Source organism: Patulibacter minatonensis DSM 18081 (assembly GCF_000519325.1).
Lineage (GTDB): Bacteria > Actinomycetota > Thermoleophilia > Solirubrobacterales > Solirubrobacteraceae > Patulibacter > Patulibacter minatonensis.
The window spans coordinates 783,364-897,390 of the sequence record NZ_KI912613.1; the positions used below are offsets into that span (position 1 = coordinate 783,364).

General features: G+C 73.9%; 94 protein-coding genes (1 of these 94 only partly in view). 30 read left to right on the plus strand and 64 right to left on the minus strand.

Annotation, left to right across the window (positions count from 1 at the left end):
- The first annotated feature begins 428 nt into the window (after window positions 1-428).
- Together PATMI_RS33825 and PATMI_RS0103680 are read left to right on the plus strand one after the other, a co-directional pair.
- Window positions 429-1,472 (plus strand): L,D-transpeptidase family protein, encoded by a 1,044-nt coding sequence (locus PATMI_RS33825; RefSeq protein ID WP_051471014.1) that lies wholly within the window; start codon window positions 429-431, stop codon window positions 1,470-1,472.
- Between the two features lie 232 nt (window positions 1,473-1,704).
- Window positions 1,705-1,962, plus strand: coding sequence for a hypothetical protein (locus PATMI_RS0103680; protein ID WP_026909889.1), 258 nt, complete (start codon window positions 1,705-1,707; stop codon window positions 1,960-1,962).
- Here the strand turns inward: PATMI_RS0103680 and PATMI_RS36425 are convergent.
- On the minus strand, window positions 1,932-2,852 hold the full coding sequence (locus tag PATMI_RS36425) for a helix-turn-helix transcriptional regulator (RefSeq protein WP_026909890.1): 921 nt from the start codon (window positions 2,850-2,852) through the stop codon (window positions 1,932-1,934). The genes PATMI_RS0103680 and PATMI_RS36425 overlap by 31 nt on opposite strands.
- 34 nt (window positions 2,853-2,886) lie before the next feature.
- Here PATMI_RS36425 and PATMI_RS0103690 point away from each other — a divergent pair, with 34 nt between their 5' ends.
- Window positions 2,887-3,783 carry a VOC family protein gene (locus tag PATMI_RS0103690; protein WP_051471015.1) on the plus strand — a complete coding sequence of 299 codons (897 nt, stop codon included), beginning with the start codon at window positions 2,887-2,889 and terminating at the stop codon, window positions 3,781-3,783.
- A 10-nt stretch (window positions 3,784-3,793) separates the two neighbouring features.
- Here PATMI_RS0103690 and PATMI_RS0103695 read toward each other — a convergent pair whose 3' ends face one another.
- Window positions 3,794-4,693, minus strand: coding sequence for a LysR family transcriptional regulator (locus tag PATMI_RS0103695; RefSeq protein WP_026909892.1), 900 nt, complete (start codon window positions 4,691-4,693; stop codon window positions 3,794-3,796).
- A gap of 84 nt (window positions 4,694-4,777) precedes the next feature.
- Between PATMI_RS0103695 and PATMI_RS27175 the strand changes: the two genes are divergently transcribed.
- Window positions 4,778-6,082: an MFS transporter gene (locus tag PATMI_RS27175; RefSeq protein ID WP_084269625.1), complete on the plus strand. Its 1,305-nt coding sequence runs from the start codon at window positions 4,778-4,780 to the stop codon at window positions 6,080-6,082.
- A 616-nt stretch (window positions 6,083-6,698) separates the two neighbouring features.
- Here PATMI_RS27175 and PATMI_RS0103705 read toward each other — a convergent pair.
- Together PATMI_RS0103705 and PATMI_RS0103710 are read right to left on the minus strand one after the other, a co-directional pair.
- Complete coding sequence (locus tag PATMI_RS0103705) at window positions 6,699-7,586, minus strand: diacylglycerol kinase catalytic domain-containing protein (RefSeq protein ID WP_026909893.1); 888 nt, start codon at window positions 7,584-7,586, stop codon at window positions 6,699-6,701.
- Between the two features lie 3 nt (window positions 7,587-7,589).
- Entirely contained in the window at window positions 7,590-8,612 is a 1,023-nt protein-coding gene (locus tag PATMI_RS0103710) for an SPFH domain-containing protein (RefSeq protein WP_026909894.1), read from the minus strand.
- Window positions 8,613-8,755: 143 nt separating this feature from the next.
- Between PATMI_RS0103710 and PATMI_RS27180 the strand changes: the two genes are divergently transcribed.
- Together PATMI_RS27180 and PATMI_RS27185 are read left to right on the plus strand one after the other, a co-directional pair.
- Window positions 8,756-9,526 (plus strand): NUDIX hydrolase, encoded by a 771-nt coding sequence (locus tag PATMI_RS27180; RefSeq protein WP_051471016.1) that lies wholly within the window; start codon window positions 8,756-8,758, stop codon window positions 9,524-9,526.
- A 35-nt stretch (window positions 9,527-9,561) separates the two neighbouring features.
- Complete coding sequence (locus PATMI_RS27185) at window positions 9,562-10,236, plus strand: hypothetical protein (protein WP_051471017.1); 675 nt, start codon at window positions 9,562-9,564, stop codon at window positions 10,234-10,236.
- Window positions 10,237-10,342: 106 nt separating this feature from the next.
- On the opposite strand, the gene ileS is transcribed toward PATMI_RS27185, so the two are convergent.
- From ileS to nudC, 3 genes are all read right to left on the minus strand, one after another.
- On the minus strand, window positions 10,343-13,612 hold the full coding sequence (gene ileS, locus PATMI_RS0103725; protein ID WP_026909895.1) for an isoleucine--tRNA ligase: 3,270 nt from the start codon (window positions 13,610-13,612) through the stop codon (window positions 10,343-10,345).
- A gap of 55 nt (window positions 13,613-13,667) precedes the next feature.
- A complete protein-coding gene (locus PATMI_RS0103730) occupies window positions 13,668-15,488 on the minus strand; it encodes an AMP-dependent synthetase/ligase (protein ID WP_026909896.1) in 1,821 nt (606 codons plus the stop codon).
- A 140-nt stretch (window positions 15,489-15,628) separates the two neighbouring features.
- A complete protein-coding gene (gene nudC / locus PATMI_RS0103735; protein ID WP_026909897.1) occupies window positions 15,629-16,588 on the minus strand; it encodes an NAD(+) diphosphatase in 960 nt (319 codons plus the stop codon).
- A 315-nt stretch (window positions 16,589-16,903) separates the two neighbouring features.
- Here nudC and PATMI_RS0103740 point away from each other — a divergent pair, with 315 nt between their 5' ends.
- Entirely contained in the window at window positions 16,904-17,242 is a 339-nt protein-coding gene (locus PATMI_RS0103740) for a hypothetical protein (protein WP_026909898.1), read from the plus strand.
- A 75-nt stretch (window positions 17,243-17,317) separates the two neighbouring features.
- On the opposite strand, the gene PATMI_RS0103745 is transcribed toward PATMI_RS0103740, so the two are convergent.
- Window positions 17,318-17,974, minus strand: coding sequence for a peroxiredoxin (locus tag PATMI_RS0103745; RefSeq protein ID WP_026909899.1), 657 nt, complete (start codon window positions 17,972-17,974; stop codon window positions 17,318-17,320).
- 166 nt (window positions 17,975-18,140) lie between these two features.
- Between PATMI_RS0103745 and PATMI_RS0103750 the strand changes: the two genes are divergently transcribed.
- Window positions 18,141-20,165 (plus strand): NADPH-dependent 2,4-dienoyl-CoA reductase, encoded by a 2,025-nt coding sequence (locus tag PATMI_RS0103750; RefSeq protein WP_026909900.1) that lies wholly within the window; start codon window positions 18,141-18,143, stop codon window positions 20,163-20,165.
- A 65-nt stretch (window positions 20,166-20,230) separates the two neighbouring features.
- On the plus strand, window positions 20,231-21,154 hold the full coding sequence (locus PATMI_RS0103755; RefSeq protein WP_026909901.1) for a glycosyltransferase: 924 nt from the start codon (window positions 20,231-20,233) through the stop codon (window positions 21,152-21,154).
- A gap of 24 nt (window positions 21,155-21,178) precedes the next feature.
- Here PATMI_RS0103755 and PATMI_RS0103760 read toward each other — a convergent pair whose 3' ends face one another.
- From PATMI_RS0103760 to PATMI_RS27200, 6 genes are all read right to left on the minus strand, one after another.
- Entirely contained in the window at window positions 21,179-21,523 is a 345-nt protein-coding gene (locus PATMI_RS0103760) for a hypothetical protein (RefSeq protein ID WP_026909902.1), read from the minus strand.
- Between the two features lie 9 nt (window positions 21,524-21,532).
- Window positions 21,533-21,928 (minus strand): hypothetical protein, encoded by a 396-nt coding sequence (locus tag PATMI_RS0103765; RefSeq protein ID WP_026909903.1) that lies wholly within the window; start codon window positions 21,926-21,928, stop codon window positions 21,533-21,535.
- A gap of 152 nt (window positions 21,929-22,080) precedes the next feature.
- Window positions 22,081-23,259, minus strand: coding sequence for a helix-turn-helix transcriptional regulator (locus PATMI_RS27190; RefSeq protein WP_051471018.1), 1,179 nt, complete (start codon window positions 23,257-23,259; stop codon window positions 22,081-22,083).
- Complete coding sequence (locus PATMI_RS27195; RefSeq protein ID WP_051471019.1) at window positions 23,256-24,386, minus strand: LuxR C-terminal-related transcriptional regulator; 1,131 nt, start codon at window positions 24,384-24,386, stop codon at window positions 23,256-23,258. Before PATMI_RS27195 ends, PATMI_RS27190 begins: the two co-directional genes overlap by 4 nt.
- A gap of 110 nt (window positions 24,387-24,496) precedes the next feature.
- The gene (locus PATMI_RS0103780; protein WP_051471020.1) at window positions 24,497-24,988 is read right to left on the minus strand and encodes a universal stress protein; all 492 of its coding nucleotides are present in this window, start codon (window positions 24,986-24,988) and stop codon (window positions 24,497-24,499) included.
- A gap of 1 nt (window position 24,989) precedes the next feature.
- Entirely contained in the window at window positions 24,990-26,414 is a 1,425-nt protein-coding gene (locus PATMI_RS27200) for an MFS transporter (RefSeq protein WP_051471021.1), read from the minus strand.
- Between the two features lie 75 nt (window positions 26,415-26,489).
- Between PATMI_RS27200 and PATMI_RS0103790 the strand changes: the two genes are divergently transcribed.
- Window positions 26,490-27,068 carry a TetR/AcrR family transcriptional regulator gene (locus tag PATMI_RS0103790; RefSeq protein WP_026909905.1) on the plus strand — a complete coding sequence of 193 codons (579 nt, stop codon included), beginning with the start codon at window positions 26,490-26,492 and terminating at the stop codon, window positions 27,066-27,068.
- Between the two features lie 15 nt (window positions 27,069-27,083).
- Here the strand turns inward: PATMI_RS0103790 and PATMI_RS0103795 are convergent, their stop codons facing one another.
- The 4 genes from PATMI_RS0103795 to PATMI_RS0103810 form a co-directional block, all read right to left on the minus strand.
- Complete coding sequence (locus PATMI_RS0103795) at window positions 27,084-28,850, minus strand: ABC transporter ATP-binding protein/permease (RefSeq protein WP_026909906.1); 1,767 nt, start codon at window positions 28,848-28,850, stop codon at window positions 27,084-27,086.
- Between the two features lie 101 nt (window positions 28,851-28,951).
- Window positions 28,952-31,459, minus strand: coding sequence for a lytic murein transglycosylase (locus tag PATMI_RS33830; RefSeq protein ID WP_211241692.1), 2,508 nt, complete (start codon window positions 31,457-31,459; stop codon window positions 28,952-28,954).
- A gap of 291 nt (window positions 31,460-31,750) precedes the next feature.
- Entirely contained in the window at window positions 31,751-32,455 is a 705-nt protein-coding gene (locus tag PATMI_RS0103805; RefSeq protein WP_026909907.1) for a hypothetical protein, read from the minus strand.
- Window positions 32,456-32,573: 118 nt separating this feature from the next.
- A complete protein-coding gene (locus PATMI_RS0103810) occupies window positions 32,574-33,479 on the minus strand; it encodes an ABC transporter ATP-binding protein (protein WP_157260604.1) in 906 nt (301 codons plus the stop codon).
- A 198-nt stretch (window positions 33,480-33,677) separates the two neighbouring features.
- Here PATMI_RS0103810 and PATMI_RS0103815 point away from each other — a divergent pair, with 198 nt between their 5' ends.
- The gene (locus PATMI_RS0103815) at window positions 33,678-34,613 is read left to right on the plus strand and encodes a hypothetical protein (protein ID WP_026909909.1); all 936 of its coding nucleotides are present in this window, start codon (window positions 33,678-33,680) and stop codon (window positions 34,611-34,613) included.
- Window positions 34,614-34,719: 106 nt separating this feature from the next.
- Here PATMI_RS0103815 and PATMI_RS0103820 read toward each other — a convergent pair whose 3' ends face one another.
- Complete coding sequence (locus PATMI_RS0103820; RefSeq protein ID WP_026909910.1) at window positions 34,720-36,249, minus strand: aldehyde dehydrogenase family protein; 1,530 nt, start codon at window positions 36,247-36,249, stop codon at window positions 34,720-34,722.
- Between the two features lie 293 nt (window positions 36,250-36,542).
- Here PATMI_RS0103820 and PATMI_RS0103825 point away from each other — a divergent pair, with 293 nt between their 5' ends.
- Together PATMI_RS0103825 and PATMI_RS38120 are read left to right on the plus strand one after the other, a co-directional pair.
- Window positions 36,543-37,712, plus strand: coding sequence for a LuxR C-terminal-related transcriptional regulator (locus tag PATMI_RS0103825; protein WP_026909911.1), 1,170 nt, complete (start codon window positions 36,543-36,545; stop codon window positions 37,710-37,712).
- Window positions 37,709-38,932, plus strand: coding sequence for a response regulator transcription factor (locus PATMI_RS38120; RefSeq protein ID WP_026909912.1), 1,224 nt, complete (start codon window positions 37,709-37,711; stop codon window positions 38,930-38,932). The genes PATMI_RS0103825 and PATMI_RS38120 overlap by 4 nt, the downstream gene beginning before the upstream one ends.
- Before the next feature lie 73 nt (window positions 38,933-39,005).
- Here the strand turns inward: PATMI_RS38120 and PATMI_RS0103835 are convergent, their stop codons facing one another.
- The 5 genes from PATMI_RS0103835 to PATMI_RS0103855 all read right to left on the minus strand — a co-directional run bounded on the left by PATMI_RS0103835 (window position 39,006) and on the right by PATMI_RS0103855 (window position 45,134).
- Entirely contained in the window at window positions 39,006-39,446 is a 441-nt protein-coding gene (locus PATMI_RS0103835; RefSeq protein ID WP_026909913.1) for an SCP2 sterol-binding domain-containing protein, read from the minus strand.
- Window positions 39,447-39,527: 81 nt separating this feature from the next.
- The gene (locus PATMI_RS27210; protein ID WP_051471023.1) at window positions 39,528-39,959 is read right to left on the minus strand and encodes a GFA family protein; all 432 of its coding nucleotides are present in this window, start codon (window positions 39,957-39,959) and stop codon (window positions 39,528-39,530) included.
- A gap of 279 nt (window positions 39,960-40,238) precedes the next feature.
- Window positions 40,239-41,825: a carboxyl transferase domain-containing protein gene (locus PATMI_RS0103845; protein ID WP_026909914.1), complete on the minus strand. Its 1,587-nt coding sequence runs from the start codon at window positions 41,823-41,825 to the stop codon at window positions 40,239-40,241.
- A complete protein-coding gene (locus PATMI_RS0103850) occupies window positions 41,822-43,843 on the minus strand; it encodes an acetyl/propionyl/methylcrotonyl-CoA carboxylase subunit alpha (protein WP_245604074.1) in 2,022 nt (673 codons plus the stop codon). The genes PATMI_RS0103845 and PATMI_RS0103850 overlap by 4 nt, the downstream gene beginning before the upstream one ends.
- A gap of 100 nt (window positions 43,844-43,943) precedes the next feature.
- Window positions 43,944-45,134 carry an acyl-CoA dehydrogenase family protein gene (locus PATMI_RS0103855; RefSeq protein ID WP_026909916.1) on the minus strand — a complete coding sequence of 397 codons (1,191 nt, stop codon included), beginning with the start codon at window positions 45,132-45,134 and terminating at the stop codon, window positions 43,944-43,946.
- 422 nt (window positions 45,135-45,556) lie between these two features.
- Here PATMI_RS0103855 and PATMI_RS0103860 point away from each other — a divergent pair, with 422 nt between their 5' ends.
- Window positions 45,557-47,338: an AMP-dependent synthetase/ligase gene (locus tag PATMI_RS0103860; RefSeq protein WP_026909917.1), complete on the plus strand. Its 1,782-nt coding sequence runs from the start codon at window positions 45,557-45,559 to the stop codon at window positions 47,336-47,338.
- Window positions 47,339-47,545: 207 nt separating this feature from the next.
- Here the strand turns inward: PATMI_RS0103860 and PATMI_RS0103865 are convergent, their stop codons facing one another.
- Entirely contained in the window at window positions 47,546-47,950 is a 405-nt protein-coding gene (locus PATMI_RS0103865; RefSeq protein ID WP_026909918.1) for an SCP2 sterol-binding domain-containing protein, read from the minus strand.
- Window positions 47,951-48,357: 407 nt separating this feature from the next.
- Here PATMI_RS0103865 and PATMI_RS0103870 point away from each other — a divergent pair, with 407 nt between their 5' ends.
- Window positions 48,358-48,771, plus strand: coding sequence for an SCP2 sterol-binding domain-containing protein (locus PATMI_RS0103870; RefSeq protein ID WP_157260605.1), 414 nt, complete (start codon window positions 48,358-48,360; stop codon window positions 48,769-48,771).
- Between the two features lie 263 nt (window positions 48,772-49,034).
- Here the strand turns inward: PATMI_RS0103870 and PATMI_RS0103875 are convergent, their stop codons facing one another.
- The 5 genes from PATMI_RS0103875 to PATMI_RS0103895 all read right to left on the minus strand — a co-directional run bounded on the left by PATMI_RS0103875 (window position 49,035) and on the right by PATMI_RS0103895 (window position 54,375).
- The gene (locus tag PATMI_RS0103875; RefSeq protein WP_026909920.1) at window positions 49,035-49,838 is read right to left on the minus strand and encodes a DUF4386 family protein; all 804 of its coding nucleotides are present in this window, start codon (window positions 49,836-49,838) and stop codon (window positions 49,035-49,037) included.
- Window positions 49,839-50,075: 237 nt separating this feature from the next.
- Window positions 50,076-50,573 (minus strand): nuclear transport factor 2 family protein, encoded by a 498-nt coding sequence (locus tag PATMI_RS0103880; protein WP_036725191.1) that lies wholly within the window; start codon window positions 50,571-50,573, stop codon window positions 50,076-50,078.
- Between the two features lie 11 nt (window positions 50,574-50,584).
- Complete coding sequence (locus tag PATMI_RS0103885) at window positions 50,585-51,046, minus strand: nuclear transport factor 2 family protein (protein ID WP_026909922.1); 462 nt, start codon at window positions 51,044-51,046, stop codon at window positions 50,585-50,587.
- 204 nt (window positions 51,047-51,250) lie between these two features.
- Window positions 51,251-53,212, minus strand: coding sequence for an AMP-binding protein (locus tag PATMI_RS0103890; RefSeq protein WP_026909923.1), 1,962 nt, complete (start codon window positions 53,210-53,212; stop codon window positions 51,251-51,253).
- Between the two features lie 116 nt (window positions 53,213-53,328).
- Window positions 53,329-54,375 (minus strand): LLM class F420-dependent oxidoreductase, encoded by a 1,047-nt coding sequence (locus PATMI_RS0103895; RefSeq protein WP_026909924.1) that lies wholly within the window; start codon window positions 54,373-54,375, stop codon window positions 53,329-53,331.
- Window positions 54,376-54,548: 173 nt separating this feature from the next.
- Between PATMI_RS0103895 and PATMI_RS0103900 the strand changes: the two genes are divergently transcribed.
- Both PATMI_RS0103900 and PATMI_RS0103905 read left to right on the plus strand, forming a co-directional pair.
- Window positions 54,549-55,124, plus strand: coding sequence for a hypothetical protein (locus PATMI_RS0103900; protein ID WP_026909925.1), 576 nt, complete (start codon window positions 54,549-54,551; stop codon window positions 55,122-55,124).
- Between the two features lie 84 nt (window positions 55,125-55,208).
- Entirely contained in the window at window positions 55,209-56,387 is a 1,179-nt protein-coding gene (locus PATMI_RS0103905) for an acyl-CoA dehydrogenase family protein (RefSeq protein WP_026909926.1), read from the plus strand.
- A gap of 389 nt (window positions 56,388-56,776) precedes the next feature.
- Here the strand turns inward: PATMI_RS0103905 and PATMI_RS0103910 are convergent, their stop codons facing one another.
- Window positions 56,777-57,571 carry an enoyl-CoA hydratase-related protein gene (locus tag PATMI_RS0103910; protein WP_026909927.1) on the minus strand — a complete coding sequence of 265 codons (795 nt, stop codon included), beginning with the start codon at window positions 57,569-57,571 and terminating at the stop codon, window positions 56,777-56,779.
- Window positions 57,572-57,763: 192 nt separating this feature from the next.
- Between PATMI_RS0103910 and PATMI_RS0103915 the strand changes: the two genes are divergently transcribed.
- The 3 genes from PATMI_RS0103915 to npdG all read left to right on the plus strand — a co-directional run bounded on the left by PATMI_RS0103915 (window position 57,764) and on the right by npdG (window position 60,357).
- Window positions 57,764-58,855, plus strand: coding sequence for an acyl-CoA dehydrogenase family protein (locus PATMI_RS0103915; RefSeq protein WP_026909928.1), 1,092 nt, complete (start codon window positions 57,764-57,766; stop codon window positions 58,853-58,855).
- A gap of 20 nt (window positions 58,856-58,875) precedes the next feature.
- Window positions 58,876-59,469: a TetR/AcrR family transcriptional regulator gene (locus PATMI_RS27215; RefSeq protein WP_051471024.1), complete on the plus strand. Its 594-nt coding sequence runs from the start codon at window positions 58,876-58,878 to the stop codon at window positions 59,467-59,469.
- A gap of 213 nt (window positions 59,470-59,682) precedes the next feature.
- Window positions 59,683-60,357: an NADPH-dependent F420 reductase gene (gene npdG / locus PATMI_RS0103925; protein WP_036726860.1), complete on the plus strand. Its 675-nt coding sequence runs from the start codon at window positions 59,683-59,685 to the stop codon at window positions 60,355-60,357.
- Between the two features lie 69 nt (window positions 60,358-60,426).
- On the opposite strand, the gene PATMI_RS27220 is transcribed toward npdG, so the two are convergent.
- Window positions 60,427-61,869 (minus strand): MFS transporter, encoded by a 1,443-nt coding sequence (locus PATMI_RS27220; protein WP_051471025.1) that lies wholly within the window; start codon window positions 61,867-61,869, stop codon window positions 60,427-60,429.
- 307 nt (window positions 61,870-62,176) lie between these two features.
- Here PATMI_RS27220 and PATMI_RS0103935 point away from each other — a divergent pair, with 307 nt between their 5' ends.
- The gene (locus PATMI_RS0103935; RefSeq protein WP_026909930.1) at window positions 62,177-62,656 is read left to right on the plus strand and encodes a MaoC family dehydratase; all 480 of its coding nucleotides are present in this window, start codon (window positions 62,177-62,179) and stop codon (window positions 62,654-62,656) included.
- A 16-nt stretch (window positions 62,657-62,672) separates the two neighbouring features.
- Complete coding sequence (locus PATMI_RS0103940; RefSeq protein WP_026909931.1) at window positions 62,673-63,815, plus strand: acyl-CoA dehydrogenase family protein; 1,143 nt, start codon at window positions 62,673-62,675, stop codon at window positions 63,813-63,815.
- Window positions 63,816-63,890: 75 nt separating this feature from the next.
- Here the strand turns inward: PATMI_RS0103940 and pdxR are convergent, their stop codons facing one another.
- Window positions 63,891-65,294 carry a MocR-like pyridoxine biosynthesis transcription factor PdxR gene (gene pdxR, locus PATMI_RS0103945; RefSeq protein WP_026909932.1) on the minus strand — a complete coding sequence of 468 codons (1,404 nt, stop codon included), beginning with the start codon at window positions 65,292-65,294 and terminating at the stop codon, window positions 63,891-63,893.
- Window positions 65,295-65,302: 8 nt separating this feature from the next.
- Here pdxR and PATMI_RS0103950 point away from each other — a divergent pair, with 8 nt between their 5' ends.
- On the plus strand, window positions 65,303-66,511 hold the full coding sequence (locus PATMI_RS0103950; RefSeq protein WP_281171341.1) for a phytoene desaturase family protein: 1,209 nt from the start codon (window positions 65,303-65,305) through the stop codon (window positions 66,509-66,511).
- Between the two features lie 109 nt (window positions 66,512-66,620).
- On the opposite strand, the gene PATMI_RS0103955 is transcribed toward PATMI_RS0103950, so the two are convergent.
- The 4 genes from PATMI_RS0103955 to PATMI_RS27225 are packed head-to-tail and all read right to left on the minus strand — an operon-like array spanning window position 66,621 to window position 72,990.
- Entirely contained in the window at window positions 66,621-68,168 is a 1,548-nt protein-coding gene (locus tag PATMI_RS0103955; protein WP_026909934.1) for an AMP-binding protein, read from the minus strand.
- Between the two features lie 27 nt (window positions 68,169-68,195).
- Complete coding sequence (locus tag PATMI_RS0103960) at window positions 68,196-70,115, minus strand: helix-turn-helix domain-containing protein (protein WP_026909935.1); 1,920 nt, start codon at window positions 70,113-70,115, stop codon at window positions 68,196-68,198.
- Window positions 70,115-71,146, minus strand: coding sequence for a phosphotransferase family protein (locus PATMI_RS0103965; RefSeq protein WP_026909936.1), 1,032 nt, complete (start codon window positions 71,144-71,146; stop codon window positions 70,115-70,117). Before PATMI_RS0103965 ends, PATMI_RS0103960 begins: the two co-directional genes overlap by 1 nt.
- Window positions 71,143-72,990, minus strand: a complete 1,848-nt coding sequence (locus tag PATMI_RS27225) for an AMP-dependent synthetase/ligase (RefSeq protein WP_036725195.1) — start codon at window positions 72,988-72,990, stop codon at window positions 71,143-71,145. The genes PATMI_RS0103965 and PATMI_RS27225 overlap by 4 nt, the downstream gene beginning before the upstream one ends.
- 243 nt (window positions 72,991-73,233) lie before the next feature.
- Here PATMI_RS27225 and PATMI_RS27230 point away from each other — a divergent pair, with 243 nt between their 5' ends.
- A complete protein-coding gene (locus tag PATMI_RS27230) occupies window positions 73,234-74,430 on the plus strand; it encodes a LuxR C-terminal-related transcriptional regulator (RefSeq protein WP_051471026.1) in 1,197 nt (398 codons plus the stop codon).
- A 26-nt stretch (window positions 74,431-74,456) separates the two neighbouring features.
- On the opposite strand, the gene PATMI_RS0103980 is transcribed toward PATMI_RS27230, so the two are convergent.
- From PATMI_RS0103980 to PATMI_RS36430, 7 genes are all read right to left on the minus strand, one after another.
- Entirely contained in the window at window positions 74,457-75,368 is a 912-nt protein-coding gene (locus PATMI_RS0103980; RefSeq protein ID WP_026909937.1) for a DUF7064 domain-containing protein, read from the minus strand.
- A 42-nt stretch (window positions 75,369-75,410) separates the two neighbouring features.
- Window positions 75,411-76,208, minus strand: a complete 798-nt coding sequence (locus tag PATMI_RS0103985) for an enoyl-CoA hydratase/isomerase family protein (protein WP_036725198.1) — start codon at window positions 76,206-76,208, stop codon at window positions 75,411-75,413.
- Between the two features lie 183 nt (window positions 76,209-76,391).
- Complete coding sequence (locus tag PATMI_RS0103990) at window positions 76,392-77,459, minus strand: LLM class flavin-dependent oxidoreductase (RefSeq protein ID WP_026909939.1); 1,068 nt, start codon at window positions 77,457-77,459, stop codon at window positions 76,392-76,394.
- Window positions 77,456-78,685, minus strand: coding sequence for a CaiB/BaiF CoA transferase family protein (locus tag PATMI_RS27235; RefSeq protein WP_157260607.1), 1,230 nt, complete (start codon window positions 78,683-78,685; stop codon window positions 77,456-77,458). Before PATMI_RS27235 ends, PATMI_RS0103990 begins: the two co-directional genes overlap by 4 nt.
- Before the next feature lie 79 nt (window positions 78,686-78,764).
- A complete protein-coding gene (locus PATMI_RS0104000) occupies window positions 78,765-79,721 on the minus strand; it encodes a DUF7064 domain-containing protein (RefSeq protein WP_026909940.1) in 957 nt (318 codons plus the stop codon).
- 47 nt (window positions 79,722-79,768) lie between these two features.
- Window positions 79,769-80,857: a phosphotransferase gene (locus tag PATMI_RS27240; RefSeq protein WP_051471027.1), complete on the minus strand. Its 1,089-nt coding sequence runs from the start codon at window positions 80,855-80,857 to the stop codon at window positions 79,769-79,771.
- A 103-nt stretch (window positions 80,858-80,960) separates the two neighbouring features.
- Window positions 80,961-82,760 carry a helix-turn-helix domain-containing protein gene (locus PATMI_RS36430; RefSeq protein WP_026909941.1) on the minus strand — a complete coding sequence of 600 codons (1,800 nt, stop codon included), beginning with the start codon at window positions 82,758-82,760 and terminating at the stop codon, window positions 80,961-80,963.
- Between the two features lie 370 nt (window positions 82,761-83,130).
- Between PATMI_RS36430 and PATMI_RS0104015 the strand changes: the two genes are divergently transcribed.
- Window positions 83,131-84,897, plus strand: a complete 1,767-nt coding sequence (locus tag PATMI_RS0104015) for an AMP-dependent synthetase/ligase (protein WP_084269637.1) — start codon at window positions 83,131-83,133, stop codon at window positions 84,895-84,897.
- A 47-nt stretch (window positions 84,898-84,944) separates the two neighbouring features.
- Here PATMI_RS0104015 and PATMI_RS0104020 read toward each other — a convergent pair whose 3' ends face one another.
- A complete protein-coding gene (locus tag PATMI_RS0104020; RefSeq protein ID WP_026909943.1) occupies window positions 84,945-86,504 on the minus strand; it encodes a GMC family oxidoreductase in 1,560 nt (519 codons plus the stop codon).
- A 122-nt stretch (window positions 86,505-86,626) separates the two neighbouring features.
- A complete protein-coding gene (locus PATMI_RS33835) occupies window positions 86,627-88,486 on the minus strand; it encodes a GAF domain-containing protein (RefSeq protein ID WP_051471028.1) in 1,860 nt (619 codons plus the stop codon).
- Window positions 88,487-88,681: 195 nt separating this feature from the next.
- Here PATMI_RS33835 and PATMI_RS0104030 point away from each other — a divergent pair, with 195 nt between their 5' ends.
- On the plus strand, window positions 88,682-89,953 hold the full coding sequence (locus tag PATMI_RS0104030; RefSeq protein ID WP_026909944.1) for an acyl-CoA dehydrogenase family protein: 1,272 nt from the start codon (window positions 88,682-88,684) through the stop codon (window positions 89,951-89,953).
- 60 nt (window positions 89,954-90,013) lie between these two features.
- Here PATMI_RS0104030 and PATMI_RS0104035 read toward each other — a convergent pair whose 3' ends face one another.
- The 4 genes from PATMI_RS0104035 to PATMI_RS27250 form a co-directional block, all read right to left on the minus strand.
- Window positions 90,014-91,342 (minus strand): cytochrome P450, encoded by a 1,329-nt coding sequence (locus tag PATMI_RS0104035; protein WP_026909945.1) that lies wholly within the window; start codon window positions 91,340-91,342, stop codon window positions 90,014-90,016.
- Between the two features lie 140 nt (window positions 91,343-91,482).
- Window positions 91,483-92,280, minus strand: a complete 798-nt coding sequence (locus PATMI_RS0104040) for an enoyl-CoA hydratase/isomerase family protein (protein WP_026909946.1) — start codon at window positions 92,278-92,280, stop codon at window positions 91,483-91,485.
- A 193-nt stretch (window positions 92,281-92,473) separates the two neighbouring features.
- Window positions 92,474-94,375 (minus strand): AMP-dependent synthetase/ligase, encoded by a 1,902-nt coding sequence (locus tag PATMI_RS0104045; protein WP_051471029.1) that lies wholly within the window; start codon window positions 94,373-94,375, stop codon window positions 92,474-92,476.
- A gap of 27 nt (window positions 94,376-94,402) precedes the next feature.
- On the minus strand, window positions 94,403-95,437 hold the full coding sequence (locus PATMI_RS27250) for a phosphotransferase family protein (protein ID WP_036725201.1): 1,035 nt from the start codon (window positions 95,435-95,437) through the stop codon (window positions 94,403-94,405).
- A 180-nt stretch (window positions 95,438-95,617) separates the two neighbouring features.
- Here PATMI_RS27250 and PATMI_RS0104055 point away from each other — a divergent pair, with 180 nt between their 5' ends.
- Complete coding sequence (locus PATMI_RS0104055; RefSeq protein ID WP_026909948.1) at window positions 95,618-96,382, plus strand: SDR family NAD(P)-dependent oxidoreductase; 765 nt, start codon at window positions 95,618-95,620, stop codon at window positions 96,380-96,382.
- A gap of 160 nt (window positions 96,383-96,542) precedes the next feature.
- On the plus strand, window positions 96,543-97,799 hold the full coding sequence (locus PATMI_RS37200) for a hypothetical protein (protein ID WP_051471030.1): 1,257 nt from the start codon (window positions 96,543-96,545) through the stop codon (window positions 97,797-97,799).
- A 254-nt stretch (window positions 97,800-98,053) separates the two neighbouring features.
- On the opposite strand, the gene PATMI_RS33845 is transcribed toward PATMI_RS37200, so the two are convergent.
- Genes PATMI_RS33845 through PATMI_RS0104075 form a run of 3 tightly spaced genes read right to left on the minus strand, consistent with a single transcriptional unit; the run spans window position 98,054 to window position 100,974 of the window.
- Window positions 98,054-99,169: a helix-turn-helix transcriptional regulator gene (locus tag PATMI_RS33845; protein ID WP_051471031.1), complete on the minus strand. Its 1,116-nt coding sequence runs from the start codon at window positions 99,167-99,169 to the stop codon at window positions 98,054-98,056.
- Window positions 99,170-99,221: 52 nt separating this feature from the next.
- Complete coding sequence (locus tag PATMI_RS0104070; RefSeq protein WP_026909949.1) at window positions 99,222-100,214, minus strand: NADPH:quinone oxidoreductase family protein; 993 nt, start codon at window positions 100,212-100,214, stop codon at window positions 99,222-99,224.
- A 16-nt stretch (window positions 100,215-100,230) separates the two neighbouring features.
- Window positions 100,231-100,974, minus strand: coding sequence for an SDR family oxidoreductase (locus tag PATMI_RS0104075; RefSeq protein WP_026909950.1), 744 nt, complete (start codon window positions 100,972-100,974; stop codon window positions 100,231-100,233).
- Between the two features lie 148 nt (window positions 100,975-101,122).
- Between PATMI_RS0104075 and PATMI_RS0104080 the strand changes: the two genes are divergently transcribed.
- A complete protein-coding gene (locus PATMI_RS0104080; protein ID WP_026909951.1) occupies window positions 101,123-101,689 on the plus strand; it encodes a DUF4333 domain-containing protein in 567 nt (188 codons plus the stop codon).
- A 119-nt stretch (window positions 101,690-101,808) separates the two neighbouring features.
- Here the strand turns inward: PATMI_RS0104080 and PATMI_RS27265 are convergent, their stop codons facing one another.
- From PATMI_RS27265 to PATMI_RS0104110, 6 genes are all read right to left on the minus strand, one after another.
- A complete protein-coding gene (locus PATMI_RS27265) occupies window positions 101,809-102,591 on the minus strand; it encodes an enoyl-CoA hydratase/isomerase family protein (RefSeq protein WP_051471032.1) in 783 nt (260 codons plus the stop codon).
- Window positions 102,588-103,280 carry an ABC transporter ATP-binding protein gene (locus tag PATMI_RS0104090; RefSeq protein WP_036725205.1) on the minus strand — a complete coding sequence of 231 codons (693 nt, stop codon included), beginning with the start codon at window positions 103,278-103,280 and terminating at the stop codon, window positions 102,588-102,590. Before PATMI_RS0104090 ends, PATMI_RS27265 begins: the two co-directional genes overlap by 4 nt.
- A complete protein-coding gene (locus PATMI_RS0104095; RefSeq protein WP_026909953.1) occupies window positions 103,277-103,981 on the minus strand; it encodes an ABC transporter ATP-binding protein in 705 nt (234 codons plus the stop codon). Before PATMI_RS0104095 ends, PATMI_RS0104090 begins: the two co-directional genes overlap by 4 nt.
- Window positions 103,978-105,063, minus strand: coding sequence for a branched-chain amino acid ABC transporter permease (locus PATMI_RS0104100; RefSeq protein WP_026909954.1), 1,086 nt, complete (start codon window positions 105,061-105,063; stop codon window positions 103,978-103,980). The genes PATMI_RS0104095 and PATMI_RS0104100 overlap by 4 nt, the downstream gene beginning before the upstream one ends.
- The gene (locus PATMI_RS0104105; protein WP_026909955.1) at window positions 105,060-105,914 is read right to left on the minus strand and encodes a branched-chain amino acid ABC transporter permease; all 855 of its coding nucleotides are present in this window, start codon (window positions 105,912-105,914) and stop codon (window positions 105,060-105,062) included. Before PATMI_RS0104105 ends, PATMI_RS0104100 begins: the two co-directional genes overlap by 4 nt.
- Window positions 105,915-105,985: 71 nt before the next feature.
- The gene (locus tag PATMI_RS0104110) at window positions 105,986-107,206 is read right to left on the minus strand and encodes an ABC transporter substrate-binding protein (protein WP_026909956.1); all 1,221 of its coding nucleotides are present in this window, start codon (window positions 107,204-107,206) and stop codon (window positions 105,986-105,988) included.
- A gap of 331 nt (window positions 107,207-107,537) precedes the next feature.
- On the opposite strand from PATMI_RS0104110, the gene PATMI_RS0104115 reads away from it, so the two are divergent.
- Window positions 107,538-108,557 (plus strand): MBL fold metallo-hydrolase, encoded by a 1,020-nt coding sequence (locus tag PATMI_RS0104115; RefSeq protein WP_026909957.1) that lies wholly within the window; start codon window positions 107,538-107,540, stop codon window positions 108,555-108,557.
- A 42-nt stretch (window positions 108,558-108,599) separates the two neighbouring features.
- Here the strand turns inward: PATMI_RS0104115 and PATMI_RS0104120 are convergent, their stop codons facing one another.
- From PATMI_RS0104120 to PATMI_RS0104140, 5 genes are all read right to left on the minus strand, one after another.
- Entirely contained in the window at window positions 108,600-109,394 is a 795-nt protein-coding gene (locus tag PATMI_RS0104120; RefSeq protein ID WP_026909958.1) for an enoyl-CoA hydratase/isomerase family protein, read from the minus strand.
- Window positions 109,395-109,446: 52 nt separating this feature from the next.
- A complete protein-coding gene (locus PATMI_RS0104125; RefSeq protein WP_051471033.1) occupies window positions 109,447-111,033 on the minus strand; it encodes an AMP-binding protein in 1,587 nt (528 codons plus the stop codon).
- Window positions 111,034-111,271: 238 nt separating this feature from the next.
- Window positions 111,272-112,495: an acetyl-CoA hydrolase/transferase family protein gene (locus PATMI_RS0104130; protein WP_051471034.1), complete on the minus strand. Its 1,224-nt coding sequence runs from the start codon at window positions 112,493-112,495 to the stop codon at window positions 111,272-111,274.
- Window positions 112,496-113,689: a thiolase family protein gene (locus PATMI_RS0104135; protein ID WP_026909961.1), complete on the minus strand. Its 1,194-nt coding sequence runs from the start codon at window positions 113,687-113,689 to the stop codon at window positions 112,496-112,498.
- Window positions 113,689-114,027 carry the 3' portion of an SDR family NAD(P)-dependent oxidoreductase gene (locus PATMI_RS0104140; RefSeq protein ID WP_026909962.1) on the minus strand. It continues 396 nt past the right edge of the window, so the window shows 339 of its 735 coding nt (coding positions 397-735); the start codon falls outside the window, past its right edge; its stop codon occupies window positions 113,689-113,691. The genes PATMI_RS0104135 and PATMI_RS0104140 overlap by 1 nt, the downstream gene beginning before the upstream one ends.

The following is a 114,027-nucleotide window of genomic DNA, read 5'->3' on the forward strand; positions in this document are numbered from 1 at the left end:
CCATCACCCTGGCCGCACGTCCCGGTCGGGTGCGCTTCGTCGCGTCACGCGCGACAACGGACCATCGCCCCGCCCATGCCTCCCGGTCGGGTGCGCTTCGTCGCGTCACGCGCGACAACCGACCATCGCCCCGCCCATGCCTCCCGGTCGGGTGCGCTTCGTCGCGTCACGCGCGACAACCGACCATCGCCCCGCCCATGCCTCCCGGTCGGGTGCGCGTCGTCGCGTCACGCGCGACAACCGACCATCGCCCCGCCCATGCCTCCCGGTCGGGTGCGCGTCGTCGCGCCACACGCGACAACCGACCATCGGCCGCCATCCCTCGCCTGGACCTCCAAGCCACCACCCCTCCCACGCCTCGGACCCCCACCGGCCCCTCCCCGCACCTCTCACGATTGGCGCCACCCGCGACAGGGAATCGGTACCTGGTGTCCCGGTCCCGCACCATCGCCCTGGGGTCCGTCGTCGCCGCGGCCCTGCTCGTCCTCGCCGTGCTGTGGTGGCAGGCCGACCGGGCCTCCGGCAGGATCGCCGACGGCGTGTCCGTCGCCGGGGTCGACGTCGGCGGCCTGACGCGGTCGGAGGCCCTCGCCAAGGTGCAGGAGCAGGCCGCGCGGCCGCTCAACCGCTCCGCGCGGCTGACGATCGGCGGGGAGACCCACGTTCTGACGGCGAAGCGCGCCGGGGTCCGTGCGGACTTCGCCGGGGCGGTCGACCGCGCGACCGAGGCCGGGTCCGGCGGCTCGTTCCTCTCCCGCGGCTGGCGCGAGCTCACCGGCGGCGAGGTCGTCGAGGCCCTCGACGTGCCGGTCCGCGTCGACGAGACCGCCGTGAAGCGCTTCGTCGCCACCGTCGCCGACGACGTCAGGAAAGCGCCCGTCGAGGCGTCGATCGACATCGCCGTCACGCGCGTCAGCGTCAAGGACGGGAAGAACGGCAGCCGCCTGCGCGACCGCTCCGGTCTGCAGCGGCAGCTGGTCACCGTCCTCCGCGACGGCTCGTCCGAGCGCACCGTCCGCGCCCGGACGATCAGCGTGAAGCCGAAGAAGACCGCGAAACAGGTCATGGCGGCCCAGCCGACGGTCGTCACGGTCGCGCACGACGAGCGGCGCGTCCGGGTCTTCGACGAGGGCAAGCAGGTCGCGACCTACCGCGTGGCGGTCGGCAGCGCCCAGTACCCGACGCCCTACGGCCGCTTCCAGGTCCAGACGATGCAGAAGAACCCCGTCTGGAACGTGCCGAACTCGTCCTGGGCCGGCAGCCTCGCCGGGCAGACGATCCCGGGCGGCGATCCGCGCAACCCGCTGAAGGAGCGCTGGATCGGGTTCTCCGGATCGGTCGGGTTCCACGGCACGTCCGAGGCCGGGTCGCTCGGGTCCGCCGCCTCGCACGGCTGCGTCCGGATGGACCCGACCGACGTGAAGGCCCTCTTCGAGCAGGTCGAGGTCGGGACCCCGGTGCTCGTGGGCTGACGGGCGAGGGCCCGCCGCGGTGCGCCGGGCCCTCGGGCGCCGGACGCCGTCGGGCGCTCCACGACGACCGCGCGGTGCTGCGGCGTGCGCGGAACGCGACGCGTGACGAGCGGCTACGCGCCAACACTGTCGCATCCACCAAATTCCCGTCGACGAGGCCTTCGGCGATACCGCTCGCGCTTCTACGATCGCGTCATCCGCCGCGGAACCCCGCGGACGGCCGGACCCGCCGATGCGCTCCGCTCCGACCACCACCACCGAGCCACCGGCCGCCGAGACGCCCGAGCGGCTGTCGCTGCTCGCCGAGCTCCGCGTGCTCGACGCCGGTCTGCGGGAGTCCCGCGTGGACTGGCGCAGCGAGCTCCGCGAGGGGCTGCGCTGCGCGTTCGGCCTGCGCCGGACGGTCCGGCGGGACGCACCGGTCGACGCGGTCCAGCCCCGCCCGGCGGTCGCGCCGACCTACGCCAAGCCCCGCACCGCCGCCCGGTAGGCGACCGGCGAGCGGCCCTCGTGCCGCTTGAACGCGCGCGAGAAGTAGAGCGGGTCGTCGTAGCCGCAGCGGTGGGAGACCTGCCCGACGGCGAGGTCGGTGAACCGCAGGAGCCGGGTGGCCTCGAGCATCACGCGGTCGAGGACGAGCTCCTTCGTCGTCCGGCCGGTGGCCGTCTGGAGCGCCCGGGCCAGTGCCGCGGGCGGGACGGCGAGCGCGTCCGCGTAGTGCGCCGCGTCGTGGTGCCGGACGAAGTCGCGCTCCAACAGCCGCGAGAACCGCGCGTGCAGGCGCTGCTCGGACGCGCCCTCCCGCGGCGACCCGTCGTCGTGCCAGCGGTCGATCCACAGCAGCAGCGCGCAGAGCAGGTGGCGCTGGAGGTCCGCGGAGCGCTCGTCGGGCGGCCGGCGGGCCTCGTCGTCCAGCGCGCGCACCAGGGCCTCGAGCCCCGCCACCCGCGACGGCGGGACGGCGACGGTGGGGGTCGTGCCTCCGACCACGAGCCACCCCGGGACGGCACGCGCACCGAGCGGCGCCTCCCCGGCGTCCTCGAAGAGCGCGGCCTCGGAGAAGTCGACGACCGCCCCGTCGATGCCGCGCGCCTCGTCGAAGCGGTGCACCTGGCCGCGGCCGATCACGGTGATCGTGCCCGCCCCCGCGTCGACCCGCTCCCCGTCGACGGAGTGCCGCCCCGAGCCCGACCGGACCCAGATCAGCTCGTGGTAGTCGTGGCGGTGCGGCGCGACCCGGTCCTCGACCGTCATCACCGTGTCCTCGAGCCACCGGACCTCGACGGGCGCGCGGGCGCGACGGAGCGGGCCGGCGAGCTGCGGCGCCCCGTCCCGGGCGTCGTCCGCGGGAATGTCCATGTCCTCGCGGCCTTCCGCCATGGGAAGAACGGTACGCGGAGCGCACCATGGACCCATGAGCACCACCACCGACCCCGCCGCCACCGCCGCGCACGCGTCCCTGCCCGCCGCGACCCGCCTGGGCACCGTCCACCTCACCGTCCGCGACCTCGAGCGGTCCGTCGACTTCTACCGCGAGGCGATCGGCCTGGCCGAGCTGCGCCGCGAGGACCGTACCGCCTGGGTCGGGGCCGGCGACCGCGCGATGCTCGCCCTCCACGAGGACCCGTCCGCCGCCGACCCGGGCCGCACCGCGGGCCTCTACCACGTCGCCCTGAACACGCTCGACCGCCTCGAGCTCGCCCGCCTGACCCGCCGACTGGCCGAGACGCGCACCCCGATCCAGGGCGCCTCGGACCACGGCACGCACGAGGCGATCTACCTGCCCGACCCCGACGGCAACGGCCTGGAGCTCGCCGCCGACCGCGAGCGCGAGGTCTGGCCCGACCTCACGAAGGTCGAGGAGATCCGCCCCCGTCCGCTCGACCTCGACGCGCTGCTGCAGCTCACCGCCGGCGAGTCCCTCGTCGAGCTGACCGCCCCCGGCGCGCGCGTCGGCCACCTCCACCTGCACCTCGGCGACCTCGACCGCGGGCTCGCCTTCCACCGCGACCTCCTCGGCTTCGACCTGCAGACCCTGATCCCCGGCCAGGCGGCGTTCGTCTCCGCCGGCGGCTACCACCACCACCTGGCCTTCAACCTCTGGAAGGGCGCCGGCGTCCCGCCCCAGCCGGAGGGCCGCGTCGGGCTGCGCCACTGGACCGTCGTGGTGCCGACCGCCGACGACGTCGCCGAGGTCTGCGGCCGCCTCGTCGCCGCGGGCGCCCCGACGTCCGACGTCGAGGGCGGCTTCCGCGCCCAAGACCCGGGCGCGCTCGCCGTGCACGTGGTGGCGGAGGGCGGGGACCGCTGAGGGCGAGGGCCTAGACCGCGTCGGCGTCCCGCCCGATCCGCTCGGCCGTGGCGATGAACGCCCGCGCGACGGCGCTCACGGGCCGGTCGACCGGAGCGACGAGGCGGACGAGGAAGCGCGGGGCCTCCGGGACGATCGGGACGAACACCACCCCGGCGTCGTCGGCCACCGTCCGCGGGACGATCGCGACCGCGAGCCCGTGGCGGACGAAGTCGACGACCGTGCCCATGTCGTTGATCTCGTGCCGGACCCGCCGCGTCGTGCCGGCGGCGGCGAAGGCGCGGTCCACGATCACCCGGATGCTCCACGTCGGCGGGAGGTCGGCGAAGGCCTCGTCGCGGAGGTCTGCGAGCGTCACTGCGGGGCGGGCCGCCAGCGGGTGCCCCGGCGCGCAGGCCAGCGCCATCCCGCCGTCCACGAGCGGGACGCTGCGCAGCCCCACGAGGTCCCGGTCGGGCATCCCGACCATCGCCAGGTCGAGCGCCCCGGAGCGGACCGCGGCGGCCTGCGTGACGCTGCCGTCCTGCCGGACCTCGACCTCCACCGCCGGGTGCTCGGCGCGGAAGGCCGACAGCAGCGTCCCCGCGCTGCGCCCCTCGGGGACGGCGGAGGCCTGCATGATCCCCAGCCGCAGCGTTCCGCGGAGTCCGCCGTGGACCTCGTCGACCGCGTGGCCGACGGCGTCGGCGGCGGCGAGCGCGGTCCGGACGTCGGGCAGGAGCGTCCGCCCCTCGACGCTCAGCTCGACGCGGTGCGTGGTGCGGTGGAAGAGCGTGACGCCCCACTCCCGCTCGAGCGCCCGGATCGTCGCCGACACCGCGGACTGGACGACCTGCAGCCGGTCGGCGGCGCGGGAGAAGCTGCGCTCCTCGGCCACGGCCACGAACGTCCTGAGGTGCCGGAGATCCACGCCAGGCATGGTAATCGTCGGATGTGATCACGGAGAGCTCTGATCGGCGTTGCCCGCGATCACCGAGCGGCGGACCATGGATGCATGTCCAGCTCCTCGACCGCCGTGCCCGCGTCCCGCGCACCCGGCGACCCCACGCCCTCCGACCTGGGCGCCCGCCGGCGCCGTCACCACGGCCTCGCCTTCTGGTCGGTCGCCTTCGCGTTCCTCGTCGTGATGGCGTTCTCCACCGCGCCGAGCCCGCTCTACGGCCTCTACCAGGAGCGCGACGGCTTCTCCTCGTTCGTCGTCACCCTCGTCTACGCCGGCTACGCGGTCGGCGTCGTCGGCGCGCTCGTGTTCGCGGGGCACCTCTCCGACTGGCACGGGCGGCGGCGTGTGATGCTGCCCGCGATCGCGGTCTCCGTCCTGAGCGCGATCGTCTTCCTGCTGTGGCGCGACGTGCCCGGGCTGGTCGTCGCGCGGATCCTGAACGGCATCTCCGTCGGGGTCGTCGCCGCGACCGCCACCGCGTACCTCGCGGAGCTCCACGCCGTCAGCCGACCGGACGCCGGGCCGCGGCACTCGCAACTCGTCGCGACGGCCGTGAACCTCGGGGGACTGGCCCTCGGTCCGATCGTCTCCGGCGTGCTCGCCCAGTGGACCGACCGGCCGCTGTCCCTGCCCTACCTCGTCTTCCTGGTCGTCCTGGTCGCCGCGATCGCCGTGGTCGCCCTGGCGCCGGAGACCCGGGACCGCCTCGACCCGCTGCCGTCGTACCGCCCGCAGCGCATCTCGGTGCCCGCGGAGTCGCGCTCCGCGTTCTCGGCCGCGGCGCTCGGCGCGTTCCTCGCGTTCGGGGTGCTCGGCCTCTTCACCGGGCTCGCGAGCGTCTTCCTCGTCGGCACGCTCCACCATCCGTCGCACGCACTGGCCGGCCTGACCCTCGCGCTCATGTTCGGCGGCGGGGTCGTCGCGCAGACCCTGACCAGCTCGTGGGCCCTGCCGCGCGTCCTCGCCGCGGGGACGGCGTCGATGCTCCTCGGCCTGACGCTCGTGGTCGTGGCGGTCTGGCTCGACACCCCGAGCCTGGCCCTCTTCCTGGCCGGGGGCGCGTTCAGCGGCGCCGGCGCCGGCGCGGTGTTCAAGGGGACCGTCGGCACCGTGGCCGCGATCGCGCCGCCCGAGACCCGCGCCGAGGCGCTCGCCGGGCTCTTCCTCGCCGGCTACCTGGGGTTGTCCGTCCCGGTCGTCGGTGCCGGCGTCGCCCTGCAGTACGCGAGCCCGAGGGCGACGCTCACGGGCTTCGCGCTCCTCGTCGGCGGCGCGATCCTGCTGGCCGCGCCGCGACTGGTGCGCGGCCCGCGCGTGCCGACGCCGACCGGCCGGCCCGCGGGCTCCCCGGCCTGACGCCGCGACGGGTCGCGGTCGGAGCGGCGGCCGCCGGGACCGGTCGGCGGCCGTCGCGGACGTGGTCGCGAAACGAACGCCCCGAGAGGCCGAAGGCCGACCACCCCGCGGGCAGCCGTGCCAGCGGGCCAGGGGGGCCGGCGTTCCTCGTCGGGTTGTGTACCGCAAAGGTTCCGAACCCGACGCGGAGCGTGGGCGGCCGGCGGGCGGGCGTTCCGCGTCGAGTTGTGTACCGCAGAGGTTCCAAACCCGACGCAAAGCGTGGGCCGCCGGCGGGCCGACGTTCCTCGTCGGGTTGTGTACCGCAGAGGTTCCGAACCCGACGCGGAGCGTGGGCGGCCGGCGGGCGGGCGTTCAGCGTCGAGTTGTGTACCGCAGAGGTTCCAAACCCGACGCGAAGCGTGGGCCGCCGGCGGGCCGACGTTCCTCGTCGGGTTGTGTACCGCGAGAGGTTCCAAACCGACGCGGAGCGTGGGCGGCCGGCGGGCGGCGTTCCGCGTCGAGTTGTGTACCGCAGAGGTTCCGAAGTCGATGCGAGGCGGGGGCGGCCCGCCCGCCCCCGCCGCCCGGCCCCGACTGCCGGCCGCTCTCCGCCCCCGCCCGCCGACCGCCCCCGTCAGACCAGCACCCGCAGCCGCCGGTCCGCCACGCCGATCGTCACGCGCTGCCCCCAGTCGAGCGGGACGTGGTCGGCTTCGATGCCGTCGCCGAAGAGGACGCCGCCGTCGCCGTTCTCGCTGACGACCTCGAGCGTGTCGCCCGCCGCGAGCGCGCCCGCGGTCAGCGTCGTCGCGGTCCGCGGACCGGGCCAGGCCTCGCGCACGAACCACGCGAGCGCCGGGTCGGCCGGTCCGGGGAGCGCCAGCGGCTCGGGACGTGCGCGGTTGATGCTTGCGGCCCAGCCGGTGGCGCCGGTCCCGGTCGTGACGATCAGGCCCGACGAGCTCTGGTGCTCCCGGCGACCGTCGGCGGCGAGCTCGTACCGCGCCGACTGGTGGCTGCGGTGCCCGAGGAACAGCTCGTTCAGCGCCGTGAGCGTCCGCCCGTCGTCGAGGGTCGCGGCGACCATGGTGCGTTCGCGGACCACCGTGCGCTCCGCGGCGACGTCGGCGCAGAGGTCCGCGGTCGCCGCCGGCGCGTGCGTGACCAGGACACCCGGGTTGAAGCCCGGGTCGGGATCCAGTCCGGCGAGCGGCTGGCCGTCCAGGTACTTCGCGACGTTGGCGACCAGGCCGTCGGGGCCGAGCACGAGGACGAGGTCGTCCTGCTCGAAGAGGAAGCGATCGAGCTCGTCGCGCCGGACCGTCGCCGTCCGCCACTCCGACGGCACCGCGCGCAGCACGGTCGCGCGGGCCTCCTCGTGGCGCAGGTGCCGCTCCTCGGTCTCCGCCAGGTCGAGCCCGCGGGTGCGGAGGAAGAACCGCGCCTGCTCCCGCGTGCCGTGCCGTTGCAGCAGCTCCTGCAGCTCGGTGGGACGCTCGACGAGGACGGCACGGCGCAGCACGGCTCACCCCTCCGTCCGGCGGGTGGCGTCGCCCGCGGCGGCGAGGCCGCCCAGGAGGGGCTGGAGCAGGTCGGGCGTGATGGTCAGGTGCTCCACCTTGCCGATCTCGCCGGCCAGCTGCTGCAGCGCCAGGGCGAGCAGCACCTGCGGCCCGGCCTCCGCCTGGATGCGGGTGCGCTCGGTCTCGGCGCGGAGCTTCGCGGCCTCGACCGCGTCGATCGTCGCGGCGCGGCGATCGAGCTCGAGCCGTCCGCGCTCGTCGGCGGCCTGCGCCTCGACGAGCGCCGCGGCCGCCTCCTCCTCCGCGGTCTGCCGGCGGTTCTGGCCCTCCTGCCGGACGAGCTCCTCCTGCTGCCGGGCGAGCTCCACGCGGTTCTGCAGCTCGTTCTCCGCGATCGCGCGCTCGTTCTGGACGGCGAGCGCCCGGCGCTGGAACGTCGCGCCGTCGGCCTCCTGCTGGATCACCTCGCGGGCCGGGCGCTGCAGGGCCTGCTCGACCTCGGCGGTCGGCGCGACGTCGGCGACGCGGACGGCGACGACCTCGAGCCCGAGATCCCGCACGGCGGCCTCACCGGCCAGTCCGATCCCGATCCGGTCGCGGATCGGCGCGACGCCGTCCTGGAGGATCCGCCGCAGGTCCATGCCGACGAGCTCGTCGGTGACGAACTGCTGGGCGAGCTGCGTGAGGAGCCCCGCGACCTGTTCCATCGGGTTCTCGTTCAGGCGGCCGGTCGCGAGGTCGAGCGTGAAGTCGATGCGCGCCGCGACGAGCGCCGGGTCCGTGACGCGGTAGGTGATGGCGCCCTGGACCGTCAGCTCCTGGAAGTCGCGGCTGCGGGCCCGGAAGAGGAACGGCAGCTCGCGGTCGTCGACCGGGACCTCGGTGACCGTCGTGTTCGTCGTGCGGAACCAGAACGCGAGGCCGTTGCCGGCGCGGACCGGCTTCCCGCCGCGGAAGCGCTGCACGTGCACCGTGGGCTCGGCCCGGAGGTGCCGGAGGAGGGGGTACGTCTTGATCTCGGCCATCTGCTCTTCTCGTTTCTTGTCGTATTGACTTTTTTACAATCTAGAGCGCCGCCGGCGAGCCGTCAAGGCTTTTTGGTCATTTCGCCATAAACTTGCTCGGCGGCCTTCCGCGGCGGCCCCCGCTGCACTACGCTGGCCTCCGGATGACGGTGGACGCGGACACGGGCGGGGAGTCGCGGGTGAGGCCCGCGACGCCGGACGTCCCGGGCGCCCAGGGGTCCGCGCCCCCGCCACCCGGGACGTGGTCCGCGCAGAACAGCGCGGGGTACCCGAGCCCGGCGGGGCTCACCGCCGACGTCGTCGTCCTGACGGTGCGGGACGGGGCGGTCCGGGTGCTCGCCCTGACCACGGACGACGGGCGCGTCGCGCTCCCCGGCGGGTTCGTCGGCGCCGGCGAGGACCCCGCGGACACCGCGGCGCGCAAGCTGACGGAGAAGACCGGCCTGCGGGACCTCTACCTCGAGCAGCTCGGCGCGTTCGCCGCCCCCGGCCGCGACCCCCGGGGGTGGATCCCGACGGTCGCCCACCTCGCGCTCGTCCCGGCGGACACGACACCGGGCGATCCCGCGGCCGCGTGGATCGACGCGCGGGCCGCGCACGACTGGGCTTTCGACCACCGCGAGATCCTGGCCGCCGCCCTCGAGCGCGTCGAGGGGAAGCTCTGGTGGTCGAACGTCTGCGTGGGCGTCCTGCCGGGCGACTTCGCGCTCGCCGACGCCCGCGCGGTCTACGACGCCGTCGCGAGGACCACCTACGACCCGGGCACGTTCGCCCGCGACCTGCGCGCCACCGGCCTGATCGAGCCGACCGGCGAAGAACGGCGCGCAGGCAAGGGTCGCCCGGCGGCCCTCTACCGCTTCGCGTCGCGCGAGCCCGCGTGGGGCGCGGGACGTCGCAAGCGCGTGAAGGCCTGACCGGCGCCGCCCGGCCCGCGGGCTACGCTGCGCCGATGCCCCCGTCCGCACCGGACCCGGACCCCGCCCCGGGAGCGCCGGCGCGCGGGGACCGCCCGCCGGAGCCCGCCGCCCCGGACGCGCCGCCCGTCCCGCCGGGCCTCCCGGACGCGGCCGCAGCGCCCGCCCCGGCCGGGCGTCCCGCCACGACCGATCGTCCCGGTCCGGCCGGCCACCGCGAGCGCCCCTCCCCGGGGGCGCTGGCCGAGCACCTGCGCGAGCGCGTCTACGGGACCGTCGCGGTGCTCGCGTCGATCCTCACGCTGCTGGACCCGGGCCACGAGGGCGACGCCGTGGGCGCGGCCGTGACGCTCGTGGTCACGGTGGTGGCGCTGTGGGCCGCGAGCCTCTTCGCGGACCTGACCGCCCACCTCGCCGTGCACCAGCGGCTGCCGGACCGCGGCGCCACCCGGTCGCTCCTCTCGAGCCACCACCAGATCCTCGTCGTGGCCGTCGTGCCGGCGCTCCTCGTCCTCAGCACGGAGACGGGGTGGTGGGAGGCCCACACCGCGCTCGGGTGGGCGGCGGCCGTCCAGGTCCTGACCCTCGCGCTCGTCGGCGGGCTCGCGGTGCGCGGGACCCGGATCCCGTTCTGGGGCCGGCTCGTCGTCGTGGCGGGCGTCGTCGGCCTCGGGCTCCTGGTCGTCGGGATCAAGCTCCTGACGCACTGACCCGCACCGGGCGGGGCCCGGCGCCATTCCGGGTGCCCGGTGCCGCGCCGCAGTCCGACGCGCACCGGACCCGCGACGCACCGGGTGGGGCCCGGCGGTCTCCCCCTCAGACCCGCGTGACCTGCACCACGACGTCGCGCCCGTCGACCTGCACCGGCGTGCCCGTCGCGCCCTCGTAGGCGACCGACGCGGCGAGGACCTCGCCCAGGAGGTGGTCCTCGTGCGCGCGGACGGCGTCGAGCGCGCCCGCATCGCCGCCGAGCCGCAGCTCGATCCGGTCGGTGACCTCGAAGCCGGCGTCCTGGCGCGCGACCTGGACCTGGCGCAGCACGGCGCGGGCGAGGCCCTCGGCGCGGAGGGCGTCGTCGACCTCGAGGTCCAGGGCGACGGCGTGCTGGCCCTCGCGCTCGAGCTGGTAGCCGTCGGGCGTCTCGAGCGACATCAGGAGGTCGTCGGCGGTCAGCTCGTGCTCGGCGCCGTCGATCTGCACGACGACGGGCTCGCCCTCGCGCAGCGCGGCGGCCACGCGGGTGCCGTCGAGGCCCTCGATCGCGGCGCGGACGGTGCCCATCGCCTTGCCGAAGCGCGGTCCGAGCGAGCGGAGGTTCGGCTTCAGCGCGACGCGGCCGAGCTCGTCGGCCTCGGCGACGAACTCGAGCGCCTTGACGTTCAGCTCGTCGGTGATGACGCCGGTCAGGCGCTCGATGGCGGCGCGCTCGTCGCCGGTGGCGACGACGACGGCCTTGCGCAGCGGCTGGCGGACGTTCAGCCCGGACGCCGCGCGGGCGGCGAGACCCAGGCGGACGGTCTCGCGGGCGGTCGCCATGTCGGCCTCGAGCGCCTCGTCGCGGCGCGCGGGGTCGACCGCCGGCCAGTCGGCGAGGTGCACGGAGTCGTGTGTGCCGCCGAGCTGCACGTAGAGCTCGTCGGAGACGAACGGTGCGAGCGGGGCGAGCAGCGTCGCGACGCGGACGAGGGCCTCGCGGAGCGTGCCGAGGGCGACGGGGTCGCCGTCCCAGAAGCGGCGGCGCGAGCGCCGGACGTACCAGTTGGAGAGCTCGTCGACGAACGCGCCGATCGCGCGGCCGGCGGTCGTCACGTCGTAGGCGTCGAGCGCCTCGGTGGCCACGGCGGTCGTGGCCTCCATGCGGCTGACGATCCAGCGGTCGAGCTCGGTCTCCTCGCCGGCGGGCGCCTCGGTGTCGGGGGTGGCGGCGGGAACCGCATCTGCGGCGATCGCCGCGTACTGGGCGTAGAAGCTCGCGGTGTTCCAGAGCGGCAGGAGGAACAGCCGCACCCCGTCGCGGACGGCCTCGTCGGAGTAGCGGTAGCCCTCCCACGGCTGCTTGCTCGTGAAGAAGTACCAGCGCAGCGCGTCGGCCCCGAAGCGGTCGAGCGCCTCGAACGGGTCGACGACGTTGCCCTTCGACTTGCTCATCTTCTGGCCGTTCTCGTCCAGGATGAGCCCGAGGCAGAGGACGTTCTTGTACGGCGCCTCGTCGCGCAGCAGTACGCTCTCGGCGATCAGCGAGTAGAAGAACCCGCGGGTCTGGTCGAGGCCTTCGCAGACGTAGTCCGCGATCCGGTGCGCCTCGTAATGCTCGAGGCCCTCGGGGTCCTGCGGCGCCGCGTCCTGCGCGAACGGCATCGCGCCGGAGTCGAACCACACGTCGAGGACCTCCGGGATGCGTTCGAAGGTGAGGCCGTCCTCCTGGAACGTGACGTCGTCGACGAACGGGCGGTGCGGGTCCTCGAGCGTCACGCCGGAACGCTCGGCGAGCTCCTCCAGCGAGCCGACGACGATGCGGCGGGGCAGGTCCTCGCCCTCCTGGACCGTCGTCGACTGCCAGATCGGCAGCGGCGTCCCCCAGTAGCGCGAGCGGCTGATCGCCCAGTCGACGTTGCCGCGGAGCCACTCGCCGAAGCGGCCCTCCTTGATGTGCGGCGGGTGCCACGTGACGGTGTCGTTCGCCGCCAGCAGGCCGTCGCGGACGGTCTCCGTCGCGAGGTACCACGAGGGGCGCGCGTAGTAGATCAGCGGCGTGCCGCAGCGCCAGCAGTGCGGGTAGGAGTGCTCGTAGCGCTGCTTGCGCTGGAGCAGCCCGCGGTCGGCGAGCTCCGTCACGAGGTCGAGGTCGAGGTCCTTGACGAAGCGGTCGGCGTACTGCGGGGCGACGTCCGTGACCGTCTCGTCGTAGGTGCCGTCGTCGCGGACGGGGTTCAGCAGCGTCGCGGGGTCGCGGGCGTCGAACTTCGCCGCGGCCGTCCCGGCGGGGAAGCGGCGCTTCGCGGCGGCGTCGGCGACGGCCACGAAGTCGTCCTGGCCGAACGCGGGGGCGAGGTGGACGACGCCGGTGCCCGAGTCGGTCGACACGAAGTCGGCGGCGATCACGGCGCCGTAGCCGGCGTCGGTGCGCCCGGCGGCGACGAACGGGGCCTCGTACACCGTGCCCTCGAGCGCGGAACCGGGGAAGCCGTCGCCGAGGACCTCGGCGTCCTCGCCGAACGCGTGCTCGACGAGCTCCCGCGCGGCGACGACCACGCGGCGCTCGCCGTCGCGGTCGGGCGTCGACACGCGGACGTACTCGACGTCCGGACCGACGGCGGCGGCGACGTTCGCCCAGAGGGTCCACGGCGTGGTCGTCCAGACGACGAGGCTGTCGCCCTTCCGCAGCGGGCTCGACAGCGGCAGGGCCTCCGCGACGACCGGGAACCGCACGTAGGCGGAGGTGTCCTTGATGTCCTCGTAGCCCTGCGCGACCTCGTGGCTCGAGAGCGCGGTGCCGCAGCGCGTGCAGAACGGGACGACCTTGTTGCCCTGGTACAGCAGGCCCTTCTCGTCCATCGTCTTCAGCGCCGACCAGATCGACGAGACGTACGAGGCGTCCATCGTGCGGTACGCCCGCTCGAGGTCGATCCACATGCCGACCCGGCGGGTCAGGCGGTCCCAGTCCCCGATGTAGGCGAAGACGGACTCGCGGCAGGCGGCGTTGAAGCGCTCGATCGACGCCCGGACGTCGCCGGGGACGATGTTCTCGATGTCGTGCTTGCTCGACAGCCCGAGCTGCTTCTCGACGGCGATCTCGACCGGCAGGCCGTGGCAGTCCCAGCCGCCGCGCCGCTCGACGTGGTGGCCGCGCATCGTCTGGAAGCGCGGGAAGACGTCCTTGAAGACGCGACCCAGGATGTGGTGCACGCCGGGACGGCCGTTGGCGGTCGGCGGGCCCTCCCAGAAGACCCACGGCTTCGCGCCCTCGCGCTGCTCCATCGACCGCTGGAACACGTCGCGGGCGGCCCAGCGCTCGGCGACCGTCTGCTCCAGCTCCGGGAACGACTGGCGCGGATCGATCGACGCGCGGACGGGTGGAGCGGTCACGGATCAAGTGTAGGAGACGGGGGTTCCGGGCCGATCGCCGCCCCGGGAGACCCGCTCACCCCCGGTACAGCCCCTCGATCTCCTCCGCGTACCGCTCGTGGATCGGCGCCCGCCGGAGCTTCGACGTCGGCGTCAGCTCGTCGCCGCCCGGCGCCCACTGGTCGGCGAGCACGACGAACCGGCGGACGTGCTCGACGCGGGCCAGACGGGCGTTGCCGGCGTCGACGGCCTCCTGCAGCTCGGCGCGCAGCCCCGCGTCGGAGGCCAGGGCCTCGAGGTCGGGCTCCTCGCCCCGCTCCCGGGCCCGGGCGGCGACGGCGTCGGGGTCGAGCACGAGGAGCGCCGTGACGTAGGGCCGGCCGTCGCCGATCGCGACCGCCTGCCCGATCAACGGCGTCTGCGACTTCAGCGCCGACTCGATGTTCGCCGGCGACATGTTCTTGCCGGAGGAGTTGATGATCAGCTCCTTCTTCCGGTCGACGATGAACAGGTAGCCGTCCTCGTCGATCCGACCGACGTCGCCGGTGCGGAAGTACCCGTCGTCCGTCATCGACTCGCGCGTCTTCTCCGACAGCCCGCGGTACCCGCGCATCAACGGCCGACCGCGCAGCAGGATCTCGCCGTCGTCCTCCAAGCGCAGCTCGATGCCCGGCAGCGGCCGTCCGACGCTGCCGATCCGGGTCGCGCCCGGCGCGTTCACCGTCCCGCAGGCGCAGGCCTCCGACATGCCCCAGATCTCCCCGACCGGCAGGCCGATCGCGTGGAAGAAGACCACGACGTCGCGCGGGATCGGGGCCGACCCGGCGTTGACGGCGTGGGCCGCGTCGAGCCCGAGCTTCGCGCGCAGTCCGGCGAAGATCCGCTCGTCGTCCTCCGTGCAGGCCGCGCGCAGGTCGTCCGGGACCGGGTCGCCGGCCTGCTCCAGCTCGACCCGCTCCACGCCCCGGGCCACCGCGGCGCGCGCGGCGTCGCGGACCGCGTCGGGCTGCGACGCGAACCCGGCCTCGACCGCCGCCTTCAGCTTCTCCCAGATCCGCGGGACCGCGAAGAACCACGTCGGCCGCACGGCCGGGAGCACGTTCGCGATCGTCCGCGGATCGGCACAGGTCGTGACCTCGAGCCCCCACAGCAGCGGCGCGTAGTAGTGCGCCCCGCGCTCGGCGATGTGCGCCGCGGGCAGCCACGAGATGACGCGTCCGCCCTCGCGCAGCCCGACGACGCTCGACATCGCCCGCATCCCGCCGAGGAGGTTGTCGTGGGTGAGCTCGACGCCCTTCGGCGGACCGGTCGTCCCCGACGTGTAGATCATCGTCAACAGATCGTCCGGCGTGCTCCGCGCGGTCTCGGCGTCGAGGTCGACGTCCGGCACCGTGCCGTCCTCCAGCGAGGCGAGCGTCGTCTCCCCCGCGGCCTCGTCCGCCTCGCCGTCGACCACGACGATGCGCCGTGGCGCGCCCGAGGACTCGCGCGACGCGCGCACCCGGGGCAGGGTCGCCGCGTCGCAGACGAGGACGTCGACGCCGGCGTCCCCGACGACGTGCGCGATCTGCTCGGGCGACGCCGTGCCGTAGACCGAGACCGGGACGGCCCCGAGCCCGACGACCGCGAGGTCGCAGACGGAGAAGACCGGCGCGTTGGGGAGCATCAACGCGACGCGGTCGCCGCGGGCGACGCCGAGCCCCGCGAGCCCGGACGCGACCCGACGCATGCGCGCGTCCACCTGCGCCCAGGTCAGCTCCTCGCCGGTGCCGCCGTCGCGCACGAAGACGTCGTCGGGGTGCCGCGCGACCCGCGCGGCGAAGACCTCGTGGAGCGTGGCGCCCGCGATGCCGGTGTCGGCCGGGACGTCCGGACGGGCGACGGCGGACGTGGTCATGCGGGGGCGACGGGGCGGAACACCATGCACCCACGGTACTTGCTTGCGCACTGGCAAGCAAATATCAGCCCGTGCCCCGAGGGACGTGCGGCGTAGCCCCTACGGGCGGCCCCCGGTCCTGCCGCCGCGGGCTCCGCCCGTCAGCCCTCGAGCCACTCCTCGATGAGCCGCCGCGCGATCGCGGAGCGGGGCGGGAGCAGCAGGCCGTCGCCCTCCGGCGGGTCGTCCCACGAGTCGTCCGCGGCGGCCTCGCGGACCTCGGCGCGCGAGAACCACCGGGCGTCCTGGAGCTCGTCGTCGGTGCCACCGATCTCGCCCTCCACGTACGGCACGTGGAAGCCGAGCATCAGCGAGCACGGGAACGGCCACGGCTGGGAGCTCCGGTAGCGCGGCGGCCCGACCAGCACGCCGACCTCCTCGAGCACCTCACGGGCGACGGCCTCCTCGAGGCTCTCCCCCGGGGAGACGAAGCCCGCGAGCGTGGAGTAGCGCCGTGGGGGCCAGACGGCCTGCCGGCCGAGGAGCACCCGGTCCCCCTCGTCGTCGACGACGAGCATGATCACCACCGGGTCGGTCCGCGGGTGGTGGTGCGTCCCGCAGACGCCGCAGACGCGCGTCATGCCGGCCTCGCGCGGAGCCGTCGCGCCGCCGCACACGCTGCAGAACCGATGGGCGCGGTGCCAGTTCAGGAGCGCCCCGGCGTACGCCACGAGTCCACCCTCGGCCTGCGACAGCGTCTGGGCCGCCGACCGCATCCCGAGCCGTTCCTCGGCCTCGGGCGCCGGCTCGCCCCGCATGCCGCCGGCGCCGACCAGCGGCGCGCGCTCCCCGTCGACCGGCGGGTCCTCGTCCACCACGAAGAGCGGCCCGCCGTCGTCCACGCCGAGCAGCACGAGCTCCTCGTCGGCGACGTCCGGCCGGACCTCCGTGAGCGGCACCCGCGCGAGCGCCGTGCCCACCACGCGGACCCCGGCGTCGCCGAGGACGAGCGCCCGGGCGTCCGGGTGTCCCGTCTGGGCCGCCAGCCATTCCGGGTCGCGGCGCCGGCTGTCGGCGACCCTGTCGATCTCGGCGCCGGTCAGCGCGTTGGGCTCGAGCATGCACCGAGCCTACCCGCGGGCGCTCGTTCCGACCGCCCGCGACCTCCCACCTGCCCGAAGGGGGATGCGCCTCCCCCCGACGTCGGGTGACGCTGTGAGCCTGCGGACGCCCGGTGGTCGCGAACGGCCGCGGCCCCGCCACCACGAGGGGCTTGCGACATCACCCCTCCGGCGTGTAGAACCGCTCGGCGACGGGATCCGCGACTCGTCGCGGTCGGGCCGCCCGGCGCGCCACCGCTCCGAGGACGAACCACTGATGAGATCCAGGACAGCACCAGGGTTCCCGCGACGCCGAGCACCGCGGCGCCCCCCGGCATGACGGCCGCGGACCCCGACCCCCACGAACCCGCGCAGCAGGGCGCCCGTCGCGAGATCGAGCCCACGGCCGACGCCGTCGTCGAACAGCTCCGTCGACTCGAGGCCGCGTGGCGGTTCGACATGACCCCCGCTGCGGCGGAGATCGACGCGGTCGCCCGGGCGGTCGACGGCCTGCGGGGCGCGATCGAGCGGGCGTCCCGATCGACGGACGAGTCCGACGACGTCGACCTCGACGAGCTGCTGCGCACGCGGGAGCAGCTCGCGGAGGCGATGGCCCTGGCGGAGCGCTTCCTGCGGATGCTCGCCGCCGACGGTCCGGTCGACCCGTCGGGGTGACCGGGACCCCGGGCGGCGGGCCCGCCGCCCGGACCGGACGGCCGCGCCGGAGCGCGACCCGTCCGACGAGCGACCCTACGGAGCGGGGACGATCCGGATGTAGGGCTTCGGCTCCTTCCAGCCGTCGGGGTACTTCTCCTTGGCGGCCTCGTTGTTGACGGAGCCGGCGATGATCACGTCCTCGCCCTGCTTCCACTGGGCGGGGGTGGCGACGGCGTGCTTCGCGGTGAGCTGGAGCGAGTCGACGACGCGCAGGACCTCGTCGAAGTTGCGGCCAGTGGTCATCGGGTAGACCAGCAGGAGCTTGATCTTCTTGTCCGGCCCGATGACGAAGACGTTGCGCAGCGTCGCGTTCTGCGCGGGGGTGCGCTCCGTCGGGTCGCCCTCGACGTCGGCGGGCAGCATCCCGTAGAGCTTCGCGACGTTGAAGTCGGTGTCCGAGATCAGCGGGAACGTCGGGCGGGCGCCCTGCGTCTCCTCGATGTCGTCGAACCACTTCTCGTGGTTGTCGAGCGGGTCGACCGAGATCGCGATCGGCTTGACGCCGCGCTTCTCGAACTCGCCGTTGATGAGGGCCATGTAGCCCAGCTCGGTCGTGCAGACCGGCGTGAAGTCGCGCGGGTGCGAGAACAGGACGGCCCAGCTGTCGCCGATCCAGTCGTGGAAGCTGATCTTGCCCGCGGAGGTCTCCGCCTCGAAGTCCGGAGCGGTGTCGCCGATGGTGAGCGCCATGCTGGGTCCCTTTCGTGTCGTCGTGCGTCGCAATGAGCTATTGCGGATCGGCTTTCAGCCTAGCCGTTCGCCGCGTGGAGGTGCCCGGGGACGGACGATCCGTGCCCGTCCGGGTCGAAACTTCACCCCCGTAGGAAGCACCGCCACGTTGCTACTGTTGGTAGCAATGTACGACCGCCTGCTCGAGCCGCTGGACCTCGGCTTCACGACGCTGAAGAACCGGGTCCTCATGGGCTCGATGCACACGGGGCTCGAGGACCGGGGCCGCGACGCGGGCCGGCTCGCCGCCTACTTCGCCGAGCGGGCCCGGGGCGGCGTGGGGCTGATGGTCACGGGCGGCTACGCCCCGAACCGCACCGGCTGGCTGTTCCCGACCGCCTCGGACCTCCGGTCGACCCGGACCCTGGCACGCCACCGGACGGTCACGGGGGCGGTGCACGCGGAGGACGGCCGGATCGCCCTCCAGCTCCTCCACGCGGGGCGCTACGCCTACCACCCGCTGTCGCAGTCCGCGTCGGCGGTCAAGGCCCCGATCAACCCGTTCCGTCCGCGCGCGATGCGCGACCGCACCGTCCGCGGGACGATCGCGGACTTCGCCCGCAGCGCCGCGCTGGCCCGCGAGGCCGGGTACGACGGCGTCGAGGTCATGGGCTCCGAGGGCTACCTGCTCAACCAGTTCCTCGCGCCGCGCACGAACCGCCGCACGGACGCCTGGGGCGGGTCGTCCGAGCGCCGGCGCCGCTTCCCCGTCGAGGTCGTCCGCGCCGTGCGCGAGGCCGTCGGCCCCGACTTCGTCGTCGTCTACCGGATCTCCCTGCTCGACCTCGTCGACGACGGACAGACCTGGGACGAGACCGTCGCACTGGCCCGCGAGGTGCAGGCCGCGGGCGCGAGCATCCTGAACACCGGGATCGGCTGGCACGAGTCGCGGGTCCCGACGATCGTGACGTCCGTCCCCCGCGGGGCGTTCACGTGGGCCACCGCGCGCCTGCGGCCCGAGGTCGGGATCCCGGTCGTCGCCTCCAACCGGATCAACGACCCCGACCAGGCCGAGGCGATCCTCGCGGCCGGCGAGGCCGACATGGTCTCCATGGCACGTCCGTTCCTCGCCGACCCCGAGTGGGTGGCGAAGGCGCAGGCCGGCCGCGCCGACGAGATCAACACGTGCATCGCGTGCAACCAGGCCTGCCTCGACCACACGTTCCGCAAGAAGACCGCCAGCTGCATGGTCAACCCGCGCGCCGCGCACGAGACGAAGCTCGTGATCTCCCCGGCGACGACGCCCCGGCGGATCGCGGTCGTCGGCGCGGGGCCCGCGGGACTCTCGGCGGCGACCACGCTCGCCGAGCGGGGACACCACGTGGAGCTCCTGGAGGCCGCCGAGGAGATCGGCGGGCAGTTCGTCCTCGCCGCGAGGATCCCCGGGAAGGAGGAGTTCCTGCAGACGCTCCGCTACTACGAGCGCCGCCTGGAGCGCACCGGCGTGACGGTGCGGCTCGGGACCCCCGCCGACGCGGCCCGACTCGGCGGCTTCGACGAGGTCGTCCTCGCGACGGGGGTCCGCCCCCGCACGCCGGCGTTCGCGGGGGCGGACCACCCGAAGGTCCTCGCGTACGACGCGGTGCTTCGCGGCGCGCCGGTCGGCGACCGGGTGGCGGTCGTCGGGGCCGGCGGCATCGGCTACGACGTCGCGGAGTTCCTGCTGCAGGAACGGTCCCCGACCCTCGACCCCGATGCCTGGCGCGCCGCGTGGGGCGTGGGGGACCCGGCGACGGGGCGCGGCGGCGTCGTCGCCCCCGCCCCGCCGCTGGTCCGCCGTGAGATCGACCTCCTGCAGCGCAAGACGACGAAGCACGGCGCGGGGCTCGGCAAGACCTCCGGGTGGGTCCACCGCGCGAGCCTGGAGCACCACGGCGTGCGGCTGCACGGCGGCGTGACGTACGAGCGCGTGGACGACGACGGGCTCCACGTCACGGTCCCCGACGACGCCGCCACGGACGGCCGGCGACCGGTCCTCCTGCCGGTCGACCACGTGGTCCTCTGCACCGGGCAGGAGTCGCGGCGCGAGCTCGTCGGCCCGCTCGAGGCCGCGGGGATCACCCCGCACGTGATCGGGGGCGCCGACGTCGCGGCCGAGCTCGACGCCAAGCGCGCCATCCGGCAGGGCACGGAGCTCGCGGCGCGCCTCTAGGGACGGGACCCTCCGACCGACCTCGGGCCACCCGGGAGGCGTCCGGCCTCTGGCACGATGGCCGGGTGCGCGTCCTCGTCGTCTCGAACATGGCCCCGGACGCCGCGCACCCCGAGCGCGGCGGCTTCGTCCGCGACCAGGTGGCGGCCCTGCGACGCATCGACGACCTCGACGTCGCCCTCGACGAGGTCCCGCCGGGCGCCTACCGCGACGCCGCGCGCGACCTGCACCGCCGTCACCGCGGCGTCCGCTACGACGTCGTCCACGCGCACTTCGGCCTGACCGCGATCCCGGCGCTCGTCGTCCGCGCCCGGCACCGCGGCGTGACGCTCCACGGCCGCGACCTGCGCCACCGGACGACCCGGCCGGTGACCCTCGCCGCGCTCCCGACGCAGCGCCTGATCGGCCTCGCGTCGCCGGACCTGGCGTCGATGCTGCCGCGCGTGTTCCGCGGTCGCGCGCGCGACCTGCCGGTCGGTCTCGACCTCGCGCGGTTCGGGCCCACGCCGCGCGCCGAGGCCCGGGCCGCCCTGGGCCTCGACCCGGACGAGGCGTTCCTCCTCTTCCCCTACGGCCCGGACCGTCGCGTCAAGCGCGTCGACCGCGCCCGCGAGCTCGCCGCCGCCGCCGGCCTGCCGCTCCGCACCCTCGGCGGCGTCGCGCCCGACCGGATGCGCGCGTGGCTGAACGCCGCGACGGCCGTCGTCGTCCCCAGCGAGCACGAGGGGTTCGGCCTGGCCTCGGTCGAGGCGCTGGCCTGCGACGTCCCGGTGCTGGCGACCCCGACGGGTGCCCATCCGCAGACCGTCGGGACCGTCGATGGGTGCCTGTGCGCCCCCTGGGACCTCGCGGCGTGGCACGAGGCGCTGGCCCCGCACCTGCGGGAGGACGACCCGCGGGTGACCGGCCGCCGGGTCGCCGAGCAGCACGGGACGGACGTCTACGCCGCGCGGCTCGCGGACGCCTGGCGCGGCCTCGCGGGCGGCTGACGGCCGACCGGGACGGCCGGACGCTCAGTCGTCGCGACCGCGACGGCCGGGCAGGCGGAACCGCGAGCGCTTCGGCGCCGGCGCGTCGTCCCCGGGCGCCCCGGACCGGATGGCGTCGAGCTCCCACTGCGACAGGCCCGCGGCCGACGAGAGCTCCTCGTCGGTGGGCGGGTCGGGGTGCTCCATCGCCGTGAGGACCAGGGCCTCGAGGGCGTCCTTGGCGCCGTACGCGCGCTGCCCGAGGTTGCCGCTCAGGAGCCAGGCCTCGGGCGGGTTCTCCGCCGCCGCGTAGGCGGCGTCGCGCATCTCCGCGAGATCCGCGATCTCGGCCAGGAACCCCCGGACGTGCGACGGTCGCTCGGCGCCCATGCCCCGACGCTACCGGGCGGGACCGTCCGTCGGCGGGTCGTTCGTGATCACGTGGTCCGCCAGCGACGCGGGGGGCACGGCGTGGCCGGTCGACGCCTCCCGGTCGAGCCCGCCCTCGGTCGCCGCGTCCGCGGCGCCGACGATCTGGTCGACGAAGGCGTCGAGCGTGCGCTGCGTGCGGGCCAGCTGCGTTCGCACGCGCTCGAGCGCCTGCACGGCATCGGCCATCCGGGCGTCCGCGTCGGCGGCGGTCTCCCCCGGACGGAGTCCGGGGACGCGCTTCTGCGGACCGGGATCCTGCCCCGGACCGGTCGGCCTGGAGCCGGAGGCCTGCGACATCATCGAGCCGGTCGGCGGGATGCGGTGCTCGTCAGGACCCGCGGCGCGTCGCGGCGGGTCCCGCACGCGGGTCGTCCGCCGGACCGGCGCACGGCGGGTGCTCGGAAGCTCATGCCCTCCTACACCCCGTGGAACGGCGTCCCAAACCGTGGACGTCGCACACCCGGACGGGGCCCGGGCCGCCGGGGCCGCCGGTCCGGGCGTCGACGGCTCCGGGCTCACTCGCCCCAGCCGTCGCGGAACCCCAGGTACTGCGCGACCACCTGCGACCGGTTGACGGCGCCGAGCTTCGCGAGGATGTGCTTGACGTGGGACTTCACCGTCCCGGCGCCGATGTCCAGCCGCTCCGCGATCTCGGCGTTCCGCGCTCCCTCGACGATCAGCTCGAGGACGTCGCGCTCCCGGGGCGTCAGCCCGTCGAGCCGGGCGCTCATCGACCGGGCCATGGAGATCGCGGGCTCCGCGTGCGGCGGATCGCGCTCCGGGTGGACCGCCAGGTCGAGCTCGGACTCCGTCAGCTCCGCCATCGCGTCGTCCACGACCGACAGCAGTCCGCGGACCCTGGTGCGCTGGGCACGCATGCGCTCCAGGAGCGCCGTGCGCTCGTACAGGCGCCCGAAGCCCTCGGAGAACCGCCACAGGACGTCGCGATCGGTCTCCGTGCAGCGCGGACCGGCGGACCCGTGGTCGGCGTGGAAGAACCCGACCGCGGCCCCGGTCGGCCCCACCGGGGCCGCGACGTAGGACCGGGAGCCCCCGTCCCGCACGATCGCCGGGACCTGGCTGCCGGAGGTGTCGAGCACGAGCTCCGGCCGGTGGTCGGCGACGAGCCGGGCCTCCAGCCACAGCTCGTCCAAGGGCATCGAGCGACGACTCCACGGCACGACCCACGGCTCCTCGGCGATCGCGCCGTTGACGAGCCACGGATACCACCGCCCGTCCTCCACCCGCGACAGGAGCACGCGCTCGAACCCGCACGAGCGGCTCGCCTCCTCGCACACGCTGCCGAGCAGCGACGCCGTGGTCGTGCACGACCGGAGCCGCCCGAGCGCGCGCTCGCAGTCGGCGAGGCGCAGGGTGCGGCTGACGAGCCGGTGGTCGTGGAGCTCGAGCCACAGCGCCTGGAGGTCGCAGACGAGACCCGCGAGCTCGTCCGACGCGTCGACGGGCAGCAGGGTGTCGTCGAGCCCCGCCAGGCACGCGCCCGTCAGCTCCTCCACGTGGTGCACCCAGTCCCGGACCGGACGGTCGGCGGCCGGCATCGCGTGGAGGCCGGAGCGCGCGAGCTGCGCACCGACGCGCACGTCGAGGTCGTCGACGCGCTCCCGGAGCACGCTCGACCGGCGGCGCCAGCCCGCCCGGCCGATGGTCGGGGTGAAGGACGGCGAGCCGTTCACGCCGGTCCCTCCGACGCGAGGCGCAGGTACCGCGCGACCGCGTCGGCGCGACTGGACGCGCCGAGCTTCCGCGCGATCGTCCGCACGTGCGACTTGACGGTCGCCTCGCCGATCATCAGGCGCTCGGCGATCTCGCGGTTGCGGGCACCGGTCGCCATCTCGTCCACGACCTCCCGCTCCCGTGGCGTCAGCACCTGGCCCGCACGGTCCGCCGCCCGTCCGACGGCGCGCGCGCCCGCCATCGCCGCCGGCGCCTCGGACCGCGACAGCAGCAGCTCGTCCCGGCCGAGCTCCGCGAGCCCCTGCTCGGCCGCGGCGAAGGCCTCCCGGACCCGTGCGCGCTGCCCGTCCAGCCGCTCGAGCAGCGCGAGCCGCTCGAACACGAGCCCGAAGCCCTCCCCGAACGTCCACAGGTTGTCGCGGTCGATCTCGGTGACCACCCGCTCCTGCCCGAAGCGGTCGGCGTGGAGGAAGCCGACGACCCGGTCGCCCGACATCACGGGGGACGCCACGTAGCGCCCGCCCGCGGAGTCGTCGACGAGCGCCCGGTCGACGTCGGGGTCGTCCGCGGACACGAGCGCCGCGCTGCGCCGCTGGACGAGGTGCGACTCGACCGTGCCGGGGCGCAGCGGGATCCACTTCTGCGTCAGGTAGTCGCGGGTGGCCTGGGCGATCCCGGCGTCCGTGCCCGGCGCCAGCCACACGGCCTCGGCGTGCCAGCGGGAGCCGTGCCGGCGGGAGATCGCCGCGCGGTCGAACCCGCAGGAGCGGCCGAGCTCCGCCGCGGCGGCCGGGAGCAGCTCCGCGAGGGTCCCAGCGTCGCGCAGCCGCGAATGGCTCTCGTGGATCCTCGCGACCGTCCCGAAACGCGCGGCGACCACCTGGTCGCGCAGGTCGCCCTGGATCCGCGTGAGCTCGACGAGGAGCCCGCAGAGCCGCATCGTCGTCGCCGCGTCGCGCGTCCCCCGCTCACGGAGCGCGTCCTGCAGGTCGCTCGTGGCGTCGTACAGCGCGTCCGCGAGGTCCGACGCGGTCGCGACGCCGTCGCGGCCCGCGTCGTCCCGGACGCGCCGCGCACGCTCCAGGACGTGCTCCGCCCGTTCACCGAGCGTGCCCGCGTCGATCACGCTGGTGCTCCTACGGGCATGCCCCGAGTCTAGTCGCGGGCTGCCATACAAGCAGGGTTTTTCTCACCCGACCGGAGGCGGCGCCCCGGCCGCCCCGATGGCGCGGATCGTCAGCCGTGGGAGCGCAGCGGGACGGTCAGCACAGGCACGTCGGCGTGGCTCGTGACGTGGTGCGAGACGCTGCCCGCGAGCGCCGAGCGCACCCCGGTGAGCCCCCGGGTGCCCATCACGATCAGCCGGGGTCGCAGCTCCTCGGCGCGCTCGACGATCGTCTGCCACAGGGGGCCGCTCCCGCTGCGGGCGCCGCCGGTCACCGTGAAGCCGGCCGCGCGGGCGCGCTGCACCCCGGCCTCCGCGACGGCCGCGGCCTGCTCGCGCTCGCGCTCCAGCATCGCGCCGGTGTCGTCGTAGGCGATCGCGTAGATCGCGGACCGCGCCGCCGCGCTGGAGACGGGCTCCCACGCGTGGACGACCTCGGCCCGGCCGCCGCCGAGGATCGCGGCGGCGACGTCGATGGCGTGGTCGGCGTTCTCCGACCCGTCGTAGGCGATCAGGACGGTGCCGTCGGTGGGGTTCGACGGACGGGACTCGCTGGTGGCCATGTCAGGCCTCCGTTCCGGTTGCCACGGCGCCGCGCACCCGTTCGGGGCGCGGGCGGCCGGGGATGATGAGACACGTCGCCAGTCCGACGAGGAGGGCGACGAAGCAGAAGGCGAAGGCGATCGTGAAGCCGTCCTCGCCGGGCAGCCCGCCGACGACCTCGGCGGCCAGGATGGCGGCGGCGATCTGGCCGCCGATCGCGCCGCCGAGCGAGCGCATCACCGTGTTCATCCCGGTGGCGACCCCGGTCTGGTCCTGGCGGACGTTCTGCACGATGAGGTTCGCCAGCGCGGCGAAGGCGAGCCCGATGCCGATCCCCTGGATCGCGGAGCTCAGGTAGATCGCGAGCTCCTCGTCGGACGCGACGACGAGGAGCAGGAAGGACGCGGCGGTGAACCCCGTGCCCGCCATCAGCGGGGGCTTGGAGCCGAACCGGGCCTCGAGGCGCCCGGCGAACGTGCCGGCCACGAGCATGAAGAGCGCCGACGGCAGCATGAAGAGGCCGGCCTCGGTGACCGTCGACCCGAAGCCGTAGCCGGTCGACTCCGGCTGCTGCACGAGCTGCGGCACGAGGATGAACGACGAGTACATGCCGACCCCGAGGAGGAGGGCGACGAGGTTCGTGGTCCAGACGCCCCGGATCCGCATCATCCGCATGTCGACGAGCGGCACCGCGGAGCGGCTCTCGAGCCGGACCCAGGCGGCGAGCACCACGAGCCCCGTGGCGAACAGCGCGATCGTCCCCGGCGACGCCCATCCCCACGACTGGCCCTCGCTGACCGCGAGCAGCACGCCGCCCAGCCCGAGCGACATCAGCGCGGCCGCGGCCCAGCTGATCCGCCCGGGCGTCCGGATCGGCGACTCGGGGACGAAGAGGTGGGTCGTCACGGCCGCGAGCACGACCGCGACGAGCGGCAGCCAGAACAGCCAGTGGTAGCTGAGGTTGTCGACGATCACGCCGGCGAGGACGATGCCGAGCCCGCCGCCGATCCCGAGGAGGGCCGACATCAGGCCGATCGCCCCGGCGACCCGCTCGCGCGGGAACTCGTCGCGGATGATCCCGAAGGCGAGGGGGAAGATGCCGCCGCCGACGCCCTGGATCACGCGCGCGGCGATCAGCACGCCGATCGACGACGCGACCGCGGCCAGCGCCGTCCCCGCGGCCAGCACGACGAGCACGATCATCAGGACGCGCTCCTTGCCGAACATGTCGCCGAGCCGCCCGACGATCGGGGTGGCGACCGACGCGCTCAGCAGGTAGCCGGTCAGGACCCAGGCGACCGCGGAGGGCGTGGTGTCGAGCTCCCGCTGGATGTCCGGGAGCGCCGGCGCGACCAGGGACTGCAGGAGCGCGAAGGCGACGCCCGCGAGGGCCAGGACGGCCAGGGTGACGGTGGGGCTCCGTCGGACGGTCGCTGGGTCGGTCATGGCGGGGCGTGGTCCGTGGTCGGGGGACGGCGGATGCGGAACGGTCGTTCCGGGCCGTGTCCCTACACTAGCGGAATGAGCGTTCCGGCCGATTCCCGCGACGACTGGGCCGCGCTCGACGGTGCAGCGAAGCGCGCCAGGGTCCTCCGCGTCGCCGGGGAGCTGTTCGCCCGCGACGGCCTCGACGTGCCGATGCCGGTGCTGGCGGAGGCCATCGGCGTGGGCGTCGGCAGCATCTACCGTCAGATCGGCCGCAAGGAGGACATCGTCGCCGCGCTGATCGCCGAGCGGATCGCGGTCGTGGCCGGGATCTTCGAGCGGGCCGTCGACGAGCCCGACCCGTGGGCCGCGCTCCACGGGGCGACGTTCGCGGTCGTCGCCGCGGCCGTCGACGATCGCGTGACCCACGAGTCGTGGGCGGCCAGCTCCGAGCACCCCGACGTCCTCGCGGCCCGCCCCCGTGCCGCGGCGGCGCTCGACGCCCTCGTCGACCGGGTTCGCGCGGCGGGGGTCCTCCGGGAGGACGCGACCGCCGACGACCTCCGGCTCGCCTTCCGCGCGATGAAGGACGTCGACGACCTCGGGCCCGGCGGGGCCCGCCGCCTCGCTGAGCTCGTGCTGCGGGGCATGCGGGCCCCGGTGCACTCGCGCTGAGCGCGTGGGCGGCGGTCAGGCGGGGCTGGCGACGGGCCGCACGGCCTGTCCGCCGCCCGGTCCCTCGTCGAGCAGGTCGTACTCGTCGTAGATCGCGTTGATCACGCGGCGGTCCAGGACGATCGCGGTGAAGATCAGCGTGACGGCCGTCAGGAGCGCGGCCATGAGGATCGGCAGGACCAGCCCCTGCCCGAAGAAGCTGGGCTGCAGCCCGGTGAAGTCCGTGATGCTGCCGCTGCTGCCGCTGTCGAGCGCGGTCTCGAGCTTGAACGAGTTGCCGATGCCCGACTCGACCCAGCGGGCGAGCGTGATGTCGGAGAGCGCCCGGACCGGGACGATCATCTTCGCGGTCGGGATCAGCGCGCCCGAGAGCAGCAGCTGCGGGATGACGACGAGCGGCAGGACCGTCGTCGCCTGGCCGGCGTTCTGGACGAGCACGGAGACGAGCAGGCCGATCGCGGCCGCCCCCCAGGCGCCGACGATGGCCATCGCGAGCACCCCCGCGTACTGCGTGATGTCCCCGGCGGGCGGCTGCAGCACGGCGACCGGCACCACGAGGAGCACGGTCTGGAACGCGACCAGCGGGAAGATCACCACGCACTTCGACAGCAGGTACGCGTCGAGGCGGACGCCGACGGCGGCCTCGCGGAGCAGCGCGTCGCGCTCGCGGGCGACCTCGCGGCAGGCGGCGATCAGGCCGAGCCAGACCGCGCCGATGACGATCATGAAGGCGAGGAGGACGCCGTAGTAGCCGCCCGCGGTCGGGTCGGAGAGGATGTTCGCCGGCACCGTCAGGCCGATCGCGATGCCGATGACGGGCGCCTGGCCGATCATCAGGGCCAGCGACCGGGCGTCGCGGCGCATGCAGAGCGCGTAGCGCGACGACAAGGTGCGGATCTGGCGGCTGACCGGCGGCGCCTTGCGCCGTGCCTGGGACGCGTTGCTCGTGGTCGTCGCGCCGCCGGAGGCCGCGTGGCCGGTGGGGCCCGCGACGACGTCGCGTGAGTCGTCGGAGTCCTCGACCGCGGCGTAGACCTCGTCGATGGTGGTCGCGCCGAAGTGGGCGAGCGTCTCGTCGTGCGAGCCGACGAACGCGACGCGACCGCCCGACGCCATCACGATGATGCGGTCGCAGAGGCGGAGGCTCCCGGTGGCGTGCGTCGTCACGAGGACGGCGCGCCCGCGGTCGGCGAGCTCGCGCAGGAGCAGCATCAGGCGCCGCTCGAGGCCGGGATCCAGGCCGGACGTCGGCTCGTCGAGCACGACCACGGAGGGATCGCCGACGAGCTCGGTGCCGCACGCGACGCGGCGGCGCTCGCCGTCCGACAGCGACCGCACCTGCGCGTCGCCGCGGTGCGTCATGTGGAGCTCCTCGAGCACCGCCTCGACGCGGGCCTCGCGCTCGCGCGCCGGGACGTCGTGGGCGCGCAGCGCGGCGGCGTACCCGAGGGCCTCGCGGACCGTCAGCTGCGGGTGGACGAGGTCGCCGGTCGGGACGTAGCCGACGGAGTCGGTCGCGAAGTCGATGTGCTCGCCGTCGACCGTGATCTCGCCCGCGCTGGGGGCGTTGACCCCGGCGAGGACGCGGACCAGCGTCGACTTGCCGGCGCCGGACGCGCCGATGATCGCGCAGAGCTCGCCGGGCCGGACGTCGATGTCGACGCTGCGGACGAGCGTCTGCCCGCCCGCCTGGACGCGGACGCCACGGGCGGAGAGGCCACCGCGGCCGGCGCTGGTGCCCGGCTTCGCGGTCGTGTCGGTCGGAGGAGGCGACGTGGACATCGTCACGATCCTCGCACGACGCGGCGGTTCCGTGTCCCAGGTCCGGTGTGCCGGACGACGCCGCGGCGCCGGTCGCGCCGCGAGGCCGTGCGAACGACCATCTAGTCGCCCTTGCCGGCCTTCTTGGTCTTGATGGCGGACTTCGAGACGCCGTCGGACACCTCGGGGTTCGTGATCTCGCCGATGCGGTCGATGAGCTTGATCCACTGGCCCGGCTCCAGCAGCTGCTGGACCTGCTTGCCGAGCTCGGCGCTGTTGGTGCCCTCCGGCTTGAAGCCGACGTGGATGTGGTCGTCGTGGTCGGGCAGCGACATCGTGTTGTCCGTGCCCGGGAAGGTCATCAGGGAGATGATCTGGTGCGGCTTCATCGTGCCCTGCAGTTGCAGCAGCTGCCGGATCGTGGAGTCCGTGATCGTGCCCTTGCCCTGCGTCTTCGGCGTGATCGTGATGCCGTTGACGGACGCGATGTCCATCGCGTTGCCGGTCGAGTGCTCCGACACGTTGCCCGAGGCGGTCATCTTGCCGTGGCCGGAGCGCAGCGACGAGATCGTCAGGCGCAGGCCCGACGTCGTCAGGTACTCCATCGTCGCGAGCACGCGACGGTCGATGGCGCCGGCGGCGATGTCGCGGCGGCCCTCCTCGTAGATGCCGAGGTTGCGGTCCGACAGCACGCGCTGCTGGAGCTGCTCCTTGCTCATCAGCAGGACCTGGCCGGCGGTGGCGGAGCCCTCGCCGAACAGCGGGTTGGTGCCCTTGGCGCGGTAGACCGCCGTGGACTCCAGGAGCTTCCAGCCGTCGAGGATCGGCTTCGGGTCGACGCGGGGCGAGCCCTTGCCGGCGGGGTGCACCTCGAACTGCAGGTGCGGCGACTTCGTCGAGTCCTTCTGCTTGCCGATGCGGCCGAGGACGGTGCCGGCCATGACCTTGGCGCCCTTCTTCAGGCGCTTGAGGTTCACGTCCTTCTTGTCCCAGCCGTTCAGCGCGATGTCGGACGTGCCGTCCTCGAGCTGCGCGTTGGCGAGCTGCTCCGCGCCGCCGTTCTTCTTCGCCAGCGGGCGCGCGGGGTTCGCGAACAGGGTGTCGCGGGCGGACTGGACCGTGTCGGCGATCCCGCCCTGGTCGACGACGGGCGCCTCGGGCGTCACCGGGTCGGGTGCCGCCTGCGGGGCGGCCTGCTGGCCGGCCGACGCGGCCTTCGTCGGCACGGGGTCCTTCGCCTTCGCGATGCGCTCCAGGCGGCGGGCCTCGGCCTTCTCGGCCTTCTTCATCGCGCCGCGCTTGGGCACGGGGTAGAAGTGCGCGACGGTCTTCAGGTTGCCGTACGTGTACGTGTTGCCGTAGACGTCCCGCAGCATCACGAACCTGCCCAGGCGCGGGTTCTTGCCGACCTTGAGGATCCGGCCGTCCTGCGCGGCGACCGCACCGGCCCCGGCGCGGGAGAAGATCGAGATCTGGCGCTGCGCACCGGAGTTGATGACCTTCGCGGCGTTGCCCTTCTTCGTCCGCGCGCGGGCCTTCTTCGACGTGTCGTCGCCGGCGTACCGCGACTTCGCGGCGACCGGGAACACGCCCTGCGTCAGACCGGTCAGCGAGCTCACGAGATCCGGCGGCAGACCACCGATCAGGCGCGAGCGCAGCATCACCGAGTCGACGTACCAGTCGGCGTGGTTGTAGGCGAAGATCGCCTTCTTGATGTTCTTCTCCCCGCCGGCCGCGCGGAGGTACCGGGCGGCCGCGAAGATCGCGTCGACCGGGTTGTACGGGTCGGCGGAGCCGTCGTTGTTGGCGTCGACGCCGTAGCCCTTCCACGTGGCGGGCATGAACTGCATCCAGCCCTCGGCGCCCGCGGAGGACACCGACAGGTTGCGGCCGTAGTCGGTCTCGATCTCGTTGATCGCGGCCAGGGTCTCCCACGGGATCCCGTACTGGGCACCGGCGGCCTGGTAGATCGGCAGCAGGAACGGCGGGATCCGGAACTTGTCGATGAAGAAGTTCGGGACGCCGCGCGGTGCCGCGCCCGGCGTGGCGAGCGAGAACGTCGGATCCGCCGGGGTCGGCGCGCCGCCCGCGTCGCGGGTCGTCGTGCCGTCGGGGCCGGTCTCGGCGCCACCGCTGTCGACCGACGCCGCGGCGGCGGCGCGCGCGGCGCGACGCGCCTTGCGGGCCTTCGAGCCCTTCTTGCCCGACGTGCCGGTGACCTGGTCGACGACGTCCTCGATCGACTTCGTCGACGGGGCCTTCTGCTTCTTGCGCTTCTTGCCGGGCGTCGCGGGCGCGGCGCCCGTCGTCGTCGCCGGCGCGGCGTCCGTCGTGCCCGCGGGTGCCGCGGGGGTCGACGGCGTCGGAGCGGCCTCCGTGGTCGACGGGGCGGGCGTCGTCGCCGGCCCCGGGCCCGTGACCTTCACCACGAGGCCGCCGAGGTCGGGCAGCGGAATCTGGTCGATGGGCGTGCCTGGGGGCACGTCCACGTTGATCTGCAGCACCGTCCCGCCCGCCAGGGTGACGGTGAGGGTCCGCGACTCCGCTGACGCGCTCGAGGCAGCGCCGAACCCGGCGGCCACCACCCCCGCGGTCGACAGGCCCACTGCGATCTTGGTCTTCCGACTCACGTGACTCTCTCCAGAACCCTCAGGTGCGCGTTGCGACGTTCGTGCCTCCGGGACGACTGGGCCCCGGTACTGCTCCGGACACGGGCGCCGCCCGCGTTGCTCCGATCCCGACCTTCGCCGCACCCGCCGGAGCTCCTCCGGTCGCCGCGTCGCCCAGTCGGGCCATGTTCACTGTGGCACCGTACGGGATGTGCATCACACAAGGCAACCACCCGGACGGAGCGTTGCTATCCCCCAAAGGGCGTAGTCCACCGGTCCGGATCCCCCTGGGACCTGCGTGGGGGCGCGCATCTACGGCTCGAGCATCGAGGTGCACATCCAGAACGCCTCGTCGATGCGCATCTGCGTGACCGCGCGCGGCTTGATCGAGTAGAGGACGACGTCGGTCGTCTCCCGGCCGATCGCCCGGAGCGACCGCGGCTCGCGACACAGCTCGGCGACGATCCCGTGGTCGTCGGCGACCACCAGGTGGCCGACCGTGATGTCCGGGTCCATGCCCCGCGGGACGGGGATCTCGCCGGCGAGGCTGCGCCGGATGCCGAGCTCCCCGGAGATCAGCCCCGCGTCGACCGCCCAGATCGGGATGCCGGTCTCCGCGAGCGTGATCGTGAGCGCGTCGGCGGGGATGCCGATGTGCTGGAAGCCACCGCGGAGGAGCCGTTCGAAGTACGCCTCCTCCATCGGGGGACGGTCGTCGTCCGGATTGCGCCCGACGCTGCGGAACAGCTCGCGGTACGCCGCGGGCGCCTCGGAGTTGTTCGTGCGCAGGAGGTCGATGCCGCGGACGCTCGTGGAGAGGTGGCGCAGGCGCTGCTTCGCCCACTCCGGGCTGCGCGTCGTGACCGTGACCGGGCTGCGGAGGTGCACGAGCTCGAGCCCGGGCAGCCGTTCGGCGACGTCGGACGCGATCCACCCCTTGTCGGGGCGCCGCCCGTGGCGGATGACCGTGTCGTCGAACTGCTGCGGGACGTCGTTGGGGTCGCGGTGGACGCCCACGTCAGCTCACCGCGCCCGTCGACCGCCGCGCGCCTGGCCGCGTCGGTGTGCCCGGCCGGCGCGCCGCGTGCCGGCGGGGATCCCGCATCCGCGTGGAGACCGAGTGCCCGATCGGGACTCAGTCCATCCCGAGCGGGCCCTCGAGGCGGCGGTTGATGAACTGCCGCACGAAGGGGTTGTCGGACTCGAACATGTCCTTGCGGGCACCCGCCTGGACGATGCGGCCCTTCCACAGCACCGAGATGTACTGGCCGATCTGGTGCAGCGACGCGATGTCGTGGGTGACGACGACGTAGGTGCCGCCGTGCTGCGCGTGCATCTTCACGATGAGCTCGCAGAGGAGGGCGGTACGGACCGGGTCGAGTCCCGAGTCGGGCTCGTCGAAGATGACGATCTCGGGCTCGGTCACGAGCGCGCGGGCGAAGCCGGCGCGCTTGCGCATGCCGCCGGAGAGCTCGTTCGGCATCAGGACGCCGGCGTGTCCCATGCCGACCTCCTCGAGGCGCTGGTTGACGACCTCGGCGATCTCGCCCTCCGGCATGTCGGTGTTCTGCCGGAGCGGGAACGCGACGTTGTCGAAGATGTTCATCGAGCCGAACAGCGCGCCGTCCTGGAACAGGATCCCGAACTTCTGGCGCATCTGGAGCAGCTGCGACGTCGTCAGGTTCGGCACGGAGTCGCCATGCACGATGACGTCGCCGTAGTCGGGGAACAGCAGCCCGATGAGGTGCTTGATGACGACGGACTTGCCGGTACCGGACGGCCCGAGGATGACCGTGATCATGCCCTCCGGGATGCCGACGTTCAGGCCGTTGAGGATCGGGTTGCGCCCGAAGGACTTGTAGACGTCGACGCACTCGATCGACCAGAAGTCGCCCGGGTTCTTCTCCTGGAACGAGGGCTGGCCCTCGTGGAGGCTGTACTCGTGTGCCGCGTCGAGAAGCGCCTTCGTCTCGGCATCCGCACCGACACCGCTCTCGTCGTCGCCCATCTCCCGATGGAGCAGACCCCGTCCTGTGGTCATCGCCCTGTCTCCTTCATCGCAGCACCCGTGATTTCGTCGGCGGGGCATCCGGATCCACCGGGCACCGCGCTGCCAAGCGATCGTACGGCGGCCGCATCGGCGGGGGGATATGTCGGGGGTGGGATATCCGTCCCCCGCTGGTGGGGGTGTCTGTGACTTTCGTCCTCTCCGACGGCCCCACCCGCATAGAGTCGCCGCGTGGCTCCGTTCTTTCTCTTCGTGCAGTTCGAGTTCACGCATGGCGTGGGCCCGGGCGCAGGCCGCTACGTCGTCGTGCCCGAACGTCGGCTCAGCCCGTCGCTCTCGAGCACCGGCGCACCGGGAGAGGAGCCGCTCGTGATCGGTGATCGCGACCGCGTGACCGGGACGGTCCTGGACGCCGGCGCGGCGGACGTCCTCGTGATGGCGGTGCAGGGCGTCGCGAAGGGCCGCCGGCGGATCCGGCGCAAGGCTCGCCTCCTCGAGCCGGAGGACGGTCTGGACGACGTCCCGATCCAGCTGGCGTCGTACGTCGAGGCCAGCGCGCCGATCCCGAAGGCCGACGAGGCCCGGGACCGCCTGGAGGAGATCGCCCAGATGGTCGACCTCCAGCAGCGCTGGGTCGACGAGGGCCTCGCGGTCCTCAACCGGGCGATCCGCGGACACCGCGCCGGGTCCGGCGATCCGTACCGCCTGGAGGTCGCGCGCCGCGACGCGCGGAAGGTCCGCATCGGGTTCGGGACGTCGTCCGAGGTCGCCGAGGGCGGCTGGACCGACGCGCTCGACATCCCCGCGCCCCCGGGGCAGCGCGCCTCCCGGGCGTCGACGCTCGCCCCCGCCGAGGCCGTCGCCGACGCGCTCACCGGTCGGCTCGCGGTCCTCGAGTGCGAGGACCTCCTGATCCGGGTCTTCCTCGATCTCGACGCCGGTCGGACGTCCGCCGCCGCGCTGCAGGCCGCGGCGGGCCTGCGGCTCGTGCGCGCCGAGGTCGGCGCCGACGACGACCGCGTGGGGGACGCCGTCACGACCGCGGCGGAGCTCGCCGAGACCGGCCTGCAGCGCGCCCTGAACGAGGGCGAGGTCGAGCGCCTGATGCGCGCGGTCGAGGCCGGCACCCGGATCCTCGAGACCCGCCGGCACGCCTTCCACCGCTAGGCCACGCCCCGCACGGGGCGTGGCCCGGAACGACGAGGGCCCCGTCCGGCGGACGGGGCCCTCGTCGTTCCTGCGGTGACCGGCCGCCGGAGCGGCCGGCCGGGGATCAGTCCTCGTCGGGACCGGCGCTCAGGACCAGGTCGTACGCCCGGTTCTCGAGCTTCTGCGAGAGGTCGATGTGGATGTGCTTGACCTCCGTGTACTCGTTGAGGGCGTCGGGGCCCAGCTCGCGGCCGAGACCGCTCTGCTTGTAGCCGCCGAACGGGAGCTCCGGGGTCACCATGTGCACGTCGTTGATCCAGACCGTGCCGGCCTGCAGCTTCTGCGCGACGTCGAGGCAGACCTCGTAGTCGTTGCTCCAGACCGCGCCGGACAGGCCGTAGATCGAGTCGTTGGCGATCGCGACGGCCTCGTCGACGTCACCGGAGTACTTGATCACCACGAGGACCGGCCCGAAGACCTCCTCGCGGGCGATCCGCATGTCGTTGGTGACGTTCGTGAAGACCGTCGGCTCGATCCAGAAGCCCTTCTCGAACTCGGGGCCCTCCGGGGCCTTGCCGCCGCAGGCGGCGACGGCGCCCTCCTCCTCGGCGATCTTCAGGTACGAGAGCACGCGGTCGTGCTGGCGCTTGGAGACGACCGGTCCGACGTCGGTGTCGAAGTCGAAGGGATCGCCCATCTTCAGCGTGCCGATGCGCTTGACGATCTGCGCGACGAGCTCGTCGTGGATCGACTCCGGGACGATGAGGCGCGTGATCGACTCGCACATCTGCCCGCTGTAGAGGCAGCAGCCCATGATCGCGGCGTCCGCGACGGTCTTGATGTCGACGTCCTCCGTGATCACGGCGGCGCCCTTGCCGCCGAGCTCGAGGGAGACCTTCTTCACCGTCTGCGACGCGGCCTTCATGATCTCGCGGCCGACGGCCGTCGAGCCGGTGAAGGCGATCTTGCCGACGTCGGGGTGCGAGGACAGGCGGGCGCCGACCTCGGGACCGTCGCCGGTGATGATGTTCAGGACGCCGTCCGGCAGGCCGGCCTCCTTCGCGATGTCCGCGAACATCAGCGTGGAGAGCGGGGTCTTCTCGTCGGCCTTGATGACGATCGAGTTGCCGGCGGCGAGCGCCGGGCCGATCTTCCAGAGCGTCAGGACGAGCGGGAAGTTCCACGGCAGGATGCCGGCGCAGACGCCGATCGGCTCGCGGCGCAGGACGTTGCTCGAGAGCGTCGGGTACGGCGCCGTCGGGATGCCGACCTCGGCCTGGAACTTGCCGGCGAGCTCCGCGAAGTACGCGAAGTGGGGAGCGGCGAGGCCGATGTGGAAGCCGCCGGCCTGGCGGACCGTGGCGCCGTTCGCGGTGATCTCGGCCTCGATCAGCTCCTCGACCTTCTCCGACAGGCCCTCCGAGATCCGCAGCATGACCTCGCGGCGCTCGTCCGGGCCGAGCGTCGCCCAGCTGCCGTTCTCGAAGGCCTTCTTCGCGGCGGCGACGGCGGCGTCGGCGTGCTCGACCGTGCCCTTCGCCACGGTCGCCACGAGCTCCTCGTTGGCGGGGTTGCGGATCTCGTAGGACTCGTCGGCGTCCTGGTGCTGTCCGCCGATGAACATCTTGTGGTGCTGCACGCCCACTGTGGCCATGAGTGCTCTCCCGAGGTCGGTGGTCCCGGCGGCGCCCGGATGGCGGCCGAAGGGTTTTGACGATCCTCTCCGACGATCCGCGTCCGCGCCATCCCACTCCGGGGGTATTGACACCCTCCGAAGGGAGCGCACTCCCGTCCGGTCCGTGCGGAAAGGTCGCGCGAGCGCCCGTACGCGCGGGCGTGCAACGGGGGTTCGCCAGCCCGTCCCCGGTGGCGACCCCGTGCGGCTAAGGTCTGACGAGGTGCGGCGTCGACCCGCGGTCGCGCCGCCCACGAGGATCACCGCACCGCATGCCCACGACCCGCCCTCTCGGAGAGCTGACCGACATCGAGGCGCGTGTCCGCGACCTCGCCCGGACGACCCGGACGATGATCGAGGCCGAGCCGCCGGACCCGAACCCCGAGCCCGCCCGCCGCATCGTCGCGACGCTGACGGGCCTGTCGGCGGAGATCGGCGAACAGTTCACCGCGATCGACCTCGACCCCCCGCGGGCCGCCGACCTGTGCGAGCTGCTCGTCGAGGTCGGGGAGCTCCAGTCCGACCTGCGGGAGCACACGCTCGGGCTGCGGTTCCAGACCCTCGACCGCATCCACGGCGCGCTGGCCCGGATCCGGCAGGAGGAGTCGTCGGCCGCGCTGATCGACGCGGCCCCCGCCGAGCTCTGCGCCGCCTGCGGCTTCGACCGCGCGATGATCTCGCGCGTCCGCGGGTCCACCTGGGTGCCGCACACGCTGCACCTCGTCGCGGACGAGGAGCACGAGGTCAACGTCGCGCTGAAGGCGTTCCTCGCCGGGGCGGAGATCCCGCTCGTGACGTCGATGCTCGAGGCCGAGCTCGTGCGTCGCCGCGCCCCGGCGCTGATCCACGACGCCCAGGAGGACGCCCGGACCTTCCGGCCGCTGATCGAGGTCGCCGAGACCCGCGCCTACGTCGTCGCGCCGATCGTCACCACGGGTCCGGTCATCGGCTTCCTGCACGCGGACACCTTCTCCTCCGGCCGGCCCCTGACCAGTCACGACCGCGACAACATCCAGACCTTCGCCGAGGGCTTCGGCCTGATCTTCGAGCGGGCCGTCCTCGTCGAGCGCCTCGCGCTCCAGCACGAGCGGATCGGCAAGGCGTTCGCCGACACCGAGAGCATGATCGGCGAGCTCTGCGCCGCGCAGGTCCAGCTCGCGCGCCAGGCGCCGGACGCCGCGACGACGTCCGCGACGCCCGCCTCGATGCTGACCGCGCCCGAGGCCCGCATCAACAGCGTCCTCACCCCCCGCGAGCGCGAGGTCCTGGGCCTGCTGGCCAGCGGCGCCACGAACGTGCAGATCGCCAACCAGCTCGTGGTCTCCGAGAGCACGGTCAAGTCGCACGTCAAGCACATCCTGCGCAAGCTGCGGGCCTCGAACCGCGCCGAGGCCGTGTCCCGCTACCTCCGGCTGACCCGCAACCAGCACCGGCCCGCATGAGCAGCACCTACGAGCCCGTCGACGCGGCGCCGCGGGCGTTCCCGGCGCCGACGCGCAGCCCGGGGTGGCGGCGTCGCGAGAGCGAGCTCATCGCGCGGGTGATGGCCGCGCACGCCGACGTCGCGAACGCGCTGGACCAGGAGCTCGCCGTCCCCGGCGTGGACCGCGATCGGCCCGGCCGCTCCGCCGACATCGTCTCGGCGCTGACGTGGTGCTGCATCGAGCGCCTCCGCCTCTCGAGCGAGTCGTCGGCGGCGGACACCGCGCGGCTGTGCCGCCTCGTCGCCGACCTCCAGCAGCTCTCGTCGGAGCTCTACGAGCACGAGCTGAGCCTGCGCACCCGGCGCCTCGCCGACTGCTCGGCCGGCCTCGCGCGCCTGCGCTCGCTGCCGACGTCCGGCGACCTCGTCGACCAGGTCTGCCAGGAGCTCGTCTCCCGCTGCGGCTTCGGTCGCGTGGTCCTCTCGCGCGTGGACGAGGGGCTGTGGAAGCCGTGGAAGGGCCACTTCAGCGACGGCGCCGAGATGGACGGCTGGTTCACGCCCTGGATCGACCAGGGGATCCCGCTCGACGAGATGATGCTCGAGGCCAGCCTCGTCCGTGAGCGCCGCCCGGCGATCGTCTACGACACCGAGGCCCAGACCACCGAGATCCACCGGCCGATCATCGTCGAGGCCGGGCACTCCAAGTCGTACGTCGCCGCCCCGATCGTCCCGGGCGGCAACGTCGTCGGGTTCCTGCACGCCGACTACCACCCGTCGGCGCGCCGGGTCGACGACGTCGACCGCGACGTCCTCTGGGCGTTCGCGGAGGGCTTCGGCAAGATCTACGAGCGCACGGTGCTGCTCGAGCGCCTGCGCGCCCAGCGCGACCACGTGCGCGAGACCCTCGCCACCGCCGAGCGCATGATGGACGAGCTCTGCGACTCGGGCATCGACCTCGCCCGGCACCCTGACGCCGGCTCGATCGTCGCCCGCAGCGCGGTCTCGGCGCTCTCCGGCGGGTCGGCCGTCCTCGACGAGCTGACCGCGCGGGAGCGCGAGGTCCTCGAGCTCATGGTGGTCGGTGCGACGAACGGCGCGATCGCCGAGCAGCTCGTCATCACCGAGGGCACGGTCAAGTCCCACGTCAAGCACATCCTCCGCAAGCTCGGGGCCGTCAACCGGTCCCAGGCGATCGCCCGGTACCTGGGCATCGCCCAGGTCGACGCCGACGACTGAGAGGAGGCGCGGGCGCCGCCCGTAGCTCCCGGGACGGACGGGACGTCGGCGAGGCCCGGCGCCCCCGCAGGCGCTACGCGTCGGGCCGGTTCTCGCGGGTCCAGCGCGCTCCGTCGGCGGCCGCCCGGAGGATCGGGAGCACGCGCAGGAGCTTCCGCACCGCCCCCTCGAAGACGACGTCGCCGGCCAGGATCGCCATCGGGAGGTGCGACCCCTCGGAGAGCATCGCGCCGAGGTCTCCGGAGCTGATCGACAGCCGCACGTTCGGGCGCTGGTCGGAGCGACCGACGACGACGGCCGGCGGGTCGCGATCGAGCAGCAGGAGGACCGAGACGTCCGCGTCGGTCACGTCGATCTGGACGCGGACCCGGGCGAGCGCGAGGCGCTTGGCCGCCTGCTCGTCCTCCAGCGCGCCCTCGACGTCCTCGACGAACCGGACGACGCCTGCGGGGAGCCCGCGGTCGGACCCGTCCGCCTGGGGGGACGCGTCGGGCGGGTGCTCGGGGTCGAGCATCGTTCGATTGTCGCGCCTCGGTCGACGGCGTGCGCTCGGACGTCAGCCGACCGGCCACGGACCACGCCCGGTGTGGGCGGCTCAGTCCGTGTCGAGCCCTCGCGGGAAGTACCCGCGGGTGTCGCGCTCCTCGGCCTCGCGCGCCCACGGCTGCGAGGAGGTCGTCCAGGCCTCGAGCTCGGGCTCGAGCCACGACGCGTCGTTCATCGTGCCGGCCTTGATCCACACGATGTCGTCGGCGTCGCCGAGGATCGAGAACAGCGGCGAGCCGCAGTTCGAGCAGAAGTTCCGGTGCGCCGGCGCGCCGCGGTCCTCGCCCTGCGTGTCGAAGACCTTGAGCGAGTCGCCCTCGACGTGGAAGTCGGCCTTCTCGACCGCGGCGATGATCGAGTACGCCGAGCCGGAGGACCGCTGGCAGTCGCGGCAGTGGCAGATCCCGGTCATGATCGGGTCCTCGGTGTCGACCGTGTAGGTGACGTTGCCGCACAGGCAGTGCCCGTCGAGCCTCGACATGGGTGCTCCTCCTCGATGTGGTGCGGCGGTGCGGGACGCGTCCGTCGCGGTCGTGTGACGCCTCGCGCCACGTTCATCTTCTACGCCGAGCCCCTGGACGGAGCATCGCCCCGGGGCGTGATGTTGCCCCTCCGAAGGAGGGGGCGGACGGCGTCCGCACGCTCCTGAGGTCCTGCTTGCAGCGTACTCCCCGCCGTCTGTGCCCCCCGGTCGTCCGGGGGACGGGCGGCGGCGGGTGCGCGCCGGCCGGGCCCGTAGCGGGCCGGCCGGCGCGGTCCGTCACATCCGGTAGACCGGCGTGCGGCGCTCGGCCAGCGGTGCGTTCGCGCACGCCGACAGCGCGAGGCCGAGGACGTCGCGCGTGGACTCCGGCGGGATGACGCCGTCGTCCCAGATGCGGGCGCTCGAGTAGTAGGGGTGACCCTGGTGCTCGAACTGCGCCCGGATCTCCTCCTTGCGGGCCTCGATCTTCGCCTCGTCGGTCTCCTTGCCGACCGTCGCGAGGACGTTGGCCGCCTGGTCGCCGCCCATCACCGAGATGCGGGCGTTCGGCCACATCCAGAGGAAGCGCGGGAAGTACGGCCGGCCCGACATGCCGTAGTTGCCGGCGCCGAACGAGCCGCCGACGATCACCGTCAGGCGCGGGACGCGCGTCGTCGAGACCGCCGCGATCAGCTTGGCGCCGTGCTTGGCGATGCCGCCGGCCTCGGCGTCCTTGCCGACCATGAAGCCCGTGATGTTCTGCAGGAAGATCAGCGGGATCTTCCGCTGGTCGCAGAGCTCGATGAAGTGCGCGCCCTTGAGCGCGGACTCGGAGAAGATCACGCCCTGGTTGGCGATGATCCCGACCTCGTGCCCGTGGAGCTTCGCGAAGCCGGTCACGAGCGTCGTCCCGTAGTTCGCCTTGAACTCGTGGAAGCGGCTGCCGTCGACGATGCGGGAGATGATCTCGCGCGGGTCGTACGGGGTCCGGAGGTCCGCCGGCACCGCGCCGGTCAGCCCTGCGGGGTCGACGACGGGCTCCTCGACGGGCGAGATCTTCCAGGGCGACGGGCCCTTCTCGGGGTACGTCGCGACGATCGAGCGGACGATCGCCAGCGCGTCCGCGTCGTCGGCGGCGAGGTGGTCGGCGACGCCGGACTTCTTCGTGTGGAGGTCGCCGCCGCCGAGCTCCTCGGCCGAGACGACCTCGCCCGTGGCCGCCTTCACCAGCGGCGGGCCGCCGAGGAAGATCGTGCCCTGCTCCTTGACGATCACCGACTCGTCGCACATCGCCGGGATGTACGCGCCGCCGGCGGTGCAGGACCCGAGGACCGCCGCGACCTGCGGGATGTTCTCGGCCGACAGGTTCGCCTGGTTGTAGAAGCTCTGGCCGAAGCCCGCGACGTCGGGGAAGAGCTCGTCCTGCAGCGGCAGGAATCCGCCGCCGGAGTCGACGAGGTAGATGCAGGGCAGGCGGTTCTGCAGCGCGATCAGCTGCGCCCGCGTCTGCTTCTTCGCCGTCATCGGGAAGTACGAACCGCCCTTGACGGTGGCGTCGTTGCAGATGATCACGCACTCGCGGCCGGAGACCCGGCCGATGCCGGTGATCATCCCCGCGCCGGGCGCCTGGTCGTCGTACATCCCGTGGGCGGCGAGCGTCGAGAGCTCGAGGAACGGCGAGCCGCGGTCGAGCAGCTTCTCGACCCGCTCGCGCGGCAGCAGCTTGCCCCGCGAGGTGTGCCGCTCCGCCGACTTCGGGCCGCCGCCGGCGCGCACGCGGACGATCTGCTCGCTCAGGTCCGCACGCAGCTCGGCGTGCGCCGCCTGGTTCTGCTGGAACTGCTCGCTGTTCGGATCCGCCTGGCTGCGGAGGACGACGCTCATGCGGACGCCTCCAGCTCGACGAGGACCTGACCTTGGACGACGCTGTCCCCCACCCCGACGTGGACGTCGGCGACGGTCGCGTCGGCCGGCGCGGTCAACGTGATCTCCATCTTCATCGACTCGAGCACCACGAGCACCTGTCCCTCCTCGACCTCATCACCGGCCGCGGTCCTCACCGCGATGACCGTCCCCGGCATCGGCGCCTCGAGCGAGCCCTCGGCGGCCGCGGCGGCCGACTCGACGACCGGCTCGCGGAGCGTGAACGCGAAGGCGTCGCCGCCCGCGCCCAGCCAGCGGCGGCCTTCCACCGTCGCGTGGTCCCAGCGGCGCGCACGGCCGCCCGTGACGACCGTCGTCCGTCCGTCGGGCGCCGACCGCGCGGACACGCCGACCCCGTCGTCCTCGCCCACCGTGACGACGGCGCCCGCGGAAGGCGCACCGTCGACCGTGATCGCCAGGACGTCGCCCGCTGCGGTCTCGAGCTCCAGGTCGACGGGCGCGCGCCCGTCGATCCGCCACGAGACGAGGCGGTCCCAGGAGTCCGCCGCCGGGTCGGTGGGCTCGAGCGCCAGGGTCTCGGCGAGCGCCTGCGCGATCGCGGCCTCGACGAGGTCCTCCTGCGGCGGCAGCGACTCGGCCGCGCCGCGCTCGATCAGCCCCGTGTCGAAGTCGCCGGCGACGACGTCCGGCACGGCGAGCAGCCGCGTCAGGAAGCCGGCGTTCGTCGTCACGCCGAGGACGCGGAGGTTCTCGAGCGCGCCGGTCAGGCGGGCGAGGGCCTGCTCGCGGTCCTTGCCGTACGCGATGACCTTCGCGAGCAGCGAGTCGTAGTAGGGGGTGACCTCGGAGCCCGTCTCGAACCCGGTGTCGACGCGGATGCCCGGGCCGGTGGGCGCGCGGAACAGGCCGATCCTGCCGGTGGCCGGGAGGAACCCGTTGGCCGGGTCCTCGGCGCAGAGCCGGACCTCGATGGCCCAGCCGGTGAGCTCCACGTCCTCCTGCGCGATCGTCAGCTCGTGGCCGGCCGCGACGAGCAGCTGCTGCTCGACGAGGTCGATGTCGCCGTTGATCAGCTCGGTGACGGGGTGCTCGACCTGCAGGCGCGCGTTGACCTCGAGGAAGAAGAACTTGTCCGGCTCGTCGGAGGAGACGATGAACTCGGCGGTGCCGGCGCCGACGTAGCCGGCCTCGTGGGCCAGGCGCACGGCGGCCGCACCGAGCCGCTCGCGGACCTCGGGGGTGACCGTCGGGGACGGCGCCTCCTCGACGACCTTCTGGTGCCGGCGCTGGAGGCTGCACTCGCGCTCGCCGAGCGAGATCGCGTTGCCGTGGGCGTCGGCGAGGAGCTGCACCTCGATGTGCTTGGCCCGCTCGACGTAGCGCTCGACGAGCAGCGCGTCGTTGCCGAAGCCCGAGAGGGCCTCGCGGCGCGCGGCCTCGAGGGCGGCCGGGAGCTCGTCGCGCGTCGGGACGATCCGCATGCCGCGCCCGCCGCCGCCGGCCGACGCCTTGACCATCAGCGGGAAGGCGTCGGGGTGCTCGTCGGCGAAGCCGAGGATGTCCTCGTCGGTCAGCCCGTCGCGCTGCAGGCCCGGGAGCACCGGGACGTCGGCGGCCTCCGCCGCGAGCTTCGCGCGGACCTTGTCGCCGAGGGCGTCCATCGCCTCGGCCGGCGGACCGATGAAGACGATCCCGCGCTCCTCGCAGGCGCGCGCGAAGTCGGCGTTCTCCGACAGGAAGCCGTAGCCCGGGTGGATCGCGTCCGCACCCGACAGCACCGCGGCGTCGAGGACCTTGTCGATCGACAGGTACGACTCGCTCGCCACCGCCGGCCCGATGCGGACGGCCTCGTCGGCCTCCCGCACGTGCACGGCCTCGGCGTCGGCGTCCGAGTAGATCGCCACCGAGCGGATGCCGAGACGCCGCAGCGTCCGGATCACGCGAACCGCGATCTCGCCGCGGTTGGCGATCAGCACGGTCGAGAACATCGTTCCCTCCTGCAAGGTCCCCTCCTCCATGGTTCCCTCCTGCACGGTGCTCACGACGCCGGGGCGCCGGTGCGCGGGCCGCCGCCGGCCGGCGCGGCCGGCGGAGCGACCAGCTGGTCCGTCATCGGGCTCAGTTCCCGAGCAGCTCGCGGGCGATGATGATCTTGCGGACCTCGTTCGTGCCGGCGCCGATCTGCAGCAGCTTGCCGGCGCGGTAGAGGCGGTTGATCTCCATCTCCCAGATGTAGCCGGCGCCGCCGTGGACCTGGACGGCGTTGTCGGCGACGCGCATGATCATCAGGCCGGCCTGCAGCACGAGCGCCGCGGAGCGCTTGTGGACGCGGCTGCGCGCGGAGCCGTGCTCGATCTCGGAGACCTCGTTGCCGACGTCGTAGCAGAAGCTCCTGAGCACCTCGACCTCGGTGTACATCTCGGCGAGCATGCCCTGGACGAGCTGGAACTCGCCGATGGCCTTGCCGAACTGCTTGCGGTCCTTGGCGTAGTCGACGGCGAGCTCGAGACAGCGCTCCGCCATGCCGAGGATCATGTAGCTCAGGCCGATGCGCTCGAGGTCGAGGCCGCTCATGACGACCTTGACGCCCTGGTCGACCTCGCCGACGACGTTCTCCACCGGCACGCGGCAGTTGTCGAACACGATCTCGGCGGTCTGGGTGCCGCGCATGCCCATCTTCACGAGCTTCTGGGCGACGTTGAAGCCCTCGGTCTTCGTGTCGACGACGAAGGCGGTGATGCCCTTGGCGCCGAGCTCCGGGGAGGTCTTCGCGTAGACGAGCGAGACGTCGGCGACCGGGCCGTTCGTGATGTAGAGCTTCGTGCCGTTGAGGACGTAGTGGTCGCCGTCGAGCTTGGCCGTCGTGGCCATGCCGCCGAGGGCGTCCGAGCCGGCGCCGGGCTCCGTCAGCGACAGGCAGCCGACGATCGAGCCGTCGCACATCCCCGGCAGGTAGCGCTGCTTGATCTCGTCGTTGGCGTTGTGGAGGATGTTGTTCAGGCAGAGGTTCTCGTGCGCGAGGATGCCCAGCGACAGCGACGGGTTCCAGCGGGCGACGCCCTGCAGGACGAGGCCGGAGGCCGCGAAGTCGAGCCCCGCGCCGCCGAGCTCCGGCGGGACGGTCGCGCCGAGGAAGCCGGTCTGGCCGAGCTTGGGCAGCGCGTCGTCGGGCCACCACTCGTCGTTGTCCATCCGCTCCTGGAGCTCCCAGAAGTTGGCCTTCGAGAACTTGTCGACCTGCTCCAGGATCTCGCGGTGGTCGTCGTCCAGCCCGTAGGACTGGCGGCTCTCGGTGATGACTGCGGACATGTGCGGATCGCCCCTCTGGTGCACGTGCGGCGGCGCCGCACCTCGATAGCAGACACCCTATGGCTGGCCACGCGGCCAGTCCTCACCCTTTCGCAGGGTCCTGCTCGCTGATAGGGGGAGGGGTCCCCGGGCACCGCGGCGGGCGCTCCGCCGGGCCTGGGCGCCGCGGGCTCCGGGCACCCGGGGCGCGGCCGCCCGCCCCGGCCGACCGCGTCGCGGACGCGCCGCCACGGACCGAGCGTCGGTGCGCCACCGCACAGACCCCCGAAAGGGTGACCTTGATGCCCCGGAGGACGGAAGTTGGCGCGTTGACGCTCGCGGACCGTGGATGATCGCGCGGAGGGACACACCTGCGGCCGGGACGGCGCCGCCCTCGGCGTCCGCACCCCGGACGCCGGACCACCACGAGGGGAGAACCCAGCATGAGCACCACCGCCACCGCTGCCGGAACGACGATCGCGGACTTCGCGTTCCGCATCAAGGACGCCTACGGGGATCGGGTCGCCGGCCGGTACCAGGCGACCCCCGGCGAGTGGTCCGACCTGACCTACTCCCAGCTCGCGGACTCGGGCATCGAGATCGGACGCGGCATCCTCGCCCTCGGGATCGAGCGCGGCGACCGGATCGCCGTCCTCGCCGACACGCGGCCCCTGTGGTCGACCGCCCACTTCGGCCTGACGGCCACCGGCGCCGTCAACGTCTCGGTCTACCCGACGAACTCCCCCGAGGAGTGCGCCTGGGTCGTCGGCAACTCCGAGTGCCGCGGCATCGTCTGCGAGAACGCGGAGCAGGTCGCGAAGATCGTCAAGGTCCGTGACGAGCTCCCCGCGCTGGAGTGGATCATCGTGCTCGAGGGCGAGGTCGAGGGCGCGATCTCCCTCGGCGAGCTGAAGGAGCGGGCGAAGGACGTCGACGCCGACGCGCTGAAGGAGCGTGCCGGATCGGTGAGCGTCGACGACGCGTACATGATCATGTACACGTCCGGCACCACCGGGCCGCCGAAGGGCGTCGTGCTCTCGCACGGCAACTACCGCTTCATCATGGAGGCCGCCCCCGCGCTGTCGGGGCTCGATCAGGACTCGGTCCTCTATCTCTTCCTGCCGCTGGCGCACGCGTTCGCGCTGCTGTTCCACCTGATGGTGTTCGACGTCGGCGCGAAGCTCATCTACTGGGGCGGCGACACCGCGAAGCTCGTCCCCGAGCTCGCGCAGACCCAGCCGACCCACCTCCCGGCCGTCCCGCGCATCTTCGAGAAGATCTACAGCGCCGTCGTGGGCTCGAAGGACAAGGAGACCCAGGCGAAGCTCATCGGCGCCGGGCAGCTCGGCCTGAAGGTCCGCCGCCTGCGCGAGGCCGGAGAGGAGGTCCCCGCCGACCTGCAGGCGAAGTTCGACGGCGCCGAGGAGGCCGTGTTCTCCAAGGTCCGCGGCGTCTTCGGCGGCAACCTGAAGCGCGGGATCTCGGGCGGCGCCCCGGCCACGAAGGAGATCCTGGAGTTCTTCTACGGCGCCGGCGTCCCGATCACCGAGGGCTTCGGTATGACGGAGACCTCGACGGCCGCTGCCATGAACCCGGTCGACAAGATCAAGTTCGGCACCTGCGGCGTGTCGCTCCCGGGTCAGGAGGCGAAGATCGCGGAGGACGGCGAGCTCCTGCTGCGCGGGCCGAACATCTTCCAGGGCTACTACGGCATGGACGACTCGAAGAAGGACGTCGACGCCGACGGGTGGCTGCACACCGGCGACCTCGGCCACATCGACGAGGACGGCTACATCTCGATCGTCGGCCGCAAGAAGGACATCATCATCACCGCGGGCGGCAAGAACATCGCGCCGGCGAACTTCGAGAACGACCTCAAGCAGAGCCGGTGGGTCAGCCAGGTCGTGATGCACGGCGACCGGCGCCCGTACCCGATCGCGCTCGTGACGCTCGACCCCGAGACCGTCGGGCCGTGGGCGAAGGAGCAGGGCATCGCCGAGGACGTCGCGTCCCTGTCGGGCAACGAGGACCTCCGCACGATGATCCAGGCCGAGATCGACCAGGTCAACGAGAAGTACGCGCGCGTCGAGCAGGTGAAGAAGTTCGCGATCCTCGAGCGCGACCTCTCGCAGGAGACCGGTGAGCTGACGCCGACGATGAAGATCAAGCGGCGCATCGTCGACGAGTCCTTCGCGGACGTCATCAAGGACCTGTACGGCGACTGAGCCCGTGCGGTGCCGGCCGCGGGCCGGCACCGCACGACAGGACGCCGACGGCCGGGCCGGGGACGCTCCCCCCGCCCGGCCATCGGCGTTCCGGCCCCGGACGACCGAGCGCCCCGGTGCCGGTCCCGGGGGAGCGGCGCCGGGGCGCTCGGGGTCGTGCTCCGCCCCGGACGGGGCGGTGTGCGGGGCCGCGGCGGCCCCGCGCGATCAGGCGGTCGCCGCGTCCTTCTCGGCGACCAGGTCGCGGTACATCGGGAAGAGCGGCTTCGTCGCCGGGACGAGCTTCAGGATCTTGCTGGCGGGACCCTTGGCCTTGACCTTGCCCTTGGCCAGGCCGATGGCGAGGTTGTACTCGCCGCGCCAGAACTTGTCCGCCGTGTCGGCCGACATCCAGAGCTTGACGTCCGCGTTCTCGTCGTCGCCGCCGGGGATGACCTCGACCTTCGGCTCCTTGAGGTGGATCGTCAGCTTCGACTCCGGGTCCGTGTAGTAGACCTGCATCGTCACGTTCGCGGCGGCGAGCTTCTTGCCGGACTCCGGGTGCTCGGCCGCGGCGCGGAAGACCCCTCCGATGTACTCGTTGACCTCGTCCGCGTCCTTGAAAAAGGCCATGGCCCTGCTCCCTGTGCTGGTGGTGGTCGGCGCCCCGTACCCGTGCGCGTGCGCACGTCCGAGGCTTCTTCCCAGCCTCTCCCCCCGACGCCGTGCGCGCCATCACCCCGCCGGGGGAGATCCATCGTCCGATCGGCCGCAGATCGGCCCGACGTGGCACGGAAACCCGCGTCCGCACGGGCGATCTTCGCCCCGAGCGCGGCCGGCGTCATACCGGGCAGCCCCATCGAGGGGCCCTGATCACCCGTCAGGAGGAGGACCGATGTCGTACCGGCATGGGAGCCTCTTGGACGTCGGTGCCACTCGCATGCTCGATGTGCGAAGTTGGCCACACAGCGGAAGGCCGCCTCAGCGGCAGGGATGGAGGGTCGCCCGTGAGCGGAGCCACAGTGTCGCCGGATGAATTCGTGAGGCTTCTCGAGGAGTTCTTCGAGATGGCGTCGCAAGAACAGCAGCTCGCGAGCCGCATGGCGTTCGCGCGCACCACCGTTGCGATCCACCTGACGGACGCCCCCGAGGGCACGGGCGTGACGCTGCACCTGACCAAGATGCCGATCCACGCGACGAGCGGCATCGAGGCGAACGCCGAGATCCACATGTACGCCCCCACCCCGCTGTGGCTGGACATGCTCGCCGACCGCATCCCGCTGCCGATGGCCATCCATCACGGCGACGTCGAGTACTCGGGTCCGGTCCGCAAGTTCCTGCGCGTCGCCCCGATCCTCCGCGGCTTCGACTACGACGTGTGGCGCGGCAGGCTCGGCGAGAAGTCGAAGACCGACATCTCCAACCCCGGGATGGACGCCGCACTCGGCTCCTGACCCGGAACGCTCCCGATCGCTCTCCCGCCGCCGATCCGGCCGGGCCGACGCGCGGGAGCACCGAGGGCGGGCCGGCTCCGGTCCGCCTTCGCGCATCTCGGTCGCGGACGCGACCTCCAGAGGACTCCCGAGCCGTCGCGCCGCGTCGACGGCGCGGACGCGCGCGGACCCCACCCGGCCCCGCCGGCGTCGGCCTCCGCGCATCGATCCCGCTCCGGTCCCCGGGCGGTCGTCGGCGGACGACCCGCGCCCCGGGACCCGGGTCAGATCGCCTCGATCTCCTGCGGCTCCGTGCTGTCCCAGGCCAGGGGGCGCCCGCCGGGCCAGTACCCGAGGAACAGGACGCCCATGGAGCCGATCCAGCCGGCCATCATGGCGTCGCCGCCGGCACCGGGGAGGATCGCGAGCGAGGCACCCGCGGCGACGCCCCAGTAGCCGAGGAAGCGGGTCAGGAGCCCGACCCGCATCGCGGCGGTCGCGATCAGCGCGAGCCAGATCGCCACGACGATGCGCGTGGCCCCGTCACCGAACTGCGTGATCCTGAGGCCGCTGGAGTCGTCGATGAGCTTGACGGCCTGGTCCGTCAGCGCCTTGCCGCTCAGGCCGTTGGCATCCTTCAGGGCGATCAGGTGGTCCGCGACGTCGCCGTACGAGATGAACCCGGCGATGGTCGAGATCGACATCAGCACCGGGCCGATGAACGTCAGCCACACGAGGTAGGGCCTCGCCAGGCTCGAGTCCCGCGTCCGGACGAGACGGATGAGGAACAGCCCCACCACGATCATCAGCAGGAGACCGAGCACGCGAAGCCCGGTCGCGGTCGCGAGCTGCGCCTCGTTCGCGTTGAAGCGGATCAGCACCTTCGCCCGGTCGATGACCGCGTCGCCGCCGGCGACGGTGCCCTTCGGCAGGCCGGAGCCGCCCGCCGCCGAACTGGCCACCGCGAGGGTCGCCACCGTCGCCACGATGCTCGCCGCCGCCGCGGCGCCGACGAGACGCCCCGTCTTCCGCTCGGCGTCCAGGATCGCCGCGTCGGAGTCCCTCTTCGCGTCCTGCTTCTTGCTCATGCGCTCAGTCTCCATGGTCCGCGGGGTTCCGCGGAGCTTGCTCTGTACAACGCGACGGCGCCCGGGACGGATCCGTGCCGGGCGGACGCCCACCGTTCTTCGGGTGTCCCGCGGCCCACGCCGGACATGGACGACGACGGAGCCGGACCGGAACGCACGACGGCCGGGGACGTCGGTCCCCGGCCGTCGAAGGCGCGTGCGACTGCGGTGCCCTTCCCGCGCGGGAAGGGCAGGGGCTCAGCCGGCGGTGAGGGAGGCCGGGTCGAAGCCCTCCTCCCAGTAGTGCGGGGTGATGATCGGCTGACCGAGCTGCTGGAAGATCGGGTTCTCGTTCAGGATCGTCGACTCGAGGACGATCTTGCCGGCGTCGTTGAACTGCAGGAACGTCGAGCCCTTCGACGTCAGCGTCTTGCCCTCGACGGGCAGGCCGCGGAACGTCGCCGCGCCCTCGACGGAGTAGTCCCAGTGGATCATCACGTGCCCGTTGCCCGGAAAGGCCTCGGTGACGGTGAGCGACTGGACGCCGAGGCCGTTGCCGGTGTCCTTGTTGACGTACTGGGCGAGCTCCTCGTTGAACTCGTCCGTCGTCGTGATGGTGTCGCCGAGGTGGTCGTCGACCATGCGGGCCTCGAGGGCGAACTCCTCCTCGCCGGCGTAGAGCTCGCGGTGGGCGGCGAGGTCGCTGGTTCGGGTGGCCGCCCAGTTCTTCGCGAAGTCGATGTCGATGTTCGTCATCTCTGTACCCCTCAGGCGTTGACGGCGGACGTGGCCTTGAACCGGGCCTTCTCGACGCCCGGGTGCCCCACGGCGTTGAGGATGATCCCGGAGTCCCACCACGACGACTCGCGGGTGATGCGGCCGTCCGCGTCGTACTGGTGGAACGTGTGCCCCTGGGTGAAGAACGGCTTGTTCGTCACGTCGATGCCGATGAAGTTCGCGCAGTCCTCCGGGGTCCACTCCCAGCGGATCAGGCCGGAGGAGCGGTCGCCCTCGTAGCCGCGGACCCGGAAGTTGTGCACGCCCAGGCCGTTGGTGCGGTCCTTGTTCGCGTACAGCACGAAGATGCGCCCCAGGTCGCCCTTGTCGCGGATCTGGTACTGGTCGAGGATCGGGTCCTCGAAGACGAAGTCGTCCGCGTACAGCTCGCAGATCGCCTCGGAGCTGTGGCGGAACGCCTTCAGCCACTTGATCGCAAACGCGTAATCCATGGGTCTCTCCTTCGGTGGGTCGGGAGGAGGTCCGCCGGCGCCCGAGCGCGACGGACCGCACAGGAACGACGCTATGGGTGACGCCCCGTGCGCGCCGTCACTCCCCGGGATGATCCGTACTGCCCATAGGGGGGGCCAACGCGCCGACGGCCCCGTGGACACGGGCCCGACGCCCGGATCCGCCGGGCGACGGAGGCTCCCCGCTCAGGCCACGGCGGGGCGCTGAGCGACCCGCGAGACGGCCGCGATCTGGTCGAACGCCCCGGGGTTGACGGCCGTGGTCAGATCGCCCGGGCTCCCGCCCCCGGCGACCGACCGGATCGCCCGGCGCATGACCTTCCCGGTCCGCGTGCGGGGCAGCTCGTCGACCCGGATCACCCGGGCCGGCGCGAACGCCGGGCCGAGCTCGTGCTCCACGAGTGCGGCGAGGGCGTCCGACTCGTCCGGGGCCGCGGGGTCCACGGGGCTCCACCAGCACCAGATGGCCTCGCCGCGCCGCGCATCGGGGACCCCGATCACCGCGACCTCCGCGACGGCCGCGTGCGAGAGGACGACGCCCTCGACCTCGGCGGGCCCGACGCGCTTGCCCTCCACGCCGATCGCCTCGTCGGAGCGTCCGAGCAGGTACCACTCGCCGTCGAGGTCGGCCTTCGCCCAGTCCCCCTGGCGCCAGACCTCCGGGTACATCGACCAGTACGTCGCCCGGTAGCCGTCCGGGTCGCCCCACAGACCCCGCGGCATCGACGGCCACGGCTGCCGGCAGACGAGCTCCCCGAGCTGCCCGCGGACGGGGCGACCCTCGGCGTCGAAGACGTCGACCTCCATCCCGAGCGACGGCCCGCCGAGCGAGCACGGGCGGATCCGCTCCACCACGTAGGGGGAGAGGAACGAGCCCCCGACCTCCGCACCGCCCGAGACGTTGATCACCGGCGCGCGCAGCAGTCCGACGGTGCTGCTGAGCCACCGGTAGGAGTCCTCGTCCCACGGCTCGCCCGTCGAGCCCCAGACGCGGACCGACCCGAGGTCGTGCGCGGCGGGCGCGTCGTCGCCGTGGGCGCGCAGGGCGCGGGTCATCGCGGGCGAGACCCCGACGACCGCGACCTCGTGGTCCGCCACCAGGGCCCAGAGCCGGTCGGCCGAGGGCTCCGTGATCGAGCCCTCGTAGAGCAGCAGGGTGCCGCCTGCCGCGTGCGTCCCGACGGTGCTGAGCGGCCCCATCAGCGACCCCGGGTCCGCGGCCCAGAGCACGACGTCGCCGGGCCGGACGTCGAAGCCGTAGGCGAGCTCCGACGCGGCCTTGACGAGGAACCCGGCGTGCGTGTGGACGGCTCCCTTCGGAGGACCGGTGGCGCCGGCGGTGTAGGCGAGCATCAGACGGTCCTCCTCACCCATCCACTCGGCCTCCTGGGGACCGGCGGCGTGGTCGAGGACGGCGCTCCACGTGGTGTCGCGTGCGCGGCGGAGGGTCGGGATCGTGGTCTCGGGCCGCTCGACCACGACGACGGTCTCCACGACGTCGCACAGGACCACCGCCTCGTCGAGGTCGGCCTTCAGCGGGACCTGGCGCCCGTGCCGCCAGCGCCAGTCCGTGGTGATCACGACCTCGGCCTGGGCGTCGTCGAGGCGGACGGCGAGCTGCGCGGCCGTGGCGCCGACGCGGAGCGGCACGAACAGCGCGCCGATCTTGGCGACGGCGTAGGCCGCGACCACGGCCTCGACGATCGCGGGGAGGTGGACCGCGACGGCGTCCCCGCGCTCGACGCCGCGCGCGCGGAGGCCGGCGGCGAGCGCGTCGACCTCGGCCGCGAGCTCGCGGAAGCTCAGGCGGCGCCGCGTGCCGTCCTCCCCCTCGTACTCGAGGGCGGACGTGTCGGCCCGCTCGGGGTCGCGCGCCCAGCGGTCGAGCGCCGCGTCGGTGACGTTCAGGCGGCCCCCGACGAACCACCTCGTCCAGGCGGCCCCGCCCGCGCTGTCGTGGACGGTGGAGTACGGCTCGTGGAAGGCGATCCCGAGGTCGGAGACGACGAGGTCCCAGAACCAGTCGACGTCCGCGACCGACTGGCGGCGGAGCTCGTCGATCGACCCCGACCCGGCACGGGCCATCAGGCGCGTGACGTTGGCCTCGGCGATCCGCTTGGGTGTCGGGTCCCACGCGAACTCTTCCATGGCCGCATGCTGCTCCCCGGGCCCCCGACGGGCAACGCCCCGGGGGAGGACGGTGGTCCGCCGACCGGGGTACGTCCGGGGGACGGCCGGAGGAGCGGTGTCCCCCGGCCCCCGGTTCAGGCGACCGCGACGCCCGCCCGGGCCAGGTGGCGCAGCTGCTGCACGCGGTCCTCGACGGTGTCGCCGATCGGGTTGACGAGGAGCTGCTCGACGCCGGCGTCGGCGTAGGCGCGGAGGCGGTCCCCGATGGAGTCGGGGGTGCCGACGAGGCACACGGTGTCGATCAGCTCCGCGGGGAGGGCGGCCATGGCCTCCTCCTTCTTGCCGTCGAGGTAGAGGTCCTGGACCTCCTTCGCGGCGTCCTCGAACCCGTACTTCTGGACGAGCGTGTTGTAGAAGTTCTTCTCGCGCGAGCCCATGCCGCCGACGTACAGCGCCGTCATCGGCCGGACCGCGTCGCGGGCGTCGTCGATGTCGTCCATCACCGCCGAGTAGCAGATGGGTGCGATCGCGATGTCGTCGACGGAGCGCCCGGCCTTCTCGGCGCCCTTCTCGAGCAGGCCCTTCGTCGTGCCGACGTTCTCCGGCGAGAACAGGACCGGCAGCCAGCCGTCCGCGATCTCGCCGCAGAGGGTCGTGTTCTGCGGGCCCAGCGCGGCGAGGTAGATCGGGATCTGCCGGTCCTCGTGCGTGTGGATCGTCAGCTTCAGCGGCTTGCCGGGGCCGTCGGGGAGCGGCAGCTGGATCGTCTTGCCGTCGTACCGGACCTTCTCGCGACGCCACGCCATGCGCAGGACGTCGATGTACTCGCGGGTGCGGGTCAGCGGCCGGTCGAACCGCGCGCCGTGCCAGCCCTCGGCGACCTGCGGGCCGGAGGTGCCGAGACCGAGCCGGAAGCGCCCACCGGTCAGCTGGTCCAGCGTCGCGCCCGTCATCGCGGTCATCGCCGCCGAGCGGGCCGGCATCTGGAAGACGCCGGAGCAGACCTCGATCTTCGACGTGCGCGCAGCGATCCACGAGAGGATCGTCGGGGCGTCGGAGCCGTAGGCCTCCCCGACCCAGACGGACTGGAAGTCGAGGTCCTCGGCCTCTTTCACCAGACGCATCTGGTCGTCGGCGTCGAGGCCGAGACCCCAGTAGGCGATGTGGAGGCCGAGGCGCATGTCGCGGACGCTATCCGCGGACGGCGATCCCGGACTCCCCTCGTTGGGGGCATCTTGGTCCTCCGGACGGCCAGCCGGGCGGCGCCGCGAGGCCGCGGCCGCGCACCGATCGGCGCGCGGCCCCGCGGCACGCACCGGAGCCCCGCGGTCGCCCCGGCTCTAGGCTGACCCCGATGCGCGCACCGACCCGCCCCTTCGCCCTCGCCGTCGCGTGCATCGTCGCCGCCGGCCTCGCGGGCTGCGGCGGGTCCGGCGACGACGACGGGAAGCCGCCCGCGACCACCACCGCCGCGTCGTCGCAGAAGGCCGTCGGCCTGAAGTTCACCGCGCAGGTCCCGGACCGCTGGGGCAACATCTCGGACCAGGTCGACAACGGCGGGACGCGCTACGACATCGCGGCCGCGGACACCTCCGCGACGGGCTACAAGAGCACCCTGCTCGTGCTCCGGAGCCGCGCGCCGACGTACGGGCCCCGCTCGATCGCGGACCTCGAGGCGCAGGCGTACGACGCGGCGAAGGACGACCCCGCGGTCGAGGTCACGCGCGGGCCGGTGCTGCGGCTCGACGGGACGGAGGCGCGCCAGGTGCTGATCCGTCGGACCCAGCAGGGCAAGCGGCTCCTCGGACGGCAGGTCATCGCCCTCCACGAGGGCGAGCTCTACTCGATCCAGCTCGTCACGACGGTGGACGACCCTCGGAGCGAGGAGCTGCTGCGGGACTTCGCCGCCTCGTGGCGCTGGACGGGCTGAGCGGTCCCGGGGCGCCGTCGGAACGCACAACGGCCCCGGAGGACGCACGTGAACGATCGTTCATCCGCGTGGTAGCGTGCCGCCGTGGACTTCCGTGACGATCCCGCCGACGCCGCCTTCCGCGAGGAGGTCCGCGCCTGGCTCCAGACCGCGGTCGCCGACCAGCCGACGGACGCCCCGAACGCCTCGTTCGAGGAGCGGCTGCCGAACTTCCGGCGGTGGCAGCGCAAGCTCTACGACGCCGGCTACGCGGGGATGTCGTGGCCGGAGGAGGCCGGGGGCCGCGGGGCGAGCCTGCAGCAGCAGGCGATCTTCCGCGAGGAGGCCGACCGCGCCGGCGCCCCGGACCGCCTGAACACCGTCGGCGAGGACTTCGCCGGCCCGACGATCGTGGACTTCGGCACGCCCGAGCAGCGCTCGGAGATGCTCAAGGCGATCCTCACCGGCGACCAGATCTGGTGCCAGCTGTTCTCCGAGCCCGGCGCCGGATCGGACCTCGCGTCGCTGGAGACGAAGGCCGAGAAGCGCGGCGACGAGTGGGTGCTGAACGGCCAGAAGGTCTGGACCAGCCGCGCGCAGATCGCCGACTACGGGATCTGCCTGGCGCGCACCGGCGGCGGGCCGCGCCACAAGGGCATCACGTACTTCCTGATCCCGATGGACCAGCCGGGCGTCGTCGTCCGGCCGCTGGAGCACATGCTCGGCGAGCCGGAGTTCAACGAGGTCTTCCTCGACGACGCGGTGGTCCCGGACACGCTGCGGATGGGCGACGTCGACGCCGGCTGGAAGGTCGCGATGGCGACCCTGGGGTACGAGCGCCTGACGCTCGCCACCGGCCGCGTGAACGTCGCGCGCCTCGTGCGGCAGCTGGTGGAGGAGATCAAGGAGGGCGAGGACCTCGACGGGAACCCGCTCGTCGACGACGTCGCCGTCCGCCGGAAGGCCGCCGCGCTCTACGGCCGCACCGCGATCCAGCGGATCAACGCCAAGCGGATGATCACGAAGCTCGCCGACGGCACCGCCGGCGCCGAGGCGTCGATCGCCAAGCTCTTCACCGGGCCCCTCGTCGAGGACATGGCCGACTTCGCGGTCGACCTCCACGGCCTGGCGGGCCAGCTCGACCCGTTCGTGCACGAGGACGGCGAGACCGCCGCGTGGCAGCGCCTCTCCTACCAGGGCCGCGGCACCTCGATCGCGGGCGGCACGACGTTCATCCAGCGCAACATCGTCGCCGAGCGCGTGCTCGGACTTCCGCGGGGCTGAGGCGGGAGGCGCGCCGACGGCGGGCCGCACACCGTCGGCGGGCCGGGGTGCCGAGGCGAGCGGCCGTACCGACGGCGGCCGGGGTGTCTCCGGTTCTGCGTTCGCGTCGGGATGCGACGACAACGCAGAACCGGACGAAGAAGGGCCGGCGATCAGCCGGCCCTTCGTCGTTCTCGTCCACCTACGCGGTGCGGGTGGATGTCAGGTGCTCGTGGCCCCAGATTCGAAGCGTCCACGGACGCCTGGCGCCGCCTACGCGGTGCGGGTGGATGCCAGGTGCACGTAGACCGAGAAGGTGGGGGCGCGTCGTGCGAGAGCTGTGCGCCAGCACTGCCGAGCTCGTCGCGGCCCCAGATTCGAAGCGTCTACGTGCGCCTGGCGCCGCCCGCTCAGTTGCCGCGGTAGGGCGAGAAGTCCGGCTTGCGCTTCTCGTTGAAGGCGTGGATGCCCTCCTTGGCCTCGTCCGACTCCGTGAACATCTTCAGGGTCGTGAACGCGGCCTGGCCGATGGCGGCGAACTGCTCGGTGTCCTGGTTGAAGGACTGCTTCAGGACCTTCAGGGCGGTCGGCGAGAGCGACACGATCTCGTCCGCCCACTTGCGGACCTCGGCCTTCAGCTGGTCGGCCGGGACGACGGCGTTGACGAGGCCCCACTCCAGCGCCTGCTGCGCCGTGTACTGACGGCAGAGGAACCAGATCTCGCGGGCGCGCTTCTCGCCGACGACGCGGGCGAGGTAGCTGGAGCCGAAGCCGGCGTCGAAGGAGCCGACGCGCGGGCCGACCTGGCCGAACTTCGCGTGGTCCGCGGCGATCGTGAGGTCGCAGAGGACGTGCAGGACGTGGCCGCCGCCGATGGCGAAGCCGTTGACGGCCGCGATGACGGGCTTCGGGGTGTCGCGGATCGCGCGGTGGAGCGTGTCGATCTCGAACAGGCCGCTGTTGGAGGGGCCGTAGTCGCCGGTCTCCTCGCGCTGCTTCTGGTCGCCGCCGGTGCAGAACGACTTGTCACCCGCGCCGGTGAGGCACACGGCGCCGACGTCGCTGGAGGCCCACGCCTTCTTGAACGCGAGCGCCAGCTCGTCGACCGTCTGGGCGCGGAACGAGTTCAACCGCTTGGGGCGGTTCATCGTGATGGTCGCGAGACCGTTCTCCACCTCGTAGGTGATGTCCTCGAAGTCCGTCATGGCTCTCCTCTCGTCGGAAACTGCTCGGCTCCAGACCCTACACCGATCATGTGAACGATCGTTAGAACGGCGACCGCCCGCCGTGGAGAGCCACAATCGCGGAGCGGCCGGTGGGGACGCCTGCTGGATGGTCCGCCAACGGCCGGGGGAAAGACCCACCTCCGGGCGTGAACGATCGTTATGGTCCCGGGCATGCGCGTCACGCTCACCGACGAACAGGCGTTCCTCAGGGAGGCGTTCCAGGGAACCATCGAGCGCCACGCGCCGATCGCCGCGATCCGCCGCTGGGCGCTCGACCGCGAGGGCGACGACCTGACGGGCCTCGTCGGCGAGCAGGGCTGGCTCGGGATCGGTGTCCCGGAGGAGGCCGGGGGCGAGGGCGGCGGCGTGTTCGAGCGCGCGCTCCTGGCCGAGCAGCTCGGCCACGACAGCGTGCCGGACGCCCCGCTGTGGTCCGCGACGCTCGCGGCCCTCGTGCTCGCCGGCGCCGGGGACGACGCGGGCGCCGAGGCCGCCCTCGATCCGGAGAACGGCGTCGCGCTGCTGGCGGACCTGCGCCGGCCGCTGGACCGGCCCGGGGGGGTGGAGGTCGACGGGGACGTCGCGTCCGGCGAGCTCGGCCTCGTCGCCCTGCCCGGCGGGTCCGCGAAGACCTTCGTGGCGCTCGTCGCGGACGGCACCGACGGCGACCTCGCCGTGTGGCGCATCGAGGGCGACGACGCGACCGTCGAGCCCCGCACGCTCACCGACCACACCCGCCCGGTGTGGTCCGTCGCGCTGTCGGGGGCGGCCGCCACGGCGGTCGGCACCCTCTCCCGCGAGCGGGCGGAGCGCCTGACCGCAGAGGTCGCGGTCCTCGTCGCCGCCGACGCCCTCGGGGCGGCGCAGTGGTGCCTCGACACCACCGTCGAGTACGTCAAGGAGCGCAAGCAGTTCGGCGTCGCCGTCGGCTCGTTCCAGGCCGTCAAGCACTACGCCGCGCAGATGGCGGTGCCGATCGAGGCGACCCGTGCGGCCGTGAGCTACGCGGCCTGGGCGCTCGACGAGGGCGAGGACGACGCGCTGCTGCACGCCTGGGTCGCCAAGGCCTTCGCGGCCGACAACCTCAACGACGTCGCCGACAAGGCGCTGTTCCTGCACGGGGCCATCGGCTACACGTGGGAGCACGACCTCCAGCTGCCGTTCAAGCGCATCAAGGCCGACGCCCGGATCGCCGGATCGGCCGCCGGCTACCACGACCGCGTGGCCGCGATCGCCGGGCTCACCGCCCCGGCCGCGGGCTGAGCCGCCGGTACCCTGTGCCCGTGTCCCGACAGCGCAAGATCCTCGACGTCGCGGCGGAGCTGTTCCACGAGCGGGGCTTCCACGGCGTCGGGATCGACGAGATCGGCCGGCGTGCCGGCGTCAGCGGCCCGGCGGTCTACCGGCACTTCAAGGGCAAGGACGAGATCCTCGCGACCGTGTTCGACGAGGCGATGGACCTCGTCACGGTGCGCCCGGCGACGCGCTTCGCGACCCCGCGCGACGAGCTCGACTTCCTGATCCGCGCCCACGCGAGCTTCGTCGTCGACCACCGCGCGCTCGTCTCGGTGTTCGCGCACGAGCACCGCTTCCTCGTCGACCCCTGGCGCCGGCTGTTCACGCGCCGCATGCGCGACCACGCCGCGTACTGGGAGGAGACGATCGCCCGGTGCTACCCGGACGCGACGCCCGAGGCCGTGACCATCGGCTCGCAGGCCGCGATCGGCCTGCTGCACTCCGTGGTCTTCTGGCCCGCCCCGGCGCGGGCGGCGGACGACCTCGTCGAGTGGCTGTACCGCCTGGCGATCGACGGGCTCGACGCGCTGGACTCGCCGGCGCCGGTGGCCGTCGCGCCGAAGCGGCCCTCCGCCGCCTGAGCCCGGCGTCGTCCGTCCCCCGCCCGGCCGGGGGGAACGCCGCCGCGCGGCGGGCAGCGGGCATAGGGGGATCCGACGGTGGCGCCCGTCGGCACGAGGACGACGTCGCGGGCTCGTGACTATCGTTGCGAACGCTCCGCGCCGCGGGCCGGGGCGCACGGGGACGCGCCGCCCGCCGGCGTCGCTCCCCACGGCAACGACGTGGAGGACGAGATGAGCAACGAGACGGTGGCGATCCTGGGCGGAACCGGCAACCTGGGCTTCGGCCTGGCGGTCCGGCTGGCGAAGGCCGGGGTGCCGATCGTGATCGGCTCCCGCGACGCCGGTCGCGCGCAGGAGGCCGCCGAGCGCGCCCTGGCGCTCGTCCCCGGCGCCGACGTGACGGGCGACGAGAACGCCGCGGCGACCGCGGCCGCCGCGCGGATCGTCTTCATCGCCGTGCCGTTCGCGTCGTCCGCGAGCACGGTCAAGAGCGTCGCCGAGGCGCTCCGCGAGGACCAGATCGTCGTCGACGTGACGGTCCCGATCGGCCCGGCCATCGGCGGCAAGCCGACCCAGCTCCTCGGCGTCTGGCAGGGCTCCGCCGCCCAGCAGACCCAGTCGCTCGTCCCCAAGGGCGTGCGCGTCGTCTCCGCCCTGCACACGATCTCCGGTGCGTCGCTCGAGGACCTCGACGCCGCGCTGGACCAGGACACCCTGGTCTGCGGCGACCGCAAGGCCGACAAGGAGCCCGTGATCGAGCTCATCGAGAAGATCGGCTCCGGCCTGCGCCCGGTCGACGCCGGGCGCCTCGAGATGTCCCGCATCGTCGAGGGCTTGACGCCGCTCCTGATCGGCATCAACATCCGCTACAAGACGCACTCCGGCGTCACGATCACCGGGGTCTGAGCGACCCCGCGGGCGTCGACCGTCCGGTCGACCGGTGCCGGCGTCCCCGACCGCGGGACGCGACCGCCGTCAGTCGGCCGGTGCGGCCTGCCCCGTCCCCGTCACCCCGACCGCTGACCGCCTGCCGCGACCGGGGATCAGCGCGCACAGCGCGAGCGCCGCGGTCATCGCCACCAGGCCGACCGCGAACGCCCCCGCGTACCCGGCGCGCGTCGGGTCGCCGTCGCCGCCGCCGACGAGGAGCGCCGCGGCCACCTGGCCGCCGAGCGCCCCGCCGATCATCCGGGCCACGGTGTTGACGCCGGTGGCCTCCCCGGTCTCCGCCGGCGGGACGTGCTGCACGACCAGCGTCGGCAGGCAGGCGAAGGCCGCGCCGATCCCGAAGCCGACGAGGCCCGACGCGACGAGGACCCCGATCGCGTCGTCGCGGGCGACCACGAGCAGCAGGAACCCCGTGGCGGACGCGACGGCGCCCGCGGTCAGGAGCGGGCGCGCGCCGACCCGCCGCTCGATCCGCCCGGCCGCGACGCCGACCGCCATGTTCAGCGCGGTCCAGGGCAGCAGGTAGACCGTCGCGCCCAGCGGGCTGGTGCCGAACCCCAGCGGCCCGGGCTCCTGCGCGTACTGCGGGATCAGCGCGAAGGCGGTGTAGAGGCCGACACCGAACAGGAACGCCACGGCGTTCGCGGTCCAGAGCCCACGGCGACCCAGCGACCGGACGTCGATCAGCGGCTCGTCGCGCCGGAGCGCGTCGCGGGCCCACACGACGAGGACGAGCGCCCCCGCCGCCGCGCAGCCCAGCGTGCGGAGCGAGGTCCACCCCCAGCGGTTCGCGAACGTCACCGCCAGGAGGACGACGACGAGCCCGACCCCCAGGAGCACCCCGCCGACGAGGTCGACCCGGCCCGTCGCCTGCGGCGGGATCCGCGGGATCGTCCACACGGCCGCCGCCCAGACGACGAGGTAGCACGGCAGGAGCAGCCAGAAGAGCGCCTGGTAGGAGAGGTGCTCGGTGAGGATCCCGGCGAGGACCACTCCCAGCGCGCCGCCCAGCCCGAGCAGGGCCGAGAGCGTGCCGAGCGCGCCGGCGACCTTCTTCGGCGGCAGCTGGTGGCGGACGATCGCGAAGCCCAGCGGGAAGACCGCGCCCCCGACGCCGTGCAGCGTGCGCCCGGCGATCAGCCCCGGCAGCGACGTCGAGACGGCGCACAGGACCGTGCCGGCCGACAGGCACGCGAGGACGATCAGGAGCATCCGGCGGAGGCCGAGCAGGTCGCCCAGGCGGCCGAGCGTCGGGGTCGCCACCACCGACGCCAGGAGGAACGCGGTGATGAGCCACGCCGTGGCGTCCGGTGACGCGCCGATCTCCCGCTGGATCTGGGGCAGCGCCGGGATCACCAGCGACTGCATCATCGAGTAGGCGGTCGTCGCGGCCGCGAGGACCGCGAAGACGACGCGGGGCGACGCCGTGCGGCCGGCCGGGGTGTCGTGCGTGGCGGATGGACGGGGCATGCGACGGGCGCCTCGGGCGCCGCGCGGGCGCGTGCGGTGGGCGCACGACCGGTCGGCGCGCCCGGGCCGGCGTGCTCCCGGGAGGCGTGCGGCGAGCGTCGCACCCCGCGGTCCTCCGGCGGAGGCATCCGCGCGCGCCCGCTGTCGACCCGCACCACGGGCGGATCTCCAGCCGTCCGCGTCGCGGCGTTGTCGGCCCCACCAAGCGGCGGTGATCGCCCCGTCGTCGCCGGGTGTCCCCGGATCTAGCGTCGCAGCACGGCGACCCGGACCACGGGCGCGGAACCGGACCCAGGAGGAGGACGAGATGGTGGAGATCGACGGCGACGACGCCCTGCGGGCCCTCGCCGGACGCGACCTCGGCGTCAGCGCCTGGCACCGCGTCACGCAGGAGCGCATCGCCCTGTTCGCCGAGGCGACCGACGACGACGAGCCGATCCACCTCGACGGCGACCACGCCCGCGCGATGGGGCTCCCCGGCACGATCGGCCACGGGCTCTTCACGCTCTCGCTCGGACCGAAGATGCTCTACGAGCTCTGGACCGTCCGGAACGTCGGGCTCGGCCTGAACTACGGCTTCGAGCGGGTCCGCTTCCTGCAGCCCGTGCCCGAGGGCGGCAGGGTGCGGATGCGGGCGCGCGTCACCGCCGTCACCGACACCGACGCCGGGATGCGCGTCGCCATCGAGCAGACCTTCGAGCTCGAGGGCTCCGATCGCCCCGCGTGCGTCGCCGACGCCGTCGTCCTCTTCCGTGGCGCAGCGGCACCGCCGCTCACGACCACCTGATCCCGACCGGAACCGCATGATCCTCGACACCGACCAGCAGGCGTTCGTCGACGCCGTCGCCGACTACTGCCGCCAGCGCGCCGGGACGCGCGAGCAGCGCGACGCCCTCACCCTCTGCGACACCCAGGCCAACAACCGGGAGATCCTCGACGAGCTCGGCGGGCTCGGCTGGCTCGGCGTGTCCCTGCCCGAGGCCTACGGCGGCGGCGGGATGGGGATGGTCGAGGAGTGCCTGTTCCTCGAGCACACGATCCACGGCCAGATCCCCGTCACCGGGTACTCCACGTCGCTGACCGCCGGGCAGAGCTACCTGCGCTGGGCGACCGAGGAGCAGAAGCACGAGACCCTCGGCGGCATCTGCCGCGGCCGGCTCGAGGCGATCTCGCTGTCGGAGCCCGGCGCCGGGTCCGACCTCGCCGGCGCCCGCTGCCGCGCGAGCCGCGACGGCGACGACTGGGTGATCGACGGCCAGAAGACCTGGTGCTCGATCGCGCACGTCTCCGACCACGTGCTCGTGCTCACCCGCACCGGCGGTGAGCGCCACCACGGGCTGACGCTGCTGCAGGTCCCGACCGATCACCCGGGACTCGAGGTCCGGGCGATCGAGACGATGGAGGCCCGCACCGTCAACGACCTGTTCTTCACCGACTGCCGGGTCCCCGGGGCCGCGCTCGTCGGCCGCGAGGGCGAGGCCTGGTCGCAGCTCATGCCGGGGCTCGCGGTCGAGCGGCTGATCATCGCCGCGATGTCCGTCGGCGCCGCCCAGCGCGCCCTCGACGACCTGATCTCGTACGTGTCCGAGCGGCAGCAGTTCAACCGCACCATCGGCAGCTTCCAGGCCGTCCGCCACCGCATCGCGGACCTCGCCACCGAGGTCGAGTGCGCCCGCGCGCTGACCTACGACGTCGCCCAGCACGTTGACCAGCACGACCACCTGAAGCTCCCCCGCGCCGTCAACCGGCAGGCGTCGATGGCGAAGCTCAAGGCCACCGAGGTCTCCAAGCACGCGGCGCTCGAGGGCATGCAGCTGATGGGCGGCTACGGCTACGCCAAGGAGTACGACATGGAGCGCCACGTCCGGATCGCGCTCGCGCCCCCGATCTACGGGGGCGCCAACGAGGTCCAGCGGGAGATCATCGGGAAGAGCCTCGGGCTCTGACAGAGGGCCGGGCCCGCCCCGGGCGTCTCGGGTCCGGATCGCGCCGGACCGCGGCGAGGCCCGGGGCACCCGGGGTCAGCCGACCTCGGCGACCGCCTCGGCGAGGAGGGCGATCGCGCGGTCGATCGCCGGCGGGGTGGTCGCCGCGTAGCCCGCCAGGACGCCCGGCCGGCCGGCGCGGCCGTCGTGGCGGTGGAGGGCGAGGCCTTCCAGCCCGACACCGCGACGAGCCGCCGCGGCGAGGACCGCCGGCTCGTCCGTCCCGTCGGGCAGGAGCAGCAGCTCGTGGAGGCCCGCCGGGTCGTCGCCCGTCCGCACGCCCGGAAGGTGGTGCTCCACCGCGCGCAGGAGCCGGACGCGCCGCTCCGCGTACCGCAGGCGCATGCGGCGCAGGTGCCGGTCCAGGTCGCCCGTGGACAGCAGGTCGGCGAACGCCAGCTGGCCCAGGACCTCCGACCCCTGGTCCTCGATCGCCTTCGCGGTCACGAGCGGCCAGATCAGCCACGACGGGACGAGCATCCAGCCCAGTCGCAGCCCCGGCGCCAGGCGCTTGCCCGCCGAGCCGACGTGGAGGACCCGGTCGGGCGCCAGGCCCTGCAACGCGCCGACGGCGGTGCGGTCGTACCGGAGCTCCGAGTCGTAGTCGTCCTCGACGATCAGCCCGTCGTGCGTCTCCGCCCACTCGACCAGCCGGCGACGGCGCTCCGGGGCGAGGACCGCGCCGGTCGGGAACTGGTGGGCCGGGGTCAGCACCACGACCGTGGCACCCGAGTCCTCGAGCGCCGCGACGTCCACGCCGTCCTCGTCGACCGGGAGCCCCACGACCTGCAGGCCCGCCTGCTCGGCGACGAGCCGGTGCGGGTGCCAGCCCGGGTCCTCCGTCGCGATCCGGTCCACCCCGTACTCCCGGAGCCACCGGCAGACGAGCGACAGCCCCTGCGTGAACCCGGTGCAGACGAGCATCAGCTCCGGGTCCGCGGACGTCCCCCGGGCGCGGTCGAGGTACGCGGCCAGGGCGTCGCGCAGCTGCGGCACGCCCCGCGGGTCGACCTCGCCCAGCGTCGCCGCCGGCGCGCCGGCCCACCCGCGAGCCAGCGCTCGCTGCCAGCGCTGCCGGGGGAAGCCGACGAGGTCCGGCAGCCCCGGCCGCAGGTCGTAGGCGAACGCCCGCGCGAGCGACCGGGCCGCCGGCCGCGCGGTGGTGCCGCGGATCGCGTCGGAGACCCGCGCCGGGGCGCCCTGCCGGAGCAGCAGGTACCCCTCGGCCGCGAGCTGCGCGTAGGCCGCCGAGATCACGCCGCGCGAGAGCCCCAGCTCGGCGCCGAGCCCCCGCGTCGAAGGGAGCGCCTGGCCGGGCGCGAGCCGGCCGTCGCGCACCGCCGCGCGGATCCCCTGCTCGAGCTGCTCGTGCAGCGGCCGCGGGTCCTCCGGGTCGACCTCGACCGGCAGCCCCCCGACTGGACCCCTCTGGTCGCCCATCACTGGCACTGTACGCCGATCCAGCTACGCCGTACGGTCGGTCGCACACGACGGACGGAGGGGTTCCCATGGCGGACATCACGGTGATCGGTGGCGGCATCGCCGGGCTCAGCGCGGCGATCACGGCGGCCGAGCGGGGCGCGGGCGTGGCGCTGCTCGAGGCGCACGAGGAGACCGGCGGCCGCGCGCGCAGCACCGACGGCCCGTACCGGGCGAACCTCGGCCCGCACGTGCTCTACAAGGACGGGCCGCTCTGGGCGTGGCTCGACGAGCGCGGCCTGCTGCCCGCGTGCGCCCGCCCGCCGTTCTCCGGGATGCGCGTGCGCTGGGAGGGCGAGCTGCGCCGCACCCCGCCCCTGGCCGCCGTCCCGACGGTCCTGCGGCTGCGGGGCCGCGATGCCCCGGTCGACCGGTCCTTCCGCGAGTGGGTCGCCGACCACTCCGACGAGAAGACCGCGGCGATGCTGAGCGCGGCGGCCGGCGTCTACACGTTCCACCACGACCCGGGGTCGCTGTCGGCGGCGTTCGTGTGGCCGCGGACGGTCCGGACGCTCCTGAGCCCGCCGCCGACGGTGCGGTACCCGATCGGCGGCTGGTCGGCGCTCGTCGCGACGATGGAGTCCCGGGCCCGGGAGCTCGGCGTCCACGTGCGGACCGGGGCCCGGGTGACCGAGCTGCCCGACGGTCCGGTCGTCGTCGCGACGGAGCTCCACGAGGCCGCCCGGCTGCTCGGCGACCCGTCGGTGACGTGGACGAGCGGCCGGACGCTCTGCCTCGACCTCGGCCTCAGGACCCGCCGCGGCGACCCGTTCATCGTCTTCGACCTCGACGAGGCCGGGTGGGTCGAGCGCTTCACCGCCCCGGACCCGACGCTCGCGCCCGACGGCGAGGAGCTCTTCCAGGCGCAGATGCCGATGCGGCCCGACGAGGACGCCGACGCGGCCGCCGCGCGCCTGGAGCGCCTGCTCGACGCGTCGGTCGAGGGCTGGCGCGACCGCGTGACGTGGCGTCGTCGCCAGGTGATGGACGGGCGCTCCGGCGCGCTGGACCTGCCGGGGACGACGTGGCGCGACCGCCCGGCGGTCGACCGCGGCGACGGCGTCTTCCTGGCCGGCGACATGGTCGCCGCGCCCGGGCTCCTCAGCGAGGTCGCGTGGGCGAGCGGCGTGGAGGCCGCGACGCTCGCGACCGCGGCGGTGCCGGCGGGCGTCGGCTGAGGCCGGCGCGCGCCGTGGTCGTCCGCGGCGGCACGGATCGTCGGACCACCGGTCGCCGCGGCGGTCCGCGGGGGCGCGCATCGTCGGTCGCAGCGGCGACGCCCGGCCGTCAGGCGCCCCCCGCGCGCGCATCGGCGAACGCGGCCCGCGCGGCCGGGACGTCGACCTTGCCGCCCGCCGCGCGCGGGACCTCGGCGACGATCCGGAGCTCCCGCGGGCGCGCCGCCGGCTGGGCGAGCTCCGCGCGGAGGTGCTCGCGGAGGTCCGCGACGAGGTCGCCCGCGTCGCCGTCGACCGGTCGGAGGATCGCGACCAGGCGCTCGCCCCACTCGTCGTCCGGCACGCCGAACGCCGTCGCGTCTGCGACCCGCGGGTGGGCCAGCAGGGCGTCCTCGGCGTGCTGCGGGTGGACGTTCACGCCACCGGTGACCACGACCTGCGACTCGCGCCCGTCGAGGTAGAGGAAGCCGTCCTCGTCGAGGTGGCCGAGGTCGCCGACGGTGCTCCAGCCGCGGGGGTCGCGGGCCGCCGCGGTCGCCGCGTCGTCGCCCTCGTAGGTGACGTCCCGGCCGCCCCCGAACCAGACCCGGCCGATCGCGCCCGCGGCCAGCTCCGTCCCGTCCGGCCCGGTGACGTGGACGCTGCCCTTGACCGGACGGCCCACGGTGCCGGGGCGCGCGGCGGCGTCCGCGGGCCCGACGTAGGTCTGCCCGAGTCCCTCGCTGGCGCCGTAGTACTCGTGCACGATCGGCCCGAGGCGGTCCAGCGCCTCCGCCTTCAGCCCGGCCGCGCAGGCGCCGCCGCCCAGCACGATCCCGCGCAGGCCGCCGGACGCGCGGAGCCGGTCGACCGCCGACGGGTCGCGCAGGATCCGGTGGAGCATCGTCGGGACGAGCTGCAGGTGCGAGACCGCCTCGTCCTCCACCGCGCGGACGACGCCGTCGACGTCGAAGCGGCGCATGGACAGCGCCGTCCCGCCGAGGCGCTGCACCGACGTCGTGAACCCGAACGGGGCCGAGTGGTAGGCGGGCCCCGGCGAGAGGACGACCGCGTCGCGGTCGATGCCGACGGCCGTCATCAGCGGTCCGAGCCGGAGCGGGGCGTCGCCGTCGGGCAGCTGCTCGCGGATCGCCTTCGGCGGTCCCGTGGTGCCCGACGTGTAGACGATGCGGGCCCCGGCGCGCTCCGGTGCGGGCGTCGCGGGCGCACCGGCGATCAGGTCCTCCAGCGGGAGGCCCGGTCCGCCGCCGACCGCGATCCGGAGCGGCACGCGGGGCCCGTCGCCGTCGCTCCGCGGCAGGCCGCCCGCCAGCGCCGCGTCCGCGAGCTCCGCGCAGCCGGCCGAGACGACGACCGCCGCGGGGTCCGCGATCGTCAGCACGCGCCGCAGGCCCTCGGGCGGCAGGTGGTGGCTCAGCGGCGCGACGAGCAGACCGCTGCGCAGGCCCGCCCAGACGACGTCCGCCCACTCGAGGACGTTCTCCAGGAGCACGGCGACGACGTCGCCGGGCCCGACCCCCAGGCCGGCGAGCGACGCGGCGAGCCGGCGCGAGCGCTCGTCGAGGTCGCCGAACGTGCGGCGCGGGGACGCCCCGGCGATCCCGAACGCGTCGTGGGCGGGCCGCAGGGCGGCGATGCGGGGCAGGTCGACGGCCACGGACCGACGCTACCGCCGCCCGGGACGTCAGTCGTCGAACGTGAGGACCGTCGCCCCGGCGAGCCGGAGCGCCGACAGCGCGGCCCGGGCCATCAGCTGGTCGTCGACGTCGCCGGCGACGTCGAGGCCGGTCATCGTCCGGATCCGCCCGAAGCGGTGACGCACCGTGTTCTCGTGGACGTCGAGCTCGGTCGCCGTCCCGCGGATGCTGCTGGCGCAGGCGAAGAACGTCGTGAGCGTCCGCAGGAGATCCCGGACCGACGGATCGGGGTCCAGGAGCGGGCCGAGGAGCTCCTCGCCCATCCGGCCCGCGTCGGAGGCGTCCGTGAGCAGCAGGCGCGCCGGGCCGAGCTCGTCGACGGTGAGTCCCGACGGCCCGTCGACGCCGCTCGGGCGGAGCTGCCCCGCGGACCGCAGCAGCGCCCGGACCTGGTCGAGCGCCCGCGGCAGCCCGTCGAGGTCGCGGCAGACCGACGAGACGCCGACGACCGTGTCGGCGCCCGCACCGAGGCTCCCGGCGACCCGGACGACCTCGTCGCGCGTGGCCGCCGCGGCGGCGCGGGACGCGACGTCGAGCGGGGCGTCGAGGACGAGCGCGACGCCGTCCGCGAGCTGGACGGCCGCGGCGCCGGACGGGCGGAGCGCGTCCTCGAGCGCCGCGGCGCCGCCGGCCGGCGTCGGCTCGACGGTGACGACGAGCCGCGGACCGTCGTGGACGCCGAGCCGGGCGGCCAGATCGGGGACGTCGCCCCCGTGCAGGCGCTCGCCGAGCAGCTGCGCGAACAGGAGCGCACGCGCGTCGTCGCGGGCCAGGTCGACCGTCCGCCGGCGACGACCGGCGGCGGTCAGCGCGGCCGCGGCCCGGACCGCGAGCAGCAGGTCGAACGAGCCGACGCGCGTCCCCTGCTCGACCAGCGCGACGAACCCGCGGGAGCCCCCGTCGACCGACAGCGGCGCGGCCATGCAGCGGTGCGTGAGCCCGATCGCGAGGTCCGGCTCGACGAGGCGGCCCTGGCCGTCCTCGACGTCCGCGATCCGCCGCAGCACGCCCCGCGAGCCCGTGGTGCCGAGGGTCGCGCCGTCCGTCGTCCCGGGGGCGCTGCGGGCGACCAGGTCGCCGGACCCGTCGACGACCTCGACCGGCCGGCCGGCGAGCTCCGCGACGACGGTGAGGATCTCGTCGACGGTGCCGTCCGCGACCTCCGCCAGGCGCCGCTCGACGAGGGTCGCGCGGCGCACGACGGTGCGCTCGCGCGCGAGCTCGTCGCGGGTGACGCCGAGCTGGGCGACCCGGAGCGAGCGGTCGATCCAGCGGGCGACGAGCGTGCAGAACGCCGCGGCGGCCGCCTGCTGCTCGGGCGTGAACTCGTGTCGGCGGCCCTCGTCGTCGACGTAGGCGAGGCCGAGCACCCGCCCGGCGTGGACCATCGGGACGCCGAGCACCGACCGGACGTGGTGGTCGCGCATCGCGCTGCGCGTGGCCCGGGGATCGCGGTCGACGTCGGCGACCGCGACCGGCGCCCCGGTGCGCAGGACGTCGGCGGTCAGGGCGTCGGACGGCCCGGCCATCGTCAGGCGCTTGACCGCGGGGTCCAGCGACCGCGGGTGTCCGAGGCGCCCCCGGAAGCGGCCGGTCCGGGCGTCGAGCAGGTAGAGGCTGCAGCGTCCGACGCCGGTCAGCCGGCAGAGCGCGACGGCGGCGGGCCGCAGCACGGCGTCGAGTCCCTCGCGATCGCCGGCCGCGGCGAGGACCTCGCCGAACGCGCGGGCGGCGCGGCGGGCGGGGTCGTCCGGCCAGGACCCGCCGAGGGTCGGCGGGACCGCGCCGGCCGGGTCCCCGTCGACCGCGGCCGGTGCGCCGAGCGGTGCCGACCGGAGCCGGCCCGCGCCGGAGCCGGCCGCCCCGTCGCCGGCGAGCGGGCGGACGGTCGTGTCGATGGTGGCCATCAGGCGTCGTCTCGCGATCCTGCGATCGTACGCCCGGCGGCGACGAATTCGGCGACCATCGTCGGATCCGCGTAGTACGGGTCGCCGTCGCCGGAGGCGTGGCGGCGCCGGCCGTACTCGAAGAGGACCGCCAGGCGCCACAGGGCGAACGCCGCGTACCACGGGAGCTCCGCGACGTCGCGGCCCGTGCGCTCCGCGTAGCGCGCCGTCAGCTCGTCGGGCGACGGGTAGCCGTCCTCGGTCGTGACCATGCAGAGCCGGGTCAGCGGATGCTCGGGCGCGCCGGGGGACGCCCAGGTCGCGACGAGGTAGCCGAGGTCGGCGAGCGGGTCGCCGATCGTCGCGAGCTCCCAGTCGAGGATCGCCGCGATCGGCTGCGCGTCCTGCGGCCGCACCATGACGTTGCCGATCCGGTAGTCGCCGTGCACGATCGTCGCAGGGCCGCTCGCCGGCATGGTGTCCCGCAGCCACGCCCCGAGCTCCTCGAGCCCCTCGGGCTGCTCGCCGCCCTCGTTGAGCCTCCCGAGCCGGCGGAGCTGCCGCTCCAGGTAGCCGTCGGCCTTGCCGTAGCCCTCGAGGCCCTGCGCGCGCCAGTCGACGTCGTGCAGCGCCGCGAGCGCGTCGACGAGCCCCTCGGCCACGTGCCGGCGGGAGGTCGGGTCCGCGTGCGGGGCGGGGGTGTCGTCGGTCAGGACGATCCCGTCGACGTGGCCCATCACGTACATCGGGACGTCCGCGACCTCGGGGACGTCGTCGACGCCGAGGACCCGCGCGACCGGGACGCCGGTGCCCTCCAGCGCCCGGAGGACCTGGGCCTCGCGCAGCACGTCGTGCGCGCCGGGCGGCAGCGGCGGCGGGGGCGGACGACGGACCACGACGCTGCGGGTCCCGTCGCCGACGAGCAGCGTGATGTTCGAGTGGCCGTCGCCGATCGGCCGCAGGTCGGTGATCCCGTCGAGCAGGTCGCGGTCGACCAGCCAGCGCTCCAGCGCGGCGCGGTCGACGGCGGGGGCGGTCTGCTCGGTGGTCATCGGGCTGCTCCGGTGGCGGTGTGGGCGGGGGCGTACAGGGCGTCGATCCGGTCGGCGTAGAGCGTCGTCACGCTGCGACGCTTGAGCTTGCCCGTCGCGGTCAGCTCCTCGCCGCCGGGCGTCCACTCGGCGGGGACGACCACGAACCGCTTGATCTGCTCGACCCGCGAGAGTCGGCCGTTGCCGGCCGCGACGATCCGCTCCAGCTCTGCGCGGACGACCGGGTCGTCGGCGAGCTCGGCGGGCGTCCGGCCCGGCAGGCCGTTCCGGTCGGCGAAGGTCCGCAGCACGTCGGAATCGAGGACGAGCAGCGCGACGTTGTACGGCCGGGCGTCGCCGACGCACACCACCTGCGCCACGAGCGGCGCGGCGAGCTTGATCGCGGACTCGATGTTCGTCGGCGACATGTTCTTGCCGGCCGAGTTGATGATGATGTCCTTCTTGCGGTCCACGATCTTCAGGTAGCCGTCCGCGTCGAGGACGCCGACGTCGCCCGTGTGCAGCCAGCCTTCGGGATCGAGCGCCTCGGCCGTCCGCTCCGGGTCCTTCAGGTAGCCCGGCGTGATGTTCGGACCGCGCAGCAGGACCTCGCCGTCGTCCGCCAGCCGCAGCTCGACCCCCGGGAAGGCGCGACCGGCGGTGCCCAGGCGCATGGCCTCCGGCGGGTTGGCGGTCGCCGAGATGTTCTCCGAGCCCCCGTAGAGCTCGTTGACGCGGATCCCCAGCGCGTGGAAGCGCAGCAGCAGCGGGGCGGGACAGGGCGCGCCGGACATGATCAGCCACTCCGCCCGATCCAGCCCGGTCTCCTCCCGCGCGGCGTCGAACGCGGCCCGTGCGGCCTCGGGGACGCCGGCCTGCGGGTCCTCGAGCGGCCCGTCCTCCGCGATCCGCGGCATGCGCTCGTCGAGCAGCGCGTCGAGCGCCGCCACGCCGTCGGGGCCGGCCGCCCGCGCGGCGGAGGCCTCGGCGGCGACGAGGAGCTTCTCGTAGATCCGCGGGACGCCGAAGAACCGCGTCGGCCGGACCTCGCGCAGGGCCTCCGGCAGCCGGGAGAGGTCGGGGAGCAGCGTCTGCGTCGCCCCGTAGGCCATGCCCATGTAGTACCCGAGGAGCCGCTCGGCGATGTGGGCCATCGGCAGGTACGGCACGACCCGGCCGTCCGGCGAGAGCCCGAGCCGCTCGCGGAACGCGCGCATCATGAACATCACGCCGGAGTGGCGGTACTGCACGCCCTTCGGCGGGCCGGTGGTGCCCGAGGTGTAGACGAGCGTCACGAGGTCGTCCTCGGCCACCGACGTCGCGCGTTCGCGGGCGTCGAAGTCGCCGGCCGCACGTCCGCGCCGCAGCAGCTCGTCGAGGCCGACCTCGCCCGGGACCGCCCCCGCGGGGTCGACCGCGACGCCCTCGGCGGGGACGATCACGAGCGTGCCGATGACCTGCGGGCGCAGCGACACGAGCTCCCGGGCGACCGACGCGTAGCGCGCGCCGGCGATCACGACCGGGGCCTCGGAGTTGTCGATGTTCTCCAGCAGCTGCTCGACCGGCGCGGTGTTGTAGAGCGAGAAGGGGACGGCCCCGAGCACCACGGACCCCATGTCGCAGACGGGGAAGTCCGCGTCGTTGTCGAGGAGCAGCGCGACCGGCTGCCCGGGACGGACGCCGACCGCGTGCAGGCCCGCGGCGACCTCGGAGGCCCCGGCCGCCCACTCCCGGAACGTCAGCGCCCGATCCGCGCCGTGCTCCCGCACCGCGGGACGGTCGCCGTAGGCGTCCGCCGCCGCGAAGAACGCCGCCGCCACCGTCGGCCGGCCGAGCACCTCGGTGATCGCGTCATGTCCGCTCATCCTGCGTCCCTTCTCCCGCGGGGCGTCGATCGCGTGAACGATGGTTCGCACGGCCCCCGCGTCCTGTGCTTCTCACGAGCGGTCGACTGGATCGACCACGTGTGAACGATGTCTCATTCTGGCGCGCAGATCGGGTGCCAGGGACCTCCGGGGGAGGATCGGGGTCCTCCGTTGTGGGGATCGCCAGCGGTGGCCGGACGGGCCCCTTCCTCCCCCTCCCTCCTGCCGGGTAGGACTGGGTGCATGCCGCCGGCCCACTCACCGACCGCGCCGTGCGCCCCGCGCTCAGCCGTCGGTCGGCGCCGTGCCGCGCTGCAGCGCCGCGGCATCCGGCTGCTGCGGGCCGCCGACGAGCTCCTCGACCCGGCCGACCGCGTCGGGGAGGACGACGACGCGGCGCTCGAGCTCGTCGCCGCCCGCGCGGACGTCGCGTCGTCCTCGGTCGTCGAGCGGCTCTCCGACGGGGTCGACGCCGATCCGGGCGCTCTGGGCATGCTCCTCGTCGACCTGCAGTCGTTCCGCTCCGACGTGCAGGACCAGGAGCGCGGCGAGCGCCGCGACCGCTTCGACGCGCTGGAGCAGGGCCTGGCCCCGCTGCGGTTCGTCCACGACCCGCAGGAGCTCCTGTCCCGCGTCTGCGAGGCGCTGGTCGTCAGCGGGGGGTTCGGCCGGGCGATGCTCTCCCGCGTCGAGGACTCGTCGTGGCGCCCGTGGAAGAGCTTCGCGTCGTCGGACCGCGAGTTCGAGCAGCGGTTCCGCGAGTGGCTCGCCGGCACCCCGGAGATCCCCCTCGGGCACCTGCTGCTCGAGAACGAGATGGTCCGCCGGCGCTCCGCCGCGATCGTGCACTCCGCCGACGACGACCGGGTGTACCGGCCGTTCGCCGAGGCGTCGGGGCTCGACTCCTACGTCGCGGCGCCGCTGATGCCGACGGGCCGGGTCATCGGGTTCCTGCACGCGGACCACGAGGACGCGCCGGTGACCGACCTGGACCGCGAGGTCCTGTGGGCGTTCACCGAGGCGTTCGGGCACGTCTTCGAGCGCGCGGTGCTGCTGACGCGGCTGCGGGAGCAGCGCGAGCAGGTCGGCCGCGCGATGGAGACGGTGTCGACCGTCCTCGAGGACCTCGCCAACGCCGAGATCGAGCTCGCCAGCCGGCCGCCCGAGGCCCCGGCCGTGCTGCAGGGCGCCGGGCTGCAGGCCCCGTCGAACCTGCCGGGGTCGCGGATCGAGGCGCTCCTGACCTCCCGCGAGCTCGAGGTCCTCGGGCTGATGGCGACCGGCGCGACGAACGCCCGGATCGCCCAGCACCTCGTGATCTCCGACGCGACCGTGAAGTCGCACGTCAAGCGGATCCTCCGCAAGCTGCGGGCGGGCAACCGCGCCGAGGCGATCGCTCGCTACCTGCGCCTGACGATGGGCGGGGACGAGGCCAGCTGAGCCGCGCCGCCCGGCACCGCCGGGCGCTACTCGGTCGCGGCGAGGTGCTGCACGTAGGAGGTCGGCCAGAGGCACTCCCACTGGCCGTGGCCCGGGACGCCGTCGATCGTGACGGTGCAGGCGGCCTCGGTCACCGTCGTGTCGGTGCCGAACGGCATGTTCACGACGGCGTAGCGGTCCATGACCATCGCGGTGGTGCCGCCCCGCTCGTCGTCGAACTCGACCTCGAGGTGCCGCTGGGTCATGTCGTCGTCGTAGCTCGCCGACTGCCGCACCCCGGTGAACGCGACCGGTTCGCCGTCGCGCAGCACGTACCCGTTGACGCCGAGCTCGCCGCGGGCGATCCAGAGCATCGCGTTGAGCCCGACGCCGTCGGGGGTCTGCGCGCACAGCCACTTCCAGTGGTGCGGGAAGCGCCAGTTCCTGCGCCCCCACGAGTGGTCGCGGTGCACCAGCGTGTCGAAGTCGATCGTGCGGCCGTCGACCTGCAGCGTCCCGGTCGCCCTGCCGGTCTGCTCGAACCGGTCGATCGCCATCCACTGCGGACAGCCGACCGGGTTGCGGGTGTAGCTGAACGGCGCGTGCAGGCCGGTGTAGGAGTACTCCAACGAGACGCCGTCACCGGCGTACCGGATCTCCGCGCGCGTGAGCGGCTCGGGCAGGTCGATCTCCAGGCCGCCGACGCGCCAGGCGTCGAAGTCCTGATCGTCGGGGACCTTGATCCCGTGCTCCATCTCCAGCGCCACCGGCTCCGGCCCGGGGCCGAAGACGGCGAGCTGCCGGCCGGCCCAGCCGTTGTGGTCGACCATCGTGTAGACCTGCAGCCCGAGCTCCTCCTCCGGCAGGATCAGGTTCCAGAAGAGGCTGTCGCGGCCCTTCACGCCCTCCGGGACGCGGTGGCGGAGGTCGTCCTGGGCGGTGAGCGTGCTGACGGTCATGTGGTCCTCTCGGGCGGGGCGGGCGACGATCGTCCGGACCGGTCAGCCGACCCAGTTCGGGGTGCGGCGCTCCTTGAAGGCCGACAGGGCCTCGGGCATGTCGGGGTGCCGGGTCGCGAGCGCCTGCCCGCGGTTCTCGAGCTCGAGCGCGGTGCGGAGCGACACGCCGTCGAGGTTGGCCTGCAGCGCGGTCTTCGTGAGCTGCACGCCGAACGGCGAGTTCGACGCGATCTGGGCCGCCATCTCGAAGGCGGCGTCGAGCAGGCCGTCGGCCGGGACCACGCGGTTGACCAGCCCGATGCGCGCGGCCTCCTCAGCGTCGACGAGCCGGCCGGTGAACATGATCTCCGCCGCCAGCCCGGGGCCGACGAGGCGCGGGAGGTGCCACGAGCAGCCGAGGTCGCCGGCGGTCAGGCCGATCCGCACGAACGCGGCGTTGAACCTCGCCTCCGGGGCCGCGAGGCGGATGTCGGCGGCCAGCGACAGGCTGAACCCGCCGCCCGTCGCCGCGCCGTTGACGGCGGCGATCAGCGGCTGCGGGATCGAGCGCAGCGACTCCAGCGCGCGGGCGCTCGTCTCCTGCAGGCTGAGCATCCCCCGCGCGCCGAGGGTGGCGAGCTCGTCCGCGTCCGCCAGGTCGTAGCCGGCGCAGAACGCCCGGCCGGCGCCGGTGAGGACCACCGCGCGGGTCTCGTCGTCCTGCCGGAGCCCGTCGGCGAGCCGCTGGAACTCGGCGAACATCGTGCGCGTCTGCGCGTTGAGGCGATCGGGGCGGTCGAGGGTGACCTGGAGGACGCCCGGCGTCGGGCGCTCGAGGCGCAGGGTGGTGTAGGTCGACACGGTCGGCTCCTGCCCCGAGGGGCGTCGTGGTCGCGGGTCGGGCCCGCCCGGTTCGTGCGGGTCCTGCCCGCCCCGCCGACCGCCACGGAGCTCCGCGGCGACCGGTCGAGGCCACCGTACCGTCCGTCCGGTCGCCGGCAGCGACGGTCGTCGGGCCCCGTTGGAGGGACCGTCAGCGGCCGGTCACGAGGAGGTGGAGACGCGGGCGCCGAGCACGGGCGCCATGCCCTCCACGATCAGCCGCTGCGCGTGCTCCTGCTCCTCGGGCTGCAGGCCCCACGCGGGACCGGTCAGGTCGAGGTGGTCGTAGGAGACGGCGTGGGCCGCCACGCGCCCGGCGAGCTCTCCGGGCCGGCAGGCGACGCCGATCGCGTCGACGGCGTCGTCGGGGACGGCGGCGATCTGGGCGTCGACGTCGCGGGCCTTCGCGGCCGCGCGGATCCGCAGCTGCGCATCCTCCCAGCCGTGGATCTCGAACAGGCGGTCGTAGACGCGGGAGGCCGCGTACTGGGCGATCGAGAACGCGATCCGCCGGCGCGCGACGTCCTCGTCGTCGTGCACGGCGCACATGAGGATCCCGATCGTCTCGACGTCACCCGGGTCGCGGTCCCGCTTCTTCGCCCCGACCGCGACCGCCGGCCGGACGACCTCGTCGACGTAGGCGGCCGTGAACATCGGGTGGCCGACGACCCCGTCGGCGACGCGACCCGCGGTCTCGATCATCCGCGGGTTCACGCCCGCCGTGTAGATCGGCAGGTGCTCGCGCAGCGGCGGCAGCGTCGCCGCCGGCGGGGCGACGTCGACGTGGTAGAAGCGACCGTCGTGCCGGACCGGCCCCTCGTGCAGGCGCCACAGCTTCCGCAGGACGACGACGAGCTCCTCCATCCGGACCGCGGGCGACGAGCCGTCGACGCCGTGCCACTCGGACATCATCCGGCTGGTGCCGTTGCCCAGGCCGAGGGCCAGCCGGCCGCCGGAGAGCTCGTCGAGGTCCCGGGCCTCCGCCGCCCACATCAGCGGCGTGCGGCCGACGCCGTAGGCGATCGACGAGCCGATCCGGGCGTGGGTCGTGACCCCCGCGAGGTGCGCCATCAGGATCGTCGCGGAGCGGTCGTAGAGCTCCGACGTCCAGAGCGCGTCGAAGCCCGCGCCGTCCGCGGCGCGGGCGAGGTCGGCCGCCGCGGCGAACCGCTCCGGCCCGCTGCCGCGGCTGACGATCGAGAGGCCGTAGGTGCAGTCCGCGGCGCTCATCGGGCGCCGCCCGTCGTGGCGCCCGCGGCGGGTCCTGCACCGCCGCCGGACGCGGCGCCCGCCCGTCCGGCGACGCCGCGCGCGGCGAGGTCGGCGACGCGGTCGGCCGGGAGCCCCCAGTCCCCGAGCGCCTCCTCGGTGTGCTCCCCCGGGAGCGGCGGGCGGAGTCCGAGCCGCGCGGGGGTCCGGTCGAAGCGGGGACTGGGCGTGGGCTGGACCAGCCCGTGGTGCTCGGCGAACGTCCCGCGCGCCCGCAGGTGCGGGTCGTCGGCGACCTCGTCGACGCCGAGCACGGCCGAGATGCAGCACTCGACGCCGTCGGCGGCCTCGACCCACGCGTCGCGGGTGCGCGTGCGGATGGTCGCGGCGAAGCGCTCGCGCAGCACCGGCCACCCGGACCGGTCGTCCTGGGCGGGCAGGTCCTCGCCGTCGAGGCCGAGCACGCGCAGCGCCGCCGCGTAGAACGCGGGCTCGAGCGGGCCGAGGGCGAGCCACCGCCCGTCGGCGGTCTCGTACGTGTCGTAGAACGGGGCGCCGCCGTCGACGAGGTTCGTCCCGCGCTCGGTGCTCCACGCGCCCGTCTGCGCGAATCCGTAGAAGGCGGTGGCGAGCGTCGCCGAGCCGTCGACCATCGACGCGTCGATCGTCTGCCCGAGGCCCGAGGCGTGGCGCTCCACCAGCGCCGCGAGGATCCCCATCGCGAGGACCATGCCGCCCCCGCCGAAGTCGCCGGCCAGGCTGAGCGGCATCGTCGGCGGCTGCCCCTCGCGGCCGATCATCCCGAGGACGCCCGACTGCGCGATGTAGTTGATGTCGTGGCCGACGGCCTGCGCCAACGGCCCGTCCTGGCCGTACCCGGTCATGCGCCCGTAGACGAGTCGCGGGTTGCGGGCGCGGCAGGCGTCCGGACCGATCCCGAGCCGCTCCGCGACCCCGGGACGGAAGCCCTCGACGAGGACGTCGGCCCGCTCCACCAGATCGAGCACCACGGCCGCGCCGTCCGGGTGCTTGAGGTCGAGCGCGATCGACCGCCGGCCGCGGTTCAGGAGCTCGGTGCGGTGGTCGGCGTTCGGTCCGACGAGCCCCCCGCCGGACGACCGGTCGACGCGCACGACGTCCGCGCCGAGGTCCGCGAGCAGCATCGCGCAGAACGGCCCGGGCCCGATCGACCCGATCTCGACGACCCGGATCCCGGTCAGCGGTCCTGTGCGCTCGTGCTCGGTCATGGCCCGATGCAACCACCCGCGCCCGAGCCCGTCACCGGGGTCCGTCGCGGGTGGCTGTCGAGCGCTCCAGCGGCCGGTCTCAGTGCGCGCCGACCGCGGGGGCGTCCGCCGACGAGTTGACCTCGACGTACTGCTGCCCCCAGCCCATCTCGACGTAGCAGACGCCCTCGCGACCCTCGATCTCGCACTCGCCGGCGATGTCGAGGAGCTGGACCGTCGGGCTGACGGGGTAGCGGGCCTCCGCCTTCGAGCTCGTGACCCGGGCGGTGGTCGTCCGGCCGGAGTCGTCCTTCACCGTCACCACGAGTCGCCGGTGGAAGAAGTCCTCCGGGTCGAGGTCGTAGTCGAACGTCGACTCCACGATCTGCGCGGTGTCGCCGTCGCGGTGCACGTAGCCCCGGACGTCGGTGTGCCCCAGCCCCTGGACGTCCATCACGTGGATCGACGTGTCGTCGGCGAGGAAGTTGAACCACTTGTAGTGCGAGCACTTCTCCCACGTGCGCACGCCCCACGAGTGGTCGCGGTGCGCGAAGCCCTCGAACGCGATCCGCTCGCCGTCGATGACGGCGGTGCCCTTCGCGCGGCCGCCCTGCTCGAGCCGGTCGTCGGCGTACCAGTCCGGGAACGGCTCCGGGTGCTGCGCGTACGAGTACGGCGGGTGGAGGACGTCGAACGTGAAGTCCATCGAGAGCCGCTCGCCCTCGTACCGGACGTGCGACGCGCCGGAGGGCTGCGACGGGTCGTCGGGCGTGCTCATCGAGAAGTGGAGCGGCCCGACCTGCCAGTCGTCGAAGACCTGGTCGTCGGGGACCGCGATGTCGTCGACGCGCTCGAACAGGATGCCGCCGGCGCGCGGCCCGAAGGCGAGGGCCAGCGTGCCGGCGGTCCCCTGGTTCGTCACCCAGCTGTAGGCGACGAGCGCGAGCTCGTGCTCGGGGAGCGGCACCACCCAGACGACGCCCTCGCGGTCGTCGGTGCGGGAGGGGTCCAGGACGTGGCGGCGGTCGGCGGAGGGATCGAGCGGGGTGATCGGCATCTCGGGGGTCCTGACGGATCGGGTCGGGCGGTGCGTGGCGTCGGAGGTCAGCGGGCGGCGAGCAGCGCGAAGCTGTCGAGGTCCCGGGTCTGCTGGGCGCAGCGGGCGATCCAGGTGCGCCAGAGGCGGTCGCCGCGCTCGCTGCGCCGCACCGCACCGAGACCGAAGATCCCGGTCTGCAGCGGGTGGATCGCGTGGAGCCGGTAGTCGTTCCAGCACTGCTCGGCGTCGACGTCCGTGACGCCACCGGCGACGAGCGCCTCGTGGTAGTGCCGGACGAGGTCGCGCTCGTGCGCCTGCCGGGTCTCGGTGGTCAGGCTGGTGCCGAGGAAGTACGCGAGGTCGATCGTCCCCTGGCCGTACCCGACGCCCTGCCAGTCCAGGACCGCGACCGGGACCTCGCCGCCGTTCGCGTCGAACAGCAGGTTGTCGCCGCGGAGGTCGCTGTGCCAGAGGCAGCGGGGCTCGGCGAGGACGGCCTTCCAGGCGTCCGCGTGATCGACGAGCCGCGAGGCCTCCTGGACGTCGGCCTCCGGGATGAGGTCGCCGTAGGTCTCCGGGTACGACGCGACGAGCGCCCCGAAGCCGTCGGTCACGTGGGCGAAGGACGCGACCGTGCCGCCGAGCCAGTCCGTCGCCGCGAGCCGGTCGTCGCGCCACGAGCCGGCGTGGAGCGCCGCGGCCTGCTCGACGACGACGGCCGCCTCGTCGGCGGAGCAGCCCTCGATCTGGTCGACGATCCGGGCGGGCGCCATGTCCTCCATGAGGAGCACGAAGTCGATCTCGTTCGCCGCCAGCGCCGCGTGGACGGGCGTGGGGACGACCACCGGCAGCGTGGACGCGAGCTCCTGGTAGAAGCGGATCTCCGTGCGGTAGTAGCCGGACTCCTGCCCGAACTTCCTGCTCGTCTCCTCGACCGAGGCGAACTTGCCCACGAGCGTCTCCGGGCCCGCGCCGGCGGCGTCGTAGGAGAGGTGGAACCGGTAGGAGTCGGCGAGCTGGCCGGTGCCGCACGGCTCGTGCGTGACCGCGGTGACGGACCCTTCGCGGAGGGTGCCGGCCGCGCGGAGCGTCGCCGTCAGCCACCCGGGATCGATCGCGTCGAGGGGCACCACGGGTTCGGTCGTCGTCGTCATGCGCCGACGCTATCCCGGACGACCACGGCCGCCGCGGTGCGCGTCTGGGGACTTCCACAGCGACCCCGTCGCCCTCGCCGTCCGGGTCCTGGGCCCGCGACGCCTACCCGTCGCCCGGAGCGGGGCGGTCCGTCCGGACCCCGCCCTCGAGCGCGACGAGCGCCGACTGCACGAGCAGCTGGGTGTCGGCGTCCCCGACGACGTCGTGGCCGGTGAGCTGCCGGATCCGGTTGAAGCGGTACCGGATCGTGTTCTCGTGCACCCCGAGCCGGACCGACGACGCTCGCACGCTGCGGCCGGTCGCGAAGAACGTCCCCACGGTCGTGAGGAGGTCCGCCATCCCCGGGTCGTCCTCGAGCAGCGGGCCGAGGACCTCGCGTGCGAGCTGTCCGGCCCGGGCCCGCGGCGTCAGGAGCAGGCGCGCGGGCCCCAGGTCCGCGGCCGTCACGATCGACGGTGCACCGGGCCGGTCGCGGCCCCACTCCGCGAAGCGGCGGGCCTCCTCGAGCGCGGGGCCGAGATCCATCTCCTCGGCCTCCGTGCGGACGATGCCGATCCAGGCGTCGCCGAGGCCCGTCCCCGGTGCCAGCTCGAGGAGCGCACTCCGCAGCTCGCCGGGGTCGCCGCCCGCGGGAGCGGGGACGACGACCACGAGCCCGTCGTCCGTCCGCAGCACGACCCCGTCGCGACCACCCGGCCGGTCGAGGAGGCGCTCCTCCAGCCGCAGCGTCGTCTCCGCCGACCGCGCCGCGTCGCCCGGGGCGCCCACGAAGGCGATCAGGAGCGGCGGCCGCTCGCCCGGCGCGGACGTCCGTCCCGTGCGGGGGACGATGCCGAGGCGGTCGGCCGCCCGCATGTGCCGGTGGTCGGTGCCCTGCCGACGATCGGCGTCCGTCCGCTCGATCCCGATGCCGAGCAGGTCGGCCACCCGGCGGACCAGCTCGACGTCCAGGCGCGCGATCGGCGTCCCCACCTCGGCGACCGCGACGAGGCCCCGCGGTTCCTCGTCGGCCACCACCGGAGCGACGACCCAGCGCCGGCGGAGGCCCCGTTCGAGCGACGGCTCGACCACGCGCACGGCACCCGCGCCAAGGTCGGCGGTCGCCGCCCGCAGCGCACGGATCGTCGCGGGCTCGAGCGCCACCGGGGGCCCGTCCGCGCCGCGGGGCCGCTCGCGGTGCTCGACGCCCCCCGTGGGCCCGATCCGCAGGATCTCGCGGCCCAGCTGGTCGGCCAGCACGCGCAGCACGGCGCCGTCGTTGAACGGGCCGCGCGCGAGCGCGCTGAGCCGCGGCTGGATCCGGTGCAGGCCGTTGGCGGCGCGCCGCTCCTGCTCGAGCTCCCGGAGCGCCGAGGGGAGCTGCGCCGACCGCCGCGTCCGTCCTGCCCACCGGCCCACCAGGGTCCCGAACGTGCCGACCTGCTCGAGCATCGCGGCGTCCACGCCCTGGGCCCGGCGGGCCCCGTCGAGCAGGAAGAGCCCGGTCACGCGGTCCTCGTCGATCATCGGCACGCCGAGCAGCGACGCGGTGTTCCAGGCGCGGGGGGCGGCGAGCGCCATCCGCGCGTCCGACCGCGCGTCGGCGACGAACACCGGCCGCGCGGTGCTGATCAGCTCGGACGTCACCTCGTCGGACCGGCCGCCGACGACGAGCCGCCGGACGGTCTCGTCGATGTCGGAGGGGACGCCGAGACGGCCACGGAAGCGGCGCGTGGTCGGCTCGCGGAGGTACACGCCGCAGCGCTCCATCCCGGTGGTGCGCAGCAGCATCCGGGCCGCGGCGGCCAGGAGGACGTCGGGCCGGGGATCGTCCCCGACCGCGTGCACGACCTCCCCGAACGCGCGGGCCGCGTCGGTGCGGGCCGCGTCCGTCGCGGCACCTCGTTCGGAGCTGCTGGTCATCCCGGTCCTCGACCGTGCCCCGCGGCCCGGTCCGTCGCGATCGCCTACCGCCGGGGAGACTGCCGGGTCCACGCGCAGGGTGCGCCGACGTCGCCTGCGGTGTGTGCTCCCACGGCCCTCCGGAGACGGCCGCCCGCGCACCGGACCCCGACGGGGCCCGGATGTCCTCCGGAGGCCGCCCCCGCGAGCGTCGGCGCGCCCGGACGGTGGCAGCGCGCCGCTCCTGGCGTCGCCCGCCACGTCGGGCCGTGCGGCCTCGCGCGCGGGCACTGTGCGGCCCTCCAGCGACCGGGGCACGAGCGTTGACGCGCCAGCTCGCCGCGGATACAAGAACGGTGTACCCCTCCCGCCGACGCGACACAGGACCCTTATGACGCAGACCACGCAGCCCGTCGTCGAGGACGACGCCATCACCGAGGCGCTCCGCCAGCACACCCTTCCGGCGGCGTTCCAGGTCACGGTGGCGTCCAAGGGCGACGCCCCGGCGCTCCGGGACCACGGCTCCGACACCGTCCTGACGTGGGCCGAGTACGGCGCCCGCGTGCGCTCCATCGCCGCCGGACTGGCCGCGCTCGGCATCGGCAAGGGCGACACCGTCGCGCTGATGATGGGCAACCGCCACGAGTTCCACCTGCTCGACGTCGGCGCCATGCACCTCGGTGCCGTGCCGTTCTCGATCTACCAGACGAACCCGGCGCCGCAGATCCTGCCGATGATCGAGATCGCGCAGCCGCGCGTGCTGATCGCCGAGGCCCAGTACCTGCCCGTGATCGAGCAGGTCCTCGCGCAGACCGACTCGATCGAGAAGGTCGTCCTCGTCGACGGCGAGGGCCAGGGCGACACGATCACGCTCGCCGACCTCGAGGCCGGCGGCTCCGCGGACTTCGACTTCGACGCCGCGTGGAAGGCCATCGAGGCCGAGGACTTCGCGTGCATCGTGTTCTCCTCCGGGACCACCGGGCGTCCCAAGGGCGTCGACTGGAGCCACGGCGCGCTGATGGAGAACCTCCGCGGGCAGCACACGATCGCGCCCGTCAGCCCGGACGGCCGGGTCGTATCCGCCCTGCCGATGGCGCACCTGCTGGAGCGCTTCGTCGGCCACTGGTCGCAGATCGCGTTCGGCTACGACCTGACGGCCCTCGGCGACGCGAAGCAGCTCGGCGCCGCCCTCGGCGCGTCCCGCCCGACCCGCTTCTACGGCGTGCCGCGGATCCTCGAGAAGCTCGCGATCGGGGCCAAGGGCATCGCGGGATCGAGCCCGGAGCTCCAGGCCGCGTTCGACGAGAACCTCGAGCTCGTCCGCAAGGACGCCCACGCGGTCGAGAACGATCCGGCCCGCATCGACGCCATCCGCCCGATCCGGCAGAAGCTCGGCGTCGACGACGCCGAGTGGCGCCTCTCCGCCGGGGCCCCGGCGCGCGTGGACATCCTCGAGGCGTGGGCGGCCCTCGGCCTGCCGGTCGCCGAGACCTGGGGCATGTCCGAGAGCGCGATGTCCCTCATGAACCCGCCGACGGCGGTCAAGTTCGGCACCGTCGGCAAGCCGCTGCAGAGCTTCCAGGCCAAGCGCGCCGAGGACGGCGAGATGCTCCTGAAGGGGCCGATCTTCTCCGGCTACCACGGGCAGCCCGAGCTGACGGACGAGGCCGTCGTCGACGGCTGGCTGCACACCGGCGACGTCATCGAGATCGACGACGACGGCTACATCAAGGTCGTCGACCGCAAGAAGGAGCTCCTGATCAACTCGGCGGGCAAGAACATCGCGCCGGTGATGGTCGAGAACCGCGTCAAGCAGCAGTCGCCGATCATCGGCCAGGTCGTCGCGCTCTGCGACCAGCAGCCCTACCTCACGGCCCTGGTCGTCGTCGACGAGGAGGAGCTCGTGGCGTTCGCCTCCAAGAACGGGCTCGAGGGGTCGCCCGAGGAGCTGCGCACGGCCCCGGAGGTCGCCGCCGAGGTCGAGCGCGCGGTCGCCGCCGCGAACGAGACCCTGGCGCGCGTCGAGCAGATCAAGAAGCACACCCTGCTCGACGAGTTCTGGGTCCCGGGGACCAACGAGGTCACCAACACGATGAAGCTGCGCCGCAAGAACATCGCGAAGTCGCACGCGTCGTTCATCGAGGCGCTCTACGCCTGAGGTTCGGGGCCGGCCCGCGATCCGCGCGGCCGGCCACCGGCCGCCGCCTACCCGGCGGCGGCGGTCGTCGTCCGCGACGCCCCCGCCGATCGGACCAGGTCGGCCGCGCGCCAGGCGATCATCATCGTCGGCGCGTTGATGTTCGCCGAGGTGACCGTCGGGATCACGGAGGCGTCGACGACCCGCACGTTCGTCGTCCCGCGCAGGCGCAGCGCCGGGTCGACGACGGCCTCGCCGTCGGTGCCCATCCTGCAGGTGCCCGACGGGTGGAACCACGTGCCGGCCGCGCGGCGCCCGAAGTCGCGGAGCGCCTCGGGGCCCGAGACGTCGGGGCCCGGGATGGCCTCGCCGGCGTTCCACGCACGGAGCGGCCCCGCGTTCGCGAGCTCGCGGGAGATCTCGATCGAGCGCACGACGGCCTGCACGTCGGCCTGCTCGCGGAGGTAGGCCGGATCGATGAGCGGCGCGACGGCCGGGTCCGCGGTCGCGAGCCGCACCGAGCCGCGGCTCTGCGGCTTCAGCACCGACGGGACGATCGCGAAGCCCTCCGCCGGTCCGGTGACGCCCTCCGGCGGATACGGGATGTGGGGGACCGCGAACTGCAGGTCGGGGTAGGTCAGCGCCGGGTCGCTCTTCCCGAAGAGGCCGACCTCGGAGAACTGGTACCGCCCGGCCGGGACGGGCCTCGCGTTGTGGAACGTGACCGGCGCACCGAGGTGGTCGTGGAGGTTCCGCCCCACGCCCGACAGGTCGATCCGGACGTCCACGCCCAGGGCGGTCAGCTCGTCGGCGGGCCCGACGCCGGAGAGCAGCAGGAGCTTGGGCGTGTCGATCGCCCCGCAGGCCAGGACGACCTCGCCCGCCGCACGGGCCACGTGGAGCCCGCCGTCCCGCTCGTACTCGACCCCGTCGACCCGGTCCTCGGTCGCCCAGAGGAGCCGCCGGGCGTGCGCGCCCGTCACGACGGTCAGGTTCTCGCGGCCCATCGCCGGCGCGAGGAACGCCTGCGCGGCGCTCTGCCGGCGCCCGTCGGCGATGGTCAGCGGGTTGTAGCCCGCACCCTCGATCGTGGCCCCGTTGAGATCGTCGTTGCGCGCGAAGCCGAGCTCCACGGCCGCCTCGATCGCGGCCTCGGAGATCGGGTGCGGCGGGTCCGGGAGGCTGATCCGCAGCGGCCCGTCGAGGCCGTGCAGCGCCGGGTCGCCCGTCGGGTGGTGCTCGAGCGCCTTGAACGCCGGGAGCACGCTCTCCCAGTCCCAGCCGACGTTGCCGAGCATCGCCCAGTGGTCGTTGTCCCGGCGCGTGCCGCGCAGGTAGACCATCGCGTTGATCGACCCGCTGCCGCCGAGCACCTTCCCGCGCGGGAAGAAGACCTCGCGTCCCGCCGCGGACTGCTGCGGCGTCGTCCGGTAGGACCAATCGACCTCGGACCCCATGAGGAGCGGCCACGCCGTCGGCTCGTGGATCTCGGGCTTCGTGTCCGCGCCGCCGGCTTCGAGCAGCAGGACCCGGGCGTCGGGGTCCTCCGACAGCCGGGCCGCGAGGATGCAGCCGGCCGAGCCGCCGCCGACGATCACGACGTCGTGCTCCGTGCGCCCCTGGGTCATGTGTGCACCGTCTCGTCCATGGCCCGAACCTCCTCCGGCGCCCGCCGCCCGGCAAGCGCGCCGCGGTGCGCGGTCTGTCGACTTCCACAGACGCGTCCTGCGGAGGTGCCGGGCGCCCGGGCTCAGGCCTCCGCCGTGGCCGGAGCCCCGGTCGCGGGGTCGCCGAAGTCCGGCAGCGCCGGGTGTCCCTGGAGCCGCAGCACGAGCAGCGCGGTCTGCACGCTGAGCTGGGCGTGGGCGTCGGCCGCGACGTCGAGGCCCGTGAGTTCCCGCACGCGGTTCAGCCGGTAGCGCACCGTGTTCTCGTGGATCCCGAGCGCGACCGCGGAGTGCCTGATGTTGCGTCCGTGGTCCGTCAGCGACTGGAGGGTGCGCAGGAGGTCCGCGGACGGCTCGTCGTCGGTGAGCAGCCTGCCGAGGACGTCGGTCACGAAGCGGTCGAGCTCCGCGCGCTCCGCGTGGGCGACGAACAGCCGGGCAGCACCGAGGTCGTCGGCCGCGAGGACCCCGCGTCGCCCGCCGTCGCCGGTCCGCGTCAGGCAGCGGGCGGTCTCGCGGGCCTCGCGGTAGGCGCGCGGCATCTCGTGCGGATCGCGGCAGATCGTCGACAGGCCCGCCACGACGTCGGGCCCGTCGAGCGCGGCGCAGGCGCGGGCGACCGCCGCCTTGACCTCGGCGACGGCCGCGAGCGGCGGGACGTCCCGCGCGACGCCGATCATCAGCGCGACGCCCTCCGGGCCCTTCGTCGCGAGGACGTCCCGGACCCCGGCCCCGTGGAGCGCCCCGACCAGCGCCTCGCCGTCGATCGTCGTCCGCCGCGTCGGGTCCCCGACGAACGCGACGACCCGCGGCGCCCGGAGCTCGACCCCGAGGAAGGCCGCGCCCCGCGCGACCTCGGCGGAGTCGTACGTGCCCCGGATCAGGAGCCGGGCGAGCGTCGACCGCGCGTCGAGCGACGCCAGGGCGGTGCGCCGCTGGACCGTCAGCTCCAGCGCGACGTGCGCGGCGATCCGCCGGAGCGTCCGGTCGTCCGCCGTCGTCAGGCGGGTCCGGCGCTCCGCGACCACGACCCACCCCCAGCGCTCCCCGTCGAGGTCGATCGGGGCGGCCAGGTGCCGGTGGCGGAGACCGGCGTCGAGCAGCGCGGGGACGGCGACGGCGCCGCCGGGCGGGGCGTCGTCGAGGAGCGCGCGGACCCGGGGGTGGTCGGGCGCGGTCTCGTGCAGCCGCACCGGCGCGTCCCCCGCGGCCTCGGCCCCCGCGACGCGGCGACCGTTCGCGTCGTAGACGACGACGGAGCGCTCGAGCAGTCCGCCGCCGGTCTCCACGAGCCCCGTGATGCCGCCGTCCCGGAGCACGATCCCGCCGAGCCGCTCGTCGGCGACGACCGTGCCGGCGAGGACCTGCGCGCGCCGCTGCAGCGCGCGGGCGTCGGCCGCGTCGGCGTCCGCCGCCCGCAGCCGCAGCAGCGTCGCGACGGTCAGCGCGGCGATCTCGCCCGCCACGGCCACCTGCGCGTCGGTGAACGGATGGGTCCGCCCCGCGTTGTCGGCGATCAGGAAGCCGACGGTCCCGCCGTCGAGGAGCAGCGGGACGGCGAGCAGCGCGGTGACGTCCCACGAGCGGAGGACGCCCGTCGCCGCCGACGGGCCGCGCTGCAGGTCGCGGGCCACGAGCGAGCGGCCCTGCGCCGCGGCCCCCCGGATGAGGTCGTCGGAGGGGCCGCCGATCCGCAGGCCGCGGACGGCCTCGTCGAGCGCGGCACCCGGGTGGCCGGCGCGGCCGGTGAAGTCCTTCCGGCCGTCCTCGCGGAGGTAGACGGAGCACCGCGCGACCGGGAGCGCCTCCGTGATCGCCCGCGCGGCGGCGCGGAGCAGGGCGTCGACGTCCGCTGCCGCGAAGAGCGCCCGGGCGGCGGCGAACGCGCCGCGGCGGGCGTCGAGGACCGGAGCGTCCTGCGGGTCGCCGTCGGGCGTCGTCACATCGCCAGCGTCGCAGACGGACCACGGGCCCCGGCGGGTCTCGTCGCCGCGTCGGTGTCGACGTCCCCAGGCGCGACCGCGGACTGGCCGAGTCGACAGCAGGGCGTCGTCGGCCGGGTCGTTCCACCGGCCCCCGTCACCTACGTTCGACGGAGGCGAGCGCCCCGCTCGCGGCAGACGACGGAAGGACCCACCATGGAGTGGTCGATCCCCGAGGAGACCCAGCAGCTGCTGGTGGCCCTCGACGAGTTCATCGAGCGCGAGATCAAGCCGTTGGAGGCGGCGGACCCCGACCTCTTCGACCACCGGCGCGAGTTCTCCCGCACGGACCTCGAGCGCGACGGCATCCCGACGCAGCGGTGGCGGCAGAAGATGCTCGACGCGCGCCGGCTGGCGGACGCCGCGGGCTTCTACCGGATGCCCCTCCCGGCGTCCGTCGGCGGGCAGGAGACGTCGAACCTGACGATGGCGATCGTCCGCGAGCACCTCGCCAAGCGGGGCCCCGGCCTGCACGCGGAGCTCTCGCACGAGGCGTCCGTCGTCGCCAACGCACCGCTCGTCCTCGTGCTCGACGCGTACGGCACGCAGGAGCAGAAGGACCGGTACCTCGAGCCGCTGGCGTCCGGCGAGATCGAGATGGCGTTCGGCCTGACCGAGCCGGGGCACGGCTCCGACGCCACGTACCTCGAGACGACCGCCCGGAAGGTCGACGGCGGATGGGTGCTGAACGGCGCCAAGCGCTTCAACAGCGTCGTCGACGTCGCCGAGGCGAACCTCGTCTTCGCGCGCACTAGCGGCGAGCCCGGGAAGGCGGCGGGGATCACCGGGTTCCTCGTCCCGAAGGACACGCCGGGGTACACGATCCCGTACTACCACTGGTGCTTCAACATGCCCACCGACCATGCGGAGACGCACTTCGACGACGTGCGGCTGCCGGACTCCGCCGTCGTCGGCGAGGTCGGCCGCGGCCTGGACTGCGCCCAGCTGTTCGTGCACGAGAACCGCATCCGCCAGGCGGCCTCGTCGCTCGGCGCTGCGCAGTTCTGCATCGACGAGAGCGTGAAGTTCGCGAAGGAGCGCGTCATCTTCGGCACGCCCCTGTCCGAGCACCAGGGCATCCAGTGGCAGCTCGTGGAGCTGCAGACGGAGGCCGAGCTCGTCCGCAACACGATCCACAAGACCGCGTGGCACATGGATCAGGGCGGCCGCACGAGCGTGTCGGACCTCGTGTCGATGGTGAACTTCCGGGCGAACAACCTCGCCTGCGACGCCGCGGACCGCGCGATGCAGGTCCACGGCGGCGTCGGCTACACGCGGCACAAGCCGTTCGAGCACATCTACCGCCACCACCGCCGCTACCGCATCACCGAGGGCTCCGACGAGCTCCAGAAGCGGCGGATCGCCGGCCGGCTGTTCGGGCTGTCCGGGAAGCCCTCGCCGACGCAGGCGCCGGTCGCGGCGGACTGACGGGACCCCCGGGCCCTGGCCCCGCCGGCAGCTGCCGGCGGGGGACCGGCCGGGCGCGGCTCACCGCACGTCGAGCGTCACCGGCAGGTTCTTGACGCCGCCGACGAAGTTCGTCTGCACCACCCTGCGCCCGTCGAGCAGCGTCCCGCCGGCGAGGTGCGGGAGCAGCTCCTCGAACATCACGCGCAGCTCGAGCTTCGCGACGTGCTGCCCGATGCACATGTGCGGGCCGTAGCCGAAGGCGATGTGCCGGTTCGGCTGCCGTGCGACGTCGAACGTGTCGGGCGCGTCGAACACCGCGTCGTCGCGGTTGGCGGACTGGTACAGGAGCATCAGCCGGTCGCCGGCCGCGATGCGCTGCCCGCCGATCGTCGTGTCCTCGACCGCCTGCCGGACGAAGTGCTTGACCGGAGCCGCCCACCGCAGCGCCTCGTTGACGAAGCCCGGGATCCGCGAGGGGTCGGCCTGCAGGGCCCGGAGCTGCTCCGGGTGCTTCAGGAGCTCCTCGATCCCGGTGGCCAGGGTCACCGAGGTCGTGTCGTGCCCGGCGGTCGCGATCGCGACGAAGTACCCGTAGGCGACGAGTTTGGGGAGGTACGCGCCGTGCTCGTCCTTCGCGACGGAGATGATCGTGGCGAGGTCGTCCCTCGGGTGCGCCGCGCGCCGGTCCTCGACCAGCACGTCGAAGTACGCGTAGAAGTCGGTGATCGCCGCGGCCCACTGCTGCGCGGCGGCCTCGGGGGAGAGCTCGACGTCGTCGCGCTTGACGTCGGGGTCCTCCGTGCCGAACAGCTCCTGGGTGAGGGCCATCATCCGCGCCTCGTCCTCCTCCGGCACGCCGAACAGGGTCATGATCACGTGCAACGGGAAGCGCTTCGCCCAGCCCTCGGCGAGGTCGAAGGGCCCGTCGGCCGCCTGCCGTCGCAGGTCCGCCACGGCCTCGCGCGCGAGCTCGCGGATGCGGTCCTCCCACCGCTTGAGGTTCGCGGGACGGAACCAGTCCAGCGCGATGTTCTTGATCGTCGTGTGGTCCGGCGGGTCGAGGTACACCAGCGTGTGCAGGATCCGCAGGGAGCCGTCGTTGATGCTCCTCGTGAACGCATCCCCGGCCTGGTTGGTGAGGATCGGGTTGTGCGTGTCCGAGTTCGTGCCGCCGCCGGCCGGGAAGGTCGCGGCGCGCCGCTCGACGTCCATGACGTCGGCGTGCGTGGAGACGAGCCAGAGCGGGTCGTACCCGTCGACCCGGACCTGCGCCAGGGGCGCGAGCTCGCGCAGCCAGCGGTAGGCCTCGAACAGCCGCGGCTCGTCGCGGTGCCCCTCCGCCAGGACCACCCGGCGTGCGACGTCGTCGGGGACGGTGGTGGATGCGTGGGTCGTGACCGTGCTCATGACTGCTCCTGCGCTCGACGTGATCGGTCACGAATGTCGTGCGCCACGAGGGACGCGTCGAGCGGCGGGGGCGGCGCGGTCTGTCGACTTTCCCAGGTCCCCCCGTGCCGGGCCCGTGCGGGGACGGGCCCGGCCGGCGCTCAGCGCGCGTTGAAGTTCGGCTTGCGCCGCTCGGCGATCGCGGCGAGGCCCTCCCGGGCGTCCTCCGTGGCCGCCATGCGCGCGAGGGCGTGGGCCTCGAGCTCGAGCTGCGCGTCGAGCGGGGTGTCCTCCGCCGAGAGCAGCAGCCGCCGGATCTCGCCGTAGGCCCGGGTGGGACCGGCGGCCAGCCGCGCGGCCATCTTTCCGGCGCGGGCGGCGAGCTCGTCGCCCGGGACGACCTCGTCGATCATCCCGGCGTCGAGCGCCGTGGCCGCGTCCAGCCGCTCGTTCAGGAGCAGGTAGCGGCGGGCGCGCGAGAGCCCCATGCGGCGGGAGAACGAGATCGACGAGCTCGCGTCGCAGCTGTAGCCGATGCCGGTGTAGGCCGCGACGAACATGGCCTCCTCGGAGCCGACGACGTAGTCGCAGCTCGCGACGAACGCGGCCATCCCGCCCGCGCAGACGCCGTGGACGGCGGCGACGATCGGGGCGTCCATCTTCTGCAGCCGGGAGATCCCCATGTGCAGGTCGGAGGTCCAGCGGAGGATGAGGTTCGGGAGCTGGTCGCCCGACTGCGCGAAGACCTTGACGTCGCCGCCGTAGCTGAAGGCCTTGCCCTCGGCGTCGAGCAGCACGGCGCGGACGTCCCCCTTCGCGGAGAGCTCCGTCAGGTCGAGCCCGAGCTCGTTGATCTCGTGGCAGAACGCCCCGTCGATCGGGTTGCCGCGCTCGGCCTGGGTCAGCGTCACGTGGGCGATCCCGTCCTGGACGTCCAGGCGGAGGGTCTCGTAGGTCATGGGGCTCCTCGTCGATGGTGGCGGGCGCGTGGCCGGCACCGGACGCCGGCCGGGAATCGTCCCGATGGCCGACGCTACCGTCGGCGGCCGGTCGCGGTGGGCCGAGGGTCGCCCCGCCTGTCCGGGCCCACAAGGCGGACGAGCCCGGACGAGCGGGTCGGCACGCGGGCGCACGGGGGTCCTGCCGTCGGCGTCAGCCCGCGTAGAGCGCCTCGATCTCGTCCGCGTGCCGCTCGGCGATCGCGCTGCGCCGGAGCTTCATCGTGTTCGTGACGAGGCCGTCGCCGGGTCCCCAGACGTCGGGCAGGACGGCATGGGCGCGCACGTGCTCGACGCGGGAGAGCCGGGCGTTGCCGACGTCGACGGCCCGTTGGACCTCCGCGCGGACGACCGGGTGCGCCGAGAGCGCCGCGTGGTCGCCCTCCAGCGCGTGGGCGGACGCGAACGCCCGGAGCTCGTCGGCGTCGAGGACGATCAGCGCCGCGACGTACCGCCGGCGGTCTCCGAACGACGCGACCCAGCCGATCACGGGCGACGCCTCGGCGACGGCGGACTCGATCTTGGCGGGGAAGAGGTTCTTGCCGGAGGAGTTGATCATCGCCTCCTTCTTGCGCCCGACGATCCGCAGGTAGCCGTCGTCGTCCTTCGTCGCGACGTCGCCGGACGCGGTCCACCCGCCCTCCTGCTGCAGCTCGGCGGTCTTCTCGGGCGCGCCGCGGTAGCCGGCGCAGGCGTGCGGGCCGCGGAGGAGGAACTCGCCGTCGTCGGCCAGGCGGGTCTCGACGTCGGGGAGCGCGATCCCGACGCTCCCCAGCCGCGCGCCGCCGGGCGGGTTCATGGTCGCCATCATGAACTCGGACATCCCCCAGATCTCGAGGATCTCCAGGCCGAGCGCGTGGTGGAAGGCGAGCATGTCGACCGAGCTGGGGGCCGCGGCGACGCCGAGCCACTCCGCCCGGTCGAGGCCGAGCGCGGCACGGACGGGCTCGAGGGCGACGCGGGCGGGGTCTGGTGCCCCGCCGTGTCCGGGTGCGGGGTCGATCGAGCCGCCGGCGGTCTCGACGCGCGCGAGCCGCTCCGCGAGCGGCGACTCGAGCTCCGGGAGCTCGGCGAGTGTCGCCCGTGCGCGGTCCTGCAGCTTCTCCCACGTGCGAGGGACGCCGAAGAACCGGGTCGGCCGGGTCTCCGCGATCGCGTCCCAGAGCGTGTCGGGGTCGGGCACGCAGGTCAGGGTCGCCCCCGTCCCGATCGTCGTGTAGTGGCAGACGAAGCGGTCGACGATGTGGGCCGCCGGGAGGAACGACACGCCGCGCCCGCCCGGGGACGCCGGCGCCATCGCCTCGACCCCGGAGAGCGACGACATGATCGCCCGGTGCGGGAGCTGCACGCCCTTCGGCCGGCCCGTCGTCCCGGAGGTGTAGACGAGCGTCGCCAGGTCGTCCGGCCCGACCGCGCGCCACGCGGCGTCGAGGTCGAAGTCCGGGCGTGCCCCGCGCTCCAGGGCGTCCAGGGACAGGACGCGGGGGTCGTCGACGGCCCCGCGGCCCGCCGGGGCGACGGCGTCGCCGGACCCGTCCTCCGGTGCCGCGTCCTCGTCGAGCACGACGATCCGGCGGACGGCCGGGAGTGCATCGGCGATCGCGACGGCACGGTCGAGGAACCGCCGCTCGCACGCGATCACCGGAGCCCCGGCGTCGTCGACCAAGGCGATCATCTGGTCGAGCGGCTCGGTCGCGTAGAGCGAGTACGGCACGGCACCGACGTGCAGCGCGGCGAGGTCGACGACGTTGAACAGCGGGACGTTGCGGGCCAGGATCGCCAGCGCGTCGCCGCGCCCGAGGCCGATCGCGTCCAGGCCGCCGGCGGCGCTGCCGACCCGCGCGCCCACGTCGGCCCAGGTCAGCGTCCCGCCGTCGTGCTCGCGGTACGCGGGGCGGTCGCCGCTCGCCCGCCAGGTGACCTGGAAGGCCGCGCACACGGTCGGCTGGGCGATCGCCGCGGCGATCGCGGCGCGGGCCTCGTCGTCGCCACGTGCGACGGTCGTCGTCGCCGGGTCGACCGGCGTGCGCCCGGTCGTCGTCTGGTCCTGCGCCATCTCGTGCTCCGTTCGTCGGCGCCGGGCTCAGCCGGCCCGGTCCGCCGCGCGGACGAGCTCGAGGCCGCGACCGATCACCGCGGGCAGGGACTCCTCCGCCCGGACCATCGCCGCGTCGGGCTGCTCGCGCCGGCGGTTCTGCTTGGCCAGGACCGCGATGGTCGAAGCCGTCTTGTAGTGGCAGCAGCCGAGGAACCACGGGAGCTCCGCGGTGTCGATCTCGCGCTCCCGGCGGTACGTCGCCAGGAGCTCCTCCCGCGTCGGCATGCCCTCGCCCGCCCGGCGATTCGCGTCGTCCGGCGGCCCGGCGAACCGGTGGCGCGGGTCGGTGTGCATCAGGAGCCACGCGAGGTCGCTGCGCGGATCGCCGACCGACCAGATCTCCCAGTCGATCAGCGCGGCCAGGCGGGCACCGTCGAACTGCATGTTCGCGAGGCGGTAGTCGCCGTGGAGGATCCGTGCCTCCACGGACTCCGGCACGTCCCGCACGAGCTCGGCGTGGAGGGCGTCCTCGTCGCCGCGGAGGTCGTCGGGGCAGGTCTCGAAGAGGCGGCGCCAGCGTCCGAGCTCCTCGGCCGGGGAGAGCACCGGCTCGTCGGCCAGCCCGACGTCCGCGGGCTCGACGCCCTGCAGGCGCGCCAGCATGCGGGCGGCCGCCTCGGCGCGCTCGCGGACGACCTCCGGCTCCGGCGGGTCGTCGAGCACGTCCGTCAGCGGCTCGTAGGACTGCCCGTCGACGTAGGTCATCGCGAACAGCGGCGGGGCCCCGTCGTCGGTGAAGAGGACCTCCGGCGCCGCGACGCCCGACACCGGGTGCAGGGCGTCGAGGACCCGGGCCTGTCGCAGGACGTCGCGGTTGCGGACGGGCTCCAGGCCGGGCGGCGCGACCTTCACGACGATCCGCCGGTGCGCGTCGGGGGCTCCGGCGAGCGCGGCCCGGAACGTCAGGCTCGAGACGCCGCCGTGGAGCCGGTCGAGGGCCTCGACGGTCGCGCCGGGGAACCGGGCGGCGACGCTGCGGGAGACGCGGTCGTGGAACTGGGTGGGGTCGAGCTCGGTCACGTCGGACCATCCTCCGCGCGGCCGGGCGCCGGACGCCACCGGGGCGGCGTCGTGGCGCTGGTGACTCCGACAGCCGGGGGCTCGACCCTGGAGGAGCCGACAGCACCCGGCGACGGCGACGGCGGACGACGCGGGCCCGCCCGGATAGAACCGCAGGACGGTCGACGGAGGAGGAGACGCATGGACGTGCTCTCGCGGTACTCGCTGGAGGGGAAGGTGGCGGTCGTGACGGGCGCCTCGTCGGGACTGGGCGTGGCGTTCGCCCGGGCGCTGGCCGAAGCCGGGGCCGACGTGGCGATCGGCGCGCGGCGGGAGGATCGCCTGCGGGAGACCGCCCGGCTGGTCGAGGAGACCGGGCGCCGCGCCGTGGCGGTCCCGACCGACGTGACGCGCGTCGAGGACTGCGACGCCCTGGTCGACGCGGCGATGGGCGCCTTCGGCCGGGTCGACGTGCTGATCAACAACGCCGGGGTCGGTGGCGAGTACCACCCGGCGACGGAGGACCCGCCCGACCACTTCCGCTCGGTCGTGGACATCAACCTCATGGGCTCCTACTGGATGGCGAAGGCGTGCGGTCGCGTCATGGGAGCCGGCAGCGCGGTGGTGAACATCTCCAGCGTGATGGCGCTGACGACGGCGAGGATGCCCGCCGCGGGCTACGCCGCGAGCAAGGCCGGCGTCCTCGGGTTGACGAAGGACCTGGCCGCGCAGTGGGCGCCGAAGGGGATCCGCGTCAACGCGATCTGCCCGGGGATCTTCCCCACGGAGGCGACCGCGAACTACGGCCCGAACTACGAGAAGAAGGTCGTCGCCGCCCGCATCCCGATCGGCCGCTTCGGCGACCCGGCGGAGATCGCGGCCACCGCCGTCTTCCTCGCCGGGCCGGGCGCGGGGTACATCACGGGCGTGACGCTCCCGGTCGACGGCGGGGTGCTGCTGACCTGAGGACCCGCCGCGAGCGGGTGCGGCGCCGAGACCGGTCGGCGGCGAGGCAGGACACCGCACCGCGGGCCGCGGGACGGTCGGCGCCCGGGCCTACGCAGGACCGACGTAGCCCCGCACCGATCGCCCCCAGGTGGCGCCCCGGCGCTGCCACCATGCGGTCGTGCGCCGTCCACCGATCCGTCCTGTCCACCGCGTCCGCGCCGCCGTCGCCCTGGCGCTCGCGGTCCTCCTCGGCGCCCTCGCCGTCGCCCCACCGGCGTCCGCCGCGACCGCCACCTTCGGCAGCCGGCTCGACAACGCGCCCAACGTCGTCCCGGGCTGCGAGCAGCGGCCGTGGGTCTCGATGCAGGACTTCGACACCTACGTCCCGACGGCGTCCGGCACCGACAGCTGCACGTGGTGGCTGACCGGCGTCTTCGGCGACCAGGCCGACACCCGCAAGGGCTACGTGCCCGGCGACGGCACGGTCACGAGCGTGACGATCCGCTCCGGTGCCACCCCCGCCCCGCTGCGGGTCGTGGTCGCCCGCCAGCTCACGCCGTTCGGGCCGAAGGCCCCGTTCTCGGGCACCTCGTGCTGCGTCTTCGTGACGCAGTCGGACGAGTTCCAGCCGACCCCGAACACGACATCGACGTTCCCGCTGAATCTCCCGGTCGAGCAGAACCGCAACCTGGAGTCCGGGATCCAGACGGACGACATCGTCGGCATCAGCGCCCGGTCGAACACCGGCAGCCTGCCCCTGTTCGCGATCGACGGCAAGACGAGGCAGTCCGCCTACACGCAGGTCGGGACCCTCGACGCCGAGGGCATGTGGCCGGCGCTCGGCTCGCAGCCGAACGACAGCGGCGGCGGCCGCAACGGCACCGGGCTGGCCGGCTTCGACGTGACCGCGCAGTTCACGTGGTGCGACGGCAAGGGCACCCGCTCGCGCGGCGCCACGACGCGGGCGACGTGCGCGCCCGCGACCGGAGGGGGCGGCGGTGGCGGTGGCGGCACCGGTGGTGGCGGGACGGGCGGCGGCGGTGGCGGCACGACGGGCGGCGGCTCGACGCCCGTCGGCGTGAAGGTCGCCGTCCCCCGCCAGACGCTGCGCGACCTCGGGCGCACCGGCAGGGTGCGGGCGACGTGCACGCTCGACGTGGCCGGGGCCTGCGCGACGACCGCGACGGTCCCGAAGGCGACGGCGAGGAAGCTCGGGCTGCGCGTGCCGAAGAAGGCGTCGACCGTGACGGTCGGGAGCGGCAAGGTGACCCTGAAGACCGCCGGCACCGGGACCGTCCCGGTGAAGCTGACGACGAAGGCCCGCAAGGCGCTGCGCTCGTCGAAGCGCGCGGTCCGGATCCGCCTGCGCACGTCGGCGACGGGCACGGGCCGCGGCGCGAAGGTCGTCGTCTCCTACGTCACCGTCAAGCGCTGACCGGGCCGGGGGCCGGCGGGGGACCGCCGGCGCCGCGCTCCGGGGACGGAGGTCACTTCTGGTCGGACACCGACCATCGGTGACCGCACGGGCCGCGAGCCCCAGGATGGAGGTCACTTCCGGTCGGATACCGACCATCGGTGACCGCGCGGGGCCGCGCACCGAGGACGCAGGTCACCCCTGGTCGGATACCGACCATCCGCGACCTCGCCCCGCACGCCACGACCCCCTCGTCGCCGCGACGACCCTCGAGGTCAGCCGTCGCCGGGACGCGTCGCGACGCGCCGCGACGTCTCGTCCGCCGGCGCCGCCGGCAGCCGCATGCCGACGGCGGCCCACGCCGTCGCCGCGGCCTCCGACGCGGAGCCGACGCCGAGCTTCGCGTAGACGTTCTGCAGGTGCTTGTGGACGGTGCGCGGCGAGATGCCGAGCACCCGCGCGACGTCCGGGCCGCGGCGGCCGAGGGCGACCCACCGGAGCACCTCGGCCTCCCGCACGGTCAGACCGAGGCCCTCGAGGGCGGGGATCGTCAGGCCGCTCTCGCCCGGCTCGACCACGAGCAGCTGGCTGCCGGACTCCGGGCCACGGAGCACCCGGATCGAGAGCGGCCGGTCCCCGTCGACGAGCCGCAGCGGCTCGGTCGACGGGACCGCCGCGGCCCGGCGGTCGGCGAGCATCCGGATCACGTCGGGCGCCAAGCGGCCGGCGGGCCCACCCAACCGCCCGGCGAGGAGCCGCCGCGCGGTCGGGGTCGCCAGGTCGACCCGGCCGAGGTCGTCGACGACGAGGACGGGCGACCCGAGCGCCTCGAGCCCGGCCTCGAGCGCGGCGATCGTGGCCTCGCGCGCGGTCGCGAGCTCGGCGTTGCGGTACGCCTGGATCAGGTGCGGCCGGGCCTCCTGCAGCAGCCCGACCTCCGCGTCGGTGAAGTCGTCGTGGGTGCGGCTCAGCGCGATCCCGACGACGATCGGCGGGCGCGAGGGCAGCGTGAACGCGACCTGGTGCTCGACCCCGACGTGCGCGTAGAACTCGCGGTAGAGCTCGAGCCGGTGGTACGCGGCGCGGTCGAGGAAGTCGGAGAACCGGCGGGGCCGTCCGTCGCGCGTGCGGTGGACGTGAGCGAGGATCGGGTTCTGGTGCAGCAGCGCCGCGAACCGCTCGGCCTGCTCCGGCGTGACGGGCAGGTGCGGCTCGCTCGCCCACCACGTGCGCTCGGGGTCGTCGTCGACCTCGTTGAACGCCGCCCAGTCGGCCGGCACCGCGCGCAGCAGCGCGGGCAGCAGGCCGGCGCGGAACTCCTCCAGGTCCTCGACGGCGTAGACCGTGCCGACGAGGTCCGTCAGGCGCCGGTCGGGTGAGCGGGGCGGCACGCGCACAGGGTACGCCGTCGGCCGCGTCGTCCCGACGGGGCGGGCGTCCCGCTCACCCCTCGGGCCGCACCTCCACCACGACCTTCCCCACCGCCGAGCGGTCCTCGAGCGACCGGAGCGCGTCGGCGGACGCCGCGAACGGGAAGCGCGCGCCGACCAGCGGGCGCAGGCGACCCTCGTCGGCGAGACCCTGGACCCTGTCGCGGACGAGGCGCAGGGTGCCGGGCTGCTCGCGCTCCATGACGTCCATCGCGATCCCCGTGACGGTGAGGTTGCGCAGCAGGAGCCGGTTGACCTTCATCTCGGGGATCGAGCCGCCGGTGAAGCCGACGACGACGAGCCGGCCGCCGATCCGCAGCGACCGCAGGGAGTCGGTGAAGCGGTCGCCGCCGACGGGATCGATGACGACGTGAACGCCCTTGCCGTCCGTCAGCGCGCGGACCTCGTCGAGCCACGGGCCGTCGGAGCGGACGACCTCGTCGGCGCCGCACCGCCGGGCGACCTCGGCCTTCTCGTCGCTGGAGACGACCGCGATCGCGCGGGCGCCGAACGCGGACGCCAGGTCGAGCGCGGCCGTCCCGACGCCGCCGGCGGCCCCGTGCACGAGGAACGTCTCGCCGGGCTGCACGCCCGCGCGGTGCAGCGCGAACCACGAGGTCGAGTAGTTCATGTAGAGCGACGCGCCCTCCGCGAAGCTCATGGTGTCCGGCAGCTTCACGGTGTAGTCGGGCAGGGCGAGGGCCCGCTCGGCCAGCGCGCCCTGCCAGACGATCCCGCCGACCCGGTCGCCGGGGGCGAAGCCGGAGCCGTCGGGCGCCTCGAGCACGACGCCGGCGAGCTCGCTGCCCGCGACGTACGGCGGCGCGATCCCGCCCTGGTACTTGCCGCGCGTCTGCAGCGGGTCGATGAACGACAGCCCGGCGGCGTGGACCTCCACGAGCAGCCGCTCGCTCTCCGCGCGCGGGTGCGCGCCCTCCGGCTCGGGCACGTCCGTCACCTTCGCGGCGTCCGGCCCGGTGAGCTCCTCGACGAGGATCGCCTGCATGGTCCTGCTCCTTCGGTCAGTGGGCGGCGTCGTCCGCGCGCAGGGCGGGGGACGTCACCGACATCGTGTTCAGGGCGTGGCCGCCGTCGACGGTCAGCGCCTGGCCGGTCACGCGCGAGGCGCCGGGCGACGCGAAGAACGCCACGGCGTCCGCGATGTCCCGGGGCCGGACGAAGTCGCCCATCGGCATCGTCGCCCGCCACGCGTCCTGGATCGGCTCGGGCATGCCGAGGATCCCGGAGCTCGCGGTCATCCCGGGCAGCACCGCGTTGGCGGTGATCCCGAGCGCCGCGCCCTCGGCGGCGAGCGTGCGCATCATGCCGAGGATCCCGGCCTTCGACGTGGAGTACGCGATCTGCGCGGGCATCCCGTGGACGCCGGCGGTGGACGAGATCAGCACGATCCGCCCGATGCGGCGCTCCCGCATCCCGGGCAGGACGGCCTGCACGACGCGGTAGGTGCCGGTGAGGTTCACGTCCAGGTCGCGCTGCCAGCGGTCCAGGCGCATCGCGTGCGCGGCGCCGAACATCGTCGTCAGCGCGGCGTTCCCGACCAGGACGTCGACGTCCGACAGGTCCGGCAGCTCGCCCGTGACGACGTCGACCTGGTGCGTGCAGCCGGGCTCCTTGTCGAGCGTGATCACGTCCAGGCCGTCGGCCTCCAGGCGCTCCACGATCGCGCGCCCGATCCCGCCCTCGCGCGCCGCACCGGTGACGAGGGCACGGGGTCGGGAGGGGAGGTCGCGGATCGGGTCGGCCATCGGCCCATCGTCGCCGGTCCCCGACGGCAGGGCGACCGCCTCCCGGGCTCCGGCTGGCGACCCCGACAGCGACGCGGCGCGGGCACGCACCTCGTGGCTGCCCCCGAGCGCGTCGGCCGCCGGCGCTCCCGCCACCTACAGTGCCCGCATGCTTTCGATCCGTGCCCGTTCAGCCGTCCGCCGCGCGACGGTCGCCGCGACGGCCGGCGTCGCCCTCCTCGGACTCACCGCCTGCGAGGCGTCGGTCTCGACCGGGGACGACGAGTCGAAGGTCGTGCGCGACCAGGTCGTCGCCGCGATCACGAAGCAGTACGAGGAGCAGGGGATCCCGGTGACGCAGGTGCGGTGCGGCGACGGCATCGAGGGGAAGGCCGGGACGCCGATCTCGTGCACGGGGCTGAACGACAAGGGGACGACGCTCGTGATCACGGGCTCCGTCACCCGGTGGGAGGACGGCAAGGGCTCGTTCTCGGTCAAGACCACCTCCGCCCGCGCCCGCGGGACGGTCATCGCGGCACAGACCAAGTCGGCCCTCGAGAAGAGCGCCGGTGAGGAGGCCCGCAGCGTCACCTGTCCCGCGGTGGTCCCCGTCCCGACGACGCCGGACGTCACCTGCACGCTGACGACGATGGACGGCACGGCGCTCGACGTGCGGGTGACCGTGGACCAGGGCGGGGCACTCAACGCGAAGGTCGCCACGAAGCCCAACCCGTAGGCGCCGGGCGGGCCCGAGCGGCCGGGCAGGCGGTCCGACGTAGCCCGGCGATCGGGCCCGAGCCGGAGCCCGGGCACCGCCGGCCCGGCCGGCCCCTGGGGCGGGCCGGCCGGCGCCCCTCACGCGAAGTCCGGCCGCCGGTCGTCGAGGAACGCCGCCAGGCCCTCGCGGGCCTCGCCGCGCTCGAACAGCGCGAGCGCCTCGCGCGCCTCGACCGCCATGCCGTGCGGGAACGAGTCCCCCGACGCGGCGTTCGCCGCCCGTCGCGCCGCGCGGACGGCCGGCCCGGACGCGCGGGCGATCTGCGACGCCATGGCCTCGGCCACCAGGGTCGCCCCGCCCGTGTCCGCCCGCCGGTCGACGAGGTGCATCTCGTACGCCTCGTCGACGTCGACGGTGCGGCCCGTGACGAGCAGGTCGAGCGCGCGCCCGCGGCCGACGATGCGCGGCAGCCGCTGCGTGCCGCCACCGACCGGGATCACGCCGAGCCGGACCTGCGGCAGCCCCAGCCGGGAGCCCCGGGCCGCGACGCGCATGGTGCACGACAGCGCGAGCTCGAGACCTCCGCCGGTCGCGGTCCCGTCGATCGCCGCGATCGTCGTCGCCTCCAGGCCGTCGAGCCGGTCCAGCAGCTCGCGCTGGGCGTGCATGTAGGCCACGAAGCGGGACGCCCCGCCGTCGACGACGTGCTCGACGTCCCCGCCGAGGACGAAGACGCCGGGCACGCCGGAGCCGACGATCAGGACGCGACCCTGCCGCGCCTCGAAGACGTCGAGAGCGGCCATCACCTCCTCCATCAGCTGCGGCGTCAGGACGTTCCCGGGTGGAGCGGTGATCCGCAGGACGCCGACGCGGTGCTCGTCGAGCTCGAGGGCGACCGCGCGGTCGTCGTCCGTGGTCACAGCGCGATCAGCTCCTGGACCTCGCGCGACTGGAGGTCCGCGGTCGCGCCCTCGGCGACGACGCGGCCCTTGCCGAGCGCCACGAACCGCGAGGCCAGCATCTGCACCATGCGCACGTGCTGCTCGACGAGGACGAGCGCGGTCCCGCTGTCCTGGATCACCTTCAGCGCGTCGATCAGCTCGTCGATGATCACCGGGGCCAGGCCCTCGGTCGGCTCGTCGAGCAGGAGCACCTTCGGGTCGGCCATCAGGCCGCGGGCGATCGCGAGCATCTGCTGCTCGCCGCCCGAGAGCCGGTCGCCGGGGCGGTCCTTGCCGCGGGCGAGGTTCGGGAAGAGCTCGAAGAGCGTCTCCACCGTCCACCGTCCCCGCCGGCCCGACGCGCCGCCGAGCAGGATGTTCTCGGTGACCGTGAGGTTCGGGAAGATCCGCTTCTCCTGCGGGACGATCGAGACGCCCCGGGCGGCGGGCTCGTAGCCGCGCTTCCCGAGCGCCTTCCCCTCGACCAGGATCTCACCGGTGACCTGCGGGACGCCGAAGATCGACAGCAGGGTCGTGGTCTTGCCGGCGCCGTTGCGGCCGACGAGGCCGACGGTCTCGCCGGCGTCGACGTGCAGGCTGACGCCGTCGAGGACGAGCGCCCCGTCGTACGACGCGCGGACGTCCTTCAGCTGCAGCAGGGTGGTCATGCCTCGCTCCCCAGGTAGGCCTCGATCACGTCGGGGTGCGCGCGGACCTCCGCGGGCGTCCCGGACGCCAGGACGGCGCCGAGGTTCAGGACGGTGATCTCGTCGCAGACGCGGAAGACCCCCTCGACGTCGTGCTCGACGAGCACCACCGCCACGTCGCGGTCGGTGCAGAGCGCGCGGATGTGGTCGAACATCTGGGCGGACTCCTCGACCGACAGCCCGGCCCCGGGCTCGTCGAGCAGCACGACCGTCGGTCGGCCGAGCAGCGCCATCGCGATATCGACGCGCCGCTGGTGGCCGTAGGCGATCGACGAGCAGACCTCGTCGAGGTACGGCCGCAGGGACAGCGCGTCGACGATGCCGTCGAGGTCGTCCTCGCCCGTCTTGCGGGCGACCATGTCGAGCTGCGTGCGGACGGTCATCGCCCCGAAGACGCTGGTCTTCTGGAAGGACCGGGCCATCCCGTTGCGCCGCCGCCAGGTGACGGACCGCCGCGTGATGTCCTGCCCGCCGAGCTTCACGGTCCCGGCGGAGAGCTTCCGCCGGCCGGAGAGCGCGTCCATGAACGACGACTTCCCGGCGCCGTTGGGGCCGATCACGCCGTGGAGGATCCCCGGCGCGACGCTGATGTCGACGTCGGAGACCGCGGTCACCGCGCCGTAGCGGAGGGTGACCCCGGTGGCCTGAAGCGCGGTGCTCATCGCCCGGCCCCCTTCCTGGTCTGGACGATGGTGCGGAGCTTCCGCCCGCCGTCGGTGACGGCGCCGACGATCCCGCCGCGGAGGAACACCACCGCGACGACGAGGGCGATGCCGGTGAACAGCTGCAGGTTGCCGCTGTCGGAGAGCTCGCTCTGGGCGTAGATGTAGACGACGCCGCCGACGAGCGGGCCGACGAGGGTCGCGAAGCCGCCGACGATCGCGGCGATCAGCGAGTCGCCGGCCGTCACGAAGCTCAGCGTGTCGGGCGAGACGAAGCTCGCCTTCAGCGCGAACAGCGCGCCGGCCAGCGATGCGATCGCCGAGCTCAGCGTGAACGCGATCAGCCGCGGGACGTACGTGTTGAAGCCGGAGAACCGGGCGCGCTCCTCGTTCTCGCGGATCGCCTCGAGCACCCGGCCGAAGCGCGAGCGCCCGACGAGCCAGAGGACCACGAGGACGACGACGAGGGAGACCCAGGCCAGCGGCCAGAACGTCGCGGCGTTGCCGATGTCGGCCTGGGCGATGCCGGCGACCTTGTCGTCGGCGCCCCACGTGACGGCCAGCCCGTCGTAGGCACCGGTGGTCTCGCGGACGCTGTCCTGCACGACGAGCTGGTGCAGCGCCTGCCCGATCGCGAGGGTCAGGACGAGGAACGACACGCCCGGGGTGCGGACGACGAACGCGCCGATCACGAGACCGAGGACGGTCCCGCCGAGGACGGCGAAGACGATCGCCTGCATCGGCGACCAGTCCCAGCTCGTCGTGGCGATCGCCAGGCCGTAGGCCGACGCGCCGTAGAACGCGGTGTGGCCGAGCGAGATCAGGCCGCTGCGGTGGGCGAGGAAGCCGATCGACAGGGCGAGGATGCCGAGGACGACGCCGTCGGTCGCGATGCCCATGTTCGTCGGGTCGGAGATCACGTCGGGCACGAACAGCCCGACGACCAGGACGACGACCGCGAGGCCGAGGCCGCGCAGGACGGTGCGGCGGTCCAGCCCGGACCCGACCGGCGCGGGCGCCAGCAGCGCCGCGGGGTCGGTCGCGGGGACCTCGCTGGGGACCTGCTCTGCGGTGGTGCTCATGCGACGCGCTTTCCGGCGAGCCCGGAGGGCCGCCACAGGAGGACCGCGATGGCCACGAGGTACGGCACGAGGACCGCGACCGACGGGATCCACACGTTGCCGGCGGTCTGGATCAGGCCGAGGGCGAGCGCGGCGACCATGGCGCCGCCGATAGAGCCGACGCCACCCGCGACGACGACGATCAGGACCATGATCAGGATCGACTGGCCCATGCCGGGCTGGACGGAGAAGTACGGGGCGGCGAGGACGCCGGCCAGGCCCGCGAGTGCGGCGCCGAGCGCGACGACGACGAGCGACACGCGGTCGACGTCGATCCCGAGGATCTTCGCGGTCTCGGTGTCGTGGCTGGCGGCGCGGATGTGCAGGCCGGTGCGGCTGCGCTTGAGCCAGAGGACGAGCGCGACGGCCATCACGGCGGCGACGCCGATGATCAGGAGGCGGTACGCGGGGTAGTCCGTGCCGAGGACGTTCGCGGTGCCGTCGAGCGCGCTGGGTGCCTTGACGGGCAGCGTGTCGTCGCCCCAGATCAGGACGATCGTGCGCTCGATGATGAGCGCGGCGCCGAACATCACCAGCCCGACCTCGATGTGCGAGCGGTGCTGCAGCCGGCGGAAGACCCCGAGCTCGAGCGCGGCGCCGACGGCGGCGAGGAGCAGCGGGGCGAGCACGAGCGCGGCCCAGAAGGACGTGCGCTGCGTGACCTCGTAGGCCAGGTAGGCCCCGAGCATGTAGAGGGCGCCGTGCGCGAAGTTCATCACGCCGCGGAGGCCGTAGATCATCGCCAGCCCGGAGCTGAGGATCATCAGGAGCGCGCCGTAGGCGAGCCCGTTGAGGAGTTGCGCGAGGTCCATAGGGAGCCGTCCCGGAGGCGACCCCGACCCCGGCCGGAGCCGGGGTCGGGGCTACGCCGCAGCGGGGTCGATCAGAGCTTGCAGCTGGGGTCGGCCTGCGGCTGCGTCTCGGACGCGGGCACGGTGTTGATGACCTTCCAGCCGAGCCCGGAGCCCTGCTTCTCGACCTGTCCGAGGTAGGAGTCGCGCAGGATCTGGTGGTCGCCGGGGCGGATCGAGACCTGGCCGACGATCGAGTCGAAGCTCAGGCTGTCCAGCGCGGTCTTCACCTTGGCCGGGTCGACGCTCTTCGCCTTCTTCACGGCCTCGAACAGGGTCTGCGCGCCGAGGTAGGCGTCGGCCTGCACGTAGTACGGGTCCTTCCCGCCGTTCTTCGCCTTCCAGGCTGCGACGAACGCCCTGTTCTTCGCGTTGTCGAGCTGGTGGACGTAGCCGATGTTGTTGTAGAAGCCCTCGATCTTGTCGCCGAGCGCGTCGAACAGGGGCTCGGAGACCATGTTGAAGCCGAGGACGCTCTTCAGGCCCTGGAAGAGCTTGAACTGCGCGCCCTGGTTGACGAAGGCGACGCCGTCGGCGCCGAACTCGATCGCGAACACGCCGTCGGCGCCGCTGTTCTTGATCTTCGTGATGTACGAGCCGAACTCCGTGGTGTTCAGCGGCGCGTACTGCGTGAGGACGACCTGCTTGCCGGCCTGCTTGGCCGCGGCGGTGAAGATCTTGGCGGCGGTTCGGCCCGTCGCGTAGTCGACAGCCTGGATGGCCCACTTCGTGGCGGGGAGCTTCTCGAGCGACTTCGCGACCGCGTCGACGTCCATCGCCGTGTTCTGCACGGTGCGGTAGGCGTTGGCACTGCACTGCTTGCCGGTGAGGGCGTCGTCCTTGCCGAACGTGTTGAACGAGATCGCGTTCATGCTCGGCAGCTGCTGCTGGAGCGCGCCGTTCTCGGGCGAGGTGATGACGCCGGAGATGAACCGGGCGCCGCCCTGCGTCGCCTTGCGGGCCGCACGGACGGTGGCCGCCGGGGTGCCGTCGGTCTGGGAGGTGACGATCTCGACCTTGTGGCCGTCGACGCCGCCGTTCGCGTTGGCCTCGTCGGCCGCGAACTGCCAGGCCGTCGTCGAGTCCTTGCCGAAGACCGCGAGCGGGCCGCCGGACGGCGGGATCAGCGCGATCTTCAGCGGGGCGCCGTCGCCGCCGCTCCCGCCTGATCCGGAGTCGGAGCTCGACCCGCAGCCCGTCATCGCCCCGACCGCCATGAGCGGCACGGCGGCCGCCAGCAGCTTCTTGTGCATCTGTCGTTCTCTCCTCGATGGGTGGCCGGCACGTGGCTGTGCCGACCTCGTGGAGCGTCAGTCAACTCCTGTGACGCGGATCACGCATCGCCATTTCTGGGCCACTCGTACCCCCTAAAGAGTGCACTTTGCGCCATCTTCGTCCCCCTGACGGGGGATGCATGTCGTACACCGGGGTGTCGACCTGCTGTTCGCGCTGGCGGGTGGACACCCACAACGAGGTCGGCAAGGAACCTCCCACGCGGACGGCCCGCGTGCCTCGCGGTGCCGGCGGAGCCCGGACGGCCGGGTCGACGCCGCCGCATCGTCCCGCGCGGGACGATGACGGGCGATGGCCACGCCGACCCCGACCCCGCACCCGCACGGCATCACCGAGCTCCGGCTCCCGACGCCGTTCGCAGTCGGCGCGGTGAACCTGTGGCTGATCGAGGACGACCCGCTGACCCTCGTCGACACCGGGGCGAACACGGCGACGTCGTTCCTGGCCGTCGGCCGGATGCTCGAGGCGCTCGGGCACCGCACGGCCGACCTCGGACGGATCGTGCTGACCCATCACCACCCCGACCACGCAGGACTGGCCGGGCCCCTGGCGGAGGTCAGCGGTGCGGAGGTCGTCGCCTTCGAGGGGCTCGTGCCGTTCCTCGGGGACGCCGCCGCGTCGCAGCAGGCCGCGGACCGCTGGTGCCGGCGCTTCATGACGAGCGCCGGCGTCCCGCGGGCGGAGATCGACGGCTGGTGGTCGGCGCGCGTCGACTTCGCGGGCTACCTCTCCGACGCCGACGTCCGCGGCGTGGCGGACGGGGACTCGATCGCCTTCGCCGATCGGACCCTGACGGTCCACCACCGCCCGGGCCACTCGCGTTCCGACGTCGTGCTGCTCGACGCGGAGCGCGGCGTGCTCGTGGCCGGAGACCACCTCCTCGACGGTCGTCCGCCCGTCCCCACCGTCACCCCGCCGCTGCAGGGCGACCCTCCCGCGGGCCGGCACGCACCCGACGGGAGCCTGCCGCGCATCAGCGGGGCGCTCGAGATGCGGCGGTCGCTGCTCCTGGACCGCGAGCTCGACGCGGACGTCGCCATCACCGGCCACGGCCCGCCGGTCACGGACGTCGCGGCGAACGTCGCCCGGCGCCTGGCCGAGCAGGAGGACGAGGCCGCGCGGATCCTCGGGCTGCTGCGGGAGTCCGGACCGGCGACGGCCCACGACCTCGTCCGCCGGCAGCACCCGGGCCGCCGGGTCCACCCGTACTTCGTGCTGTGCGACACCGTCGCGTCGCTCGACCTGCTGGCGGACGACGGCGCCGTGGCGATCGCCGTCGACGACGGCGTCCTGCGCTACGCCGCCCGGTGAGCCCACCGCCCGGGGGCGGACGGCGGGACCCGGTCGGTCCGGTCAGCGGCCCTTCCAGACCGGGTCGCGCTTCTCCTTGAAGGCGGCGACGCCCTCCTGGATGTCCTCGGTCGAGAACGCGAGCGCGAGCTGCGAGCGCAGGTAGTCCCAGGCGTCCTCGAGCGGCATGTCGCCCTGGCGCCAGAGGGCGTCCTTGCCGATCTTCATCAGGAGCGGCGACTTGACGGCGAGCTTCTGTGCGAGCTCGGCCGTCCGCGCGTCGAGCTCGTCGTGCGGGACGACGCGGTTGACGACGCCGATCCGCTTGGCCTCCTCCGCGTCGAAGCGCTCGCCGAGCAGCATGAGCTCGGTGGCGGTCTTGCGCGGGAGGTTGCGGTAGAGCAGCGCCGCGATCATGAAGGGGAAGACGCCGACGTTGATCTCCGGCGTGCCGAAGACGGCCGCGTCGGACGAGATCACGAGGTCGCAGGCGAGGGTCAGCCCGAACGCGCCGGCCAGGCAATGACCGCCGATCTTCGCGACCACGGGCTTGCCGAGCTGCCCGATCAGCGTGAAGAGCTCGGGGAACAGCAGGATCGAGCGGTGCTTCTGCGTCAGCGGGACGTCGCTGGCGAAGCCGCCGAGGTTGCCGCCCGAGCTGAACGTCTTCGGGTGGGTGGACCCGAGGACGACGCAATGGACGTCCTCGTCGTCCTTCGCCGCGCGGAACGCCGCGATGATCGAGCCCATCAGCTCGTCCGACAGCGCGTTGCGCGTGTCGGGGGTGTCGAGGTCGATCGTGGCGACGCCGTCGGCGACCGCGTAGGCGACGCCGGCGAACTCGGTGGTGGTGCTCATGCGGGGTCCTTGTCGGGCTGGGGGACGGTGGTGGTCGTGGCGCGCGGGACGCTCACGCGCCGGCCTTCGCGGCCTCGGCGTCCCAGGCGCCCTCGAAGCCCTCCTTGCGGAGCTCGAACTTCTGCACCCGCTGGGTGGCGGTCTTCGGCAGGGCGTCGCGGATCAGGACGTAGCGCGGGACCATGAACTTCGCGAGCTGCTCGGCGCAGTGGTCGCGGATCGCGGCGGGGTCGATCGTGACGCCCTCGCGCGGGACGACGACGATCATGACCTCCTCCTCGCCGAGGTCGGACGGGACGCCGACGGCGGCGGACTCGGCGACGTCGTCGTGGAGGTTCGCGGCGCGCTCGACCTCGTAGGAGGAGATGTTCTCGCCGCGGCGTCGGATGACGTCCTTCATGCGGTCGAGGAAGACGAGGTAGCCGTCGTCGTCGCGGCGGCCGCGGTCGCCGGTGAGGAACCAGCCGTCGCGCATCGCCTTGGCCGTGGCCTCCTCGTTCTTCAGGTAGCCACGGAAGAGGATGTCGTCCTTCTTCGGGCGGACCACGATCTCGCCGGGCTCGCCGTCGGCGGCGCGGGTGCCGTCCTCGTGCTGGACGTCGACCTCCGCCCACGAGACGCCCTTGCCGAGCTTGCCCGGCTTGATGTCGTCCGGCGGCGACCCGAGGCAGAAGCACGCCGTCTCGGTCAGGCCGTAGATCTCGAGGATGTCGAGGCCGTACCGCGCCTCGAAGTCGCGCCACAGCTCCTTCGGCGCCGCGCCGCCGACGGCCAGTCGCAGCGTGTTCTGCGCGTCGTTCTCCTTGACGGGCTGCTTGTAGAGCATCGTCAGCATCGCGCCGATGTAGTTGAACACCGTCGCCTGGTGCTCGCGGATCTCGTCGAAGAACCGCGAGGCCGAGAAGCGCGGCGAGAGGATCAGCGGGCGACCGGAGACGATCGAGCCCATCACCGACAGCATCTGCGCGTTGACGTGGAACAGCGGCAGCGTCGTGTAGAGGACGTCGCCGGTGCCGACGCGCAGGAACTTCTGCGTGAACTCGATGCCGGCGGTCAGGTACGGCCGGTGGCCGTTCATGACGCCCTTCGGCAGCCCGGTCGTGCCCGACGTGTAGAGGATGGTGGCGAGGCCGGCCGGGTCGCCGGCGGCACCGGAGGCGGGGGTCCCGGCGGCGAGGACCTCCGCGGCGGTCCGCCCGTCGGCGTCGGCGACGCCGCGCGTCAGGCGCGTCTGCGGCCCGGCGTCCGCGGGCAGCGCCGCGGCGAGCGTGTCGGCCAGCGGCCCGTCGACGACGACGACCTTGGACTCGGAGTGCTCGAGGATGTACCGCAGGCCCTCGCCCTTCAGCCCCGTGTTGACGGGCACGAGCACGAACCCGCCGACCGCCGCGCCCATCCAGACGTCGAGCAGCTCCAGCGAGTTGGGCAGCACCGTCGCGACGCGGTCGCCCGGCTGCAGGCCCAGGCCCGCGAGCGCCCCGGCGGCCCGCTCGGCGCGGTCGACCATCCCGGCGTACGTCACGTCGGTGCCGTCGAAGTGCACGAACGTGTCGTCGGGGGTCAGCTCCGCGCGTGCGCGCAGGATGTCGGCGACCGTGCCGTTCCCGTCCTCACCGACGTACTTCACCGTCTGGCTCATCGCCCTGTCTCCTCCACCGTCTGCTGGTCGTCCTGCCGCGGCCGCGGTGCCGTCCCGCCGTCGGCGCCGGTGTGGCGCTCCGACGGCCGGACCGCCCGGGTCCCCGGTGTCCTGCCGGTCCGCGCACAGGGCGCAGGACCGTATGCAGCCTCACATCCGCGCGCGGGGCGTTCCTCGCCCCAACGGCGGATGATCGTCCCCCGGTCGGCGGTCGGGCGGCGCGCGGCCACGCCCACCCTCACCCGCCGGATTCCGCGCGCTGCAGCTCCTCGGCCCGCTCCGGGCCGGCGATCTCGAGCAGCGCGCGGCGCCGGGCGTCGTCGGTCAGGCCTGCGAGGGAGCGGGCGCCGTGCTCGGTCACGACCCAGTCGACGTCGCTGCGGGACGTCGAGACCGGGCCCTGGAGCGTGGTCGTGATCCGCTTCCCGGGCAGCGCGACGATCGGGCGGCCGCCGGTGACGGCGGCGGCGCGCAGGAAGTCGACCTGGCCGCCGACCGCGCCGATCCGCTTCGGACCGATCGATTCGGCGTTCGCCTGGCCGGTGAGGTCGATCTCGACGACCCCGTTGACCGCGACGAGCGGGCCGACGGTCGACAGCCGCGCGGCGTCGTGGGTGCGCGACACGGGCTCGAAGACGACGTCGGTCCGGCCGTCCAGCGCGTCGAAGAGCCGCTGGGTGCCGAGGGCCGCGCCGGTGACCGTGACGCCCGCGTCGGTCGGCTTGCGCGCGTTGGTCACGACGCCCGCCTCGATGAGGTCGAGCACGCCGTCGGAGATCATCCCCGAGTGGACGCCGAGGTCGCGGTGGCCGGACAGCGCGCTCATGATCGCCTCCGGCAGCGCGCCGACGCCGAGCTGGAGCGTGTCGCCGTCGGAGACGAGCTCCGCGACGTGAGCGGCGATCGCGAGGTCGACCTCGCGCGGGGCGCCGGACGGGGCCTCGAGCAGCGGCCGCGAGGTGCGGACGTAGGCGTCGATGTCGTCCCACGCGATCGACGCGCCGGCGGTGCGCGGGCAGCGGTCGTTGACCTCCGCGACGATCGCGCGGGCGTGGCGCAGCGCGTCGCCCAGGTAGTCGGCGCCGACGCCGAGGCTGCAGCGACCGTCCGCGTCGGGCGGAGCGACCTGGACGAGCGCGACGTCACCGGGGAGCGCCTTCGCCGCGAACAGGCGCGGCAGCGCCGAGAAGTGGCAGGGCACGGGGCGCAGGCCGGGGACCTTCCCGAGCCGGCCGAGCGCCCCGTACGAGTAGACCTCGACGTCGTCCGCGATCTGCGGCCCGAGGTCGCGCCAGCTCAGGCCGACGAAGACCTTCAGGGGCGCGAGCGCGTCCGAGCTCGCGAGCAGCCGGTCGACGAGCGGCGTGGGCTCGGCGCACGCCTGGCTCCACACGACGCCGTCCCCGGGCCGGATCGGCCCGAGGTCGGTCCCGTCGGCGGAGAGCTCGACCGGCTCGCGCACTCAGACCCGCTGGATGATCGTGCCGGTGCCGAGGCCGCCGCCGCAGCACATCGTCACGAGGCCGAGCTCCTGGTCGGTGCGCTCGAGCTCGTGCAGGAGCGTCGCGAACAGGCGCGTGCCGGTCTCGCCGACGGGGTGGCCGAGGGCCATCGCGCCGCCGTTGACGTTCGTCTTCCCGAGGTCGGCCTTCAGCTCCTTCTCCCACGCGAGGACGACGGACGCGAACGCCTCGTTGACCTCCATCAGGTCGAAGTCGCCGATCGTGAGACCCGTGCGGCTGAGCAGCTTGCGGGTCGCCGGGATCGGGCCGGTCAGCATGATGATCGGGTCGACGCCGACGGTCGTCTGGTCGACGACGCGGGCGCGCGGGGCGAGCCCGTACTTCTCGGCGGCGGCCCGGCTGGCGACGAGCACCGCGGACGCGCCGTCGGAGAGCTGCGACGAGTGGCCGGCGGTGATCCTGCCGTTCTCGGGACGGAAGGGCGTCTTCAGCTTCGCGAGCCCCTCGACGCTGGTGTCCGGCCGGATGCCCTGATCGGTCGCGGCGGGACCGTGGGGCGTCTCGAGGACGACGATCTCCTTCGTGAAGCGCCCCTCCTCCGTCGCCTGGTGGGCGCGACGGTGGGACTCGACGGCGAGGTCGTCCATCGCGGAGCGCGAGATCTCCCAGCGGTCGGCGATGAGCTCGGCGCTCTCGCCCTGGCCGACGAACGCATAGCGGTCCTTCAGCTCCTGCGGCCACGGGTCGCCGTAGAGCTTCTGGACCTCGAGCGGCGACCCGATCGGCACGTGCTGCATGTGCTCGACGCCGCCGGCGATCACGAGGTCGTGGCTGCCGGATGCGACGAGGCCCGCGGCGTACGCGACGGCCGACTGGGCCGAGCCGCAGCGCCGGTCGATCGTGATCGCGGGGACCTCGGCGGGGTACCCCGCCTGCAGCCACGCGTTGCGGGCGATGTTGCGGCCCTGCTCGCCGAACGGGGCGGTGCAGCCGACGATGATGTCCTCGATGTCGCCGGCCGGGATGCCGGTGCGCTCGAGGAGCTCGGTGTAGCAGGCGCCGAGGAGGACGTTCGGGTGCGTGTCCCGGAAGATCCCCTTCTCGGCGTGGGAGCGGCCGATCGCCGTGCGGGTGGCCTCGACGACCAGGGCCTCGCGGCCGTTCTCGAGGAACGGGCTCGTCACGTCCGCCATCAGATCACGGTCCCGCCGTCGACGGTCACGACCTGACCGGTGATGTACGCCGCGTCGTCGGAGGCCAGGAACGCGTACGTCCCGGCGACCTCGGCCGGCTCGGCCCAGCGCCCGAGCGGGATGCGCTCGAGCTGCTTCTCCGCGAACTTCGGGTTCGTGCGGACGGTCTCCGTCATCGCGGTCGCCGCCAGCGGGGCGACGGCGTTGGCGGTGATCGACTTGCGCGCGAGCTCCTTGGCCAGCGACTTCGTCAGGCCGATCAGGCCGGCCTTCGCCGCGGCGTAGTTCGCCTGCCCGATCGTGCCGACGAGCCCGGCGGCCGACGTCGTCGTGAGGAT

Excerpts from the sequence above, each read along its gene's own strand:
- PATMI_RS0104135 (WP_026909961.1), bottom strand. The coding sequence starts at position 113,689 with ATGGCGGACGTGACGAGCCCGTTCCTCGAGAACGGCCGCGAGGCCCTG.
- PATMI_RS0103980 (WP_026909937.1), bottom strand. The coding sequence starts at position 75,368 with ATGACCGTCAGCACGCTCACCGCCCAGGACGACCTCCGCCACCGCGTC.
- PATMI_RS27235 (WP_157260607.1), bottom strand. The coding sequence starts at position 78,685 with ATGACCGAGCACGAGCGCACAGGACCGCTGACCGGGATCCGGGTCGTC.
- PATMI_RS27185 (WP_051471017.1), top strand. The coding sequence starts at position 9,562 with ATGCCCCCGTCCGCACCGGACCCGGACCCCGCCCCGGGAGCGCCGGCG.
- PATMI_RS27180 (WP_051471016.1), top strand. The coding sequence starts at position 8,756 with ATGACGGTGGACGCGGACACGGGCGGGGAGTCGCGGGTGAGGCCCGCG.
- PATMI_RS0104100 (WP_026909954.1), bottom strand. The coding sequence starts at position 105,063 with ATGAGCACCACCGCAGAGCAGGTCCCCAGCGAGGTCCCCGCGACCGAC.
- nudC (WP_026909897.1), bottom strand. The coding sequence starts at position 16,588 with ATGCTCGAGCCCAACGCGCTGACCGGCGCCGAGATCGACAGGGTCGCC.
- PATMI_RS0104110 (WP_026909956.1), bottom strand. The coding sequence starts at position 107,206 with ATGCACAAGAAGCTGCTGGCGGCCGCCGTGCCGCTCATGGCGGTCGGG.
- PATMI_RS27230 (WP_051471026.1), top strand. The coding sequence starts at position 73,234 with ATGCCGCCGGCCCACTCACCGACCGCGCCGTGCGCCCCGCGCTCAGCC.
- PATMI_RS0103780 (WP_051471020.1), bottom strand. The coding sequence starts at position 24,988 with ATGGCCACCAGCGAGTCCCGTCCGTCGAACCCCACCGACGGCACCGTC.
- PATMI_RS0103680 (WP_026909889.1), top strand. The coding sequence starts at position 1,705 with ATGCGCTCCGCTCCGACCACCACCACCGAGCCACCGGCCGCCGAGACG.
- PATMI_RS0103750 (WP_026909900.1), top strand. The coding sequence starts at position 18,141 with ATGTACGACCGCCTGCTCGAGCCGCTGGACCTCGGCTTCACGACGCTG.
- PATMI_RS0103730 (WP_026909896.1), bottom strand. The coding sequence starts at position 15,488 with ATGACCACGTCCGCCGTCGCCCGTCCGGACGTCCCGGCCGACACCGGC.
- PATMI_RS0103760 (WP_026909902.1), bottom strand. The coding sequence starts at position 21,523 with ATGGGCGCCGAGCGACCGTCGCACGTCCGGGGGTTCCTGGCCGAGATC.
- PATMI_RS0104015 (WP_084269637.1), top strand. The coding sequence starts at position 83,131 with ATGACGCAGACCACGCAGCCCGTCGTCGAGGACGACGCCATCACCGAG.
- PATMI_RS0104035 (WP_026909945.1), bottom strand. The coding sequence starts at position 91,342 with ATGAGCACGGTCACGACCCACGCATCCACCACCGTCCCCGACGACGTC.
- PATMI_RS0103965 (WP_026909936.1), bottom strand. The coding sequence starts at position 71,146 with ATGACCACCGAGCAGACCGCCCCCGCCGTCGACCGCGCCGCGCTGGAG.
- PATMI_RS0103865 (WP_026909918.1), bottom strand. The coding sequence starts at position 47,950 with ATGGCCTTTTTCAAGGACGCGGACGAGGTCAACGAGTACATCGGAGGG.
- PATMI_RS0103875 (WP_026909920.1), bottom strand. The coding sequence starts at position 49,838 with ATGAGCAAGAAGCAGGACGCGAAGAGGGACTCCGACGCGGCGATCCTG.
- PATMI_RS36430 (WP_026909941.1), bottom strand. The coding sequence starts at position 82,760 with ATGACCAGCAGCTCCGAACGAGGTGCCGCGACGGACGCGGCCCGCACC.
- PATMI_RS0104075 (WP_026909950.1), bottom strand. The coding sequence starts at position 100,974 with ATGGCCGACCCGATCCGCGACCTCCCCTCCCGACCCCGTGCCCTCGTC.
- npdG (WP_036726860.1), top strand. The coding sequence starts at position 59,683 with ATGAGCAACGAGACGGTGGCGATCCTGGGCGGAACCGGCAACCTGGGC.
- PATMI_RS0104120 (WP_026909958.1), bottom strand. The coding sequence starts at position 109,394 with ATGAGCACCACCACCGAGTTCGCCGGCGTCGCCTACGCGGTCGCCGAC.
- PATMI_RS0103940 (WP_026909931.1), top strand. The coding sequence starts at position 62,673 with ATGATCCTCGACACCGACCAGCAGGCGTTCGTCGACGCCGTCGCCGAC.
- PATMI_RS0103960 (WP_026909935.1), bottom strand. The coding sequence starts at position 70,115 with ATGGCCACCATCGACACGACCGTCCGCCCGCTCGCCGGCGACGGGGCG.
- PATMI_RS0103990 (WP_026909939.1), bottom strand. The coding sequence starts at position 77,459 with ATGAGCGCCGCGGACTGCACCTACGGCCTCTCGATCGTCAGCCGCGGC.
- PATMI_RS27200 (WP_051471021.1), bottom strand. The coding sequence starts at position 26,414 with ATGACCGACCCAGCGACCGTCCGACGGAGCCCCACCGTCACCCTGGCC.
- PATMI_RS0104105 (WP_026909955.1), bottom strand. The coding sequence starts at position 105,914 with ATGGACCTCGCGCAACTCCTCAACGGGCTCGCCTACGGCGCGCTCCTG.
- PATMI_RS36425 (WP_026909890.1), bottom strand. The coding sequence starts at position 2,852 with ATGGCGGAAGGCCGCGAGGACATGGACATTCCCGCGGACGACGCCCGG.
- PATMI_RS0103855 (WP_026909916.1), bottom strand. The coding sequence starts at position 45,134 with ATGTCCGCAGTCATCACCGAGAGCCGCCAGTCCTACGGGCTGGACGAC.
- PATMI_RS27210 (WP_051471023.1), bottom strand. The coding sequence starts at position 39,959 with ATGTCGAGGCTCGACGGGCACTGCCTGTGCGGCAACGTCACCTACACG.
- PATMI_RS0104125 (WP_051471033.1), bottom strand. The coding sequence starts at position 111,033 with ATGAGCCAGACGGTGAAGTACGTCGGTGAGGACGGGAACGGCACGGTC.
- PATMI_RS0104030 (WP_026909944.1), top strand. The coding sequence starts at position 88,682 with ATGGAGTGGTCGATCCCCGAGGAGACCCAGCAGCTGCTGGTGGCCCTC.
- pdxR (WP_026909932.1), bottom strand. The coding sequence starts at position 65,294 with ATGGGCGACCAGAGGGGTCCAGTCGGGGGGCTGCCGGTCGAGGTCGAC.
- PATMI_RS0104000 (WP_026909940.1), bottom strand. The coding sequence starts at position 79,721 with ATGCCGATCACCCCGCTCGATCCCTCCGCCGACCGCCGCCACGTCCTG.
- PATMI_RS0104020 (WP_026909943.1), bottom strand. The coding sequence starts at position 86,504 with ATGACCCAGGGGCGCACGGAGCACGACGTCGTGATCGTCGGCGGCGGC.
- PATMI_RS0104095 (WP_026909953.1), bottom strand. The coding sequence starts at position 103,981 with ATGAGCACCGCGCTTCAGGCCACCGGGGTCACCCTCCGCTACGGCGCG.
- PATMI_RS0103915 (WP_026909928.1), top strand. The coding sequence starts at position 57,764 with ATGCGCGTCACGCTCACCGACGAACAGGCGTTCCTCAGGGAGGCGTTC.
- PATMI_RS0103790 (WP_026909905.1), top strand. The coding sequence starts at position 26,490 with ATGAGCGTTCCGGCCGATTCCCGCGACGACTGGGCCGCGCTCGACGGT.
- PATMI_RS0104055 (WP_026909948.1), top strand. The coding sequence starts at position 95,618 with ATGGACGTGCTCTCGCGGTACTCGCTGGAGGGGAAGGTGGCGGTCGTG.
- PATMI_RS0103795 (WP_026909906.1), bottom strand. The coding sequence starts at position 28,850 with ATGTCCACGTCGCCTCCTCCGACCGACACGACCGCGAAGCCGGGCACC.
- PATMI_RS27175 (WP_084269625.1), top strand. The coding sequence starts at position 4,778 with ATGTCCAGCTCCTCGACCGCCGTGCCCGCGTCCCGCGCACCCGGCGAC.
- PATMI_RS0103900 (WP_026909925.1), top strand. The coding sequence starts at position 54,549 with ATGCGCGCACCGACCCGCCCCTTCGCCCTCGCCGTCGCGTGCATCGTC.
- PATMI_RS38120 (WP_026909912.1), top strand. The coding sequence starts at position 37,709 with ATGAGCAGCACCTACGAGCCCGTCGACGCGGCGCCGCGGGCGTTCCCG.
- PATMI_RS0104115 (WP_026909957.1), top strand. The coding sequence starts at position 107,538 with ATGGCCACGCCGACCCCGACCCCGCACCCGCACGGCATCACCGAGCTC.
- PATMI_RS0103820 (WP_026909910.1), bottom strand. The coding sequence starts at position 36,249 with ATGGCCACAGTGGGCGTGCAGCACCACAAGATGTTCATCGGCGGACAG.
- PATMI_RS0104045 (WP_051471029.1), bottom strand. The coding sequence starts at position 94,375 with ATGGCGCAGGACCAGACGACGACCGGGCGCACGCCGGTCGACCCGGCG.
- PATMI_RS0103860 (WP_026909917.1), top strand. The coding sequence starts at position 45,557 with ATGAGCACCACCGCCACCGCTGCCGGAACGACGATCGCGGACTTCGCG.
- PATMI_RS27220 (WP_051471025.1), bottom strand. The coding sequence starts at position 61,869 with ATGCCCCGTCCATCCGCCACGCACGACACCCCGGCCGGCCGCACGGCG.
- PATMI_RS0103825 (WP_026909911.1), top strand. The coding sequence starts at position 36,543 with ATGCCCACGACCCGCCCTCTCGGAGAGCTGACCGACATCGAGGCGCGT.
- PATMI_RS27225 (WP_036725195.1), bottom strand. The coding sequence starts at position 72,990 with ATGAGCGGACATGACGCGATCACCGAGGTGCTCGGCCGGCCGACGGTG.
- PATMI_RS0103740 (WP_026909898.1), top strand. The coding sequence starts at position 16,904 with ATGACGGCCGCGGACCCCGACCCCCACGAACCCGCGCAGCAGGGCGCC.
- PATMI_RS27240 (WP_051471027.1), bottom strand. The coding sequence starts at position 80,857 with ATGACGACGACGACCGAACCCGTGGTGCCCCTCGACGCGATCGATCCC.
- PATMI_RS0103850 (WP_245604074.1), bottom strand. The coding sequence starts at position 43,843 with ATGGAGGAGGGGACCTTGCAGGAGGGAACGATGTTCTCGACCGTGCTG.
- PATMI_RS0104040 (WP_026909946.1), bottom strand. The coding sequence starts at position 92,280 with ATGACCTACGAGACCCTCCGCCTGGACGTCCAGGACGGGATCGCCCAC.
- PATMI_RS0103835 (WP_026909913.1), bottom strand. The coding sequence starts at position 39,446 with ATGCTCGACCCCGAGCACCCGCCCGACGCGTCCCCCCAGGCGGACGGG.
- PATMI_RS0103885 (WP_026909922.1), bottom strand. The coding sequence starts at position 51,046 with ATGGATTACGCGTTTGCGATCAAGTGGCTGAAGGCGTTCCGCCACAGC.
- PATMI_RS0104070 (WP_026909949.1), bottom strand. The coding sequence starts at position 100,214 with ATGCAGGCGATCCTCGTCGAGGAGCTCACCGGGCCGGACGCCGCGAAG.
- PATMI_RS0104080 (WP_026909951.1), top strand. The coding sequence starts at position 101,123 with ATGCTTTCGATCCGTGCCCGTTCAGCCGTCCGCCGCGCGACGGTCGCC.
- PATMI_RS0103690 (WP_051471015.1), top strand. The coding sequence starts at position 2,887 with ATGAGCACCACCACCGACCCCGCCGCCACCGCCGCGCACGCGTCCCTG.
- PATMI_RS0103890 (WP_026909923.1), bottom strand. The coding sequence starts at position 53,212 with ATGGAAGAGTTCGCGTGGGACCCGACACCCAAGCGGATCGCCGAGGCC.
- PATMI_RS0103895 (WP_026909924.1), bottom strand. The coding sequence starts at position 54,375 with ATGCGCCTCGGCCTCCACATCGCCTACTGGGGTCTCGGCCTCGACGCC.
- PATMI_RS0103880 (WP_036725191.1), bottom strand. The coding sequence starts at position 50,573 with ATGACGAACATCGACATCGACTTCGCGAAGAACTGGGCGGCCACCCGA.
- PATMI_RS0103910 (WP_026909927.1), bottom strand. The coding sequence starts at position 57,571 with ATGACGGACTTCGAGGACATCACCTACGAGGTGGAGAACGGTCTCGCG.
- PATMI_RS0103710 (WP_026909894.1), bottom strand. The coding sequence starts at position 8,612 with ATGGCCGAGATCAAGACGTACCCCCTCCTCCGGCACCTCCGGGCCGAG.
- PATMI_RS0104090 (WP_036725205.1), bottom strand. The coding sequence starts at position 103,280 with ATGACCACCCTGCTGCAGCTGAAGGACGTCCGCGCGTCGTACGACGGG.
- PATMI_RS0103935 (WP_026909930.1), top strand. The coding sequence starts at position 62,177 with ATGGTGGAGATCGACGGCGACGACGCCCTGCGGGCCCTCGCCGGACGC.
- PATMI_RS0103810 (WP_157260604.1), bottom strand. The coding sequence starts at position 33,479 with ATGACCACAGGACGGGGTCTGCTCCATCGGGAGATGGGCGACGACGAG.
- PATMI_RS0103845 (WP_026909914.1), bottom strand. The coding sequence starts at position 41,825 with ATGAGCGTCGTCCTCCGCAGCCAGGCGGATCCGAACAGCGAGCAGTTC.
- PATMI_RS0103745 (WP_026909899.1), bottom strand. The coding sequence starts at position 17,974 with ATGGCGCTCACCATCGGCGACACCGCTCCGGACTTCGAGGCGGAGACC.